Origin of the sequence: Pseudoalteromonas sp. SR43-2, from assembly GCF_014163885.1 — a bacterium.
In the GTDB taxonomy this organism is placed as follows: Bacteria; Pseudomonadota; Gammaproteobacteria; order Enterobacterales; family Alteromonadaceae; genus Pseudoalteromonas; species Pseudoalteromonas distincta.
Genome location: NZ_JACJED010000014.1, coordinates 1 through 115343, shown reverse-complemented (window position 1 = coordinate 115343; position 115343 = coordinate 1). Strand labels below are relative to the sequence as shown.

The following is a 115343-nucleotide window of genomic DNA, read 5'->3' as shown; positions in this document are numbered from 1 at the left end:
TCGACCAGCTCTGAAAGCCAAATAAGCCCACGCGTTGGCGTAGTGTATGAACTAAATAATACTATAACTTTTTACAGCAGTTACTCTGAAGGCTTTTTACCACTGAGCGGTACTGATGCAAACGGCGACCCGTTTGGCTTTGAGTACAGCGACTCGTTTGAAGTTGGTGCTAAGTTTGAATACTTAGGTGTAAACGGTACTGTGGCATTTTTTGATGCTTCTAAAAGTAATATGTTAGTAGCAGACCCTGTAAACGTTGGTTTTTCGGCTCCCATTGGTAAAGCTGATAGCAAAGGGTTTGAGCTTGATTTAAATACCTATATTACCGATGCAACAGCATTTAACTTATCGTACGCCTATATAGATGCCACCACAGCAAACGACATTATTAATGCCGATTGGGGCGTGCCAATAGAAAAAGGCAGCCCACTGGTAAATGTACCAAAAAACAATCTAAACCTTACACTTAGCCATCAAACAGCATTAATGGGTAAAGAGCTTGAATTTGGTGCAAGTTACCAATATACCAGCAGCCGCCTAGGTGATGCCGCAGATTTGAGCTTTAGACTACCAAGTTACGAATTGGTCGGCCTGTTTGGTCAATTAAATTTAACAGATAAAACAGAGCTAAATGTGAGCATTAATAACATTTTTAATGAAGACTACGCTCAAAGTAGTTACAACGCTTTGTGGGTTTATCCGGGGGCGCCTACGCAATTTAAAATGTCGATAGCTTATAATTTTTAATAGATTATTAAGCTTTTAAACAGTTTTCATCCTGAAGCGTCTTAATTTAATAATTAAGGCGCTTTTTTATTTAAATTAAGGTTTCTTAAGTCTTCTTTAAGTTTCGCTCGCTAAGTTACAAACATACACTTTATATGAGCGATGTTTATGCAATTAGCACACCTACCTTCATCACCCGTTTATATTCAAAATAACTCACGCTTTGTTAGTGCTCGCATTAATGATGAGCATAGAAGTGCGTTAGAAAACACAGTTAAAGAAGGGTTTTTAGTCGCTTATAACGCCACGCTTACCTCTTTTATGCCATTACTTTGCCAATACACGACAAACGAAGGGCAATGCACATTGGGTTTAAGGCAAGCAACTTCGCCATTATTTATTGAACAGTATTTAGCATCACCCGTTGAAGATTTTTTAAATGAGAGTATTTCTCGCAATAAAATTTTTGAACTTGGTAATCTCTGCTCTACAAATCGAAGAGCAACACTGGCACATTTTATTATTGTTAACGAGGCTCTACAAAGTGTAGGGGCAAAACATTTGGTGTTTTGTGCAACCAACAAAGTGCGTGCTTTATTGCGCTTACTTGGTGTTACGTGTACCGAAATTGCACTTGCGAGCAGTTTTGTAGTTGAGAATCCATTAAAGTGGGGCAGTTACTACGCTAACCAACCAACAGTATGTATTGCGAGCCTAGAGCAAGCTCACCAACAAGTATTAAATACCCCAATGCTTTTTAGTTTGATGCAGCAAAACCACTCAAATATCAATTCTTTGGTAAATGCGTTGGTGAATGTATGAATTACTATAATACCCATGCAGTATCGCCATTAATTATTGCCCATAATAAAGATCAAACACTTGAAATTAACGGTGGTGAGTTTAACCAGCAAATACAAAAAGTAGTAAAAATACTACAAAGCTTTAACGGCAGATGTATTGCTTATAAGCTCGATAATACGCCAGCTTGGCTTGTTATTGATGCCGCTGCTGCAGTTTCTAATAAAGTGGCTGTGCCAATTGCTCACTTTTTTAGTGAACAACAAACTCAATATGTACTAGCTCAATGTGGCGCACATTTATTTATGAGCGACACGGCAAACCCTTTACTTGGGGAGCCGACTGCATCGATTACTTTATTTGAGTTTTACACATTATATATTTACGAAATCGTTGTAGCTAACCCCGGCAGTTATTTTCCAGAAACTCAAAAAGTAACGTTTACATCAGGATCGACTGGGCAACCAAAAGGCGTGTGTTTATCTGCAAAGAGCCAAATGCAGGTAGCTCAATCTCTGTGCGATAAAATTAATATTAAAAAGCCTGTGCATTTATGTTTATTGCCGCTTGCTGTATTGCTTGAAAATATAGCCGGTGTGTATGCCCCTTTAAAAAGTGGCGGTACAGTGCATTTAATGCCGTTAAATAAATTAGGCTTTGTTGGTACTGCATTAAAACAGCCCGCACAGCTTATAGCTGCTATTGATAAAGTTAAGCCAAATACGCTTATTTTAGTGCCTGAACTATTAGCATGCTTAGTTACTTTTGCAGAAGATGGGTGGCAACCGCCTAGTTCGTTACAGTTTATTGCAGTAGGTGGTGCGCTTGTCAGCGAAATGCTATTAACCAAAGCGCGTAGCTTAAATTTACCGGTATACCAAGGCTATGGGCTGTCTGAGGCGGCATCTGTCGTTAGTTTAAATACACCCACAAACGATAACATCCACAGTGCTGGCTCTGTGTTACCTCATATTCGAACCAAAATTGAAAATGGTCAGCTTTTTATAAAAGGCGATTTGTTTTTAGGTTACTTAAACCATCAACCTCACAACAAAAACCAGTGGTATGCAACCGGCGATCTAGTCGAGCAGCGTCAAAATACTTTATTGATAAAAGGCCGATTAAAAAATCTAATTATTACCAGTATGGGTCGCAACATCAGTGCCGAGTGGCCTGAATCACTATTACTCAGCCAAAGCGGTATTTTACAAGCGGTTGTGTTTGGTGAAGGTCGACCTTTTTTAACCGCCATTATTTACGCCGATTCAAAGCTAAGTAACCCAGCGTTAGCGCAATACGTTAACGCAATTAATAAACAACTACCCGACTATGCTCGAATTCAAAAGTGGCATCGTTTAGCTGCTCCATTAAGTGTGCAACAAGGATTATTAACAACAAATAATCGCCCAAAACGAGGTGCCATAAGTAAGCAGTACCATGCTGTGTTTGAGCAATTTTACCGACTTGGAGAAGTAATTAATGAGTGATTTTTTTAACACCCTTAAAGAGCAAACTAAACAAGAACAAAACTACCTGCTTGCAGCGCCGATTATCCAGCGTGTTTTTAAAGGCGAAGCATCACTTGAAGAATACGCCTCGTTTTTAGCGCAAGCGTATCACCATGTTAAGCACACTGTGCCATTAATGATGTCGGTTGGTGCACGATTAACCGACGATCAAGAATGGCTGCGCGAAGCAGTCGCAGAATATATTGAAGAAGAGATTGGTCATCAAGAGTGGGTACTTAATGACATTGCAGCCTGTGGTTTTGACAAAGAAACAGTACGGTGTAGTCAGCCGCAATTTGCTACCGAAATGATGGTGTCGTATGCGTACGACTCCATTGCACGTAAAAATCCGTTGAGCTTTTTTGGCATGGTGCATGTGCTTGAAGGCACTTCTATAGCGCTTGCTGATGGCGCGGCTTCAAACATTGCAAATGCTGTGGGCTTACCTAAAAAAGCATTTAGTTATTTAACCTCTCACGGCGCGCTTGATATAGAGCATGTAAAGTTTTTTGAAAACCTAATGAACCAAATAACAGACGAGGCGGATCAGCAAGCCATACTTCATGGTGCAAAGTGCTTTTATCGTTTATACGGCGATATATTTCGTGGACTCGATGACGAACCATTTTTTAAAGCACGTGCACAAGGCAAATTGGCATGAGTAGTTCTTTGTGTGTGCTCACTGGTGCAACAGGCGGAATAGGGCAAGCGATTGCTAAAGCCCTATATGCAAAAGGGTGGAAGTTACTGCTTGTAGGGCGAAATACCCAAGCCCTTGAAAAACTGAGCCGTGCATGCCCAGACAGTGAAATATTTACGGGCGATTTAACCGACGATACAGCACGTATTAACCTAGCAATAAAAGCTAAGCAACTCGGCGGCGTTAAGTTACTTATTAACAATGCCGGTATAAATACAATGCAAAGCTTAGAGCACACAAGTAATGAGCAAATAGATAATATGCTCATTACTAATTTGTCGGTGCCTATTAAATTATGCCAGCTATTTTTAGGGCAGTTAGCGTATACCAAAGGCACTATTGTTAACGTGGGATCATCGTTTGGCAGTATTGGCTACCCGTTTCAAACGCTTTATTGCGCCAGTAAATTCGGTTTACGTGGCTTTACAGAGGCGCTTTCGCGCGAACTAAACGGTTCGGGTGTTAAAGTCGCTTACCTAGCACCAAGAGCCACTGACACCACCATTAATAACAGCAAAACCCGTGCGCTGAATAAAGAACTCGGTAATAAAATGGACTCGCCAGAATTAGTTGCTCAAGAGTTATTAGCACTTATAAGTTCAAACCAAACAAGGCGCTTTATTGGTTTTCCTGAAAAATTATTTGCACGCATAAATGGCGTATTCCCAAACGTTGTTGATAATGCTATTGCAAAGCAACTTCCTAAAATTAAACGTTTTTTAAGTTAACAAACACACAAGGGCAAAATTATGTATAAATTTACACTCGCATTTTATTTAATACTAACCTCTGTATTTGCAACTGCAGTACACGCAGATGAAGCGCAAGACTTAACCGATATTCAACAAAAGTGGGCAATTGCTAATTACGAACTTGAAGACGATGCGCAAATAGACGCGTTTACGCAACTAAGTGAGCAAAGCGCATTATTTGTTAAAAACTATCCAAGCTCAGCGCAAACACATATTTGGAATGGCATTGTGTTAGCTAGTTTTGCTGGCGCAAAAGGGGGCTTGGGCGCACTTGGTTTAGCAAAAGAAGCAAAAGCGTCACTCGAAAATGCACTCTCGATTGATGGCACTGCATTAAATGGCTCAGCTTACGCAAGCCTTGCAACGCTTTATAGCAAAGTACCTGGTTGGCCAATTGGTTTTGGTGATGACGACAAAGCTGAAAAATTATTTAAACAAGCGCTCGCTTTTAATCTCGAAGGCATTGATACTAATTACTTATACGGTGAATACTTGTATGACGAAGGCGATTATAAACAAGCTAAAGCACGACTACTCGTAGCACAAGCTGCTGGGATTCGTGATACTCGGGCAAAAGCAGATAAATATCGTCAACAAGCAATAAGTCAGCTATTGGCAAAAGTAGATAAAAAATTAAAAAGATAAACAGATAATGCATTTATTACTCGTTGAGGACGATCATTTAGTGGCGCAAGGACTTATTCGCTCTTTGCGTCAAGAGGGCTACAGCGTAGAGCATAGTGGCACAGTAAAACACGCCTTAGAGTGCCTTTCTAGTGGTGAAATTGAGCTTGTTATTCTCGATTTAGGATTGCCTGATGGCGATGGCTCGCAAGTTTTAAAGCATATTAAAGCGCAAAAAAAAGTAATACCGGTGGTTATTTTAACTGCTCGCGGCAGTATTGACGACAAAGTCCAAGGGCTCGATATGGGGGCAGATGATTACCTTGCAAAGCCGTTTGACCCCGCTGAGCTATTTGCCCGTTTACGTGTAGCAAGCCGGCGCATTAACCAAACGCAATCATGCTTATTGCGCTGTGGTGATGTAGTAATGGATACTTCTGCTCATACAGTTAAACTAAGTGGGCAGTCACTTACACTACCGCGAAAAGAATATATGCTTTTAAAAGCGCTGATGGAAAATCAGGGAAGGGTACAATCAAAACAACAACTCGAAAACAAACTTTACCAATGGGGTGAAGAAGTTGGCTCTAATGCCATAGAGGTGCATATTCATCATCTTCGTAAAAAATTCCCTAGCGATTTTATTAAAACCTTACGTGGCATTGGCTACGTGGTTGGTAAGCGTTAGGGTGTATTTGTTTTTCGAGGTTGAAAATGTCTATTCGTAAACGTCTGACCTTAATTTTACTTTCAATGATGGTGCTAACTTGCTTTTTAGCATTAGTAAAAGGCTATCAAAAAAGTATGCACCACGGCGAAATTTTGCTTGATGATGAGCTTAAAATAGTGGCTGGCGTTTTAATTGAGCAACCATTGGCACTAAGCACAGATGCAGTACAAGTAAGTAATAATAGCGCTCAGTTGTTGTATCAAATTTGGCAAAATAATAATTTACTTAGTGGCTCATCGAGTTTAACGAATAACCAAATTAGTTTTAGCGAGGGCTTTCAAACGGCCAATCTAGCAGGGCAGCGTATGCGGGTATTTGTGATGAGTAAAAACACCCGTAAAGTCATCGTTGCTGAACCAATGGCAAAGCGTTTTGAATTAGCTGAAGCCGTTATTTTATCCGCAATGTTACCTATGCTATGGGCAGTCCCTCTGCTTGCTATTTTTATTAGCTTTTTTGTTAAATACGCATTAGCCCCTCTTACCCGATTATCTAAGCAGTTGGCGTCTCGCCAAGCTAACGATTTTACGCCAATTAACTGGCAAGTAACCGATGAAGAAATTAAACCGGTTATTAATCGTTTAAACGACTTATTTAAACGCGTAGAAACTGCCTACTTACGGGAGCGATTTTTTGCCTCAGATGCAGCCCATGAGTTACGTACCCCGCTTAGTAGTTTAAAAATTAATGTGCATAATTTGGCTAATAAACAAAGTAATCTGCAAGACCATCAAGAATTACAAGCTATGTCGCAGGGCATTAACCGTTTAAGTAATATTGTTGAGCAAATGCTAATTTTAGGGCGCACTCAGCCTGAACAATGGCAGAGGCAATTTAGCGAACAATCATTGCTAACGATTACTCAGCAAGTCGTATCGGAGCAATACGACAAAATAGATGAAAAAAACCAAACCATTAGTCTTGAAGGCGATGATTTTGTTATTAATGGTGATGAGTTTACATTAACCACACTCATCGCTAATTTACTTAGCAACGCCATAAAGTACACACCCAAAAATGGTCAAATTATAATTAAATTAGTATCAAGTAATAACGGCTTTAGTTGGCAAATTGATGATTCTGGTGCGGGTATGACTGAAGAGCAAAAAGAGCGAATATTCAATCGCTTTTATCGCGTAGGTGGTGATCAGCATCCATCAGGCGAGCAAGGTGCTGGTTTAGGTATGGCGATTGTTCAACACATAATTGCTATTTATGGCGCAACTATTCATTTAGCGAATAGCCCTTTAGGCGGACTAACCGTTAAGGTTACTTTTTCAGGAGTGAAAAGTGACTAAACGTCTATTTAATCAGTGCCTTTGTTGTTTGCTATTTTTGTCGTTTAACGCGGCGAGTAAAGAGTACCTTATTATTTTAAAAGATCATTTGTTCTATCCCTCACAAATTACCATTCCCGCGAATAAAAAAGTAAAACTATTGATAGAAAACCAAGATAGCACACCTGAAGAGTTTGATAGCTTTGATCTAAACAGAGAAAAAGTACTCTACCCAAACCGTAAAAGCATTATTTATATAGGGCCGCTTAGTAAAGGGTATTACGAATTTTTTGGTGAGTTTTCGCCCAATACAGCAAGGGGCGTTGTAATAGTTGGTGATGAGGAGGCGCAGCATGCTAATAACTAGTTTAGTCATGAGCCTTAATCAATTACTACCTGTGGCTATTTTATTAGTGCTACTACAAGTAGTTAAAAAACAAAGCGCTTTAAAAATAGGGTCTGCTTTATTAATTGGCGCGCTCATGTCGTTTTTGTACATGCAAAGTGCATCATGGGTGAGCCAGTGGTTTGAACACCAAGGGTTAGAGTACTCACAAATAGGGCTATGTATTACTATATTTATAGCCGTATTAGTATTTGCAATAAAACAAAAATCAGCGGCTTTTTATATTGCTGTTATAAGCACAATAACATTGTATTTAAGCCACTATATTATTTACCTCACCAGTTTTTGGCAAAGTAATGATGCAGGGCAAAGCTTATTTATTGGCACTTTATTAGGTGTTGGAATTTGTTTAAGTTTTAGCGTATTGCTGTGCTTTTTAATGAATGCAATTAAGCACCGCTTTGGTATGTATCCGCTTTTTACTTTGCTTGCTTTTAACAGCGCGGCTAAGTTATTAGTTGCACTAGATTTGGCAAGCCAAATAGACTTAATTACCAACACCGCAACCGTGTGGGATTTACGCGATGTATTAAGCGAAAACTCTGAGCTCGGGCGCGTACTGCGTGCCCTTGTTGGTTACGAGGCTACCCCGGATCTAATGAGTGTACTTATATATAGTACAAGTAGCGTGATATTTTTATCACTTTGTTATGTTATTTCGGCTTCAATATCTAAGGAACGTGTATGAAAGCACTCAACCTATATTTAGCGCTTAGCTTTACCGTTTTTTGTTTGTTGGTACTTTCAATCCCAGCAAAGGCCGATGGAATTGTTGTTGATAAGGTATATCACCCCTATGTTTTACCTTTTGAGCGAGAGTTTGAATGGCGGTTAGTGTCGCACCAAACAGATAGTGGCAACATACTAGCGCAGCGTTTGGGTGGTGGCGGTGCTATTAACGATACAATGGCACTAGAAGGCTATTTAGTTGGTGAGCGAGATGACAACGGCGACTTTGGTTTAGAAGCTTATGAGCTTGAACTACGTTGGCAATTAATTGAACAAGGTAAATTATGGGCTGATTGGGGCGCGTTATTTGAGCTTGAAAAAAAGCATAACGAAGATGTGTATGAGGCAACTTCGGGTTTTGTGATCGAAAAAGAATTTGGAAAAACAAGTCTTACGCTAAATGCTTTTTTGGTTTATGAGTGGGGGCAAGACATTAAAAACGAATGGGAAAGTGAGTTTAGAGCACAATATCGCTATCGATATAGCTCTGCTTTCCAGCCTTCTATAGAGGCTTACGTAGGTGAAGACTTTATTGGTATCGGGCCTGGCTTTATAGGTTTACAGCGCTTTGATGGGCAAAAGCAATTAAAATGGGAAGCGGGTTTCATCACTGAGATAAGCCAATCAGAAAAAAACCATAGTTTTAGGCTCGCATTAGAATTTGAATTTTAATAACAACTAAAAGTAGTTTTGGTTGTTTATTATTCTGATTATAGATAGGTACTTGACATATTTTAAAAAATCTATATAGTGGGCTGCAGCTAGAAAGAAAGCATGTAAGCTATAAATCTCCATTTCGATGTTGTATAAGTAATACTTGTAGTACCGTCCTGAAGTTTTTAAAGTACCATCTCATTTTTTGCTACACCCGCTCTTATGAGCATATTTTTTATTTTATATCAGGATATTACAATGTCTAACATCGTATCAGGTACAGTTAAGTGGTTCAACGAGTCTAAAGGTTTTGGTTTCATCGAGCAAGAAAATGGCCCAGACGTTTTCGCACATTTCTCAGCAATCAAAAGCGAAGGTTTCAAAACTTTAGCTGAAGGCCAACGTGTAGAGTTCACTCTTTCACAAGGTCAAAAAGGTCCACAAGCTGATAACATCACAGCTGTATAATTTTACTTTTTAAGTAAAATGAAAAAAAGCGCTTAAGGCGCTTTTTTTGTGTCTGAAATTTGACACAACCTAAGCTGCACCTATTATTAATGTAAGTTCATCAGTAGGTATCGTTATCATTAAATCCTTCCTTATACTTGTTTTTATATTTATTAGTCATTACGCACAGGCTGAAGATTTCAAGCTCACGGTCTACACTGAGCACTTTTCGCCATACAATTTTGAAAACAAAGCGGGTCAGCTTGTTGGCATAAATCTCGATATTGTAAAAGATGTATGCATTGCGTCAGACATTACCTGTGAATTTAAAATACTTCCTTGGAAACGTGCTTACAGCTTAGTCCAAAAAGAAAAGCATTCAGGTATTATCTCTATCGCTAAAACATCTCAAAGAACGCCTATTTTTAATTGGGTAGGGCCTTTGGCATCCAGTGAAACATTTTTTTATAAACTTAAAAAAAATACTCAGTTAAAAATGAATAGCTTAAATGAAGCTAAGCAGTTTTCACTTGCTATCGTAAGAGGGGATATTTACGAATCTATAGTTAAAAAAGTAGGGTTTGAAGCAGGTAAAAACCTTTTGTCCATAGGTGATGAAAAGCAATATATGCACTTGTTTTTAAATAGTAAAATAGATTTGATTTTAGGCTCTGAATACACCATTGGTTATCAACTTTCGCCTTTTGGGTATAGTGAAGACGATGTCGTTAGGCTGCAGGAATTACCATTACCTGAGATAGCAGGTAACTACATCGCGTTTAATAAATCAGTACCCAATTACATTGTAGAGCGTTTTAATAGGGAGTTTGAAAAGCTTAAAAAGAAGGATAACTTTTCGGCTTATAAAAAACGTTATAAGCGCTAATGTTAGTGCCTGTAAGGCAGCCCTTTCTTTTGCTTTATTTTTAAAAATGCAGCTTGCAGTGCTTCTATTAAATGCATATCTGTTTTTTTATTTGCAGCTAAATAAGCATCAATTGTTAGCTCATCTATTTTATAAATAAACTTTAAGTGTGCTGGTTTGAGCTTTAGATAATCACTCATCTGCTGCATGAACAAAGGATCATCTACAATTAAATCTACTTTTTTAGCTAGTAGTAAAGAGTATGACTTTTGAATATCAGAGGTTAAAACAACTTCAAACCCCAGTTTTGCGAGGGTTTGTGTTGAAAAGTCATTGCGCTGCATAGCAATTTTGTACACTTTGGCTTGTTCAGTAGTGTTTATAATAAGATCATCTCGCTCTGATAGGCCAATAAAGCCTAGTTCAAAACGTCCGACAGGTCCTATCCAATAAAATTTGTCTTCTCGCTCTACAGTGCGTGCAAGGCTGTATATAAAGGTATTTTTAAGCTCATCTGCAATTTTATAAGCACGTGCCCAAGGGTACATTTGAATGTTAGGTGTTAGATCAGCCTCAGCAAATATATCTCTAATAAATTGAGTGCCTTCACCTGCTACCTCACCATCAATCAACACCTGGTTTGGCGGTGCTAACTCTGTAACAACAAGGATGGGTTCTTTTGCTTGAACATACACAGAACAAATTAAAAAAAGAGAATAAAGAATATATTTCACAATAGCGGATCGTTAGTCGGTTAGCTTAAGTAATATAAGTGTGGATGAAAATACGAAAAACACAAAAAATATTTATGTGAATTTGTTACTAAGATATTGGTTTATTTGAGTTATATAACCATAAATAAGGTTAAATAGCTTGAAGGTTGGGGAGTGTATAAATGTGGAAGGCCTAAAACGATAAAAGGGCCTTGCGGCCCTTGGTGAAGTATCGTTCAAGTCAGATAGAGCTTTAACCCCTTAAAGCGCTATCCTCTTGTTTTGCAACACCGGTGTTCATCTCAATAAGTTTCTAAGCTAGCGAGAGGAAAAACCCAGCAATTGCTGCGCTCATAAGGTTAGCCATAGATCCTGCTAACACTGCTCTGAGCCCTAAGCGTGCGATATCCTTCCGCCGACTAGGCGCCATACCGCCTAACCCACCTAGTAAAATGGCTATCGATGATAAGTTAGCAAAGCCACATAGAGCAAAAGTAACAATTGCTTGTGTGTGCGCGCTTAACGTATCACGATAATTTATAAAGTCTAAGTAAGCAACAAACTCGTTCACTACTATCTTTTGACCAATAAAGCTGCCGGCTATAATTGCCTCATCCCATGGCACACCTAGTAACCATGCAACAGGAGCAAATACATAACCTAATATTTCTTGAAGCGTTAATGTTGGGTAATCAAACCACCCACCAATACCACCTAATAAACCGTTTAGTAGTGCAATTAGCGCTACAAAAGCAAGTAACATTGCACCTACATTAAGTGCTAAATGCATACCGTTTGCTGCACCTGATGCTGCTGCATCAATTACATTTACAGGCTTATCTTCGTCATCTAAATCTAAATCAGCTAAGTTATCTTTAGGTGTTTCAGTTTCTGGCACAATCATCTTGGCCATTAAAAAACCGCCTGGAGCAGCCATAAAGCTCGCTGCTATTAAATACTTAAGATCTACACCAATAATAACATAACCGGCCATTACAGAGCCTGCCACAGTGGCTAAGCCACCTACCATTACTGCAAACAATTCCGATTTAGTCATTGTTGCTATAAATGGCTTAACTATCAGCGGTGCTTCAGTTTGGCCAACAAAAATATTTGCCGTCGCTGAAAGCGATTCTGTGCGAGAGGTTTTCAATAATTTTTGTAAACCACCGCCTAAAATCCTAATTATCCAATCCATAATGCCAAGGTGATACAACACAGCAACAAGTGCTGAGAAAAACACGATAACGGGCAAAACTTGAATCGCAAAAATAAAACCTAATGTGTCTTGTGAGGCAAGTGGGCCAAACAAAAAACCAATACCGTCGTTTGCATAACCAATAACCGACGATACGGCTGCTGACATGCTCGTTAACACATTTTTTCCTGCTTCAAAAAACAGGACAAAACCGCCAATAACCACTTGCATCGCAAATGCTATACCAACGGTTCTCAAATTAATTGCCTTGCGATTAGTTGATGCCGCAAAGGCAATGCTTAGTAGCACACACATGCCTACTAAGCTCATAAATGTTGTCATACAAATGTTTCCCGTTGTTATTCTTGTAGTAAATATTTTATCTTACTTTTTATTATATCAATCGCAACGCGGTTCATGCCGCCTCGAGTCACAACTAAATCTGCGTTATGCTTAGAAGGCTCAATAAATTGATAAAACATCGGTCTAACAGTTGCTTGATACTGCTCAACAACAGATTGTAATGTTCTGCCTCGTTGCTCCATATCACGTTGCATACGACGCATTAAGCAAATATCTAAAGGCGTATCTATAAACACCTTAATATCAAATTCTTTATTAAGCGCTTTGTCACTCAATAATAAAATACCTTCAACAATGAGTATTTTAGCAGCAGGCACTCGGCGAGTTTTCTCGCTACGTGTATGCTGTGCATAATCATACGTTGGTACTTCAACTGAATTTCCACTACGAAGCTGTGTTAAATGCTCAAGCATTAACGCATGTTCAAATGCATCAGGATGGTCGTAATTCGTTTGCGTACGATGCGCCATCGGTAAATGCGACTGATCCTTGTAGTAAGCATCTTCTTCAATAATGGCGATAGCGCCTGGTTCAAGCTCATTAACCAATTCATTGTATATAGTTTGGCTAAAAAGAGATTTGCCCGACGCAGACGCGCCTGCAATAGCTATAATAGTAGTTCGTGTCACTAAAGTTCTCACCCACACAGAAGGATATATTGTTGGTAGATCACAATAGCAAAAAAGACACGATTAATCTCTTTTGCTTCGCTTAAGAATGCAAATTTATAATGTTTAGGTTTTATGAAACAGGACTTTTGTCCTGTACGGAAAAATCGATCAGCGGATAAAGTAACCACCTAGAATCAAAGTGAGGTCAAAATGGCAAGAGCAATTATCTTAATGGCAGATAGCCTAGGAATCGGTGCAGCACCAGATGCAGATAAATTCGGCGATCTTGGGGCTAATACATTCGCTCACTTACTAAAAGCATATTACGACGAAACAGGCGCTGCATTATCGCTTCCTAACCTATCAAAACTTGGGTTAGTGGATGCATGTGAAGCTGCCGGTGGAGAACCGTGTTTAATTTCAGACCGCCAAGCTTCTCAAGGAGCATGGGGTTACGCTAAAGAATTATCTAGCGGAAAAGACACGCCATCAGGTCATTGGGAAATGGCAGGAGTACCTGTGTTATTTGATTGGGGATATTTCCCAAAAACACAGCCAAGTTTCCCACAAGAATTTATAGACGAGTTTATAGCTCGTACTGGTATTCCTGGCATTTTAGGCAACTGCCATGCATCGGGAACAACCATTTTAGAACAGCTAGGTGAAGAGCACGTAAAAACAGGTAAACCAATCTGTTACACCTCAGCTGATAGCGTGTTTCAAATAGCCGCGCATGAAGAGTCATTCGGCCTAGAGAAGCTTTATCAAGTTTGCGAAATCGCACGGGCGCTACTTGATGAAATGAATATAGGACGAGTGATTGCGCGGCCATTTTTGGGTTCAAATAGCCAAGACTTTGCTCGAACGGGTAACCGTCGCGACTATTCAGTGCTTCCGCCAGCACCAACATTGCTAGATGTACTAGCAAAAGACGGCGGCGAAGTAATTAGTATTGGTAAAATTTCAGATATTTACGCGCATCAGGGCATAACCCAAAAGCATAAAGCACCCGGGCTTATGAACTTGCTAGAAAAAACCAGTGAAGTAATGAAAAGCGCACCAGAACATAGCTTAATATTTACTAACCTAGTTGATTTTGATGAAAAATTTGGTCATCGCCGTAACCCAGTAGGTTATGCAAAAGCATTAAAAGAATTTGATGACTATTTACCAACTATACTAAAGCAGTTAAACGCAGATGACATATTAATGATCACTGCAGATCACGGTTGTGACCCAACCTTTCCAGGTTCTGAGCACACTCGCGAATACGTACCGGTTATTGCATATAAACCAGGTATGAGTAACACACCACTAGGTGAGCGCAACAGCTTTGCAGATATCGGTCAAACACTGGCACAGTGGTTTAACTTATCTGCGCTTGATTACGGCGACAGCTTCTTAAATGAGCTAACAACGCCAAATAAAAAGGAAAACAATTAATGAGTACTCCGCATATCAGTGCAAACGTTGGTGATTTCGCCGAAACAGTATTAATGCCAGGCGATCCGCTACGTGCGCAATATATTGCTGAAAACTTTTTAGATGATGCAGTACAAGTTACAGGTGTTCGTAACATGTACGGTTTCACTGGTACTTACAAAGGTAAGCCAGTAAGCATCATGGGTTCAGGCATGGGCATTCCATCAATGTCTATTTATGCACGTGAGCTAATTGTAAGCTTTGGCGTTAAAAATATTATACGTATTGGTACGTGTGGCGGTATTGGCACAGATATCAAAATCCGTGACGTAATTTTTGCACAAGGTGCAAGCACAGATTCAAACGTAAACCGTGCACGTGTTCGTGGCTACGACTTTGCTGCTATTGCTAACTTTGACTTACTTTTAAACGGTGTAATCGCCGCTAAAGAGCTAGGAATAGAAGCAAAAGTAGGTAACGTATTTACAACCGACACTTTCTACCAAGCAGACGACTCATTCTATAAAGATTTAGACAAGTTAGGCATGCTAGCAGTAGATATGGAAACAGCTGGTTTATACGGCGTTGCAGCTGAATACGGCGCAAACGCAATGGCATTATTTACAGTAAGTGACCACGTAATTACTGGCGAAGCAACACCTGCTGATGAGCGTCAAAGCACGTTTAACGAAATGGTTAAAATTGCATTAGAGTCTATCTAATCAATATAACAGTTCCTTGGTAACGTATTCACTAAGTTTTGGAGACACGCCCAAAGTGAAGTGAGACTAAACCTCCAAAGCCGCATTTTATGCGGCTTTTTTTATGCCTGAAGAAAATGAGCCACTATACAATATTGCATCGCATTTTGACGTGATTCGCTGTGTTGTAGGCGCAGAGCTTGCTCGCGCGAGAAGCGCAGCTTCTAATTACTTAATCACCCATCCTAAAAACTACGTTTTTAAACGCCTGCAAGCAGCGCGTCTACAGGTAAATTAAATTGCTGAGTGTAAGTTTCTCAGGTAGGCGCTAAGCTTGCTCGCGCGAGAAGCGCAGCTTCTAATTACTTAAGCTAACTACTCTAAAAGCGCAGCATCTCTAAACCTATTTGTGTATAACAGCCCTAAAAAACAATATGCACGCAGAGAAGAAAAGGAGGAGCAAATGAGAAGAGCAAAACCAATGCTGACTCGGCATTATAAAAGTACAATCGTTGCTTCAAAAGCTTATAACCTGCGTCAACAGAAGTGTTTATACTAAGTTTAGAGTATGACTTGTTGCTCATGTTAGAGGCGCAACTTCTGATTATTTTAACTTCTAAGCTCTCCTCTAAAAGCGCAGCGTCTCTAAACCTCTTTGTGAATTAATCACTTTAGATCTTAACTCTACTGTAGCGCTAAGCTTGCTCGCGCGAGAAGCGTAGCTTCTAATTACTTAATTACACAACAAACTTTACCTTTAAAAACAAAAAAAGGGCCAAGGCCCTTTTTTATGATGTTACGCCTAATCATACAGGCTAAATACTTAGTGCTTAAACGGCTTCACCCGCTACTATCGTATTAAAGCTGTCGTTGTCATGTAGGCTTGCAAATGCGCTTTCATGTAATAGTTCATTACGTAAGTTTGGAGAGTATTCAAGCGCCATTTTAATATCGGCTAAGGCATCAGCATGCTTATGTGTTAGTGCATAAGCACATGCTCGTTGCCAATAGGCATAACCATAGTCACTATCTATATCAATAGCTTGATTACACAGCTCAATGGCTTGTGCTGTTTCATTAATTTCTAGTAGTGCATCGGCTTTATAAGCAATGGCTTCCACATCTTCTGGTTTGCGATTGAGTATTTCATCAAAAATTTCAATCTTATTTGCAAAATCACTTTCTAGGTTTGCGCGCATCCACAACGAATGAACTTCGTTAGTCACCGATATGCGCTCTTGGTTGCTAAGTATTTCTTCTGAGCGTACGCGTAGTTTTTCTTCAAGAATTTTTAATCGGTCTTCATACTCGTCTGTAATTACACTCACACGCGTATTTACAATATCTTCTACTTTGTTTTTAACATCACGCAACGAGTTCCAACCCACTAAAACTAAAATCGACGCCGTAGCGGTAATTATAAAAAATACATTATTAATGGTATCTGTAGTGTACGTTAATGCGCGATCGGCAGTATCAAGCTGCGCATGAGTAACTTGCTTAGTTACATCTTCACGAAGCTTTTGCTGATCTTGCCTAACTGCTTTTAGCTCATCTAATATGTAACGCTCCATTAGCGGCTTATACATAGGCTCTTTGAGTTGTTGAAGAGCTTGCTGTTCTTGTTGTGCAGTAGGTGAAGCTGGTTGTTTTTCAGCAGAATTCACTATGCCCGAAAACAAAGTTAAACAAACAAAAAGTACAGATAGGTAATAACGCATTGGTACGCCTAATTAAATTAATTACTGTAATAACTTTAACATGCAGGGCTTAATGGCACTAGGGCGTGTTTACTTTTCAGGATTAAAATTGACCGAATTTAGATAGGAGCAATAGTTGTAAGGATTTTTTAGCCTTACGAGCTTAGCAATAATAGAGTAAAGCGTGAGCATATTACCCATGCTCAGGTAATTTAAGTAAAAATAGGCAAAAAAAACCAGCTCAAGGTGAGCTGGCAAAAACTGCTTAAAACAACAATATGTCGTAGGGATTCACAGGAGAACAACTTCATACTAACTGAATCTTTATGAACAAATACTTAATTCAATTCAACTAGTTAAAAATATAAGAATACTCAAAGTATTCGGTTTATAAAGTAAAGGTGCATTGGGCTTAAGTAATGCACCTTTATCATTATAACTATCTAACTACAATTTCATGGTGAAGGGGGGTATTCCAATGTGCACTTAAGTAAACTAAAGCCACTTTCAAACCCTTCACATACCATTACGCCGAAATTTTTCAATTCGATCACAGGTCTAGTAAAAAGATTAAGGTTGATTCACCGATTTTGTATTTTTATTTTGCGTAATACCTTATATGAGCGCCATCTAACCTTTTTACTATTATTTTAAATGCGACTTTAAGCCTATCGTTAAATACATCATTAACGTAAGGGCAATCAAAAATATAAATTGGAGCAATCGTTTTAAATAGTATGTTGAGGCTGGCGCAGCATAATTTATACGCCTATATTAAGAATACGTAAGCACTTAGGTAGGTAAGCTGAGTAAAAGTAAGCCTATTAAATAAAAATAACCGTTACTTTTTAAAAAGTTATAAACACATAAGCAATAATACTGATTGATTAAGTATTTTACCTTTCTATTATAAGGATTTCACAATGAGCAACCCAACAGCGGGTAAATGCCCTGTTATGCACGGTAGTAATTCAGTTGTTTCTAAAGTAAACACCGATTGGTGGCCAAACACACTCAACTTAGACATTCTTCATCAACACGATACTAAATCAAATCCATACGGTACTAATTTTAACTACGCAGAAGCATTTAAATCTTTAGATTTAGACGAAGTAAAAGCCGACTTAAAAACCTTTATGACCGACAGCCAAGATTGGTGGCCTGCCGATTGGGGTCATTACGGTGGTTTAATGATTCGTATGGCATGGCACTCTGCGGGTACGTACCGTTTATCTGACGGTCGTGGCGGCGCAAGTACCGGAAACCAACGTTTCTCGCCTTTAAATTCATGGCCAGATAACGCAAGCTTAGATAAAGCACGCAGACTTTTATGGCCACTTAAGAAAAAATACGGTAACAAACTTTCATGGGCCGATTTATTTATCCTTGCAGGTAACATGGCATACGAATCAATGGGGCTAAAAATTTATGGCTTTGCAGGCGGCCGTGAAGACATTTGGCATCCAGAAAAAGATATTTACTGGGGAGCTGAAAAAGAATGGTTAGCACCAAGTGATGAGCGCTATGACAATGTAGAAAAACCAGACACCATGGAAAACCCATTAGCGGCGGTACAAATGGGCCTAATTTACGTTAACCCTGAAGGTGTTAATGGTATACCAGACCCTCTTAAAACTGCGGCTCATGTACGCGAAACATTTGCACGCATGGCAATGGATGACGAAGAAACCGCAGCATTAACAGTGGGCGGCCATACAGTGGGTAAAACCCACGGTAATGGTAAAGCAGAGCATTTAGGCCCAGAGCCAGAAGCAGCTGATGTACACGAGCAAGGTTTAGGTTGGAACAGCACTAAAGAAGGCGGCTTTGGTCGTCATACTGTAACTTCGGGCCTTGAAGGCGCATGGACTACACACCCAACAACATGGGATAACGGATACTGCCACTTACTTTTAAATTACGAATGGGAACTCACTAAAAGCCCAGCTGGCGCTCATCAGTGGGAGCCTGTAAATATTAAAGAAGAAGACAAACCAGTAGATGTAGAAGATCCATCAATTCGTTTAAACCCAATGATGACCGATGCCGATATGGCCATGAAAGTGGATCCTGCGTACCGTAAAATTATTGAGCGTTTTTATAACGATTTTGAATACTTCTCTGATGTATTTGCACGCGCATGGTTTAAGCTAACTCACCGCGATTTAGGTCCTAAAGCATGTTACTTAGGTAAAGACGCGCCAAGCGAAGACCTAATTTGGCAAGATCCAATCCCAGCCGTTGATTACACATTATCAGACGATGAAATCACAAGCTTAAAAGCACAGCTACTTGATTGCGGTGTAAGCGCGAATGATTTAATAAATACAGCGTGGGATAGCGCGCGTACGTATCGTGGTTCTGATAAACGCGGTGGCGCAAATGGCGCACGTATTCGTCTAGCACCACAAAAAGATTGGCAAGGTAACGAGCCAGAGCGCTTAGCAAGTGTACTCAGTGCCCTTGAAAAAGTACAAGCGGGTTTATCTAAGCCAGTAAGCATGGCCGATTTAATCGTCTTAGGTGGCACAGCGGCTGTAGAGCAAGCGGCAAAACAAGCCGGTGTTAATGTAACAGTACCATTTGCACCAGGGCGAGGAGACGCAACAGATGAAATGACTGATGCAGAATCGTTTGATGTACTAGAACCCATTCACGATGGTTTTAGAAACTGGCTGAAAAAAGATTACGCAGTATCAGCTGAAGAGTTATTACTAGAGCGTAGTCAGTTAATGGGCTTAACAGCGCCAGAAATGACTGCTCTTGTGGGCGGCATGCGTGTACTAGGCACAAACTACGCAGGCACTAAACATGGTGTATTTACTGATAATGTAGGCACGCTATCTACCGACTTTTTTGTAAACCTAACCGACATGGCCAACAACTGGAAGCCACTTGAGCCAGGTCTTTACAATATTGTTGAACGCAAAACAGGCACCATTAAATGGACTGCCACACGCGTAGACTTAGTGTTTGGTTCAAACTCTATTTTACGTGCACTAAGTGAGTTTTATGCACAAGACGATAATAAAGAACGTTTTGTACATGACTTTGTAAATGCATGGGTAAAAGTAATGAACGCAGACAGGTTCGATCTTAAATAATCTGTACGCTAAATAAAAACGCGGGAGTATTGAATACTCCCGCGTTTTTTACGCGTTTTAATTTCACGGATAGATAAGCCCGCTTTTTTTAAAGCAATAAAACTTATAAAAGTGCAAAAAGCTTTTGTAGTTGTGGCATATATTCGCTCACAAGTTCAAGGTTGTTTTCGCTTACTAAAGATTCTGTAGACTCCTCAGCTGCGCTTGATGACTTACCAAATGAACCCATTAATGAGCTAGCGCCTTTATCTTTAGCACTTTTCATACTTTGAAAACCGCCCATTACTTTATTAGCAGTTTCTTGATTATCAGCCGAAAGGCCCGATTTAAGATTTTCGATATAAGCCATTGATACTTCAGAACCTACAGTTACTAGCTGCTCTGGCGTAAAACCGTAACGGTTTGTAACACTCGCAAAGCTTTTGTACAGGTCTTGTTCTTTAATCATGCTTAATGCGCTGTTAGCTAAAGAGCTTTGTTCGCCAACATTTTGATCTGCAGAGCCACCTAGCATACTTGCTAAATCTAAGTCTTTTAACGACTCTTGGCTGCTTGCCCAGCTAGTTACGGCTGGCAGTGCTTTCATATAGCTTTGAAGTTGACCTTCGTTAATATCTTCTGCAAGGCTTGAGAAACTCATCGCTAATAAGCTAAGTGATACAAGTATTTTTTTCATTGAGCATTTCCTAGTATTAAAGTAGTGCCAATTAGAAACTAATAAGCAACACTTGCCAACACAAAATAAAATATTGGCTGATTTATAGTACAATTTATGAGAATTTATTTAAGTTCTAAGAATTTAGTTGATTCACCACAAGCTAATGTACTGATGATATAATACATTTTTGACAAATAGAGCTGAACACAATGTTAACAATTTCAAATACTGTCACTATCGATGAATGGGAACTAGAGCTCACAGCTATTCGTTCGCAAGGTGCCGGTGGTCAAAATGTTAATAAAGTCGCAAGTGCAATTCATTTACGTTTTGACATTAACCGCTCTAAATTACCTGACTTCTACAAAGAACGCTTACTTGCCTTAAATGATACAAGAATTACCAAAGACGGCGTCTTAATTATTAAAGCGCAAAGCCATCGTACCCAAGAGCTAAATAGAGAAGATGCCCTTAAGCGTTTAAAGGATTTAATTCTTAGTGCTACGGTAGTTAATAAGGCGCGCCGAGCCACCAAGCCCAGCCGTAATTCACAGCGAAAGCGCATGGACAAAAAAACCAAACATGGGCAAAACAAAGCGCTACGCGGCAGCATAAAGTTTTAGCTTTAAATGGTATTAATAAAGTAGAGAAGGGGCTTGATGTTTACATGCAGGCACTATTTTTACACCGTGTTGCTTGTATAAAAATATAAGTGAGGGCTAGCCTCACTTATAATAACTATTAATATTTACTTAGCCATTTCTAAATCAGATTCTGCATCTGCCAACATTGCAAACTCTTCATCAGAGCTTTTAGCAACTAAGTGTTTTGAGCTGTAGCCAAAGTAATATACGGCGCCCACAATAAACAGCATCATAGTGTATAAAAATGCACGAGGGTCGAACGCATACACACCGGTTAATGCTATAAGCGAAAGCACTAAAGCAATACTTGAAGTTACTACACCACCAGGGGTTTTATACGGGCGAGGTAAATCAGGTTGTTTAACGCGTAGCAAAATATGGCTCAGCGCCATCAATGCATACGATACAGTTGCACCTACTACAGCCATTGCAAGTATTAAATCACCCTCGCCACTGAGTGATACTAAAAAACCAAATACGGCAGGTACAATCAACGCACGTGCTGGCACTTTGCGATTAGTCGTAATCGACAACGAACGCGATAAATATCCGGCTCTAGATAAAGCAAACACTAAGCGACTATAACCATAAATAATAGAGAAAAACGAAGCAACTAAACCCGCAAGCCCTAATATATTTACTACAGTTGCTAAGCCCTCACTACCCGATGCATTTAATGCATCAACCAAAGGTACAGCACTTGCGCCCATTGCAGCAGCACCGCCAGCGCCAGGCACTAAAACAACAACTAAAAAAGCAGTAAATAACAAAAAGATCATTGCACCAATAATGCCTTTTGGCACATCTTTAGCGGGATCTTTTGCCTCTTCTGCAGCAAGCGGTACACCTTCCACCGCTAAAAATAACCACATGGCAAACGGTAATGCAGCCCAAACCCCGTACCAACCTAAAGGTAAAAACTCACTGGCTCCCACTGCATCGGTTACGGGGACGTCAAATAAGCGTGATGCATCAAAATTTGTAATTAAAACAAAAGCCGTTGCAATAATAGCTAATACTGCTAAACCACTTATTACCATCATTACTTTAAGTGCTTCTCCTACGCCTGCTAAATGAATTCCCACAAATAGTAAGTAAAATAATGCATATACCCATGGTCCATTAAATCCAGTGAGGGCTTCAACTGCAGAGCCTATAAAAATAACAATAGCAGCGGGTGCTAAGGCGTATTCAATTAATACCGCAAGCCCGGTTAAATAGCCTCCCGCAGGCCCCATAGCTTGGCGCGCAAAACTATAACCACCGCCTGCTGCAGGTATTGCAGCTGACATTTCAGCAAGCGACAATACCAGCGCTAAATACATAACTGCCATTAACACTGCAGCAATGGCAAAGCCACCCCAACCCGCTTCGGCAATACCAAAGTTCCAACCTGCAAAGTCACCCGATATTACATACGACACACCCAAACCTGCGAGTAATAACCACCCCGCAGTACCTCGTTTTAACTGTCTTTTAGCAAGGTACTCTGTATTATTAGTAGACATAACCCTTCTCCGTTGATGTTTAGTTTTTATTGTTTTATTTCATGTGTTTTTAATTAAAATTACTCAGCAATTAAAAAGTTAGTGGTTGAAACCTGATGCTCAATTACATCGTCTTGTGTACGGTCTTTTAAATTAACCCCAGTTAGTTTTAGTTTTTTAGCTTCACGTAATAAGTACAGCGCACGCCTAGCCGCTTCTGTATAAGGTAGGCCTGCTGGGCGAATATTCGATATGCAATTACGACATGCATCGTTAAGTCCTGTTTTAGGCTCCCATGTTAAATACAAGCCAAGGCTATCTGGCGAACTAAGTCCTGGGCGCTCTCCTATTAACACCATAACTACCTGCGCATTTAGCAACTCACCTATATCGTCGCCAATTGCTACTCGACCTTGTTCAACCAAAGTAATGGGGGCAATTTTAAATTGCTTGTCTGTTGTAAGGTGCGCTAATAGCTCTGTTATAAATGGGCATGCATTTTTTTGTACTGCTAACGAGGAGAGTCCATCAACCACTACAATCGCTAAATCGTATTTAGCCTGTGTAGTGTGCTTTTGTTTATTCATATAGCTGAGAAGTATTTGCCTACCATTTTCATCAAGCTTGCGGCCTAAATCGGGTCGCTGAAGGTAAGTAACCCTGTCAACGGCTTGGCTGTGTAAATGCAGGGGAGGGGCAACCTCTTTTAGAGCACTAATACTGCCTAGTTGCTCAGTCATTTTGTTAATATCAAGCGGAAAACTCACCGCATCGCGTGCTTGTGCATGAGATAGCTGAAAAGCCAGCATTTCTGAGGTGGGTAAACTTATACCCGCACGCCCAAGCCCAATACGGGCGTCGGTAAAACGACGTAAATCACTCCAAGGGTTATGCACTACATTACCGTTATTTTTATGCTCGTTTACTGAGTCATCTAAAGGAGTGCTCTGTTTTAAACGTGATTTCATGAGCCACCTCCAGTAATTGCACCCAGAGGTTTAGCAAAAGCGGGAGGCAAGGTATCTGAAAGTGTAATATCGGAAGTGCTTTGCATTATTTTCATTTTGCTTAGCCATGCTTCAAACTCGGGGGCAGGTCTAGAGCCAAGTACACGGCGAACATATAATGCATCATGAAACGACGTAGTTTGGTAATTAAGCATAATATCGTCAGAGCCAGGTATTCCCATTACAAACGAGCAACCAGCAACACCTAATAGCGTAAGCAAGTTATCCATATCGTTTTGATCAGCCTCTGCATGATTGGTGTAACACACATCGCATCCCATCGGTATGCCTAGTAACTTAGCGCAAAAGTGATCCTCAAGTCCTGCTCGGGTAATTTCTTTACCATCAAACAAATATTCAGGGCCAATAAACCCCACCACGGTATTTACCAGTAACGGGTTAAACTTACGAGCAACGGCATAAGCGCGAGCTTCGCACGTTTGCTGATCAAGCCCATGATGCGCATTTGCAGAAAGCGAGCTGCCTTGCCCAGTTTCAAAATACATCACATTATTGCCAACAGTGCCGCGCTTTAAACTCAAAGCCGCATCTTGCGCTTCAGCTAAGGTATTTAAATTAAAACCAAAACTTGAATTAGTAGCCTCTGTGCCACCAATTGATTGAAATACTAAATCAACCGGTGCGCCAGCTTCTATACATTCAATGGTGTTAGTAACATGGGTGAGCACGCAGCTTTGGGTCGGTATGGCGTACTTTTGGATAACATCATCCATTAACGTCATTAATTTAATGGCTTGGGCAACGTTATCGGTTGCAGGGTTTATACCTATTACTGCATCGCCATTACCGTATAGCAGCCCATCAAGCATACATGCAGCAATACCATTAATATCGTCAGTTGGGTGATTTGGTTGTAAACGTGTAGATAAATGCCCAGGGAGGCCAATAGTATTTCTAAAAGCACTCGTAACATGGCACTTTTTAGCAATTAATATGAGATCTTGATTGCGCATTATTTTGCTAACTGCAGCAGCCATTTCCGGTGTAATACCTTGCCTTATACTTGCAAGTACAGCAGGTGTTGCAAAGTCACTTAAAAGCCAATTACGAAAATCGCCTACGGTTAAATGTGCAATAGCCATAAAGGCATTCGCATCGTGCTCGTCAATAATTAAGCGTGTAATTTCGTCATCTTCGTAGGGAATAAGTACCTCATTTAAAAATGTTTTAAGAGGAATATCCGCCAATGTCATTTGTGCCACAGCACGTTCTTGTGCTGATTGTGCAATTACGCCCGTTAAGCGAACACCCGAACGCTGAGGTGTAGCTTTAGCCATTAACTGGGCTAAGTTCTTAAATTTATAAGTGTGTGTACCTAAAGTGTAACTGTACGCTTGCCCCATGATTTACTCCACATAGCTAATATGATCAACCTTGGTATAGGTTTTGCTGCATCTTTAGCTATAAATCAATATTGAATAGTTACAAGACAGCTTATTTTGTACCAAGTAACTATCGAATTTCGGCAAAAGATTATTTATTAATCCAATTCAATTGGTTACATACGTAAAGCGGTGTTAACTTAACCATAATAAAAGTGTAACGAAAAAGAGCATCCCTATATGGCGCAGCAAAGTAGCTACAACGCACCACTAAAGAGCAAGGTGCAAACACACGATATAGACGAGCAAGCCTATAGCCTTACTCAATGGCAGCAAAAATACGATCAAATGAGCGACGGCAGCTTTTATGGTTGTATTGAAGAAACGGATTACGCCAATATTCATGTGTTTAAAGAATACACTGAGCGAGCGCTTCGTCAGCAATGTAACATAGCCCCTAATTCGGTTTGGCTTGGTATTCCTTGTCTGTCGCAGCAAAGTAAAATTAATGGTTTAGGTGTGGCAAGTAATCAATTTATGTGCCGTACAAGTGATAACGACTTTGAGCTGATAACCCCCGAGCAATTTAATATTTATGGTTTGGTAATCGATTGGAACTCAATTGAATATATGGCGCAGCTCCAAGGCGTAACATTGAAAAACCTGGCATCTGCACAATCAGCTCGTTTATCAGTGAGCAACTCATCTTTGCAAACGGCAAGACAAATAATTAATAGCATGGTTGTAGGCAAGGGCTTCGGACTTAGAACCGAATCACAGCAAGATATGCTAAACATGTTGGCACTACACTTATTACAAGCAGACAATCCGCAGCAAAATATTGCGCCAAGTTATAAACACCGAAAAGCCGTAGTAGATAAAGTAAAAGATTACGTGGCCACAAATCCACAAAACCCAATAACAATAACCGAGCTGTGCGAGCTTTCCTTTGTAAGTAGGCGCACACTTCAGTATAGCTTTGAGAGTATTTTAGGAATTAACCCTTTGCGGTTTTTACGTTTAACACGCTTAAATAATGTAAGGCGAGAGCTAAAAAAACCAAACCAAGATAAGCCTATTTCAGTAATAGCAGCCAATTGGGGATTTTGGCACGCGGGACAATTTGCTAAAGATTACACGCAACTATTTGGTGAAAACCCATCACAAACAGTTAAAAATAATAGTTTTAAAGGTTAAAAATGACACTTCTAACTTGAGTATAAGCACCTGTAGACGTGCAGCTTGCTGGCGTTTAAAAGCACCGCTTTTACATTTAGTCGGCTGCATTAGTAACAAGTAACTTAATCACCACCGAGAAGTGAAGGAGAAAACAAGGAGCAGTGACTAACATTACTCGTGTTTTCTTTGTGTAACGCACAGCGCCTCGATGGTGAAATATCATATAGCTTAAAAAAATGGACTTTGTCTGCTCATTTACTCCTCTTTTTCTTCTCTTTGTGCATTCATATTTTAAGGGCTGTTATTCACAAAGAGGTTTAGAGGCGCTGCGATTTTAGAGGACAGCTTGGAAGTTAAAATAATAAAGAACTAAAAGTAAAAGCGAGGTATAAAACCTCGCTTACTATATTCAAAAGCCCTATTTGATCGGTGCTATTTAAGCCGCGATTAAATAGGACACTTGTCCTGAATGCTTGTTGTTGCGTTTAAACGAGCCTTTGCCTTTTTTAGCTTTAACCACTTGTGGTTTAAATAATTTAGAGGTGACCATCGCCGCTAGTGCATTGTGGTTTATAACGCCTCGTCCTGTGTCTACCGCGCTGGTGTTTACGGTTTTTGCTTTAGATTTTTTAGTCATATATTTCCTATCAACTAATGGTTATTTTAAGTTAAATAATAAAGAGGCCTTTATATTGGCCTATTTAAGAGATGGCGATTGTAGGCTTAATTTTCAACCGCGCAAGTATTTTTAACATCCATTTGGTAGTTTTTTAATAATAAAAAAGCATAAAAAAAGCGCAGTTAATAACTGCGCTTATAATTACTTAGTTTACTTTATAAATTAAAAGCTAAAGCTTACTTTTGCGTAATACGTTCTGCCGTCAAAGCCGTATGGCAATGCGCGTACAGGGTATTTAAATGCGCCGTTGGTGATAAAATTAAGTACTTCGTCGTCGCCTAATTCATCTGGTGTTTCGTCAAATACGTTATCGGCACCTACCGAAAGCGCAAACATGTCATTAATTTGGTAACTAACATTTAAATCAACTAACACAGCAGACTCAACCGTACTTGTTGGTTTAAATGAACCCGTAGGCGAAAGCTCACCTGGTAATGAAATATGGTCGTTACCAAAGTATTTTACGTCTGTTTCGCCAAAGTAGTTAAAACGAATGGTTGATGTGTAGGCATCGCGTTCGTAGTCAAACGTAAGCGTTGCACGTTCGCTCGGTTGTCCGTCGGTAAAAAAGCTACGTTGTAAATCGTCAAAAGCAACCGCTTCAGGAATACCGTCTTCTGCGTTTACGCTGTCTATTTTAGTATCGTTTAGGTTACCTGCAAAGGTTACTCCTAAATTACCGCCTTCAACTTCAGTGCGGTACGATGCAATAATATCAACACCTTGCGTAGTAGAATCAACCGAGTTTGAGAAGTAGTTAGCTTGCACTGCACCAGTTGCTTGTAGCGCTGCAACCGCTTCTGAGCTAAACGATACATCGTCAGCCGAAAGCAAGCTGCCAAGTGTAATACGGTCTTCAATTTCAACACGGTAAAAATCAACCGTTAACGAAAGCTCGCTTGTTACATCGTAAACAAAACCTGCGCTATAGTTAGTTGATGTTTCAAGCTCTAAGCTATCTACGCCTAACGCACTTGGGAAGGCTGTACCGGTGTTTGCAGTGAACGACTGCGTTAACGTGCCGTCTGAGCCTAAGTTAGTTGTAAAAGCTGTATAACCACTTTGTTGAAGTGATGGCGCTCTAAAACCAGTAGACAGTGCACCACGTACTGCAAAGTCATCTGAAAATTCATAACGTGTTGCTAATTTACCAATTAAATCATCCCCAGCATCTGAGAAATCTTCATAGCGTAGTGCACCACTTACGTTCCATGCGTCGGTGATCATAGTTTCTACGTCTACATAAACTGCGTAGCTGTTACGGTCGCTGTCGTTAGCCGCTTCAGGGCGAAGGCCGTTATAAGCCTGAAAACCACACTGTGCAAATTGATCCGGATCGTTTACTGATGGGTACGAAGTATCCATATTTGCTAACCCACACGCGTATGATGCTTCATCGCCAGGCACTATTTCGTAGTTTTCTTTACGGTATTCGGCGCCTACTGTTACATATAAAGGCTCACTACGGCCAATATCTAAAATACCGTTTACATCAAGGTTAACCGTTGTTTGATCGAATCTAAAACCACCTGAGTAACCGCCAGTAGGCCCTGAGTTTGCTGCAATGTCGGCATCGCTTGCACTTGGGTTATTAAATAAATACTCAGCCGCGTAAGAAGCATTTAATGTATTGCGTGATGTAAAATCGTATTGGTTTTCACCATAAACAGCAGATACATCGTAAGTCCAATCTGTGTTTATATCGCCTTTAAAACCAAGCGCTACTGAAATATCTTGTGCTTCGTTATATATGCGCGGTAAAAAACCATCGCTGTATACTTGTGTTACGTTTTTAGAGGCTTCGTTAAAGTTACGGTAAAAACCATTACCCAGCGCCGTGCGCTCAGAGTAGCCACCAAACGAGTAAAGCTCGCCGTCGCCCATTGGTAATGCCATGTTGTAAAATAACGACGTAAATTCACTTTCTGAGTTACCTTGGCCCCAGCGTACATCTTCACTTAGTGTACCTGGTTCAACATTAAGCGAACCACCCGTATCGCGCTCTGCACGGTTAGTGCCGTCGGCATCACGGTACTCAAGCGATAGGTTAATGAAGCCGCCTTCGTTACCTAATTCAAAACCACGGTTTAAACCTGCTGAAATAGTGTCGCCGTCACCTTCACTTGTGCCGCCGTATTGTACAAAACCCGTTGTAATACCGGTTGAGTTATTAAGAGATAAGTTAATAACACCTGCAATAGCGTCAGAGCCATACTGCGCTGCAGCGCCGTCGCGTAATACTTCAACGCCTTTAAGCGCTGTTAGCGGAATGGCATTCATATCAGTACCCGCAGCGCCTGCGCCTACTGTACCGTTAAGGCCAAAAATTGATTGGTTATGACGACGTTTACCATTTACTAATACAAGGGTTTGATCTGGTTGTAAGCCACGAAGTGTTGCAGGTCTAAATAAATCTGAACCGTCTGATACTTGTGTACGCGAAAAGTTAAATGAAGGCGCTGTCGCTTGAAGGCTTTGGCCTAATTCGGTAAAACCACCTTTAGTTAAATCATCTGCGTCAATTAAATCAATAGGAGAAGAAGACTCTGTAGAGGTGCGGTTAGATACACGCGACCCTAATACAGATATTTGCTCTATGTTTTTAGCAGCTTGCACAGGTGCTTCTTCTGCGTTAACAATGCTTGGTGCGCTGAACGCGAAAGCAACGGCTACAGCAAGTGTGTTTAAACGGTATGTTGACATAGTGACGACCCTGTTTTTTTGTATTCTTAATAATATGTGTGTGGTTATGATGCTCATAACCTGTTGCAAACATCCTAGCAACATATGCAAACAAAAAGAAATGAAAAAAACTAAATATTTGGTCTAAGTATGCAAATAAATTTCAAGATAAGAAAAAACCACCTTTAATCGATTAAAATACATGCTGCAAGGGCATTAAACTTCAAAAAAAGATCTGTTAACTTTTTATTTACATTGTGGTTTTGTTCGTTAGTTTACGCTTTTAAAGGTAATAGGCAGCGAATGGTCGTACCTGTGCCTAATGTACTGTTAACTTCTATTTTTCCACCGTGATCGCTCACCATAGCGTATACAAGTGTCATACCCATACCGGTGCCTTTTCCTACTTCTTTTGTTGTGTAAAAAGGGTCAAACATATGCGCTATTGTGTCTTCACTCATTCCACAGCCATTATCTTTTACCTCAATACAGATATTTGTGTCTAGTTCAAAAATATTGACTTCAATAATGCAGCCTTTTTCTAAATCAAGCTCGCATGCTTGCCAAGCATTCATTAATAGATTTACAAAAATTTGATTAATTGACGATAAATTGCACCAAATAAGTGGTAGTGGTTCAAACCGCGTTTTTATCTCGCATAGTTTGAGTTTGTTACTTAATAATCTTAAAGCATTATTAGCACCCGTTGTTACATCGGTTAGTTGCTTATCTTGCGAGGAGGATGGGTGGGCAAAGTTTAATAAGTCATGCACAATTTGTTTTATTCGTTTGAGTCCTTCAACGCTGTCGTTAACTTGTCCCTGCAAATTGTTATAAAGCCACGCATACGGATACTGTAAATTGAGTATGTCTATTTCGTGTTTAAAACGGCTCTCTTTAATTTCATTGTTTAAGTATTGCTCGTTAAGTTTTAGCAACGTGATAAGCAAAGGGGTAGAATTTTGTAAGCTTTCTATATTACTCATTGCATAGGCAAGCGGGGTATTTATTTCGTGGGCTACGCCTGCACAAAGCGTTCCTAAGGTTGCCATTTTTTCGGTTTGCACAAACAGCATTTGCTGGTGTTCTAAATCGGCTACTTTTTTTTGTAGTTCATTATTTATGGCAACTAAAACGGTGCTTTTATCTTTGAGTAATTGTTCTGCGGCCAAGCGCAGCTTTTGTTCGTTTAAAAAAGCACGTTCAAAATTACCATCTGATCCATTCATTCCTTTCATCCATATAGATAACTTTATACTTAACGTTTAGTCGTCTGTATGCAAATTTGCAACTTTAGTGCAGCCAAGTCCTAATTTTATGCATGAGTAATTATCCACTTATTGCTAATAACTCCATTATATAAATACCACTTAATATAAAAGGTAGTCACAAACACACCATAGAATATTTTTTTAAGCTATTATTTAACCAGAAGTAATTTAAAGGCGACTCAATGACTCAAGTAACACCAAGCACACCAATAAATCAGGTTGATGTACTTTGCATTGATGATGATGAAATAGTACTACGTACGTTAACACGACTACTTGAAGTAAATGGCTTAACGGTTATTGTTTGCGATAATCCGCAAAACGCATTAACACTTTTTAAAAATCATGAGTTTGGTTTAATTATTAGCGATATGCGTATGCCGGTAATGAACGGTGCCGAGTTTTTAGAAAAAGCGCGTGCGCTGGCACCCGACACCCAACGCATTTTATTAACCGGTTACGCCGACATACAAACCACCTTAGCGGCTGTTAATCAGGGCCAAATAAATGGTTATATTCAAAAGCCTTGGCAAAACGATTTATTACTTCGTAGCATTAGAGATAGCCTAGAAAAATTTGCACTAAAAAAACAAAATCAAAAATTAGAGGCACAAGTTAAAGCGCAAAACCAAGAGTTGCTAGAGCTTAATAATTCGCTTGAACAACGGGTAGAAAAACGCACCTTACAAATCAAACAGGTTTTAAAAAAGCTTGAAGACGCCAACGAGCGCGAAAAACAAGAGCATAAATCGACCGTAGAGCTGCTATATAATTTTGTTAACGCAAACCCTTACCTAGATGGCAACAAAGCACAAAATATTGCTAATACCTGCACACAAATAGCACTTTACTTAAACTTGTCGCAAAAAAGCATTGATCTTGCCCCTATGGCTGGTTACTTGGCGCAAATAGGCTTGCTTGCTATGGATCCTGATCTTTATAAAAAACCAGTTAACCGCTTAAACGAGCAACAACGCAAAACCTTTTATACTCACCCAAGTACTGCACAATTAATGTTAATGCCAGCAATACATTTACATGACTTGTCGGATGCTATTTATTATCAGTTTGAGCGCTTTAACGGAAACGGAATGCCCAAAGGCCTTGCCGGAAACGACATACCAATAGGCGCTATGGTGCTAGGTTTAGCGCGCGACTATTGGGATGCGTTTGAGCAGAGCAATGCAAGTGATGAAAAGCAGCGCCACGATGACGCACTCGAAAGTGTAAAACTTTATAGTGGATCGTTTTATCATCCTAAAATTGTACGTGCACTTGAAGCAAGCCATGCAAAACTACACGAACAAAAAAGTTCAGCAGGATCAGTGCTAATTTGTAACGCCCATGAACTCAAAGATCAAATGGTACTCGGCCATGCTCTACACAGCCATACGGGCATAATGTTGCTGCCCAAAGGTCATGTATTTGGCAGTAAATCGATAGAAAAACTCCAACAGCTAGAATCGAAAAAACCAACTCCGTTCAGAATAATGGTGAAAACTGCTAAATGATTGATCTAAACCGCAGTTTTTTTCGTTACAATGTGCATAAAATAGATTATTGAATTTGCTTGAAGGAGCACTCTGTGTCGCGATTTTCTGCGGTTACTGACAACCCCCATGATGGGCGTTTTAACCAAAAAACGGGAATACTGCTAACTAACCTAGGCAGCCCTGATGCACCAACAGCGGCTGCGCTTCGTACATATTTACGCGAATTTTTATCAGATCCACGCATTGTAGAAATACCACGCTTGGTATGGATGATAATTTTACATGGCATTATTTTACGCGTACGCCCAAAACGTTCGGCTAAATTATACGAGAGTATATGGACCGAAAACGGCTCACCGCTTACTCACATCACTCGCCAGCAAAGTGTAAAGTTAAATACCTTATTAAAAGAGCAAGGTTATACCAATACTGAAGTAGTAATGGCAATGCGTTATGGCAACCCTTCAATAGAGGCAGGTCTTGAAGAGCTTCGTGATAAAGGTTTAACGCGTATAATTATTTTACCAATGTACCCGCAATATTCTAGCCCAACTACGGGTTCTACGTTTGATGCTGTATCGAGCGTACTGCGTAAATGGCGCTGGGTGCCAGAGCTTCATTTTATAAATGGCTATCATAAAAACACCCGTTATATTGAGTCACTTGCTAATAGTATTAGTGAGGATTTAGAAGCGAATGGTATGCCACAAAAAATTGTTTTTTCGTATCACGGTATGCCTAAATTGTTTTTAGATCGCGGCGATCCGTACCATTGCCTATGTTTACAAACCACGCGTTTAGTTGTCGAAAAACTAGGCCTTGATAAAGACAAAGTAATTAGTACTTTTCAAAGTCGATTTGGTAAAGCAGAGTGGTTAAAGCCTTATACCGACGCAACTCTTGCAGCCTTACCTGATGAAGGTATTACCGATGTAGCTATTATAAGTCCTGCTTTTAGCGCCGACTGCCTAGAAACACTTGAAGAGCTAGAAGGTGAAAACCGTGAAATATTCGAAAACGCAGGCGGCGAAAAATACCGTTACATAGCGGCACTAAACGACAGAGACGACCATATAGAAGCTGTGTTTGATGTTATAAAACCTATGTTGTAATCCAAGCTTACTAAAGCTAAATATATTTCGCATTAAGCGGTGTTAAAATTAACACCGCTTTTTTTGTTTTTAGGGCTTTTAAAATTTTGTGTAGAGGGGCAGCCATGGCAGCATGTAAAAACGTAATTTTTAGGTGAGTAAGTAATCAAAAGCTGTGCTTCTCGTGTAAGAAAGTGCTCTACAAGTCATACTCTTAAACTTTGGTATAAACACCTGTAGACGTGCAGCTTGCTGGCGTTTAAAAGCAACGCTTTTACAAAATTGTTAAGCTACATATGTATCAAACCCTATACACAAAACAAGGAGAAGCTACGCTTCTAACGTGAGCAAGCTCTACATCTACAAAACAACGTATTACGTCAAATTCGATACAATGCTTACCGTAGACGCGCAGCTTTTTAATAATAATTAAAATAAATAAAAATGTACGTTTGAGGGGAGGCAATACCTAAGCAACAGCAATTAAACGCTATCGCTTAAAGTATAAATCAATCGCTTTTGTGAGGAGCTCGTCGAGTTGTTCTTCAAATTCTTCAATATTAATATCAAAGTGCTTTAAGTAAGCCCGAGCTTGAGCAAGTGATAAATTGCGGCTGTTAACGCTGTATTGTCGCTCGTCTATGGTTTTATCGTAACGTGGTAAAAATACAAATTGGCCATAAAAGGGGGATTTAATATGCTTGTTTGCAAAACGACAAAAATCTTCAATATGCTCAGCACCCTTAGGTCCAAGGCAACCTGGCTCAATGCGATACATTAAGCGAATTTTTTTGTCGTCATTTATTTGCATTTAAAGCCTTTATCTAAAAAACAGTACGCGTACTATTTTCCCATCTTTAATTTGATAACTCGAAATAAGTTCTGAGCGTTTATCAACTACGTTTTCGTCAGTTGAACAGGTTTCTGAAAGTTCGTGATCAATCACTATATCACCGTGCACTATGCGCTTAATTGGTGATGAGTGAATACACTTTAACTTTTTAAACATTAGCCCGTAACGTTCTATTAGTTTTTCTTTACCTTTAAATAATAGCTCATTAGGGAAAATATAAAACTCAACATCTTCGGCATATACACGAAGAAACTCTTCAATGTTACGTGCGTTATATGCTTTAACTAACTGCTCTACCACAGCAAGTGATTCGCGCGATTGTTTAGCTTTAGTTTGCTGCTTAACTGTAAGTGCTTCTTTTGCTTGCGTTACTGCTTTTTCAGCTTCGGCTACAGCCACTGCTTTTTCTATTTTATTTTTAGGCTTTTCAGCAGGTTTAATTTGCTCGTTACCTAATACTTTTGAATCGTCTGGTTTAGTCGCATCAATTGTTGGCTTTTTAAGCTCTGGCGCTTTGTATTCAAGCGTATTTACTTTGTCGTCAGTGTCGGTTTGAGTTACTGATTGCTCATTTTCAACTTTTGGCTTTTCAACGCTTGCTTGAGCTTCAACTTGCGGCTCTTTTTGCTCAGGCTCGCTTTGCTCTGCAGCATAAGTAATTAGCGCAACGGTAGTGACTAATGAGGCTAAAATAATAGATAACGGTTTCATAACTTTCCTAAAATGAACACTAAATACGTGTAATACCAATTACATTAAATAGGCGATCTATTATAGCGTTAAAAAATAGCGCAATAACAACGCGAAAATTGTGACATATAGCTGTTCTATATGAATAATTTTTAACGCAGTTAGTGAGTTATTCAATGCGATAGAATGATCATATTTTTGATAAAATTAGTATAAGGGTGCAACATAGCAAATTTTAACGTTATCGGGTAGTTAATACCACCACTGAAGCCTACCAGTACTGCTCTACCGTAATGTTGCCGGGGTTTTTACGGCGGTTACGCGTAAAGTTTTTATCGAGAAGTAGCGCGGTTGTGTCTTTTACCATTTGTGGATTTCCGCAAATCATAAATTGCGCGTTACTAGGCTCAGGGTTTAATTTTACATATTCAAACAAGCGGTTGCTCTCAATTGCGTTAGTAATTCGCCCACTTAAGCCTTGTAATGGCTCCTCTCTACTTACAACAGGAATATAGTTGAGTTGTGCTGGGTACACTCTTAATAGCTCGTTAATAAGTGCCTGATAGCTTAAGTCGTTATTAAAACGTACGCCATGCACTAAATTTATAGTTTTGTATTTTTTCCATACATCGGGCTGTTGTAATATCGATAAAAAAGGCCCTATGGCAGTGCCAGTCCCTAACATCCAAAGCTGATCACTTTGTGGTATTTCATCAAGGGTAAAAAAGCCGGTTGCGTGTTGTTCTATTAATACGGTGTCGCCAGGTTTTAAGGTAGCTAAACGAGGAGAGAGCAAACCGTCAATTACGTTAATAAGATAAAATTCGAGATCGGGGTTTTCAGGGGCATTCACATATGAATAAGCCCGAGCAATACGTTTGTCGCCATCCATTATTGAAAGCTTTGTAAATTGACCAGCTTTAAACGGCTCTACGTTTGCATTAACGGTTAAGCTAAAGAGTGTTTTGCTCCACCACGTGACATTTTTTACTGTTGCTTCAACCCAATTAGACATAGTTACCTCTTGGTTTAGCTATTAAAGTTTTAAATAATTCACTCCATCAACATTAGCATTAAGTGACAAAGACTTACAGGAGAATATGACTAGATTTAAAGCAGTGAGGTATGCAGAATTTACCAATAAAATAATGTGAATAATTAGCTCTGCGATAAGAGCTATTAATTGCATAAGAGAAAGCGATGCTGCAGTAACTAAGAAAAATTAAGTCAAAAAACAGTGTTTTTTATTTTATCACTTACTTTAAAAGCGCTGCGTCTTATATCACCATTAGTGAACTATTTACTTGAAAAACTATTGCACTAGGAGAAGCCAAAGAGGAGTAAATGAGAAGAACCAAGCCAGAAACGAGTATTTTATCACTGACTCTAAAAGCGTAGCGTCTCTTAACCTCTTAGTGAATTATTTATTTAAGCCTTTATTAATTTATAGTTAAACTCAAATTCTACACATAAAAAAACGGCGCTAAATTTAGCACCGTTTTTATAAGTAATAAGAAAAAGTTTACGCTTTTTTCTCTTCACAACTTGCTAGGTATTCGTCAAACGTACCTTGGAAGTCGATTACTTTTTTATCTTTAATATCAATGATACGTGTAGCTAATGACGAAACAAACTCACGGTCATGGCTTACAAAAATAAGCGTACCTTGGAAATCTTTCAACGCGTTATTAAGCGCTTCAATGGCTTCCATATCCATGTGGTTAGTTGGTTCGTCCATAACAAGCACGTTAACGTCTTGCATCATTAACTTACCAAATAACAGGCGGTTTTTTTCACCACCAGAACAGTTACGCGCTTTTTTGTTTGAATCGTCAGCTGTAAACAACAAACGGCCTAACATGCCACGAACCATTAAATCGTTGTGCTTAGCTGTACGCCATTGCGACATCCAATCAAACAACGTTAAATCGTTATCAAAATCTTTAGTGCTGTCTTGCGGGCAATAACCAAAGCTCGCATTTTCAGACCATTTAATTTCGCCTTCATTACTTTTAAGCTCGTCTACTAAACAGCGTAAAAATGTAGTTTTACCCACACCATTTTCGCCAATTACAGCAAGCTTAGCGCCAGCTTCAAGTAAAAAGTCGCCGCCGCTAAATAACGTTTCGCCATCAAAACCATGGCCAAGCTTATTAACTTCAAGCGCCTGACGATACATTTTTTTACCTTCGTCAAACGAAAGCGATGGACTCATACGGCTTGAAGATTTAACTTCATCAAGCTTAATTTTATCCATTTTTTTAGCGCGCGAACTTGCTTGTTTAGCTTTTGAAGCGTTAGCACCAAAACGGTTAACAAAGTCTTGTAGCTCGTCAATTTCAGCGCTCTTTTTAGCGTTTTCAGCTAAAAGTTGCTCGCGTTGTAAGCCCGCAGCTTCTAAAAATTTCTCATAGTTACCAGGGTAAATACGCAGCTCACCGTAATCAATATCGGCCATGTGTGTACATACCGAGTTTAAAAAGTGACGGTCATGCGAAATAATAATCATCGTACATTTACGTTTGTTAAGCTCGTTAGCAAGCCACGTAATTGTATGAATATCCAAGTTATTGGTAGGCTCATCAAGTAGCAAAATGTCAGGGTTTGCAAATAACGCCTGTGCTAAAAGCACACGTAGTTTCCAACCTGGGGCAACGTTTGCCATTAAACCGTAATGAAATTCTTTATCGATACCTGCTTCAAGCAAAATTTCTTCAGCGCGGCTTTCAGCTGTGTAACCGTCCATTTCAGCAAATACACTTTCAAGATCGGCAACTTTCATACCGTCTTCTTCGCTCATTTCTGGTAACGAGTAAATACGTTCGCGTTCTTGCTTTACTTTCCAAAGCTCCACGTCGCCCATAATTACCGCGTCTACAACGCTGTATTGCTCAAAAGCAAACTGGTCTTGGCTTAGGTTACCTACTTTTAACCCTGGAGTAATAGACACATTACCCGCACTTGGAACAAGCGCACCGCTTAAAATTTTCATGAAAGTCGACTTGCCGCAGCCGTTAGCGCCAATTAAACCGTAACGGTTACCGTTACCAAATTTAGCTGAAATGTTTTCAAACAACGGCTCTGCGCCAAACTGCATCGTAATATTTGCGGTGGAGATCAAAAAAGGTAATCCTAGATTAGTACTGACAGGAGTACGCTGCAGCAAAACGCCACAAACAAGAACCAGACAATAGGGTAAATTAGCTGGCGAATTATACAGATCAGCCACAACGAATGAAAGATAAAAGGCAGCTAATTTATAACCAAGTAAAAATAACGGCAATTCTCGGTTTTAAGTTACTATTTTTAGTGTATGTAGTGTTGAATGTGCTTACAGCCACAATGTAAATAATTACTAATGCCAAGCAATACTAAAGAGGGTGCGCCAAATAGATAAGTTATTAGCTATGTTTTAATGCATAGGTTGGTAAATTGACTTTATAGCCGCCTCGTTTTTGGTAATTAACTGATTAACAGTCGCTACGTCATCAAGTGTTAGCGACTCCTTGCTTAGCATAAAATGCACATTGTTAACGTTAATCGGTGTAATAGTTTTTACCTGCGAAATTGAGGAGTGTTTTTTTACAAAGTACTGCGCAACCACGGAGTCTTCAATAACATAGTCGATTCGTTTTTTATCTAACATGCTAAATCGATTATTTGCTTGAGCAGTAAGCACGACCTGTTTTGAATATTTGGTTTTGAGTTGTTCAAGCTCATCACCAAAAAAGCTTCCTCGGTTAATACCTGCTGTAAAATCTTGACTAAAAAGATCAGCCAAGCTGCTTACATCAGCCGAATCTTTATGTTTATAAAGCAGCATTATTTCTTCGCGATAAGGCAAACTAAAGTGCGCATATTGAGCACGTTGTTCTGTATAACTTGCCGCGTAGGTTATATCTACTCGACCATTTTTAAGCTCAGCTTGAACACGCGAAAAACTCGGAAAATAAGTCCATTTAATACAAAATTTTGAATCTTTAAAAATAGCCCTAACAGCATCCACTTCTGTGCCTAAAAATGTATCATCTTGTTTTACAAGATAAGGCGGCCAATTAGTTTCGTTAGTGCCCATTACCAATGTTTTTGAACACGCAAGGGCATTAAAGTGAGTAAATAGCAGTGTAGTAAATGTTAAAAATAAAGTTTTCATTACACTCCTAGTATTTAAACAGCGCTTTAAGTGCTGTTTTGTTTTTGTTTATATGCTCATTAATTACTGCAAGCTCAGTAACCGACACCGTTTTTTTGCTAAACATTAAATAAATATCGTCTTTATTTACATGCTCAATGTTGGTTACTAATTTTATATTTGAGCCCTTTTGGCCAAAATAAGCACCCACTAACTCGTCTTCAATAGCAAAATCAATACGTTGTTTATTAAGTATTTCAAAGCGTTTACTGGTTGCACTGGTGTATTCAATCTGTTTTTTATGCGTTGTTTTATATTGCTCAAACTCCTCGCCGTAATAGCTTCCAAAGTTAGCGCCAACAATAAAGCCTTGTTTAAAAATGTCTTCGAGGTTTTTAACGCTATGCTGATTATTTTTGTTTTCGTATAAACGCATAACTTCAGTTCGGTAGTTATCACTAAAGTGCACATATTTAGCGCGTTTATCGGTATAACTTGCTGCCCATCCTAAATCAATACGGCCGTATTTAAGCTCAATAAAAGCCCGCTTAGAATTTGGTAGTAACTTAACTTCAAAACAAAAAGGGGAGTCAGCAAATATAATGTTAAGTGCATCAACCTCCGAGCCTTGCAGCTTACCGTTAATGCCCATTACATAAGGCGGCCAAAAAGCATCGTGCGATGCCACGCTAAAGGTTCTTTCACAAGCAAATACATTAAATGGAGCCGTAAACAGCAAACATAAAAATATGGTAATTAATTTATTCATTACGCCTCATAGTTATTATTTTGCTCATTATTACAACAGTATAAACTAGCTTTTGTATTTTAGCGGCGCGGGTTTGTATGAATATGTAAAAACCATCCGTAATTATGAGAACGCCTAGTATGCAGGTGTTTATAGAAGGGCGTTTGTATTGCATTTTAAATTTTATACTGCGTATGTATCACCTAACATAAGCACTTAATAATAACAGCGTATTAATTTAAAAATTTCTACTTATTAAGCCTATATTTAATGCGCCTGTTCCTGTAGATTAAACAAATAATGAATGCAGTATTAACAGTGTCTTAGCTGTTAAACGATTAGCCAAGGAGCGGTGAGTCTCGTGTCAAACACCACACTTACTTATTACAATCAAAACGCCAAAGCCTTTAGCGACTCAACACTTAACGTTGATATGTCGGCGCTTTATGCTGAGTTTTTACCGCACGTTGCACAACACGGGAGTATTTTAGATGCCGGTTGTGGCAGTGCGCGCGATGCCGCATTCTTTAAAGCGCAGGGTTTTACTGTAAGTGCGTTTGATGCAAGCCCAGAGTTGGCAGAGTTGGCAAGCAGTTACTTACAACAACCTGTAGCGGTTAAAACCTTTCAAGAGCTTGAGTGTATAAATCAATACGACGGTATTTGGTGCTGCGCTAGTTTATTACACGTTCCAAAAGTTGAGTTACCGCTGGTGTTTTTAAACCTACAACGTGCGCTTAAACCGAATGGCGTTTTGTATGTATCGTTTAAATATGGCGATACAGAGCGTGTGCATAATGGGCGTGAATTTACCGATTTAAATGAAAATGCTTTAACGCATTTACTTAGCCAAACGCAGTTAAAAGCTATTAAACAATGGCAAAGTGTTGACAAGCGCCCAGAGCGCGAAAGTGAAGTATGGCTAAATGCACTTATTAAAGTAGTGCACGTTTTATGATTGGATCAATGCAGCAACAGCTCGACTTTATTGCTTATATTCAGCGCTTATTAGTTGAAGGTGATTTTAGCGCTACTTATAAGTTTGCGCTTTTACATGCACTGGCTGATATTAGTATCGAAAAACATCACGCCGATCCGCAAGCACAGTTACAAATAAAATTTGATGAATTAGTCGATAAATTCATTACTTTATATTGGCACCAAGCATCGCCATTTGGCGCAATTGGTAATAATAGAGAGCAACTACTTTTACAAAATACCAACTCTAATAAACAAGCCAAGATTATAACTACGCTTCATGATGCAAAATTAAATAATATTAATTCTATTAGCCAGCTAAAAAAGAGCTACGGTTGGAAAAATATACGCAGTTCAACACTAAAAACCATTAAAGACGGCCCGCTGTGGCTATTACAAAAATTAAATGGCAAAGAAGAGTGTTTCTTATATCCCCATATTAAAGGCCAATCATACATCACCTTAAATGAAGGTATTGCAGGCTGCTTTAGGCGTTTTTACGACCTAGTTGTTTATTTAGCAAAAAATGCATGGCTGCAAAAAATTCAAAGTATTAAGCATAACCAAGCCTTAATTGGCCCGCAAAGCCAACTACATGATTTTTTATTCGGCTTTGATCGCAATGCACTGAGTAAGGCAAAGCCTGTGTTGATAGAGCTTCAGCACGGTAATTGTTTTTATTGCGAAAAACCACTGAACAGTAAAACCGAGGTTGATCACTTTATACCGTTTGCTCGCTACGCAAATGATTTAGGTCATAACTTTGTGGCAGCACATAGCACCTGTAATAACAGTAAAAGTGACTTCTTAGCTGCGCAACTTCACCGCGAACGCTGGCAAGAACAAAATTTAGTGATTAATAGCCAGCATTTAACAACTGAACTTAGTGATTACTTTAATTGTGATTCAGATAAGTCACTTGCAGTAAGTAATTGGGCGTATCAGGTTGCACAGGTTAACAGTGCAAAGTTATGGGTAGCGAAAGGCAGTTTTGAAAAAGCGGCTAGTTTTAAATATCAGCAACCAAATGCTGGGCTGGATTTAGTAGCGGAAGAAAAGCCAAGGTATGACGTGTAAGGCAGAATTTGCAGTTCGTGATGCAGGCGGGAGTTTATCTCGCGCTTTTGGGTTGTAGGCGCTGAGCTTGCTCGTGCGAAAAGCGAAGCTTTTAAACTTCGGTGTAATTAATATGTAGGTGCGATTTTATATCGCGCTCATAAATTGGTGTTTTGATGTGGGTTTAAAGGATTTAAAAACCTCTATTCGAGGTTATATCGCGTTGGCGATGGCAACCAAAGGGCGGCTGGCGCCGACCGCCCTTTGGAATCCCACGGCGCACCCGAGGATCACACTTTATCTTCAACTTACGTTAATGATGTGAACGTAACCAGCGTAGATAGGCCATCCATGGCCAAACTACGCTTTGTACAGCATCCATGCTGTAAATTACTCATCATTAACTCAGTTTCAGGTGTGATCACGGGGAATTGGTGTGTGTTGGTAGATTGGTGTTTATGAATGTAGGCGTGAGTTTATCTCGCGCTTTTGGGTTGTAGCCGCAAAGCTTGCTCGCGCGAAAAGCGAAGCTTTTAAACTTCGGTGTAATTAATGTGTAGGTGCGATTTTATATCGCGCTCATAAATTGGCGTATGAGTTTAGGGATTTTAAAACCTCTATTCGAAGTTATATCGCGTTGGCGATGGCAACCAAAGGGTAAATACCGCCGTCTACCTTATGGAATCCCACGGCGCACCCGAGGATCACACTGTGTCCTCAAGTTAAAAATTGATGTGAACGTAACTGCTTTGTATTCGCCATCTATGGCGAAGTCATGGCAACTTAAACGGCATAAAGGTGTTTCTGCTCTTGGAATTTGTCGGGAGCAAACCCCGTAATTATAGCCTTTTTTAAACACATAAGTATTTTCGGAGTGATAGCAGGGAATGGGTGTTTATTTCTTAATTACATGATTTCATTCAAATAATCTTTGATTAAAGCACGTAGGTATTATGAAGTAATATCCTAAAATCTTTATTGATATTAAATAAGAAATATTAGTCGCAGATACAATTATAATATTTTTAAAATTTAACAATTTAAAATTCTATTAATCTTAAGAGTAAAGGATGAATTAAGTGCAACCTCATGAGTTCTCATTCCCACATACAGCTAACCCAACTTGGAGTGGCTTTATATATCAAGGCCATGTTGCCCTTTACCACAGTATTTGCTGCCTAATTAATGAGTTAGAATTTGAACTTCAATTAGATAGTCTAGAAGATTTTTCTATTTATCAAAATGGCAAAGCTGGTTCTACACACCAAGTTAAAGCATTAGATAAGGATAAAAGAAACGATTATCTACCTGCATTAAGCAAGGCAGCTGCTACGCACATTGATTGTGATGAGCATACCAAACGCTATTTTCATGTGACTTCTAAGCTAGACGATTCTTCAGACTTTCAAGAAGATGATGGAAACGTAGTCGAATTTTACTCTTACGAGGGTAAAGATCAAAACCTAGCTTACTGTTATCTTCAAGATATTGAAAAAAAAGTAAAAGAGAAGATCTCTGACTACTTAAGTTTACGCAACCTAGCTGCAACAGAATTTTTGATAGATTTTAAGTTTAATCTTCTTCACAGTAAAATTGCGTCCCAAGTTGTGTATATACATGCTTGTAACCAAGACCTATCAATCTTGGCCGCTGAAGTAGCTTATAAGGAAAGAATCTATAGTAAAGAACTTCAGAGTTTACTCCATGAAGAAGTTGCGCACTCAGAAGACATTGATTATCAAAGAGCAATAGCAAAAAAGGCTTTATATTTTCATTTTTATGACTACATAAATAGCACAAGCTTTAAAGGCGTAGATAAAGATATAAAATTAAAGCTTGTTAAAGTTTTGAAGCAAATAAAGACTCTTGATAACCTTGATTTCTCACAGCTATGGAAGTCTCTTTGCTTAGGTTCATCAGAAAAAAGTATCAATAATGAGCGAGTTTATGATTACGTGGACATTATCGCAGAAATCAAAAAATACCCTGTATTAGCAAACGTAATACCCTATTACAAATGTCAGAAAATGGACAAGTACCTACCAACATCTATAAGGGCAAATAAACGAGTAAGAGAAATAAAGTTTTCAGAAGATCTTGTATCTCAACTTAAGGAGGATGAAAACCTAATTGATATCTTAGTTGAATATGAGTGGTTGATTGCAGATTGTGATAATCAATTTTCACCCGTTGAAAGGTTTTGTTCAGCAGGAGGAATTGAAAGAGAGAGCCTAGAAGAACAATTTTTAAGCACGAGAAATGATCGCAACAATGTTACTAAAGCTTTTGAAGCAAGAGTTATATCTTGTCAAGTTGCTGGAGAGAGATTAGATGATTAAAAAAATTATAGAAGAATTTGCTATCAACCATGGCTATAAAAGAGTAGATGGTACTGGTAACGATAATCAGCCGAGCTATTTAATTCAAGCTTATGGAGACAAAAAGAGATTCTTAGCTCTATACGAAAGTAAAGTTCTTACTTCACCTCAGGAGCTTAATAGTATTGTAAATAGTGAGGCTCCCGAGGCATTCAAATCGGATCCTGCTTTTGAAAAGAATACCGATTTAATTGTCCTACATAATTTGGAACATCGTGCTGATTTCAAAAAAATTGAAGCCAAGGTATTTAGTATTGAAGAAAACCCATATTATTTTAAAAAATATTTTTTATACTTCAGTGATGCAGAGCTTTCGTTATTAGAAGGCCATGATATCAATAGCTTACTTAATGTTGTAACTGATGAAAAAAGGTTTTCCGAATACAAAGAGAGCCCTTTAGAACCTACTTTGTATAGTGTCGCAGCACGAATCTTAATAAAAGTACCATTTATTAGAGTACCGATTAAAGAAGGTAATTTAAAACCAATACAAGTTTATCTAGATGAAGCATTAATAGAAGGAAATGTTCACGAATTATATGAAAAAATTATTCTACAACAGAATAATGATGCACAGCCAGATGAGATTATAAGGAGTTTAATCAGTGAAGAAATGGAAAATAGCTAAAATTAAAATTGAAAACTTTAAGCCGTTTAAAGAAGCATACTTTGATCTAAAAAGCTCTGCATTGATAACTTTAGATGGTCCAAATGGTTTCGGAAAAACTAGTATCTTTGACGCTGTTGAATTGCTATTCACTGGAAAAATTCAAAGGGTTATAGCACGCAATAATAGCATTATTGCAAAAGGTAAAAAGAAGACTCACTTCGAAGAAAATTTGTACTGGAATAAACAAAAACAGGGTAACCTTGTAATACGCACCGAATTAATAAGTGAAGATGGAAACGACACCCTGTACTTGGCAAGGGTAGCGTTAACTTCAGACTTAAGTTATGAAAAAAACAATGCTCCTGATAACTTTTCTATTTTTAAACTATATCAATTAGAAAATTTCGATTCAGATAATTTTAATAATCTAGTATCTGATTCATTGATAGAAGATTTTCTCGGAAGAAATTTCCTTAAGAATTTCAGTCTACTCAATTATTTAGAGCAAGGTGAGAATAGGTATCTACACTCTACAAACGCTAATGAAAGAAAGAAAGGTATAGAACACCTTATTAACACTGATAAATTATCAGAGCAGATCCAATTTTTCAAAAGTTTAGAGTCGCAAATCAATGAAGATTATGTCGGAAAAAAACATACCGATCGTTTAGGAGAGCTAAAAACAACATTAAATGATTTAAGCACTCAATTGGCCGATAGCTCTGATTCAAGTTCATACAAGCGATTAAGTAACTCAACAAAAATACCAAATTGGGATACTCAAGACCCAATAACTACCTCAGACCAAGCTGCATTCGATAAGCTAATTATTGACGTAGATAATGTTGCAAAAATACTTGCAAATAGAGACGAATTAATAATTAGGCAGAGCAATAACAAAATAGTTGATCTCTTAAATAAAAAGGAAGATATCAAGATAGCACTTACTGTAGGTTTTTTTGTAGATAAATATGAAGATTACGGCGTTGTAAATAAAAATTTAAATCAGGTCAATAAAAATATAGCGATATGTGAAACCGCGGCTGATAAAATATTAAAAAGAGAACTTGAGCAATTATCTGAAGATTTTAAAAGCGAAGAACTTGAGGAGTTAATAGGCGAAAGAGACAAAAAGAAACTTCTTTCTGATTCAGAGAGCCAAAAGCGATTAAAGCTTCTCCAAGCACAAAAAGACTTACTCGAACAATTTCACGAAAATTGTAGTAATGATGAACTAAATTGCCCTTTTTGTAATATTCCTTGGGAAAGTAAACGTACATTGGAAGAAGCTGCACAAAAAGTTATTGATGATGTAAAAGAAAATATCGACGTATTTGCAAAGGAGATAGAGGAAATTAATACCTCTATCAAGCTTTGTTTAGATACTATAAAAATAAAATTGAATACAGCGAAAGAATTATTGTTATTCGACTTTAATCTAGCTTTATACGAGCAGTTAAAAAGAGTTTCGGTTAAATTTGATAGTACCAGGTCAATTATTAAAGAACTTGCTGAATATCAATTGTTCCCACATAGCACTTTTGAAAGTAGTGAAGCCATCCAGAACTCTTTCCTACAAAAAGCAATAGATACGTTAGAGCAAGCTAAACAGCCTGAGTCAGATGTGATTCCGCCTAATTGGGCCTCGATTATATCCTCCACTTTCATTAATGAGTCTGATATAGATAAACTCAGCTTGGAAGATTTTGAAAATAAAAAGTCTTATTTATCAGATCAACTTAATCAGTTTAAACACGATGAATTACAGCAGACGAAACTCGAAGTCGAAAAACTGGAAAAGAAAATAGCTGCAGGTGAAAAGCTTAAAAAGAAAATTGTAACTAGTAGGAAAACAATAGAAGCAACTGTAGAGCAATATACAAAGAGAATGATTGGTGACATTGGGTTATTATTCCACATATATAGTGGGCGCCTCATCCAAAACTACCAACGAGGTCTAGGGCTGTTTTTAGCAAGTGGTGACGGTAAGGTATTAAAGTTTAGTACTGTGGAACATTCTGAGCATGATGCCATTCTCTCAATGAGTAGTGGTCAGATTGCGGCTTTAGGCATGGCTTTCTTTTTAACTTTAAATAAGGTCTATGCATCCAATTCATTTGTTTTAATTGATGATCCTGTTCAATCAATGGATGAAATTAATGTAGCATCTCTTTGCGATCTTTTTAGGGTAGAGTTTAATGACAGACAAATCCTCATATCAAATCATGAAGAATCAATTTCCAACTTTATTCGCTATAAATATAAACGCGCGGGCTTAACACAACTGCCTATTAACATGCTTGAAACAAATTAAAATGCAAAAATGAAAACCAAAGGCTTAAGTGGACATCATTCGCTTCATAACTCATAAAAGTAAAGTTAAATTTCAAACTGCCAGTTAACCAACCGCTAACTTCCCAGCCTCATGCCACATTTCACTTGGCATGGGGTTGGTTAACTCCCACGTTATATTCATCGGCTGGCTGCCGTTGTGGCTTTGGTATTTAACCTCGCCGTAGTTTACAAATCCCATGGTTCGGCCGTTCTCGTCTTTGCCTTGTTCGCGTACAAATAACAGGATGTTTTTGCCTGTTTGTTGGTGCTGAATATAGCTTAGCCCGCGGCCGTGTTCTGGGCGGGCGCTGTTTTGAGTTTGCCAATGGAACAGAGTAGGGCTGATTGCGTAGTCGTGATACAGCGTTGTGGGCGAGTAGGTTTTTTCACACTTATTAAGTGTTACAAATAACAGCTCTAGGTTTTGGTTTTTAAACTCTAAAACGCCTTCGCGGGCGGTCGATTTTTTATCAAACGAGTGCGCCCCAAAAGCTGCGAGTATTTGCTGGCGCGTGTAGCGGCTGTGTAATTTTATTGCATGATTAGGTAAACACGTTAAATCGCTTTCTTGTTGGTGAATACGGTTTATTAATAGCGTGATCACTTGAGCAAGCTCCTGCTGTAGCTCTTTATATTTAAGAGCTTGCAAGCTTTGCTCAAGCGTTTTAAACCCTAAGCTTGTGCCTGTGCTATCCCAAAAGTTGTAATGCGCCATAAGCGCGTACTGTTGGTTTTGCGGTGTTGGCATAAAGCTAAAGTTGTTATTACATAAATCACGTAAAAAGCATAAATAGCTAAGTGAAGTGCAGCCGAGTAATTGCGTGTTTATAGCGCGGTAATATGCGGCGTAAATATCGGCTTGCTCTGCGGGTATTTCATCGCCTTTTAACCAGTGCCAGCCGCCGAGCTTTTTATTTTTTGGTTTGTATATATCTTCAAGCGTGACTTGTGGGTTTATGCGTAAAAAACTACTTAGCGTTAGCGTGTCATTGGTATGTTGCGAATAGCTATTTATCAGCTGCTGTAAACGGCGTTTAGAGTTTATGGCTTGCTGAATATTTTTTAATATTGTTTGTTGTGTGCGCTTTTGTAGCTCAATACGGCAACCCAGCGGCAAATGTGGGAAGTTGTTTTCAATCTCGGTTTTTATTGGTTGGTTACTTTTACCAATTAGTGCGCGGAATTTACTGGCAAAATCATATTCTGAATTAGCATTGCCTACAAAGTCGAGTACGGTGCAGCATTGCTTTTGGCTATTGTCAGGTAAGCGCAAGCCACGGCCGAGTTGCTGTAAAAACAGTGTTAAGCTTTCAGTTGGCCTTAAAAATAACAGAGTATCAACTTCTGGAATATCGACACCTTCGTTAAAAATATCAACCACGCAAAGTATTTGTATTTCGCCTTGGCGTAGTGCTTGCTGTTTGGTCGCGCGCTCATTAGTGTTTTTGCTGGTGAGTACATCGGCGTTTATGCCTGCTAAGTTAAACTTAGACGCCATGAATTCAGCGTGTTTTTGGCTTACGCAAAACGCGAGTGCTTTAATAGCGTGTACGTTGGTTACGATATCAGCCAAGCTCGATATAATTTTGTTAGCTCGGCTGTTCTCTCCTGTATAAAGGTTACTTAGCTCGCTTATATCGTAACGGCCGCCTCGCCATGTTATTTGGCTTAGGTCGGTGTCGTCATCTAATCCAAAGTATTGAAACGGGCATAAATGGCGTTGATTGATTGCCTCTGGTAAGCGAATTTCGGCGGCTATTACACCGCAAAAGTCATCGAGTATATTTGCGCCATCTTGTCGCTCTGGTGTAGCGGTTAAGCCAAGTAATATTGTGGGTGTAAAGTAACTTAAAATAGCACGGTAACTTGCAGCGCTTACGTGATGTACTTCGTCTATTACTATGTAGTCGTAGTAATAGTGGGTTAAATTGAGCGATTCAATTTGGCTGTTCAGCGTTTGGATTGATGCAAATAATTGGTTGTAGCGTTGTGGCTTGTAGTTACCTACCCACAGCTCGCCAAAGTCGTTATTTTTAAGCACGCCACGGTAAGCGCTTTGCGCTTGTTTTAGTATTTCTTCACGGTGGGCTACAAACAAAAAGTGTGCGTTTGGGTTTTTATCGTAAACGCTTTTAAAATCGAACGCCGATATTATAGTTTTACCGGTGCCGGTTGCAGCAACTACTAAGTTTTTAAAACGATTATGTACGCTGCGCTCAGCACTTAGCTTTTCTAAAATAGTGAGCTGATGCGTTTTTGGTGTTATATCAAAATAAAACTGGCTGCTTGATTGCCCAACACCGCGTTGCTCGTTAAGTGAATTAATGAGCTTTTCTTTACACTCAACAGCGCCTGTAAATAGCTCGAAGTCTTTCGATTCCCAGTAGGTTTCAAAGGTACTTTTGGTTTTGGCTATGATGTGCGGGATTTCTTGCGCGGTAATTTTTAAGTTCCATTCTAGGCCGCTGGTAAGCGCTGAATGCGACAAATTAGACGAGCCAATATAACCGGTATGAAAACCCGTATTGCGCATAAATAAATAGGATTTTGCGTGAAGGCGCTCCTGCTGATTATTATAACTTAGCTTTACTTCGGTATTTGGTAGGTTTGCTAAAAACTCAACCGCTTTAGCATCCGTTGCGCCCATGTAAGAAGTAGTAATAACTTTGAGTTTATTGCCGCTTTTGGTAAAGGCTTCAAGCTCATTTTTAAATATGCGCAGCCCCGTCCATTTTATAAATGATACAAGCCAGTAAATAGTGTCGGACGATTTAATCTCGCGCTTTAGCTCGGTTTCGAGCGATATGCCCGCATTCGCACCGCTAAATAACTCACTTTGGGTAAGCCCTGTAAGTGGAAATATATCGCTTGAGTAATCTTTAAGATTCGCCGCAATAGGGTTTTGGGTATTAAACAGCGCGGTAAGTATTCGGCCTTGGCTGTCGATAAGGTTTTCGTTAATTAGCTCGTCATCACGAATATGATCTTTAAGCCAAAGTACAAGGTTGTTAGCAAGGCTAATCTGCTCCTGCAAACGCTCTTTAGAGTTGGGAATAGCATTTATGGCATGTTCAACAAGTTTACCCAAAAAGCGCGAAAGCCATGTTGCGGCTTCGGCCGATTCAAGCTGGCGCTCGCCCACATAAAACTGCTCACGATTTAAGTTTTGCTCAATTACTTTTGTAATTAACTGCTCGTAAATACCAATTTGCTGCATTGAAACCACTCCCTGTTTGCGAGTAGTTAGTTTACTTAAATGCGGTACAGCTACAAGTATTAATCGACTAAGTTACTAGTAATTAAGTATAAACGTGTGAGTTAAGTACTAGGAGAACGAGTAATTAAAGGACGATGCTAAGAAATTATCCCCTTCAACTTCACCTGAAAACAGATAATTAATGAGTAATTACCTCACATGGATGTGAGAAAAGCGATGCTTGCACATGGATGTGCTTTCATCGCGTTTACGTTCATATTAATTTTGTGTTTAAAGATAAGTGAAGTTGTGGGGCGCCGTGGGGTTCCAAGGGGCGGACGGCGGTATTCGCCCTTTGGTTGCCATCGCCAATGCGATATTTGTAAATTATTTTAAAAGCTACGCTTTTCGCGCGAGCAAGCTTCGCGCCTACTGCAAATTTTAAGGCTGTAGTTCAGATATTTCCCCCTTCGACTTCACCTGCAAACACATAATTAATGAGTAATTACCTCGCATAGCGGAATTTTGTTCCGGACAAATTCCAAGTACCTAAATCCCTTTAGGCAATGCGAGAAAAGCGATGCTTGCAAATGGGTAAAAAACGTAGTTTTGAACGAGAGGGTAGGGATACCCGAACTGGGCAGCGTACAGGGATGTGAAAGTTGTGCTTTCATCGCGTTTACGTTCATATTAATTTGGTGTTTAAAGATAAGTGAAGTTGCGGGGCGCCGTGGGCGACGAATGACCAAAGCGTAGCTTTGCAGCTTGAGGAAGTGGAAGCATGGATGCTGACAGGAACCCGGCTTCAGGGATGAATTATTAGCAGCAGAGCTTGTTTGAAGAAGACCGCCCCTTGGTTGCCATTACCAAGGCGATTTTGCAAATTTTCATTGAATATATTTAAATATATCAATACTCTATATTCATAAATTAAGGAAAGGAATTATAGACAGTAATGGATGCATCAAAAAATAAAAGTAACTCTGATCCCCTCAATATTGTTTGCCCTGCTTGCACAGAAGAAAATGCTTTAGAGTATGGAAACCATATAAGCTGCAATAAATGTGAAAAAACCTTTGCAGGGCATACTTATAAAAAATTTAAAAAGCCTTTGCTCTCGGTTAAAGCTGCATTATTTATAGGTGCAGTGGGCGCATATAAAGTAGATAAAGAATTTTTGGAGCCAAAGCGTTATTCAACAGGTGCTATTGTTGAAATAGTCAGCTTTTGTGCAAACTCAGATAATATTAGAAAAGCCTCTCAAATAGTTACGGCTCATGCTTGTATTTGTGCTTTAGATGAGACAATGAAAGAAGTGCCAGAGGCTGAGCTGTCATCAAATGCAAAATTGTTTCAAAGTACTTTTTTAAGTAATTTGCAGCAATGCAGATAGCGATACAATTGTATCGCTATCCGCTTACCTTATTTTGATTTAGGTGCGTTATTACCTCGCCCTTTTCCTGAAGGTTTCCCTGTTTTACTAGGACCATTCGGTGGAGTTGTACGAGGAGGTTGTTGGTTATTTGTAGCAGCCCTTTGAGCTCGTGCTGCAAAGCCGCCTTTTTCAACTAAACCGTTATTAGCTTTTGCTTCTGCTGCCTGAATTCGTGCAGCGGCACTTTGATTCATATTTTTCATGGTATTACCTTTCTTTAGTTTAAATTATGCTCTTCGCTTTGAGAGCAAATTCATCTTAAATAAGGTGTAGGGACAAATTGGGACAGTAAATGGATAAATGCAAAGAATTACAAAATAAAATTAAAATTATTATAAAAGAGCTTGGTTTAACTCAAATAGAAATAGCTAAACGAGTTTATTGTGAGCGTTTTGAAGATGATGATCCTGAAGAAATACGTAAATTTACAGAAACATTTCGGCAAAACTTAAAACGAAAAGCAAAGCCGGAATTACTTGAAAGCTATTTAGCCAATATCGCTAATTTACGAGAGTTTAAGAACTCAGAGATGGCTATTTCTAGTCCTACCTTTAGATATAAAAAGGGCGCTTCAAGGGATATCTAAAAAGCTAATAGACGACATAGAGTCAAAAGCTAATAAACTTTAATCGATTGGCCTGTTTTAAAGTGCTATATCGCTTGGCCGCCGCCAATGCGACATGTACCTGTTTTTAAGGTATAACGTAAACATTGTGATTATAGGAACTCATCATGGATGATTTATTAAACCAAGGTTTAAGCCTTTTATTTGTTATTGGTAGTGTTTATTCACTATTAGGTGTTTTGTTTATCAAAATATGGCTTCATCAGAAGAATGCAAAACTACCTGTTGATCGTAAAAAGCTTAAACGTGTTGCAGCGCAAACATTAAACGAACAAGTAAATAACAAGATTGTTGAGGTAATTGGCCTGATTTCTTTGTCTGCTTTAATAGTTACAATGCCTTTTGCTATTAAAGGCATTGCTGAAATGTTTGCTAGCGGCAAGTTTAATTACTTCTTCATTATTATGATTGCATTGGGTTTAGTCTACGTGGCACGAAAGCTTTGGGTTAAATCTAATCACTTAATAAAGTTAAAACTTGGGCGTGATGCAGAACTAGCCGTTGCCTCTGAGCTTATAGAATTACAGTCACACGGATACCAAGTATTTCATGATATACAAGCAGATGGTTTTAATATTGATCATTTGGTTGTTGGGCCAAATGGGATATTTGCTATTGAAACCAAAGGTAGGCATAAGCGAATAAAAGACGATACAAACTACAAAGTTAAATTTGAGAAAAATCGTTTAGTGTTCCCCTCTTGGTTTGAAAGTAAGCCGCTAGAGCAAGCTCAAAACCAAGCTAATTGGGTGAATAAATGGCTGCAAGAGGCGACGGGTTTTAACACCCAAGTTTTGCCTGTTTTATGCTTTCCTGGTTGGTTTGTTGAGCTAAAGCAGCGACCAATCTTTCCAATTGTATCTCATAAACAAATAGTTAAAACGATCCTTTCAATGCGACAGGCTAGCTTAAATCAAGAGCAGCAGCGTGCTATTTGTTACCAAGTAGTACAGCGAGCCTTGAACGATAGTAAGGCAATTTAAAAGCTTCGCTTTTCGCGCGAGCAAGCTGGGCGCCTACAGGTGTTTAGCTTGGCTATTAAGCTCAAAATGTCATTAACTTTCCATAAGTAATTTATGTTTTACTTATGGGGTTGGGTTTTATTTTACCGCCTATAAGTAAAATAGGGTTTACTTATGATTGATAAATATACATTCACACTTAAAAGTAAATTATATTTGACTTTTGGATAGGCTACCCTAAAATAAATTGTATAAGTAAACTATAGTTGACCTTTAATGAGTGAATTACCAGCAAAAAAAACACTTGGAAGAGTTGTTAAGCGCACTGAAATGCCTGATCTATCAAAGCCGTTTTCGTCGGTGCGACTCGCTAAAGCGATTACTTCAAAGCGAACAGGCATGAAGCTTACATTGGTTGATGTATCGCAAGCACTTAATATTTCAAAGCCTACGCTGATAAAAATAGAAAAAGGTGATGTGAATGTGCAGTTTTTTAATGTACTCAAAGTGATGGAATACTTGGGGCTTTCGTTTAGCCTTGTCAGTGATGATGAGTCGCACCACAATAACAAGGATGAGGTGAGCGATGAGCAGTGGTATTAAAAAAAATAGCTTAGATGTATTTATTGGGCATACGCAGAAGATAGGTGCGATAACTCTTGATATAGGCTCTGAAAATGAAATTGCATTTACCTATGAGCCTGAGTGGATTAATAAGGGTTTTGCTATTTCACCACACTTACCGCTCAATGGTGATTTTGACTCACGTGATGTGCGTAATTATTTGCAAAACTTATTACCCGAGGGCAAAGGTCTTGATGAAATTATAAGTAGTACTACTATCTCTAAAAATAATACGTTTGGTTTGATTAAAGTAATTGGCGAGGAAACGTCAGGCGCTTTGTCGTTTAGAGCAAGTAACAATACTTTAAAGCAGACATCTTTTCGTGAAATAACTAATGATGAGCTAAGCCAAAAACTTAAACGCTTTGTACAAGTTGGAGAGCCAATTACTCATTGGGATGGCCGAACTCGGCTCTCTGTTGCTGGCGTTCAAGACAAACTAAACCTACTCGAAATCGATAGTAAATTAGGATTTGGTGAAGGGGAGCTATGTTCTAATAAAATTTTTAAATTCGAAACAGGTACCGCGCCCTTCATTGCAGTAAATGAACTTTTTACCATGCTTTTGGCAAAAGAGTCGGGGCTCAATGTTCCCCATGTTGAGTTGCGTACTTACGCAGATGTAAGAGTATTTGTAATAGATCGCTTTGATAGGCGCGTTACACAAGATCAAAACCGTGTATTACGTCGTCATATTATTGATGGTTGCCAAGCCACTAATTTACCTCCTTCTTATAAATATGAGCGTCAGCATGGTGATGATGGGGATGGTATTTATATTAGAGATGGCGTTTCTTTTGCAAAACTATTTAATGTTAAAACAACGAATGTACAAGCGTATGAGGCTCAGCTTATTCGTTGGATGACATTTAATATTTTAGTACGTAATTACGATGCTCATGGCAAAAACATTAGTTTTTTTGTTGGTAAAAATGGTTTAGAGCTTACGCCGTTTTACGACTTGGTAAATATAGAGGCTATTATTGAGCAGGGAAGCATTGACCGTGATATGGGCTATTTACAGCCCAAAATATCAAGGTGTTATGCTATGTCAGTGGGTGAGCATAATTCGCAAAGTGCAGGCAATTTTACTAATGAGATTACAGCTTATATGTTAGCTGATTTTGCTGATGAATTTGCTATTTCACTACCACGGATGCAACTACTTATGAGTCAAACCGTTGACTCTGTATTAGCCGCAATTGATACTGCTAAAGTTTCTGCTGTTAAAAATAACTTGTCTACTGCTGAATTAGCACACATTGATTTGTGCATAAAAATAATTAATAAAGCTGCAAATAAGCTGAGTGAGCAAATAATACAACTACCAAATATGGATGCATTTATTTAAATATTAGAAAATAAATACATGCATTTTGAGTAAGTAATTCATATTTTGGTTGTCAGCATCAACGCGATATTTGCAAATTAAAATTAAAAGCGAGAGATAAATTCCGGCTTACAATTTAAAAGCTACGCTTTTCGCGCGAGCAAGCTTCGCGCCTACAGGTGTTGAGCTTGGCCTTATTTAAAAGCCAAAGCACGATATAAAATCGCACCTACGCTTTTGTTAAGAGTGGTGTTTACATTAATGTAGGTGAGGTTTTATACCTCGCTTATAAATGGATTGTTTTTACCATTGAAAAATGAATTATTGTTCTGTTTAACGCTTAAAAGTAATGAGGCAATTAACTATTATATTCGCCTCATTGCATGAGGCAAATAAATAACATAGACTGAAGCTAATTACCTTCAGGACTAATGATTATGTGGATATGGCAACTGCAAAACTGGCCAAACTTTACGTGGGATGCTGCAGCGCTTGCTCCTTTACTAAGGGATCTTTCATATAATCAAGGTTTATTAGTAGGGCGTATGGGCGTGCAAAGTGCTCAACAAAAGCAGCAAGCCCTTGATACTTTACTTGCAAATATTATTCACTCCAGTGCGATTGAGGGTGAAAAGCTTAATGCATTTTCGGTTCGCTCTTCTCTTGCTAAAAAGCTCAATATTAATGAGCAACCTTACCCAACAACAGTGCAAAGCGATAATCTTGCAGAGATTATGCTTGATGCAATAAATAACACAGACTCACCGCTTAATTTAGAGCGAGTGCTTAATTGGCATCGCTTATTGTTTGCAGGTGAGCAAAGCTTATTTACTAAAATTGAGGGCGGGCAATTGCGTGGTGACGAGCCAATGCAAGTGGTATCGGGGCGCTTAGATAAACCGGTATTACATTTTACGGCGCCTCCTAAAGAGCGAGTAAATAAAGAGCTTTCGCTATTTTTTAACTGGTTTAACAAAACGCGAAACGAACCTCAAATAGACCCTTTTATTCGGGCAGCTATCGCACATTTATGGTTTGTAACAATACATCCACTTGAGGATGGTAATGGGCGTATTACACGCCTTATAACCGACCTGGCATTAGCGCAAGAACATGCTGAGTCAATTCGATTTTACGCTATGTCGGTGGCTATTTTAGAAGACAGAAAAAGCTACTACGAGGTGCTTGAAGCCACTCAACGTGGAGATCTTTGTATTACAAAGTGGATTAAGTGGTTTTTACGTACGCTTGATAATGCGATACACCATACGCTTAATAATATTGAGCAAACAATTTTTAAAACCAATTACTGGGTAAGTAAAGATCAAACAAAGCTAGGTGAGCAGCAAGTAAAAGTGCTTAATAAGTTACTTGATGGCCAATTTGAACAGGGTATTAGTGCGAGTCAGTACCAAAAGGTAGCTAAGGTTAGCCGTGCAACCGCAACACGCCATTTATCGGACTTGCAAACGCTTGGATTTTTAACGAAAACCGCCGCAGGTGGGCGTAGTACACGTTACAAAATTGCCTAATGAGGCAATTACACATATTATTCGCCTCATTGAGTGAGGCGAAAAGGTGTTTGAATTGTTGTAGGTGAGGTTTTATACCTCGCTTAATGTTTTTATAAAGCCAAAGCGCGATGTAAAATCGCACCTACGGTTTTGTTCAGTGCAGTGGTTTAATTATTGTAGGTGAGGTTTTATCTATGAATCTTTGTTTAGCTCTGTAATCGCTTTAATACTAAATGCGTGCATAGTTGTGTAGTGTTGCTTTTTAATGATTGTTTTAACGATACTTTGGTCAATAGTTAAGTAATCGTGAACAAGAGCATTTCGTAAGCCTATAATTTTACGCCATGACAGTAGTTCTGCCTCGCTCAAAAAGCCCAAATTAGTAAGTTCGCTAAATGTTTGATAGGCGTTGCTACTGGTACTACTTTTGTGCTGCTTTAGCCAATGCTTTGATAAACCAATACACACCTCGGTCATTAACTGTAGTAATCGCTCTGCAGCTCGGTAGTCTCTACTATTAAGTGAATCGATTTGACTGAGTTCGTCGAGTTCTTGCATATATTCGTCAATATGGCGTGTTACTTCACTTAAATAAAGTGTAATTCCGGTATCAGTCATGTTTACTCGCTATGGTTTCAAATTCGAACTGGCTATATATACGCTGCTGCTCTTTCATCGCTCTAACACTATTATTGCTTATAATTATTGTTCCATATTCAATAACGTTGAAAGCTAAATAACTTGGAATAATATTTATATCAACAACCGAAATAAGTTGTTCGTTAAGATTAAGTGCATTACTTATTTCAAGCTCAAGCTCTTTTGGCCTAAGGCGCTTATCGAACGATTCCAGATCAAAGTTTTTAAATGCTATGGCTAAGTCAATGTCACTATGAGGCTGAGCTGTCCCTTTTGCATGGGAGCCATATAGCCAAACTACATCAATGTCGGTGTTTTGATGTAAATACTCAATTATTTTTTGTATAACTTCATTTGCCACGAAAAAGTAACCATTGATAAAAACAGTAATAATAACCTATCAGTTTTATAGTGAACATTAAAACTGATATTTGTTTTATTTAATTTAAAAGCTTCGCTTTTCGCGCGAGCAAGCAGTGCGCCTACAGGTGTTTAGGCGGGCTTTGTGGTGTTTGAATTATTGTAGGTGAGGTTTTATACCTCGCATGGTGTTTTTTATAATGCCAAAGCGCGATGTAAATTCCAGCCTACAATTTAAAAGCTTCGGTTTCCTCTTATTCCAACCGCGTTACTTTCACTTTTATTTTACCGGCATTAGCGCCGTAAAAGCGGCTTAGGTCGTTTGCGAATGGGCAAAACTCGCCAGATTTATCCATTTTAATGTCGGCGCCGTTGGCTATTTCAAAAAGGTGGTCGTCGTTTTTATTTATAGCACCAATAAGTGAAAACCATTGTGCACGAGGAAATCGTCTAAATGGTTCAAGCACGGCCATGGGGATTTCTTTTACGCCAAGTTGTACGTTATCGCGGTTCCAGCCTAATGGCGTGCACTTTATGCCATCGTCAAACCAGTATTGATTTGGGTATGGGGTAAAACGGTACGTAGCGCCTTGCTCTAGCATAAGGCCGGTTGCGTTGTATTGCTCTGAGGCAAATACCATTACATCTTGGCTTTGGTTAATGCTCAGCACATTCATGTTTTGATTAGCCAGTTCTATATGTTGGCTTAAACCAATAAAGCTAAGTGTGGTGTTGTCGTTATAGCTAATTTTGTAATGCAGTTTTTTTAGCGATTCTGGGCGGTAACTGGTTAGCTTATTAATGCGTTCGGCTACGCTGTAGTGCACTAAAGGCTCAAGGTTGCTGACTTCGTCATCAATTAATACATAGCACTGCCTATCTACTAATTTAAAAAATGGGTTAAACCAAAAGTAATTTTGTTGATGGCTTAATGCGAGCGGATCGGGCGTTACGGTTACGTCATCTTGTGCTACTAAGTTGCTATCGGGAAGTAGGGTTTCGTAATCTATATCGTGGCTAGTGAGTAACGATATATTAAGCGGTTGCTCTATTAACCACTCAAGTGCGTAGCGCAAGCAAATATCGGCTAGGCCATCGCGGTAGTAACCGCCGCCAATGTCTGAATGCGCTCCTGCAAACCATAGCTCGGTAATATTGCTTTGATGGTTCATGAGTGTGGGTTCAAAGGCGCGGCGTTTTTCATCAAGGGCGACGCAGTGCAGCGCGTGAGTAATGTTGTTGGCAATGGTGTGGTTTTCAAAAATAACGTGCTCTGCGCCGCGTGTAGCTTTACTTACTTTTGATAAGCCAATAGAGGCGACAGTATCAAACACACATACGTAAACATTATCAGCAATTAAAGGCTCTAGGATTTTGGCAAAACGCCTAGCAAGTGCACCGCCTCGGCTAAAACCCGTTAGCAGTATGGTGTCGCCTATTAGGTAGTGAGCTTTAAAGTCGCTTAATGCTTGATTTAAGATACTGGCTACGTCGTCACCACGAGGTGCAAGGGTTTGGTTTAAAATGCGTTTAAGGCGGCTGCCTTTAGTGCCAATACCTTGATAATAAAAGCTGAGTTGGTTAGCAAAAGGAGTAATGGGGGAGTCTTCTAATTTACCGCCAAGCAGTAAATGTAATTTTAGAATGTTGGTAATATTAGAGTCTTCTTTAAAATGCTCTGAGCTAAATTGCTCTGCATCACGGGGCTCGTTTCCTGTGCCGTCAAAATTAAAAATTAGCGTTTTACCCGTCATAACCCAATTTCCTTAGTTGTTTTAAATACTCTACACAGACAATGTTAAATATTAAAGACAGTGATAACGCTCACTGTCTTTAATTTAGTATATATAGATTAGTGCAACTTCATTTTAGGGCGCACTACACGCAGCACTTTTTCGCTTATCCATAATGCAAAGGTTTTTGCGCTACCGTGTATGGCGCGTTGGTGCATACGGTATAAAGATATATACATAAAGCGGGCAATTTTACCTTCAATAAAAAAGGTATTGCTGGTTAGGTTACCCATTAAGTTACCCACAGTGCTGTAGCTTGATAAATTAACAAGTGAGCCATGGTCGCTGTATTTAAAGCCGCGTAGTGGTTGCTGCTTTAGCGTTGCGATTAGATTTTTTTCGACGCACTGCGCCATTTGATGCGCCGATTGTGCACGAGGTGGTACTTGCTTACCGTCGGCTTGGGTAAATGCGCAGCAATCGCCTAATACAAAAATGCTTTCGTCAACGGTGCTTTGTAAAAACTCGTTTACTTGAATTTGGTTGCTACGTGTCAGCTCAAAAATACCTAAGTCTTTAATAAAATCTGGTGCTTTTACGCCTGCTGCCCACACCATAATATCGGCATCAATGTGTTCTTCGTCTTTGGTGATAAAGCCTTGTGCGGTGCCTTCTTTTACTTGTGTTTGCTCGCGCACGTTTACGCCAAGCTTTAATAGCTCGCGTTTGGCACTTACGGCAATACGCTCTGGTAATGCTGGTAAAATACGTGGTCCGGCTTCTATTAAATGAATATGCAAACGCTTAGACGACATATTTGTTAAGCCATACAGCTTTAATAGTTCAGACACATGATAAAGCTCAGCTGAGAGTTCAACACCGGTAGCACCGCCGCCTACAATGGCAATATTAAGTGATTGCTGTTGGTTGTCGTCTTGGTGAAGGCGTGTAAAGCTGTCGAGTAATGAATGCTGAAAGCGCTCTGCTTGTTGGTTTGAGTCTAAAAAGTAGCAGTGATCTTTTATACCTGGGGTATTAAAGTCGTTACTTACGCTGCCAATGGCAATTACTAGGTGGTCGTAGCGCACGGTGCGCTCGGGTAAAATTGTGTGGCCTAGCTCATCTAAAAGTGGTGCAAGGGTAACTGTTTTATTGCTTTGATCTATATTGCAAAAAGTACCAAGTTGAAAGTTATAGTGGTGTTTTGCAGCATGGGCTGAATACACAACGCCATCTAAATCGGGGTCAATAGAGCCTGTCGCTACTTCGTGCAGTAACGGCTTCCATATGTGGGTACGGTTTTTGTCTATTAGTAGAATTTCAGCTTGTTTTTTCTTTCCTAATTTATGACCTAATTGCGTTGCGAGTTCTAATCCGCCAGCACCACCGCCAATAACGACGATTTTAGGTGTAGTAATATTCATAACGTTGCCCTCAAAAATAATATACCCAAGTGATCTGTATTTTTATTAGTTTTTTAAGATAACTTGGGTATCAATAAATTATTTTGGCAACAAGCAGTTACTACTCATTTTATAGTGCTCTAGTTTGCGCTTAAATAAAGGTGATGTCAGCAATAAATAATGTTATTTGTTGTATACTGAGTTGCAAATATTTCATCTACACCGCATTTTTATAAGCATAACTATTGTTTAGCCATCAAAAGGACATTTATGACCACGCCACTAATTCAATCACTTGAGCAGCACTTTGGTTTTAGCCAATTTAGAACAGGGCAACAACAAACTATAGAGCAGCTTTTAAATGGTCAATCGTCGTTGGCTATATTTCCGACCGGTTCGGGTAAATCGTTGTGCTATCAATTAACTGCGTTGCATTTACCAAATTTAACGTTAGTGGTTTCGCCTTTACTAGCATTGATGAAAGATCAAATTAGCTTTTTAAATAGCAAAGGTATTTACGCGGCAAGCCTTGATTCGAGCCAAGATCAATTGCAAAGCAGCACCGTAATGAATGATGTGCGAAATGGTAAAATTAAAGTACTAATGGTGTCGGTTGAGCGCTTTAAAAACGAGCGTTTTAGAGAGTTTATAAGCCAGGTGGCGCTTTCGATGTTAGTGGTAGACGAAGCGCACTGTATATCTGAATGGGGCCATAACTTTAGACCCGACTACCTTAAACTACCGCGTTACCGCGAAGAGCTTAATATTCCTTTAGTATTGCTGCTTACGGCAACGGCGACTAAAAAAGTTAAACGCGATATGGCAGAGCGATTTGCTATATCGCCTGAGTGTATTGTGCAAACGGGCTTTTATCGCGCCAATTTAGATTTAAGTGTGTTGAGCGTTAAAACCGCCGATAAAAACACCGAGCTTACCAACATTGTGCGCGCGCAAAATGGCCCTGGTATTGTGTATGTAACGCTACAGCAAAGCGCCGAGCAAGTTGCTAATGTGCTAAGTGCACAAGGTGTGCACGCGGTGGCGTATCATGCGGGGCTTGAAGATACGCTACGCTGGCAAATTCAAGATGACTTTATGGCGGGTAAAATTAACGTAGTGGTGGCAACCATAGCCTTTGGTATGGGTGTTGATAAGTCGGATATTCGCTTTGTTATACATTACGATTTACCAAAATCGATAGAAAACTACAGCCAAGAAATTGGCCGAGCAGGGCGCGATGGCAATCCATCAAACTGCTACACCCTTGCCAATTTAGATGGGCTAAATACGGTTGAAAACTTTGTATATGGCGACACCCCTGAGCTTAGCGGTATTGAATACGTAATTAACGATATTCGCCAAAGCCACCAGCAATGGGAAATGCAAGAATACAGCTTATCAAGCGAAAGTAATATTCGCCAACTGGCACTTAAAACCTTACTCGTACAGCTTGAAATGCAAGGCGCTATAACGCCGCAATATGCTTACTACGCCGATTTTAAATATAAATTTTTGGTTGATAAAAATGAGCTACTAAGCCAATTTGACGATCAACGCCAAGCGTTTTTAACGCAAATATTTAGCCATACCGATTTTAAAAAAATATGGGGCACGCTAAATTTTGACTCCCTTACGCAAGCTGCGCAGGTTGATCGAAAACGCGTAGTGGCAGCCCTTGATTACCTAGCCGAAAAAAACCTAATAACGCTCGAAACCAAACGTATTACCCAAGTATACAAAGTGCATAGCGAGGTTATAAATAACCCAGAACTTGCCCAGCAACTACACGACTACTTTAGTGATAAAGAACAAGCCGAAATTAAACGTATTGCTGCACTGGTACGCTTTTTTGAGCTACAAAGTTGCTTAAGCTATAACTTAGCGCGCTATTTTGACGATCAAAATGCACCACAGCAATGTGGGCATTGTAGTGTGTGTAGAGGCCATGCGGTTAAGCTAGAATACTCTATAGAGCCTGCCTATATTGAGGAGCAGCTTATTTATCAAAAGGTAGATGAGTTTTTAGCGCATATGGCAGACAAAGGTAATCATAATGTGGGTATTGAAACCCAATGCCGCTTTTTAGCGGGGATGAGTGTGCCATTATTTGCGCGTAATAAAGTGCGCCAATTGAGTGGTTTTGCACTGTGCGAGCAAATGCGTTACAGCGATATTAAAGCAAAACTACTAGCGCGTTAAATTAGTTACTGTATCCTAGTGGCTTATTCAAAAAAGTAAGCCACTATGCCTCATATTGTTATTCCCGTTGAAAATATTTCTACTACCCCAGAGCCTGTCACGTGTGCTAACTGCCAAGCCTGTTGTTGCCAATTAGAAGTGCGCATAGTAACCGACACCGGCGTGCCTTTTAACTACATTGAATACGATAAATGGGGCAGCGAAGTAATGAAACGCGCTGACGACGGTTGGTGCCAAGCACTCGACCGCAATACACTTATGTGCTCTATTTACGAAAACCGCCCATTAGTTTGCCGCGAGTTTGAAATGGCCTCAGACGAGTGTATTACCGAGCGCGATTTAGCGGGTATATAGTCCGCTATTATTAAAGTACATAAACAACAAAGGGGCTTAAAAGCCCCTTTGTTTATTACTTACTATAAAAAATTAAACTTTAAAGTAGCTAATATACTTTTTAAGCGTGTTTGAAAGGTCAGCTAATGCAACAGCTTCTTGTGCGTTACTGTTAAGCGACATGCTGGTTTCTTTAGACATACTGGCAATTTCTTCTACGCCGGTACTAATTTGCGCCACGGTGGCTACTTGGTTTGATGTTGATTCAACAATTTCAAGCACGTTACTTAATGAGTCGTTAGCTTGTTGCTGTATTTGATGCAGTAACTCGTTTGCCTCATGGGTAAGCGTTAGGCCATTTTCTACTTGCGGTACTGTGGTTTCCATAGCTGTTACCGACGCTTGTGTGTTTTCTTGTACTTGCAAAATCATCTTTTCAATGTCGCCTGTTGCATCACCAGTACGCTGGGCAAGTTGCCTTACCTCGTCAGCAACAACAGCAAACCCTCGGCCTGTTTCGCCAGCTCTTGCAGCTTCTATTGCCGCATTTAGTGCAAGCAAGTTTGTTTGATCAGAAATACTGCGGATCACACTTAAAATATCGCCAATGTGTTTTACATGCTCTTGCAGCACGTTTACTTGGGAAACGGTGGCTTTTACGGTTACTGAAATTTGCTCAATTTCCGCCGCTACTTTTTGCACTGCAATACTACCTTGCTGCGATAATTGTGCGGTTATTTTTGAGTTATCTTCTGTTTGTTTAACAGAGCCTGCAACAGCATTAATACTGCGGCTCATTTCTTCTAGGCTGCTTACTGCCGAGTTTGTATAGGTTACTTGTGCGTCAGCGGCACTAAGTGCTTGCTGCGAGCCAGACGCTACGCTTGCAGAGTGAGTAGAAAGCTCTTCAGATGAGTTAATAATGCTATCTACAATAGTTTTTAGTTTAGATTGCATAACCCCTACAGAAGCCATCATGCTATTTGGGCAACACGACTGTACATCACCTTTTAAATCGCCTTGGGCAATAAGGGCAATTACTTCGGCGGCTTCTTGTGGTTCGCCACCTACTGACTTTCTGATCAGTTGGCTAATAACATACGCAACGCTTGCACCTATTAAAATTGCAAGCGCGGTGAGCGAAATCATCCAAATTTCAAATGAACTGGCAATATCGAGAGTATCAATAGTGGTGGTTTGATTTGCTTGCTCTTGCAGGTTTATAAATTGGTTTATAACACTTAGCCACTGGGTAAACGCAGGGCGCGCATCGGTTAATAAAATACGTTTAGCTTCGTTTAGGTTTCCTGAATTTTTAGCGTTTATTACACCTTGAATGAAAGGCTGAGTACGCTGCTCTATTTGATTTATTTTATTAATTAAAGCGCGCTCTTCACTATTCATATCACCCATTAGCTTAGCCATAGCACGGCTTGACGTTTGGTAAAATGCGTTTAGTTCTTGTATGTTATTTAACACGGTACTTAAACTGCTTTGCTCGGTAATTAGCACTACGTCGCGCACGGCTATTGCTCTGTCGTGTACGCTGCCTCTGAAGTTAATTGCGTAACGTTGCTTTACCGAATTTACGTCGGTCATGTGGGTAATATTATTATTAATAAGGCTAACGCGCGAAATTCCAATAATGGTTAAAATAATCATCATTGATAAAATTACGCCAAAGCCGGTCGTTAAACGCATGTTTATGGTCATGGTTGATCCCAAGGGTGAGTCAATACGCGCAAGAGCAGCTTGTATTATTAGTGAAAATACTTAAACAATAGCAGCATTATGCCTTATTAATTAAAGTTTTATTAGCAATAAGGTAGGTGATTGTTAATTTAGTTTACAAGCGTAACTTTGGCGGGGCATATTTTACAGGCATTAAAAAAGGGGCTAAATGCCCCTAGTGTTATATAAAATATTATATAAAGGTTTAGTCGTACTTTGCTTCTAGCTCATTAGCTGTATGAAACTTCTCATGGCTTTGTAATTGCTCGTCGTATTTAACGAGGTTTTTAAAGTGCGCTAATTGACCTGAGTTTTTAACAATTTCAACAATAAACGACATCATAAAGTCAGCGCCCGTTAGGGTATCGCCCACTAAATAACGTTTACCTTCTAGGCGGTCATTAAAGTAGCTAATTACTTTAGCTGTTTCAGCGTCGGCATAGCCTTCTAAAAACTGCGTTTTAGCGCCGTCTTTTAGTACAAACATTTTAAGTAAAAGCGGTAAAATTGCTGAGCTTTCTGCAAAGTGCAGCCATTGCTGGTAGTCAACATATTCAGCGGTATCTACTTTTGGAGCAAATTTGCCGTTACCGTATTTAGAAATAAGGTAGTCGGTAATAGCGCCTGATTCAGCAATAATTAAACCGCCATCTTCAATTACCGGTGACTTGCCAAGTTGATGAATATGCTTTAGTTCGTCAGGTGCTAGGAATGTGTCTTTATTACGCTGATAAGCCACAATTTCGTAGTCAACATCTAGCTCTTCTAAAAGCCAAATTATACGTTTAGAGCGGGATTTATTTAAATGGTGTAGTTTAATCATGTCAGTCCTTTTGTGGCTTGTAAGGGCTTTGCCTTACAAGCCGTATAAAATTAAAGTGGGTTATTAATTTTAACCACAGTTTTACCAAAGTTTTTACCGGATATCATATCGTTGAACGCGTCTACTGTATTTTCGATGCCTTCTACCATGTGCTCACGGTATTGAATTTTTCCGTCTTGTAGCCATTTTTGCATGTCTTGTGCAAACTCGTCGTAACGGTCGCCGTAATCATCAAAAATGATAAAGCCTTGCATTTTAATACGCTTAGTAAGCAATTGACCCATTAGCATACCTAAACGGTCTGGGCCTTCTGGTAAGCTAGTTGCGTTATATTGCGATACTAAACCACACAATGGTACGCGCGCTGCTGTATTTAGTAATGGTAATACGGCGTCGAATACTTTACCGCCCACATTTTCGTAATAAACATCTATGCCGTTATCACACGCTTTTTCTAGTTGGTCTGCAAAGTCATCAGCTTTGTGATCAATACAGGCATCAAACCCTAGTTTTTCAACGGCGTGTGCACATTTTTCGCTACCACCAGCAACACCGACTACTTTACAGCCTTTAATTTTAGCTATTTGACCAACCGTTGCACCTACTGGGCCTGTTGCTGCTGCAACAACTACGGTTTCGCCTTCTTTAGGCTGGCCAATATCAAGTAAACCCATGTAAGCAGTAAAGCCAGGCATACCCATAATACCTAATGCGTATGAAGGGTTTGCAGGCTCTTTACCTAACTGCATTAAGCCTTCGCCGTCGGTAATGGCGTAGTCTTGCCAACCTGTGTAGGCAAGTACCCACTCGCCTTCGCTAAACTTATCGTTTTTAGACTCTTCTATTTGGCACACGGTTGCGCCAACCATTACATCGCCAATATTAACTGGATCTGCGTACGACTTAGCATCGCTCATACGACCACGCATATACGGGTCTAGCGATAGGTATATAGTACGTAGTAAAACTTCGCCGTCTTTTAATGCAGGAAGCTCTACCGTTTTTAATTTAAAGTTTTCATCTGTTGGAGCGCCATTAGGGCGTGATTCAAGAGTAAGTTGGCGACTAGTCGTAGACATAAAAGACCTCCTATTAATATAAATAAACTACTTACCGAATGTTTACGTTTTAAAAATCGTGTTCAGCTAAACAATAATGCGCGGCTAAGCAGTATGAATATGTACAATGCGTACCTTAATAAAGGAGTTTTGGGCGGGTGGTTGATAATTCAACCTTTACGCAAATTTAATTAGAGTAATTAGTCTGCTTTGAGCTTACTAAATATATGATTGTTGTAAAATACCCCGTTTTTATAAATGGCCTGTTTAAGCACAGCCTCTTGCTCAAAGCCGCTCTTAGTAAGTGCTTTCATAGAGCCGGTATTACCAGCAAACACGGCACCAAAAATTCTGTTTAAGTGTGAGCTTGCAAACGCTTCATTGCATATAAGTTCAATAGCGCGAGTAATAATGCCTTTCCCCCAATAGGCTTTATTAAGCCAATAACCAATTTCGCCACTGCGGTTGTATTCAAATTCGCCGGGAGTTATACCAATACAGCCCGCAAATTGCCCATTTACAACAATGGCCTTAGCCGTTGCATCAATTACGCCGTTTTTTGAGCCTTGGTTTATCCACCAGTTTGCATCGGCTTTCGTATACGGAAACGGAATTTTTGACGATAAATAACGCGTTACCTGTTCATCATTTAAGGTATTAATAATAAAAGGCGCGTCTTGGGCTTTAAACTCTCTGAGGGTGATCATATTTTTTCATAAATTTTTAGTATGCACACTAACTTAACAATCATTTAAGAGTTAAACAATCAGAACCTAAATTAAACGCTTTACGGCTATTACTTTGTTTTAAAGTCCTCTAATATAAGCAAAATATTACACCTATTTTAGATGCCATTATGCACCCTCACATTAAAGCGCTTTATAACAGCGCCCTAAAACCAAGCCGTTTAATTATTGGTTTAATGAGCGGCACCTCGTTGGATGGGCTTGATGTTGCACTGTGTAAAGTAACGGGCGCGGGCTTAAATACTCACATTGAGGTTTTAAATTTTACCACCGTTGACTACAACGACGATTATAAAACTAAAATAAAGCAGGTATTTGCCAAACGAGAGTGCGATTTAGAGCTTGTAACTTTACTGCACCCGTGGGTAGGTAAACTCCATGGCAATATGGTTAATCAGTGCTTAGCTAAGTGGAATATAAACCCAGCAAGTATTGATGTAATAGCAAGCCACGGGCAAACCATTTACCACTGCCCGCAGTCGCAGCATAACCATAAAAGCTTTACTAATGGCACCTTACAAATTGGCGATAGTGACCAGATAGCCGTTACTACGGGTATTACTACCATTGGTGATTTTAGGCAAAAACACATAGCCGCAGGAGGCGAGGGCGCACCGCTTGCTGTGTATGGCGATTATTTGTATTTTTCGAGCGCTGCTGAGAGTCGGGTTTTGCTAAATATGGGCGGCATAGCTAACTTAACGTTTTTACCCAAAAATTGTGATGCAAACGGTGTGTTTAGCTCCGACATTGGCCCCGGTAATACCATTATGGATGCCTACGTACAGCAACATTTTAAAGATATGCATTATGACGATGGCGCAAAAATAGCAAAAGCAGGCAAGGTAAATACACCATTATTAAATGCATTATGTAATAACGCATTTTTTAAACTCCCAATGCCTAAAACCACAGGGCCTGAGGTATTTAACTTAGCGTATTTAAACGCCGCACAGCAGCTTACAAATACACAGCACTTAAGCCATGAAGATGTAATGGCCACTTTAAATACCTTTACTGCAACCGCTATAGCAAATGCATTAAACGAGTGTGCAGAGCGCGAACAAAATTGTGTGGTGTATGCAAGTGGTGGGGGTATTCATAACCCATTACTAATGGCGCAACTTACAGCGCTTTGCCCACGTATTAAGGCTTTTAAAAATACCGACGATTTAGGTATAAACCCTGATGCAAAAGAGGCTGTGTTATTTGCTATTTTAGCAAACGAATGTCTAGCAGGAGAGCAGCAACACCTAAGTAACACCGCACAAGGTATTGCGGGAGTTACTATGGGTAAAGTAAGTTTTGCTGATTAATAACTTATAAGACGCGTCGCGTAATTTAAGTGCAGCCAGCACTAAAACAGCGATAAAAACGTAGAACCCATACTCGCAAAGTAGCTACGAACGCCCTGTGACTTGGTATGTTCAGTTTTTATTTGCTCAGGAATATAGCCTTGCTCAAATGCTTTAATGTACACATCGAGTTGCTGGCTTTCTTTTAAGGTCGTGTTTTTTCCGTGCAGCATCATTTGCACTACAAAACACTGGCTTTGTGTAATGTTACTTAAAGTAAGGTTTACAGTACCAGATTCAAGGTCTGCATTGCTCAGCGTTTTTTCAGTAAAATACTGCGCCCCACGCGCACTGGGCTGCGTTGCACTTAGTGAAATAACATCGCTCTCATTTGCGCCATCAGGCAACACACATTGCAGCGTGATGTTATGCGCAGCATTGGCTTTTAGCGATAGCTTTTCATATTCCATAGCGTGGCTCATCGCCGCAGACATAGAATCATCAAATGATTGCAGTGCAAATGTTAGTTGCACTAAGGGTGTACTCATCTTACTTAGTCTTCTTGATTATAAAAAATACAGTTCGAGTTTGAATTATCACCTGTTGAGGTTACAGAATTATGACTGGTGTAAAAATAAGTATAAAAGGGTAGATGAGTTGAAGGGTATAATTGCAAAAATAAGATTGCTTTTATCTCATTGCTTGGTAATTAAAAACTAAGCAATATACATACGAGTACTAATTAATAACTATAAACAGAATGCTCCGCATTTTTACATATGTATTAATTGTTTTTTTAAATCATTGAAATCTTAGTTGAAGTAATGGATATACAGCTTAATTCGAAGTATGATTTAAATGATCATACAAGTAATATTAATATATAGATGGTTGTACAAAAAAATGTTATCTCATAAAAGGAGTTTGAATTGAGTTCTTCAATAATTTTAAATAATAGAAACGTTAAAAAAAAAATAAGTAAAGGCCATTTAAGAAAAATCTGGAGCAGCCAAAGCGTCTCAGATTTATTATTAGATGAAGTTGCAAGGGAACTAAATGATAGTCTTGTTATTGGGCAAATAAATAGTGAATTAAGGCTTTGTCATTTTTTGGCACAAGCTAGAAAGGAGGTCGGAGCGAAGTTTTCTTTAGAGGAAAATTTAAATTATAGGCCTGCAATATTAAAAGCTACTTTTTCTTATTATCGAAATAATCCAGCAGAAGCTGATAAACATGGCTATGATCCTGCAAATAATCAACGAGCAGATACAAGAGCAATAGCTAACAATGCTTATGCAAATAGAATAGGTAATGGTGATGCAGTATCTGGGGATGGCTGGAATTTTAGAGGGAGAGGCATAATACAACTGACTGGTAAAGCAAACTATACTTCAGTACAGGCATCACATAATTCATATTGGAATGAAACTAAAAACTTCATATCTTCACCTCAATTATTATCCACACCAAAGTACGCTGTTAGATCTGCATTAGCATTTTGGCGAATCAATGAATTGTATAAATTAGCTGATAAAGGCTCATCAAAGAATGTTACGGATTCGATTACAAAAAAGGTTAACAAATATACTAATAGTTACGACAGTCGTCATAAAATATTAGCTGAATTAGTTAGAAATAAGGTATTCAAAGATGTTTTTCAATAAATCAGTGTTTTTAGTTTTTACTTTATTATCAGGCTGTTCTATAGCTGAAAGTGCTGATACTTTTTCTTTAAGCGAAATGAGTGAAACACAATACTTGCTTGAAACAACAACGCAGCCAACTATTAAAGTTATTGCTGATATGCAAGGAGCTGACGAGCTAGAATTAGTAAGGGTTTATGATTTAACGTGTAATAGTGTTAACTACCAAGTGCCTGCCGTTAAGGGAGATATCGAAAACGCGGAATCTATTGCTGAACACATTGAGTATTTTATATTTAAAAACGTAGGCGATAATTTATCAGCGATTAAAACAATCGGATCTATTGAGGTTAAAAGGCGAAGTGACGGTATTGTAGTTAATGAGCACACCATCGACCCATCACTGGCCAATTTTAATAAAAACCTGTGTAATAGTATTAACCGCAGCGGCGATATGGATTACCCAATACAATTTGCTGATGCTGGTAATTAGTATTTATAAACTAACTTAAATGTTATTTACTAGGTAACTATAAAGCCCCTGTATTAAACGTAACGTTTAATACAGGGGCTTTATAGTTTTAGGCTAACCGACTAAACACGCAAAGCGCATTAAAATGAATACTGCAGCCTTAATGAGATAGCATTACCCGATGTGATAGTGCCGCCCGCCTCAAAGTAATTGGCTTTAATGTAGTCGGCCATAAATTTTAAGTTTTTGTTTACGATGTAGTTAACGCCGAGGGCGTAGGTTTTTGCGTCTTGTTTTTCTTGCTTGAGCTTAAGTAAGCTATAGCGGCCTGTAATTCCTGAGCCTGGCTCTGAGCTTGCGCTTAGGTGACCATTAAAATAGCAAACATACAGCTGTAGAATTAATCAAATAGGTCACACGTCACAGGGAAATAGTCGTTAATAAAATTGTAGTATTTAAATAAGTTTGATGAAAATAGTTGTTCAAAACATAAAAGGAATTAAAAATGAAAAACGTAAATCCGTGGCTTATATCTGCTCTTATTTTAGCTTTATTAAATAATGTTTTTAGGATCTGGTTTGGCAACACTATGATTGGCTTTTTCATTGCACTAATACTTTCTTTAGCATGTATACCTTTAATAAAAGCAGTGCAGGGGAAAGGCAATATAAAAAGCCCTTGTGCTAAACATAAAAAAGCAGATACCTAATTAGTATCTGCTTTTTAATTTTAACGAAGAATATTTAATTAAGCTTGAGGTTTAATTAAGTACTTCTCCCCGGTGGCTTGTTTAGAATAAGCCGCGATTGACTGTAAATGTAACACCTCAGCTAATGACACTTCGTGCGTGTAGTTGCTCGCAAATGTAGTGGTGATTTCATCAGCAACGCGTTTGCGCATTTTCATTACTGTATCTGTGCCTAATTTACCTAAGGCATTAAATAACAAGAACCCGTTTACAGCCCATGCAAAACCAAAGTTACGGTTTAATGTAATAGGGCCGCGGTCTAGTGCGCCATAAATGTACACTTGTTTAAATGTATCAGAGCCATAAATTGTGTGCTCTTTCATATCGCGCGCAGCTGCAACTTCCATACAGTTAAGAATGTCACTTGTTAGTTGGCCGCCACCGATTGGGTCAAACGCTATAGTTGCACCGGTTTCGATTATTGCAGCTGTTAGGTCAGCAAGAAAAGTGTCGCTGCTTGAGTTAACAATATATTTTGCACCCATATCGCGCAGTAATTTTTCTTGTTCTGGTTTACGAACAATATTTATTAAATCAACGCCATCGGCAATACAAATACGGTTTAGCATTTGGCCAAGGTTAGAAGCTGCAGCCGCGTGAATAATAGCTTTATGACCTTCAGCGCGCATGGTTTCTACCATTGCTAGTGCGGTAAGTGGGTTAACAAAAGATGATGCACCTTCTTTAGCGGTAGTCCCTTCTTTTAGCTCTAAGCAACTTTGTACATTGGCACATATAAATTGACGATACGTACCGCCGCCAATTACTGCAACGGTTTTACCCATTAATGCTTGTGCGGCTGGTGATGAGCCAGCTGCTACTACGGTGCCAGCACCTTCATTACCTACAGGTGTTGCTTTACCAACACGTGTTTTAAGTGATGGCATAAATTGAGCTGGAACATCAGCAGTAATTACTGGGTTTTCATCAGTACCTGATTGCTTTGCAGTAGACATATCAGCTGCGCTGAATAAAACGCCTAAGTCTGATGGATTTAATGGTGCAGCTTCAATACGAATAACCACTTCATCGGCATTTGGCTCTGGCATCTCGATGTTTTTTAAGGCAAGTGTGAGTTTATTGTCTTCGCTGATAGTTGAAGTAAGTTGGATATTTTTATCTGTCATAATACTGTTCCTATAAATTGAGAATGGGTAGCGTATAGCGTAATTACTTGCTTTGAGCTGCCTGTATTTGTGCTGTTACCTTTTGCATAAACTCAGGCATATTTGCTTGGCGATCTGCCTCTATTTGCTGTGCAATAGTCGATTGGCTCATTTTTACTTGCCATTCTTTCATACCTGGGATTTCGGCCAATACATCCCAATTAAGCTCTTTTGGCGTGAATGCGTTAACCACTGTATTTACGTAGTAAACGTAAATATCTGCCATGCTAAATTGTTCGCCTGCTATCCACGGCGAAAAATGCGTTAATTCACAAAGGGCGTTTACACCGCGCGTTAATAGCTTGCGAATGTCGTCTTTTACGTGTTCAGGTGCAGGGGAGCCTGTAAATACATACGGGATTAAGCGTCTGCTTGGCAACTCAAAGTAAAGCTCACTTATTTTCATAATTTGGCGAACAAAAGCACGCTCGGCTGAATCTTCAGGGTATAGCGTGTTGCTTGGGTAGGTTTCTTCAAGGTAGTCGCAAATAACGCTCGATTCTGCAATATTTAGCCCATCAGCGGTGGTAATAGCCGGTACTTTTCCCATAGGGTTTATAGCTAAAAACTGCTCGTCGTTGTTGTATATAAGGTGCTCATTAAATGGCAGCTCTTTGTGTAAAAGTACATGCTTAACCAAGTTGTAATAGTTACTAGCTGCGAAGCCGTGCAAAGTGATCATAATGTAGCCTTTGGTTTTAAGCTTTAACTATTGGCGTTAAATAAATTAAAGCGTGTATATAAGTTAAGATCATTATTACTTGTTTTAATTTGCTTATATATAGGGGAAAATGCGAATCACTTTTGTCTTTAAGACAATAAAGCATTTTATTTAATGGAGAGGCAACTTGGATCAACTAAAAGCCATACGATATTTTATAAAAGTAGTCGAAACAGGCAGTTTTACTAAAGCTGCAAAAGGGTTTGGTGTGCCGCCTTCGTCGTTGTCACGGCGAGTTGCTGATTTAGAAAAAAGCCTAGGTGCGACGCTTTTAAAGCGCTCGACCCGCATAGTTAAATTGACCGAAGTTGGGCAAATTTACTATAACGATGTTCAGCAAATATTAAATCAGCTAGAGCAAAGCCACGAAACTGTACGCAGTTATCAAACAACACCAATGGGGCGATTATGTATAAGCTCAATGGTAAGTTTTGGTGACAAAATATTACTGCCACTGCTAGATGAATTTAGCGCGCTATACCCCGAAATTATATTAGATGTTAGCTTAAGTGATGAGCTGTCGACACTCGGGCGTGACGACGTTGATATAGCCATTCGTGGAGGGTATGCGCCAAATGAACGCGTGCTAGCAATAAAACTAATGGATAACGGCTTTATTCCTGTTGCGTCACCCTGCTATTTACAAAAATACGGTATGCCCACTAATGTTATGGAATTAAAGGGCCACAGTGGCCTTTATTTTAAAACGCCAGCGGGGCCAACGCCTTGGTTATGTAAAGTAGATGATCAATGGCACGACGTTTCTGGGCCTGCGGTCGCTATTTCAAATAACGGATCGTGGCTGGCTAAAAAAGCGTGTAATGGCGAGGGCATTTTAATGTCAACTCGATGGGCGCTCGACTCATACCTTGAGTCTGGCCAGTTGCAAGAGCTTAAGTTTGAGCATGAATTAGCTATAAGCCAAAATGCGACTATGGCGGTTTATTTGTTGTATCAAAAGCAGCGCTATTTAGTACCAAAGGTAAAAGCGGCGGTCGACTTTTTAGTAAAAAGAATTAAAGAAACAGATGGAAGTGTTAAGCGAATAGAATAGTGAATTGTCGCATGGCGCTGCGCTTATCCGACCTACGCTTATTCGATTTAGATTTATGCTTATTTAATTTATTAATGGGTTGTTTGTATAAATAATAGGTAAAAAACATCTCCTTAAGCTAAAGCTTTTAATGCTGTGACCGATAAATTACTTAACAGGGTTTAGCGATTAAGGATAATCATGGTTAATAATGCACTTGGCAGCCAGTCTAATTTAAGCACTTTACTTGCCCAATCAGTTAATAACGCTAATCAAACCTCTGTGAGTCCTTCGCTACTAACCGGTAGCGACCTTCAAGCTATTAATGATTTACAAACTAACGCCCCCAAAATATCCGATGAATTATTAAGCCAGCTAAATAACGAAACTATTGACGAAGCACTAGCCAGTAATCAAAAAGTAGAGGACGTTTTAAAGCAGCAACTTACCTCGTTATTTACAATTTCAAGCACGCCGAGCACGCTTAACTATAAACTCTCCGATGAAGAACTCGCCCTGCGCACCGTAATAAGCTCTCAGCATGAGGGGTTATTAAAAAACGAAAATAGCACCCAATTAATTGAGCGATTAAATACGTCGGTTAAAAATATTCAGGGTGCTTATGCTAATACCAGCGATATTTTATCGAGTTTAGGTCAGCTTGGGCATGAGCAAAAAACGTTTTTAGCCTCAAGCCAGCAACGTGTTGAGCGTTCACTTAATCCATACATGGAAAGCCTTAATCGCGCAAAATACGAGGATGACGATAACTACCTGTTTGAGCTCTCGGTAAAAACTAAAGAGGGTGATGTTATAAACATTACCTTTAACTCATCACAAGGTTATGACGAAGAAACCGGTGAAGCGATAGATGGCTTTGGCATAAGTTACGAAGTTAATGGCAATTTATCTGAGGCTGAACATGGCGCTTTAACGCAGGTTATGGCGGGTGTTGGCGAAATGGCCGATGAGTTTTTTAAAGTGAGTGAGAACTCATTTAACCCTATTATAGTGCCAAACCAAACAGACATGAGCTTAGATTTTTTAGCGGGCTTTAATAGTGAACAGTTAGCCGGTTTTAATGTGTCGTTTTCAACAACGCAAAATGATGCGCTTGATACAGGAGAGAACACACTTGATTTAAGTTACTCCATTGATGAAGCATCAAACCAGCAAGCACTTGTGTTTAAAGCCTTAGGTGGGCAAAACGACATTGATTTTGCACTCGATATGTCAACCATTGGCGCTAAAGACACGCAGCAAATGCAGCAGTATTTAGCGTCGCTAGATCAAAGCCTAGAAGATAGCCGAGTAAACAGTACCCAGGACGATAAAGAGTCGGCATTTGGGCGCAAAGGCGATGAGGCAATGCAGCAAGGTTTTGCATTGTTTAAAGGCGCTTTTGCAAGTATGTCGTCAGCGGCAGAGCGTTATAGCAATATTGAGTCGCTTGCAGATAAGCACTTTAATGACGGACGCGCTATGGTTGCTGATTTGGTTGATAACATGATTACAGACGATCCCCGTTACCAAGGACTCGGTAATAAAGCACCCAATACTTTAGGGGCGGGTATTTCTAAGCTCGCTGATTTTGATGCCACTTTTTCATATGCGCTGGATAACGGCGACTATCAGCCTAAAAGTACTATTGAGCTAAGCCAAGTAACTGAACAAAGCCAATTAGGGGATCTTAGCGGTGTAACACAAAGTAAAAACGTAAGTAGTCACTTTGATTATCAATACAGTCGCCCCGACTACTACGACAAAGAAGAGAGTTATAACGTAAACACCGCAGTTAAGAATAAAGAACTTGTGGGGCTTGATCAGTCTCACGCGGTTGATGTTGATACAAAAATGTTTGAGTTTAATCCGCAAACCAATCAATACGAGCTGCAAATGGCGATGCAAGAGCAAACAGTTAGTAAAAGCGACATTCGCTTAATTGACGATATTTGGCTTGAAGAAAACGAAAACAGCTACAACATGAATAAAAAAGAGCGCGATGAGAGTGATGACAAGCAAGACGATTTTATAGAAACGAACCGCCACTCGTATACTAAGCTTGCTACCTTAATTGGTGATTTAGACAAGCTAGCTGAGAATAAAGACGTAAGGCGAGAATATTTAACTAACTTATCGCAAGTTAACTTTTTTATGGATAAAAAGTAACGGTTTTGAGTTGTTCACTCCACACTCAATATTGGGTATAGTCGTTTAATACCTAAATTAATACCTAAATTAAGAGCAACCTTATGTTTAAACAATTAATTTTACTGTGCGCTTTAAGCATGCCGCTTGTAAGCTATGCTACAGCGCCATTTTCGGGCGAGATAAGTACGCAAGCACTGCTAAGCGACTACGACAAGTTTAACGAGCAATACAAAGCGTATACACCAACAACACAAGATATAGCCCTAATGCAAAAGCTAGAAGGCAAAGAGCTTATTGTATTATTTGGAACGTGGTGCCACGACAGTGAGCGCGAAGTGCCAAAACTCATTAAGTTAATTGATGCATCGAAAGTACAACTTGCAAGCATTGACTATGTGGCCGTAGGTTACAACAAGCAAGACGATGCAGGCATTGCACAGGCTCACGACTTACAATACACACCAACGTTTATTGTTAAACAAAATGGCAAAGAGTTGGTACGCGTAATTGAAAAGCCAACGGGTACGTTAGCGCAAGACTTAACTCAGGGTTTGTAAGTTCAGCTTGCTTGTATTTGGTTTACCGATTTAACTAATAGGTTTATGAGGTAGCTGCTGGACTCATATAACTAGTCTCCTGGTACTTTAATGTGTAAGGCCAAGTTTTACCCCTTTGGCTGAGCCAAAATAGGAATTCAGCTATGGTTTGTATATCAATTAAAACAAATAAAAAACGAATTAATCTACAAGCTCGTTGTGGTATGTCTTAATATGTCTAAGGAGCTACGTAAAAATTTGATTGCTGCGATTCTTAGTCCTTTAATTGCATTACCAGTACTTGGTTTTTGTTATTTTTATGCGGGTATCGAAAACTATACTTCTGTGAGTTCATTAATTTCAGGTGTTGGTTTTGGTGTATCAATAGGGGTGGGAAGTTTATTTTATTTTTATCCTTTAATGTTCATTTACGGATTACCTATTAGCTTATTACTCCAAAAGTTAAATTTATTTAAATTACCTGTAGTTTTAATCTTAAGCATACTTCCAGTTTTTTTACTCAGTCTATTTAGTGAATTTAATCGTGAAACATTGGTTCTTCATTTATTAGTACTTTCAATGGGTTCAACTAGTTGGCTTATATATAATAAATTAAGGTAACACCACAATAAGCGATTAATGTTACACAACCGTTTTCTTACTCGGCTTACAGCTCAGATCAAACATTATTCACTAAACAGGCTTTTTTCGAATGCTTGCGCAGCATGTGAAGACGGTCTGTCTTTATAATGCAATTGATAAAGTGGCCGAGAGAGTTGCTCGTTATTTTTTTGGCTCAGGCGTGTTAATTTGCCTAGTTGCACTAAATCCTCAGTAACTACATTTGGCAATAAAGCGACCCCCATACCTTGAGCGACGGCCCTTGCTATGGCTTCGTTGCTGCCTAATTGCATACTTTGCTCTGCTTGTACGCCATGCTCTGCTAATAACTTAACCGACACCTCTAAAGTGCCAGAGCCTGGCTCGCGTAATAACCAAAATTGATTGTTTAACCATGCTTTTAAGTTTTTAGTGGGCTTAAAGTTACTAGGTATAACAACACTCATTAAATCGTTTTGCCAGTGCTTACTTATGATATGCGGCTCGGTGGGGGTGCCCTCAACCAGTGCTAAATCTATAGTGCATTCTAGCAATGCGTGCTCAATTTGCGCGGTATTGGCAACTTGTACTTCTACTTTTATATGCGGATACTGCGCGCAAAAATTAGCTAAATAGGGCGGTAGCCAATAACTGGCAATGGTTGTACTGGTGCCTATAACGAGTGTGCCGCGCTTAAGCCCTGTGCGTGATTTAATATCTTCAATGGCGGCTTTTTCAATGGCAAAAATGCTACGTGCATGATCATACAAGGCTTGGCCGCCCTCGCTTAAGGTAAGTTTTTTGCCTTTAGATGCACGCTCTATAAGTTGAATATTTAATTGGTGCTCAAGCTCTTTTAGCGCTTTAGATACAGCGGGTTGGCTTATAAAAAGCGCCTCGGCTGCGCCTGAAAAACTACCAAGCTTTGCTACCGTATAAAACACCCGAAGTGCATGCAAGTTCATTGTGTCTCTCAAATTACATAACTTTAAGTTATCGAATCATGATTTTAATGTATTGGAGTTATATTTTGCGCTTTCTTAAAATGAAGTCAACAGTTTAACGTTGTTCAATTGAGAGAATATTATGCTTAGCGCTATTAAAAATTTGGGTATTAATACTAAGCAATACGGCGATACGCGCTGGTGGTTAGGTATGCTGCTGGTGGTTGTTTTGGCGGGAGCATCTGTTGCATTAAGTAAGTTACCCATAATGCAAAGTGCGCAATTTAGCTCTTTAACTATTGGTATAGTGCTTGGCATTATTGTGGGTAACAGTGTGTTTTCGCGTATTGCTACGCAAACCGATATAGGTGTTGATTACGCTAAAAGTATATTGCTTAAAGCGGGGGTTGTGTTGTTTGGGTTTAGAATTACCTTTGCGCAAGTAGCGGGTGTAGGCTGGGAAGGCTTATTAATCGATGTTGTAATGCTGTTAGGCACATTTATTTTGGCAGTGCAGCTAGGTAAGCGCGTATTTAAGCTTGATGAACAAACAACCATATTAATTGGCGCAGGTAGCTCTATTTGTGGCGCAGCAGCTGTAATGGCAACCGAGCCTGTAATAAAGGCGCAGGCGCATAAAGTATCGGTAGCTGTAGCAACGGTGGTGGTGTTTGGCACGTTAAGCATGTTTGCCTACCCAATCATGTTTGATTACATGGGACTGAGTGAACACGCTTACGGTATTTTTGTAGGCTCAACTATTCATGAAGTAGCGCAAGTGGTTGCAGCGGGCACAGCTGTAAGCGCCAATGCTGCAGATACCGCCGTTATAGAAAAAATGCTAAGGGTGATGATGCTTGCGCCATTTTTAGTGGGCTTATCGTTTTGGCAAAGTAAAAAGCATGCAAATATAAACGCGCCTGGCGGCGAGCAAAAAGCAGGTATTACGATCCCTTGGTTTGCGGTGTTATTTATTGTGGCAAGTGGTGTACATTCGCTATCAGTTATTCCTCAAGTGGCTACAAGCGCAGTTGTTTGGTTTGATAATATATTACTCACCATTGCGATGGTGGCTTTAGGCTTACGCACACATGTAGGGGCAATTCGCCAAGCGGGTATTAAACCGCTGTTACTGGCGCTGTGTTTATTTTTGTTTTTAACATTGGGTGGTTACGCTATTAATATAGGCATTGCTGAGCTGTTTTAAACGTTACTTGGTAAAAGTTGATTGGCGGCTTAAATTGGCCAATCAACTTCGTTTAAGGTATCCAGCTGCGTGCTGGTATTTTCATTGCCTTGCCATTTATTAGTGTAAACAGCGTGCGGGTCAAACTGTAACGTTTGTTTTTCAATATTGAAGTGCCTACCACCACGCGGATCAACGCCTACACCTACTATATATTGCCAATTACCCCAATTAGCGGCTACATCGTAATCAATCAATTGTTGTTCAAAATAAGCTGCCCCATAGCGCCAATCAAGGCCAAGCTCGTTCACTAAGCAGCTTGCTGCAATTTGCCTTGCTCTATTTGATATATAACCCGTAGCGTTTAGCTCGTTCATAATGGCATTGACTAATGGGTAGGGTGTTGAGCCATTACACCATGCAGCAAAGCGGTTTGGCATAAATGTAGTAAGGGGTTTTGTTTGCTTTTGGCCTTTAAAATTAAACAGGCTTTTACCTGCCTTAAGTGCATGCCATTTAAAATATTCTCGCCATAGCAATTCAAATTTAATCCAGTAAGTAGACTCGTTTGTTATTTGGTTATGTTCGTACGCCTCAACTGCTTTATAAACTTGCCGCGCACTTACACAGCCAAAAGCAAGCCAGGTACTAAATTTTGTGGTGTTATTAAAGCCATCAAGCTCGTTTCGAGTTATTTTATAAGTACTTGGTAGTAAACCTGAAAAGTATTGCTTTAAGTGTGTTTGCGCACTTTTAAACCCGCCATGCATTACACCATTATTTGCTATACGCTCTAAAGGTTTTTTAGCGCACAAGGTTATTGGCTGAGGGAGCAAACCGTTTGGTAATGTTGAAAGTGAAATGGGGCTAGTGGCGGCCTCTACCTCTTTACGAAACGGGGTAAAGTGTTTAGGTAATTCGCTTAAATCAAACGGTAGGTCACTTTGTTTAAAGAGCGTGTCTTGCTGCGCTCCTGTAAATTTAGTATTAGGGCAATGTGCTTTGAGTAAGTTTATTTGGCGTTGCTCGTACAGGCCAAATTGCTCGCTGTATACAACTTCATCAATATTTTGCTCATTAATACGCGCTTTCAAAAGCGATACAGGTTCGCCTTCAAGTACATGCAGTGTTTGCCCACGCTCAATAAGTGCTTGTTGGAGTTCATACAAGCTTTGCATTAAAAACTGCTGTTTATGCACGCCATACGGCTTTTGTTGATAGTTATTATTTTTAAACCAGTGCGGGTTTATAACAAATACAATATCGAGCGCGCATTGCTCAGTAGCAAGTTCGCTTAAAATAGGGTTGTCGTCTATTCGTAAATCGTTTTGTAGCCAATATAAAATGCGTTTGCTCATAGGTTTGCTCAGGTTTTTGTAATCATTAGCTTTACGAAGCAAAAGCGGGTAGGGATTAGTTTTGAGGTGTTTAAGAGGGTTTTAAAAAGAGGCGGCAAATAATACCGCCTCCTTAAATGTTAAATAGCCGATTTTTGTTTTGCTATCCAATCGTTTATTACGTCTTCTAATACTTCCATAGGCAGCGAGCCTTGGCCGATTACGGTGTCGTGAAAGCTGCGAATATCAAATTTAGCGCCTAGTTCTTTTTCGGCTTTTGCTCGCAGTTCGCGTATTTTTATTTCGCCCATTTTGTACGAAAGCGCTTGGCCTGGCCATGATATATAACGATCTATTTGATCCTCCACCGCACTTCGTGGCAAAGCAGTGTGATCTGCCAAGTAGTCAATAGCTTTTTGGCGGCTCCAACCAAAGGCATGAATACCGGTATCAACAACAAGTCTTACTGCACGCCACATTTCGTAGCCTAAACGACCAAAGTCGCTGTACGGGCTTTGATAAAAGCCGGCTTCTTTACCTAAGCGCTCTGTGTATAGTGCCCAACCTTCGCCAAATGCAGAGTGGCTAAGTGTGCGTCTAAATTCGGGTACATTTAACTCCATAGCAATAGCGTTTTGTAAATGATGCCCTGGTATTGCCTCATGTAAGCTAAGTGCTTCTAAATTATATAAAGGCTGTAGTTTAGGTGTTGAGGCTAAAAAATAAGTGCCAGGGGAGCGGTTATCAGCAGGTGGCATATAAAACGCGCCGCGACTCGCTGAGCCTTTAATAGTAAAGGTATTACGCGGCAAATGATTAAAGTAGGTTGGTAATTTGCCATACATTTTTTGCGTTATAAAAGCGGTTTTTTCTAGCAGGTCTTGCGCGTCTGTTGCGTAAAATTGCTCATCGGTCGCTAAAAATTCTAAAAAATCGCTGTATGTGCCATCAAAACCTACTTCATCAATAATGTTTTGCATTTGCGCTTTAATACGCGCAACTTCTTTAAGGCCTAGTTCGTGTATTTGCTTTGGTGTGGCATTGGTTGTGGTGTAGTAATTAACTGTGTATTTGTAATACTCAAGCCCGCCTTTAACGCTTGCAATACCCGGCTGTGCTCTACAGTTAGGCATGTAATCGTTTTCAAAAAAGTCGTAAAAGTGCTGATAAGCAGGGACTACTTTTGAGCTGATTAAGGCCTTTGCTTTATTTTGGTATGTGGCTTTTTGCTCTGCTGTAAACGTGTTTGGTATACGTGTAAAGGGCTCGTAAAGGGCACTGTTTTCAGGTTGCTTAACAATATGCGCGCTAATGCTTTGGCTGTAATTTTCAAAGGTTTTGCAGTAATGAGTAAAGCCTGTTTTTATACCTTCTTTCATTAAATCAATATTTTGCTGATTAAATCGAGGGTAGTCGGCAAGGCTGATTAAAAATGCGTTGTAATCGTCGGGTGTTAAAAATGCCATGTTAGCCGGTGCTTCGGCAAAATAAGTATGCCAGCCACTTAAAAAATTAACCGGAAAATACTTATCTTGATAAAGGTAGCTTTGCTGCTCGGTTTCTCGCTCATATTTAAATAAGCGGTAGTTCATTAGCTGCTCGTTGTTGAGCGTTTTTGGGTCAATGCTGGCTAAGCTTTTTAGCACGCTGTTGTTATAAGCTTGGCGCTTTGCAATGGCTTGCTCGCTCCAATTTGGCAATGTACCGTTTGGCTTCCAGCCGTCTGGGTCGGTACGAAAAAATATTTTTTCAGCTTTGGCGTTTTGCCAGTGGTTATCAATAATGGTTTTTAAATCAGTGTTAGTGTCGGCTAAGCTTGGTAGCGATGCAACCGCTAAGCATATAGCTAGAATACTTTTTTTAAACATAGTCATCCGTTATTGGCGAGTTAGTTATTATTTATCGCGCTTTTTTATTTTAATTTGTGCTCAATATAGTACCAAGTTAACTTAATCAATGCGCTTACTTTTATAACTTGTAACTCTTGGTTTTACTTTTTGATTGAACAAATTTCACTGCGTAACTGATTGGCGTACTAGTTTATTGTTTTATCAGCGTTTAGAATGATTAAAACTTATTATAAAAAATGATCGTCATGTTTAATAAAGTAATTACCTTAATTGATGAAGCAAACAACCAAGACCCTAATACTGAGCAGCACAATGGACAAAGCTTTCCTAAAGAAAGTTTATACGCCTTGCGCATGAGCGAAATGTTAACTCGTTTTAAACCAGATGCCGATGAACTCATGCAAATTGCAGTGCGTGCACAGCATATTCAGCGTTGGAAGTCGCCACGTAGTGATTTTGAAATGAACAAACAGGGCTATCATCAGTGGCGCAGTGCACTTTATATATTTCATGCTAGCAGCGTGGTTGCGCTCATGAAGCAAGCTGGTTACGGTGAAGCTGAGCAAAACCGAGTGTACGATGCGGTCGCTAAAAAAAATATTAAACGTAACCCAGACAGCCAATTAGTAGAAGATGTAGCAAGCCTTGTATTTATTGAGCATTATATGCTTGGATTTGCCAATGCAAAACCAGATTACAATGAAGAAAAATGGATTGGTATTATTCGCCGTACATGGCAAAAAATGTCAGATGACGCGCATGAGTTTGTACTTGCAGGTAATATTACATTGCCCGGCCCGCTTGTTGGGCTTATTCATAAAGCACTTGAGTAAAGTAGTGTAAGTTAAGTATTAAAATAAAAAGGATTTTTAGAATGTTATGCCCACGTACAAATACCTCTCTTGAACCTTTACTTGTTGGCGGGATTACTGTTTTTACGTCAGCGCAAGGCGGCGTATTTTTTGATAACAGCCAAATTTTTAAGTTTAGCTCGCCAGAGCTAAAGCATGGTCAGGTTTTACTTAAGTATTTGAGTAATTATACCGAAGGTGAGGGCGAAGTCTCATCGCGAGTAAATTGCCCTAAATGCCCAAGTATTGTGATGATGCGCCGGTATTTTTCGCCGCTCAAAGTGGTTGAAATAGACGAATGCCCAGGTTGTGCAGGCATATGGCTTGATAGCGGCGAGCTGGCAAAAATACACGAAAACCATTTAACCCCCCGAGAGCGAAAGCTGTTAGCCCACGAAATGGCAACCAATCATGGGTTTATAACTATTAAGCCGCCAAAATCAAAGTATTACCCCAAAGCGCCTAAAAATGTTCAAGACACCACAGTTGAACGGCTGGTGCAATTAGCATTACTTAATTTTCAGTAATAAAAAACGGCGTACTAAAAAGTACGCCGTTTTTTTGTAATAAATTAACGCTTATGCAGTTTATTTATTACGGTTTTCTTTTGCAAACGCACGTATTTTACGTTTTTGCGAAAGCGTTACTTTGTTAGTACGCCCTGCAAATGGGTTATCACCTTCTCTAAATTCAATTTTGATTGGGGTGCCCATAATTTTCAGTGCTTTACGGTAGTAGTTCATCAGGTAGCGTTTGTAGCTATCTGGTAAATCGTGAACTTGGTTACCATGAATTACAATACGTGGCGGGTTATAACCACCGGCATGCGCATATTTAAGCTTAACACGACGACCACGAACAAGTGGCGGCTGGTGATCGGCTTGAGCCATGTCCATAATACGGCGAAGCATTGCGGTGCTAATACGCTTAGTTGCTGACTCGTACGCCTCATCAACCGATTCAAACAAATGACCAACACCTGTACCGTGAAGTGCAGATATAAAGTGTAAGCGTGCAAAGTCAATAAAGCCTAAACGGCGATCAAGCTCTGTTTTAATACGATCTTTAACGTAGTCGTCAAGGCCATCCCATTTATTAACGGCAATAACCAGCGAACGACCTGAGTTAAGCGCAAAACCTAATAAGCTTAAGTCTTGATCAGAAATACCATCGCGCGCATCCACAACAAGTAAAACCACGTTACAATCTTCGATTGCTTGTAGTGTTTTAATTACTGAGAACTTTTCAACTACGTCACTTACTTTTTTACGCTTACGAACACCGGCTGTGTCAATTAACACATACTCTTTGTCGTTACGCGTCATTGGAATATAAATAGAATCGCGCGTTGTACCTGGCATATCATATACAATTACACGATCTTCACCCAATATACGGTTTGTAAGTGTTGACTTACCAACGTTAGGGCGACCAATAATAGCAAGCTTTACAGGTTTATCTGCAAACGCTTGATGATCAGTATCATCACCTTCGCCTTCTTCGTAAAGATCGATTAATTCTTCGTCATCACCTGTTACTTCTTCATCTTGAGCAGCTAGTTCAGCAATAAGCGGCTGAAGTGTTTGTTCAAGTAATAGGGTAATACCACGGCCGTGTGCAGCTGCAATGTGATGTATTTCACCTAATGATAATTGGTAAAATTCAGCACAGTTTGAATCTGCATCAATGCCATCGGTTTTATTGGCAACAACAAAGCACTTTTTCTCTTGTTTACGCAAGTGATTAGCAATGGCTTGGTCAGCTACGGTCATACCTACACGAGCATCTACTAAAAACAGAACAATGTCGGCTTCTTCAATGGCTAGCAGAGATTGATCTGCCATTTCGATTTCGATGCCTTCTTCTGAGCCATCAATACCGCCCGTGTCTACCACGATAAATTCATAGCCATCGTAACTAGCTTGGCCATATTTTCTATCTCGTGTTAAACCTGGAAAATCGGCTACGAGTGCATCACGAGTACGTGTTAAACGGTTAAATAATGTGGACTTGCCCACATTGGGTCGCCCAACTAGAGCGATCACGGGAAGCATAAACTACCTCTTTAAAAAACAACAAAAGGCTTCGCAGTGCGAAGCCTTACAAAAAACAATTAACTATTAGCAGGTTATACTAATAGCAGTCAGTTAGTTTGGTATTTTTACCATACTAACTTCACCATCACGGGTGTATAAAATTAGCTTATCGTCGGCAACAACTGGCTCAACAAAAAAGCCTGAGCTGTCAAAGTCTTCTCGAGATACTAGCTCGCCAGTTTCTTTATTTAGCCAATGTAGGTTACCTTCTTGGTCGCCTAAAGCTAAGTGGCTACCTGCAACTGCAGGGCCTGTTAGGTACCAACCACGTAGAGCGGGTTGGCTCCAACGTTCAATACCTGAATTTTTATCTAATGCGTAAATAACACCATCGCTATCTACTAAATAAATTGTTTGTGCATCCATCGCAATTTCGCGGTAGCTGCTGTACTCACGTTTCCACACTACGTTGCCAGAGCGAATATCTACAGCAGCTAAGTTGCCGTTGTAAGCTATAGCGTAAGCGTATGGACCGCTAATAAGTGGTTGAGTGTCTACGTCAACTAGGCGTTCAAATTCTGATGCGCCTTTAGCAACCGCAATTTCTGCGCTCCATGCTGAGTAACCACTGTCTGAAATTAAAACGCTTAGCTTGCCTGTTTCAAGGCCTACTAATACACCACCGTTAGCAACAGTTGGCGAGCTTTGTCCGCGTAATGTTAGTGGTGGAACTTCTTGTTCAAAACTCCAACGTTCTTCGCCCGTATCTGGGTGAAGGGCTAACAATTTACCAGAGCCTAAATTTACAAATATTAAGCCATCGCCTGCTGTCGGTTTAGACAGTGATTCGCCTGGTACATTCTTACGCCAAACTTCTTCACCGGTTTCGCGATCTAGGGCAATAATAAAGCCGTGTTCAGAACCTATATAAATTTTACCATAGGCTTGCAAAATACCACCTGATAATTTTGCATTACCGTTGTCAGCCCATGGCCAAAACGATAAATCTTGGCGTACATCGGTTTCCCACTTGGTATCGCCGTTAGTAAGCGAAAGCGCTTCTACTTGGCCTTCGCGGCTAGCAACATATACAGTATCTTTGTAAACAGCTGGTGTTAAACGAGAAAAGTAATGCTCTACGCCATCACCTACAGATTCTTGCCAAACAACGTCAGTTTCAAATTGGTTTACAATTTCAGGAAGTACTAGTTCATCTTCATCATCACTTGATGAACAACCCATCAGTGTTGCCATACATAGGGCAAGGGCTGCTGTTGTAAATTTTTTCATGCCTAAAACCTTATGCCGCTGGGCTAGTTACTGCTAGGTCATCTAACTTAATTTGTAATAGTGGGTTACTTGTTAATCCACCCGCATCTATTGCTGCTTGGTATGCAGTACGTGCTTGATCTTTGTTACCTTGCTGTGTGTAAATGTCGCCTTTAAGCTCGGCAACGTTTGCGTTGAATGCTTCAGGTAATGGTGCATTTAATGTAGTTAATGCATCGTCATAGTTAGTTTGTGCAATTTGAATTCGCGCTAAACGTGTAATCGCAATTGCTTTTAATTCTGTATTTTCAGTATTAGACACTATCCAGCTTAACTTTTCGCTTGCTACGTCTAATTTTTTTGCCTCTACAGCGTCTTTTGCAGCAACAAATGCAGCAAGTGTTGCGTAGTTTGTATCTTTATTTTCGCTAATAAACGCATCAGCTGAAGATAATACATCATCACTTTCAACAAGCGCTGTATATGAATCTGATGCTTTTTCAGCGGTAGTAATTTGATTTTGGTTATATGCTTTCCAGCCATATAAGCCACCAAGGCCAACAAGTATGCCTAGTGCAAGTGAAATGCCGTTTTCACGGAAAAAGCGTTTAATGGCTTCTGCTTGTTGTTCTTCTGTTGAATAAATATCCATTCTTACCTCTAATGTTCGCTTAGCCGTTAATAAGCTCAGCTAATAGCGCTTTAGCTTGTTCTAATTCTAATGTGACTTGTTCTTTACGCTCGCGCAAATACTTGATGGTCACAACGCCTTTTTCTAATTCATCTTCACCAATAATCACTGCAACAAGTGCATCGCTTTTATCAGCACGTTTTAATTGTTTTTTAAAGTTGCCGCCGCCCGCATGCACCATAACGCGTAAACCTGGTACGTCTTTACGTAGTTGCGCTGCAATTGCAGGAGCTTGAATGCTTGCTTTGTCGCCCATTGCTGCTAAATATACATCAGCATTACGACGAATGTCACCTACACACTCAAGCGCTTGTAGTAATAACACTAAGCGCTCTAGACCCATTGCAAAACCAACTGCTGGCGTTGCTTTGCCGCCAAGTTGTTCAACTAAGCCGTCGTAACGACCACCAGCACATACAGTGCCTTGTGCGCCTAAGCTGTCGGTTACCCATTCAAATACGGTGCGGTTGTAGTAGTCTAAACCACGTACTAACTTTTCATTAACCGTATATGAGACGCCAGCAGCGTCTAAACGTTCACATAAATTTTCAAAATGTTCTTTTGATTCAGGGTCTAAGTTTTCAGATAGTTTAGGCGCATCAGTTAAAATTGCTTGTACGTCTGGGTTTTTGCTATCAAGTACGCGTAATGGGTTTGAATACATACGACGTTTTGAGTCTTCATCAAGCACGTCAATATGTTGCTCAAGGTAGGCTACTAACGCATCACGGTAATCTGCACGCGCTTCGTTAGACCCTAAAGAATTTAGCTCTAAACGAACGTGGTCAGTAATGCCAAAGGCTTCCCATAGTTGCGCTGTTAATAAAATAACTTCTGCGTCTATGTCGGCTGTGGCAATACCAAATGTTTCTAAACCAAATTGGTGAAACTGACGGTAACGACCTTTTTGCGGTCGTTCGTGACGAAACATTGGACCCATGTACCAAAGGCGTTGTTCTTGGTTATATAGTAAGCCATTTTGGTTGCCAGCACGTACGCATACTGCGGTGCCTTCTGGGCGAAGTGTTAATAAGTCGCCATTGCGATCGGCAAAGGTGTACATTTCTTTTTCTACTATATCGGTAACTTCACCAATAGAGCGTTTAAATAAGTCGGTTGATTCTACAATAGGAAAACGAATTTCTTGATAACCGAACGATGCTACTGTCTCGCGTAAAATGCTTTCTACTTTCTGCCAAACTTGTGTATCGCCCGGCAGACAATCGTTCATACCGCGAACTGCCTGAATTTGTTTTGCCACTGATAAATCCTAAATGCTGTTTATGTGTAATAAAAAATGCTTACACAACAAGAATGCTAAAAATTGACCTGTTATTATAGCGTTTTGGTCATAAAGGTAAACGCCAAACAGCGTGGTTTGGCGCTTTATACGGTATTTATTCGACTATTTTAATATCGATAGGTGTTTGCTGCTCTTTTTGAGCAATAAAGTCGCGCACGTAGCCTTCGAGCTGGTCAACAATGTTGTTGTTGTCAATACGCGCTTTTTGGCGCTCACCATTAATGTATAAACCTGAGCGACGGTTTGCACCGGCAAGGCCAATATCACTCACGAGTGCTTCACCCGGGCCGTTTACAACACAGCCAATTACCGAAACCGATACAGGCTCAATAATATCTTCAAGGCGCTCTTCTAGCTGGTTCATGGTGCTTACTACATCAAACTCTTGACGAGAGCAGCTAGGGCAGGCAATAAAGTTAATACCGCGCGAACGTATGCGCAGCGATTTTAAAATATCAAAACCTACTTTAATTTCTTGAACAGGGTCAGCTGCAAGCGACACTCGCAGTGTATCGCCAATACCTTCGGCAAGTAGCATACCTAAACCTACGGCTGATTTAACCGAGCCTGAGCGCATGCCGCCCGCTTCGGTAATACCTAAATGCAGTGGTTGGTCTATTTCTTTAGCGAGCAAGCGATAGGCGCCTACCGCTAAAAATACGTCTGATGCTTTTACCGATATTTTAAATTGGTCAAAATCAAGGCGGCGTAATATATCTACATGGCGCATTGCTGATTCTAATAAGGCTTCAGGTGTAGGCTCGCCGTATTTTTCTTGTAAGTCGCGCTCAAGTGAGCCGCCATTTACACCAATACGAATAGGAATGTTATGCTCGCGAGCAGAATCGACCACAGCTCTGATACGCTCTTCACTACCTATATTACCTGGGTTTATGCGCAAACAATCTACGCCGTATTTTGCCACTTTTAAGGCTATACGGTAATCAAAGTGAATATCGGCTACTAGCGGAATAGTCACCTGCTCTTTTATACTTTTAAACGCTTCAGCTGCGTCCATAGTTGGTACTGATACACGCACTATGTCAGCACCTGCATCTTGTATTGCCTGAATTTGTGCAACGGTTGCATCAACATCCATGGTGTCGGTGTTGGTCATTGATTGCACAGCAATAGGGGCGCCGTCACCAATAGGGACGTTACCTACATTGATACGGGTGGATTTTCTGCGTTTAATTGGGGATTCTGAAAACATAGCGACTACTCTGCTAGTGGTAATGTAAATTTGGCTAAACGGTTTTTAGGAAATGCAGAAACATCTACAGGTTCGCCGTTTAAAGTAATGTCTACAGCGTCATGCTTACCAAGCACAACTGAAAAAGGAGGCGTTCCGCTTACGGTCATAATGTAGCCTGCTTTTTTAACGCCGAATGCTATTTTTTCGCCTTCGCCATCGTAAATTTCAACCCAACTTTCGCCGTTAAAGTTCATAACAATTGTACTGCTAGCATCTTCTTGGCTTTCGTTGTTAGATGTAATAGGAGCCGTTTCTGTAACGGCTTCTGAGCTTGTTGATGTTTCAAGCGTATCTTTTGATTCTAATAGTGATTCGTCGTTAATTTCGGCTTGTTGCTGTAAAATACTGGGTTGAGCTGCTTGTCGTTCACTCATTATTGAGTTGGCAACGTTTATTTTACTGGTTTGCTCTTCAATGGGGGTAGCGTTTTGCCAAAACCATAAAGCAGATGAGCCAATAACAATTGCTAAAATTAAATAACTAAAAAACATTAAACGGCTGTCGCTTGCTTCTTTTTCTGTTCGGCGCGAAAAGCTTTGCATATTAGCGGGCTTGGTCGGCTCTGGTGGGGCCGGCATCATTGCTAATATAGGTGCGCTATCGACTTTTAATTCACGGCAATAATTTTTTATATAGCCTTTAACAAAAGTGATAGGGCCTAGTAACGCAAATTCATCATTTTCAAGGCGTTTAATTTGAAGTTCAGACAGCTTTAACGGTGCAGCGATAGTTGCGATGCTAACGTTTGCTTGCTCTCTATGATTTTTTAGTATTTGGCCTACAGTTGGCTGTTCGCTCTGTGTTTGCGTATTTTCTTCATTCATAATGTGTATGAGTCTGGATCCACTAGTAAAAGTCTGTGCCCTGGTTTTAATGCTATATCAGGACTTAATTTATTCCATCGCATTAATTCATCAATTAATACATGCCGCTGGGTAGCTATATCGTAAAGGGAATCACCAGCTTTAATTTCGTAATAAATATTAGGATCGTTTAGGTATATTTTACTTCCATTCATTACCCGATCCGACTCTTTTAAACCATTCCATTGCAGGAGTTTTTGTAGTTTAACATTGTATCGCACCGAAATGCTAAATAGGTTTTCGCCAACAGCAATTACATGAAATGGCACGCGTAAAGGCGATACTTTAGGATTAAGCATTGGAAGCTCAGTTTTTTGCACTGCTTCGTAGCTTTTAAATTCAATATCAGCATTATTTTGATAGTTGCTGTTTTCAAAAACGGTTGTGTTTTTAGTCGCTTCGTAGAATACCACGTCGCTACTGTTTTTTTGATTTGTAACTGCAGGTGCAGAATTACTGTAGTTACTAGTTTGCTGCGAATTAAACTGGCCTGTTTTAGGTGCGCCAAACGAGATTATTGTTACCTCGTCATCGGCTTTAGCCGGTTGTTTTGTCGCTATAACTTCTTTTTTAGGTTCTAAAACGGGCTGTGCTTTTTCAGGCGCTGCTACTATAGAATCTGCAGAGTCGTGCTCAGTAGTAAGTGCAAGCATAACAGCCGATGTATCGGTAGGATTACTTGGCGCGACTACAGTAGTTTCTTCTTTTTGGGTTGTTACTTGTTTTGTTATTACGGTTGCTTCGTCGGCTTGCGTACTGAGCTTATTTTGTAATGTTTGAGTTTGCTTTTCTCTTGCTATAACAGGATTTACATCTTGGTTATTTGCTGTTGCGAGCTTTTTATCTGTTTTTTGCTCGTTGTTTGTTACCAAGCTTGTTGAACCGTCCTCTGAGGAACGCTTCTTTCTTATAACTTTTATTTTTGGTTTTGAACTAACGTGCGCGCCGCTTGCGTCATTTTTTAGTTCTTTTAACTGCGCTTTACGGTATTTTTCTCGCAGTATTTCAAACTCATTAAAACGTGTTCTTTTCTCTTTTAACGCATAGGCTTCGTTGCTGGTAGAGTAAGTTTGCAAAATAGTGTTTGAAATTTTTTCAGCTTCTTCAATTCTGCCCATTCGGTTTTTTACAAGATAGCTAAGCATTAATGCACGAGAAGATACTCGACCCGTACTTTCATAGCGTTTTAAAAGTTCACTGGCTTTGTATAAGTCACTTTTTGCGTAATACAGTGCGGCTAAGCTAATTAATGTAGATGTACGCTGAGAGCTGTGATTAAGTGCCTGTTGAAAGTAGCTTTCTGCATTTTCAAAGTCATCAAATTCAATAGCACACAAGGCTAAATTTTCGTAGCTTTCGGCAACACGAATATAACTTGGTACTTCAATGGCTTTTAAAAATTGATCAGTTGCACGATCGTATTCATCAATACCACATAAAAACACACCGTAGTTATTGAGGGTGTTAGGATCGTCTGGCTTGATTTCAAGTGCTTTTTGGTAGGCTTTATCTGCTAGCGGGTTTTCGCCCACTTGTTGGTAGTAATAAGCAAGAGAGTAGTGTACTTCAGGTAGGTCAGGAGCAAATGCTGCTGCACGTTCTAAATTGTATTTGGCTTGAGAATTATTACCCGTTTTTAAATACTGTAGGGCTAAAGCAATTCGTGTTCGTGCTGCGCCAGTATTATTAACTTTATTTTCGACGACGGGTTTATTACTGCCGTTATAACTACTTTCGCTCACACAGCCACTTAGGGCAAGTGTTGATAGTGTTATAGCAAGTATAGATCGCATTACCTTATCTCTTTATTTTTAGTCCATGTCGCCTATCTTACCTAAAAGCTTTACTCTTGCATCATTTATTTAAAAATAAACAACTTAACAGCCTTATATGGCTTATTCATATAAGGCTGTTACAGATTATGCTTGGTGGATATTAACGGCAATCGCGTTATCGTCACGGATTTTCTTTTTAGCTAAGCGTTTAGTACGGTCAACTACGTCACCGACTAACTGACCGCAAGCTGCGTCAATATCATCGCCGCGAGTACGGCGCACAATACAGGTTACACCTGCAGCTTGTAGTACTTTTGAAAAGCGGTCGATACGGCTATTACTTGAGCGTGTGTACTCGTTACCCGGGAACGGGTTAAACGGAATAAGGTTTACCTTAGACGGTGTGCCTTTTAACGTTTGTACTAATGCATGCGCTTGGTCAGTGCTGTCGTTAATGCCATTAAGCATAACGTATTCAACAGTTACGTCTTTATTAGCTTTTGAACCGTCGATATAACGACGACATGCCGCTAAAAACTCTTCAATAGGGTACTTTTTATTAACAGGCACTAAAATATCACGCAGTGCGTTATCGGGTGCGTGAAGAGATATAGCCAGTGCTACGTCAATTTTTTCTTTTAGTAAATCAAGAGCTGGTACAACGCCTGAAGTACTTAATGTTACGCGGCGCTTAGATAAACCAAAGCCCCAATCGTCCATCATTAGTTCCATTGCTGGCACTACGTTTTTAAGATTAAGTAAAGGCTCGCCCATACCCATCATTACAACATTAGTCACTGGGCGCTTTTCGCTATGACCATCAAGGCCTATATCTTTAGCTACACGCCAAACTTGGCCAATAATTTCAGATACTTTTAAGTTACGGTTAAAGCCTTGTTGAGCAGTAGAACAAAAAGTACATTCAAGTGCACAACCCACTTGTGATGATACACATAACGTAGCGCGCTCTTTTTCAGGGATCCAAACGGCTTCTACTTCTTGGCCGCCTTCAAGAATAAGCGCGTACTTAATAGTGCCGTCGCTTGCTTGTTGGCGAACTGTTATTTCTGGCGCTACAATTTCGCACTCAGCTTTAAGCTTTTCTTTAAGCTTTTTATTTACGTTAGTCATTTCGTCGAAGTTATCTACGCCAAAATGATAAATCCATTTCATCACCTGGTCACTACGAAACGGCTTTTCACCGAACGATGCAAATAGCTCGCGCATTGCATCTCGGTTTAAATCTAATAAGTTAATCTTTTTTTGCTCGGTCATGAAACAACCTCAATCGGTGACGGTGGAGATAAAAATTTACGAGGACGAATTGTACACAATTCACTCACTTTAATCATTAAGTAAAATATCAAAAAATGCACTTATGGATACTTTGCGTAATGACTAAAAAAGGGCCCGAAAGCCCTTTTCATTTTGTTAACGAATTCGAATTAACGAGTACGTGAACAAAGCTCTTCGTCAGCGAAGAAGTACGCGATTTCGCGAGCAGCAGATTCAACAGCATCAGAACCGTGAACAGCGTTTTCGTCGATGCTATCAGCGTAGTCTGCACGTAAAGTGCCAGCTAGTGCTTCAGCAGGGTTAGTAGCACCCATGATTTCACGGTTTTTAAGAACAGCGTTTTCGCCTTCAAGAACTGTAACCATTACTGGACCAGATGTCATGAAAGATACTAAAGCGCCAAAGAAAGGACGTTCGCTATGTTCTGCGTAGAAACCTTCAGCTTTCTCTTGTGAAAGGTGAACCATTTTAGCTGCAACGATTTTAAGGCCAGCAGTTTCGAAACGGTTGTAGATAGCGCCAATGTGGTTTTTAGCAACTGCATCAGGTTTTACGATTGAGAAAGTACGCTCTAAAGCCATCTTTATGCTCCAATAATTTTAAGTAAAAGTGTGAATATTAACGGGCGCGAATTATACGCGTTTTAAGTGAAAAATCCTAATTTTATTAAAAACCAGTTTGATTGCTGTTTTATGATCTCGATCAAATTTAAATTATTAGCCATATTTATACTGCTGCGCTTGTGTTTATGTATTTTTCAATAACACCAATTTCACTGGATTAATGCTTAATTTTTCAATCAAATTGGTAAAACTCATGCAACTGGTTTAAACCCAGTTCGATGTATGGAGCGCACATGTTACCCGTTATTTCTTCAATGCCTTTTATTCCTGAATTATTATGCCCCGCAGGCAGTTTAAAAAACATGCGCTACGCGTTTGCTTATGGCGCAGATGCGGTTTATGCGGGGCAGCCTCGTTATAGTTTGCGTGTGCGTAATAATGAGTTTGACCTAGAGACCCTGCAAATAGGCATTAGTGAGGCGCATGCGCAAAATAAAAAGTTTTATGTGGTGTCTAATATTGCGCCGCATAACGCTAAAGTTAAATCGTATTTACGTGATATAGAGCCAGTTATTGCGATGCAGCCCGATGCGCTGATTATGTCGGACCCTGGTTTAATTATGCTTGTTCGTGAAAAATGGCCAGCCATGCCTATTCACTTATCGGTACAGGCGAATGCGGTAAATTACGCGAGTGTACAATTTTGGGCAAAGCAGGGGATCGAACGGGTTATTTTATCAAGAGAGTTGTCGCTCGAAGAAATAGCCGAAATACGCACACTCTGCCCAGACACCGAACTTGAAGTATTTGTACATGGCGCACTGTGTATGGCGTATTCGGGGCGTTGCTTGCTCTCTGGTTACATAAATAAGCGCGATCCAAATCAAGGCACGTGTACTAATGCATGTCGCTGGGATTACGATGTAAAACCTGGTGTTGAGAACGAAACTGGCGAAATGGTGCATAAAATTGACCCCAAACAGGTGATACCTACTCTGGGGGAAGGCGCGCCAAGCAACGATGTATTTATGCTAGAAGAACAAGGTCGCCCTGGTGAGTATATGCCTGCGTTCGAGGATGAACACGGCACGTATATTATGAATTCCAAAGATTTACGCGCTGTGCAATACGTAGAGCAGTTAACAAAAATGGGTGTACATAGTTTAAAAATAGAAGGGCGTACTAAGTCATTTTATTATGTGGCGCGCACTGCACAAGTTTATCGTAAAGCAATAGATGATGCCGCTGTGGGTAAACCATTTGATACTAGCTTATTTAAAACATTGGAAAACTTGGCGCATCGTGGTTATACCGAAGGCTTTTTAAAACGCCATGCCCACCAAGATTATCAAAACTATGAATACGGTCACTCTGTATCAACTAAGCAGCAATTTGTGGGTGAAGTACTTGGGCGCTGCGAAAATGGATTAGTTGAAATAGACGTTAAAAATAAATTTTGTACTGGTCAATCTTTAGAGCTTATGACACCACAAGGCAACATTACTTTTACGCTTGAATATATGGAAAACAAAAGAGGCAAAAGTATTAGCGATGCTAAAGGTTCTGGTCACATTGTAAAAATCCCGCTAGATAACGGCATTAACTTAGATCACGCTATTTTAATGCGTAATCTAGACGCGCACCAAGATACCCGTAATCCGTTCAAAAAGGTCAGTTAGGATCCACTCTAATAACTGCTCAAAGCTATTTTATTAAATAGAGTGACGCTGAGCAGTTATATCTTCATCTGCTTTTTTTTAGATACCATTTATGGAATTTATCTTATCATTAATGCTTATTTATAAAATTTTAAAAGCGAATATAATGGATATTCGTACTTAACACGTGTTGTTAAATCGCTCCTCACTGTTACCCCATTACTTTTTAAAGGAATCATTTTTGTATGTGGATAATTTTTGCATTACTCGCAACCGTTTTTTTTGGTGCTCGAGGAGTGTTTTATCAATGGACGTCGCAGAAAAAGATTAACCGTAACTTATTATTATTCGGTGTATTTTTTGTAGGGTTTGTTATTAGTGCGCTAGGTACTGTGGTATTTGAGCACACATGGCATGGCTGGGCAGACATTACGGTTGGGCTAGCGTTAGGTTTTGGCTCTTTTGCTGCTAATGGTTTGTTGCATAAGGGGTTTTCGGTTGGTAAAGCGTCTTTAATTAGTATTTTATCGGGATTAACGCCTTTGTTTGTCCTTTTATTTGCTTTTTTATTGTGGCAGGAGACCTTAACAACAATTCAATTAATTGGCTTTTTCATTATTTTTGGTGGCCTTTATATCATTCGTTATTCAAGCGATATTTCGTTGAACAACCTACAAGGTGCGCAATGGGGATTACTCGCTGCACTTGCCTTTGCATTTAATGATTTAATGGGTAAGCAATCAACACTTCTTGAGGCCGATACGTTTGCAACGCTAACGTCTATGTTTGGTTTTGGTAGTTTTCTTTTTGCTGTTAGTTGGTTAGTAAAGCGTAAAAAAATGCTAGCAGAGCAAGGCACTTCTCAAGGGTATTGGTCTGCGAGTAAAACTTTTTCGTGCGGATTACTGATTGGATTAACAAACGTGGCAGGTATGGTGGCAATAATATCGGCTTTTGCAATTGGTAATACAGGGCTCGTTTCGGCAATTTCAGGGATGAACATTTTAATTATTTTATTGTACTCACGCATCATCCTAAAAGAGTCTTTTACACGCCAAGAAGTGATAGGACTAGCAACAGCATTTTTAGGTGTAATTGTACTTAGGCTTAGTTTTTAAACGTTTAAAGCTTTCTTTTTAAAAGCATACATTGCTACTTTTCGTTGAAGTGTTGCAATGTATGCTCTATTAATAGTCGTACCCGATAAGGTACTTGTTTTCTGTCGCGATAAAGCATAGAAAATGGCTGCCCTTCACTTTGCCAGTCAGGAAGAATACGTTTAAGCTCCCCGGCTTCAATAAGAGGCAATGCTATATAATCAGGAATGTAGCTAATACCCACACCAGACTCAACGGCTTGTTTCATCATTTGAATTTCATCAACTTCTAACCGGACATGCGTGTTTGGATTAAAACTGTATTCTTCGCTCGTTTGCGGATTTTTTAACTGCCACGGAACTAACCCAAGGCAAGTAACTTTTGGGTGATCTTTTAATTGCCCAGGATGAGTGATGGATTGATAATCATAATTTGGGTGAGCACACAGCAGGTTATGAGTAAGCTTAAGTTCTCTAATAACCCAATTATCGATGGCTGGGTTTCTTACTCTAAACGCGATATCAATCCCTTCTTTTTCAATATCAATAAGATTATTTGAAAAGCGTAAATCTAATTGAATATCGGGATATTGCAGTAAAAATTCACAAAAAATAGCACTTAAAAAGTGTTTACCCATGTAAATGGGTGCAGAGATCCTAATTTTCCCTTTAGGTTGGTCTTTCTCATCACAAAGTGCTTGCTCAATACACTCTACTTCTTCAAATAACTTGCGGTAGCGGTCGTAATATAATTCGCCAGTATGCGTAAGTGTTACCCGATGAGCATCTCGATTTAGTAACGTTAATTGAAGGGCTTGCTCTAATAAACGTATTCTACGGCTTAAAGTTGATAGTGACATACCAAGGTTTATGGATGCTTTTTTAAAGCTACCTAGTTTTACTATGGTGCAAAAGTAACGTAAATCATCAAGAGAATAACTAGCTGCCATTAGAACTACTTTATTATTTAGGAGGTAGACAATATTAACAGCGGCACTTTAAAATTTCACTAGAGATTAAGGGGTAAGAACTGAAGTTAGGCAATAAAATTTTATATAACTTTGATTTCATAACTCTGCAATAAAGGCACTGGTAAACAACGTAACTCTATCTGTTCAGCTAAATAAATTAAAAGTAGTTTTAAGTCATATTTGCTAAAGCGATTGAAAATAGACTTAAAATAGTGATTTACATCGAGTGCTTTATATAAATTCGCTTAATTAAGTGAATTTATACGTCGTCTTTTTTGATGAATCCCTAAAGAATAATGAGAGGCTCTACACAAAAGTAGAGCCTCATTTTTATAATTTAGAAACGATAACTTGCACCTAAATAAACAGTACGGCCATTAACCGTCGTATTGTACAAACGATCATTGGAGTCTGAATACTGCTCTTCTCGTTCATTAGTCAAATTACTTGCTTCTATAGTGAGCTTTAGCTTTTCATTAACCTGATAAAATGCTGATGCATCTATGTATGTACTGGCATGAAAACCATTTTCGTCTTCATCGCCGTTACCGGCTTGTACCGATGCAATATAGTCACTTCTATAAGCTGCTGCAACGCGTGCGCCCCATGAATCAGAATCGTAATATACTGTAAAGTTACCCGAATGCTCTGACAGGCCAGGGAATGATTTATATTGATCAATACCTGAATTACCTACATTACGGTACAGTGCTTCACCATCAGCAAATGTATAATTAGCAATAACACCTAAGTTATTAAACGGGGCAGGTAAAAAGTCTAGGTCACGTTGAAAAGCGAGTTCCCAGCCACTAATATCACTTTCATCTAAGTTTTGAGGCTGAATAACAGTAAAAACAGTATTTGCTGTTTGCGGATTACCGCTTTCGTCTACGTCGCCTAAAAAGCTAAGAGGATATCCGGTTTGGCTGTATGGGATATCATATGTTTCGGTGATAATGAAGTTATCGATAGATTTATGAAAGTAACTTACGGCCGCATACCCAATGTTTTCAAAATAGTACTCGACTGAAAAGTCGAAGTTAACTGATTCGTAGGGTTTAAGGTTTGGGTTTCCTGAGCTGATACTAAGGCCATTGGTTGATGTGGCATCATTTTGAACAACGCCTGTTGGCACTAATGCACCGAGCGAAGGGCGGGTGAGATTTTCGCCATAGCTTGCACGAAGTACTAAACTGTTATTACTATCCCAAACTAAATTTATAGCAGGCAAAAGTCCTGAGTAGGTGTTTTCAACATCAACTACTTCTCCATTTATTAAACCTACGGCGTTGGTTTTAGTATCGTAATGGCGTACACCAGCATTACCCATTAAATAACCTGAGCCCAATTCCCATTCAGCTTCGTATTGCAAATAAGCCCCAAAGGTTTTTTCTTGTACGTTATCGGTAAAATCAGGATTATCTAAATTAGGATCGATATTCATACTTGCTAGGGTGCCTAGTACATCGACACTTACCCATTGCTGTTTATTGTGCGCGGTATTTGTAAATATCAGGCTTGGATCTACCGTGTCATCCAGTAAGCCATTTTCCCAATCGCTGCGGTTAACGTTATCAGATTTAGTTTCACCGTTTTCACTTTCAAACTTTTTATTAGATACACCGAACTTTATATTTGAAGTATTGTTAAGCGTGTAATTAAAATTTAATTTTATAGAGTCAAATGTATTGGTGATTTCTTCTTCAGATATATCAATTTCGTGATAGCGGAATAAACTACTGTCAGTAGGATCAAACCCGTATGTATTTTCCCCATAATAAGCATCCTTGCGATAATCAATAGTTTCATCGCCAAATGTCTCTAGGTAAACTTTAACACTGCCTGTATTGAACTTGGTTTGTGAACGCCCGACTAAGGCGGTCATATTTAAATCTTCTGTAATTTGCCAATCGCTATTTGATACAAACTGACTAATGTGGGTATCAGCATATTGGCTACGGCTTTCTGAATGAATAGCGGCGTCTTCGTATACCGAATAAATAGCATCGTTATTTTCGTTTATTTCAAGAGCTGTTAGCTTTGAGCATATTTGCTCGTTGTTATAAGCTGGTCCAGTACAACCAATAGCTGTTGAACTAGAACCTCTATTTTGTAAGTGGTATTCACTGCGGTCATTATTCAGTTCACCATATAGAGCGTCAAAACCGAATTCAAGGTTATTACTTGGGCGATACTGCAGGGCAAGTGTTGTCCCTAGGCGCTCCTGTTGGTTTTCAAATAACGAATAACGGCTACCACGTGAAAAGCTCACTTCTTCGTTGTTAATTTTGTCTTGTAACTCATCTGATAGCTCGGATATATCTGAGCCTGAAGCATTTTTTTTGCGCCAGCGATATGTATTGTAACCTTGCTCATTTACATCACGTTTGCTGTATGCAATTGAAAATAATGCGCCAAATTTATCATCCCAAGTATCTGAGATCAGAGCTGCAAAACGTGGACTAACATCATCAGTTTGTGAATTGTCACCAAGTTGACCTGATATTGCAGTATTAAACCCATCAAAATCAAATGGTTTTGCTGTATGAAGTCCAACAGTTCCACCTATACCACCTTCATCCATTTCGGCAGAGAAGGATTTTTTCACATCAACGCGCTGAAATAACTCAGAAGCAAATATGTTAAAATCAAAAGCGCGTGATCTGCTTACTGAGCCTCGGCTATCCATTGCCGAAGAAGACGTACCCAAAGCCTCCATACCGTTAAGTTGTACTTGTGTAAAGTTCGGTCCTAAACCTCGTAATGAAATTTGTCGGCCTTCGCCACCTTCTCGGGTAATCGCAATGCCAGGAACTCGTTGTAGTGAGTCAGCTAAGTTTAGATCCGGAAAATCAGCAATATCTTCAGCGACAATAGAGTCTTGTGCGCCCACAGCATTTCGTTTTAAATCTTTTGCTTTTAACAAACTGTTGCGATAACCCTGTACAACTATTTCTTCTACTTCTGTTTGAGCAGATTGTTCTGCATACACATAATTAGACGCGCCTAATGAGCTCATTATAGCCGTTGCTAAAAGCGTACGAGATGGTTTGTTCAACATAATGCTTCCTTGGTTTTTAATTTAAAGTTGATTATTAATAAAAGGGTTTGTGCGCACTAAATGACCTTCGTCAAATTGCACCACATAGTTAAAGCGCGCCTGCTGTGGCGAGCTGGGTATAAAATCGGTCGAAATTACTTGTGCGCCGCTATTTTTCGCGGCATTAAATTGGATTGCTCGCTGAGAATTGGTTGCACTTAAGGTTGCATCTGCGCGGGTGCGCACCATGTAACCTTTAAGTACAAGTTGCTGAATTTTATAAAAGTCGCGTGTAGGGTTGTTTACAATCATAAAAGCAGCTTCGGGCTGGTTTTCATCATAATTGGCAAACATGCTTGCCCCTTTTAACGAAGGCCTATTTTGTTTATAAAGTGCCGATTGCTGTGTATTGCCATCAAATAAGAATATGAACTTACCAGCCAAGGCACGTGTACTTGGCCACCCAAACCTAACGACTGTTTGGTTTAAAGATAACGGTATTTTACGTAAGTTATCGGGCGTGAATAATGAGTTAGGTAACGATTTTTGAATTACTTCATCGAGTAAATAATAATCGTTCGGTGTAAATTTAAGTGGATTATTGCCCAGCACTACATCTGATCGCGTTTCTTTTACATTGAGCATTACAACAATAGGAAAGTGCTGCGGGTTTGCCTCTGACCATGTTTTGAGTGTATTCAAACATCCACTGAGCAATACACAATGGCTTTGCACATCAATATCGGGAATGTGCATTACTTTAAATCCAGGAGTAGCTAATTGCTTTTTTTCTAACTCATTAAATAAAGGAGTCGTTGCAAAAGTATTAGCCCAAGGTTTTATGTATAAATCACCATTAGGGTCTTTTAAAACGTCAATTTCTAAATGGCGAACACCGCTATTTAACTGTTTAATAATGGGAGAATGACCGTAATCAATACGGGCCATTAGTTTAGGATTTAGAGTATTTAATTTATTATTAACGCCTACGTTTAATGTTTTTTTATAGCTGTTATGTGAGCCAATCATTTGAAAGGTATTTAATGGCATAGCGTTAATGCTAGTTACATAATCTGCAAAAATAATAAAAATAAAAAGTGGCATACCACGTCTCAATTGTTGAGTTTGCTATCTAAGAGCGGGCATTCATAAATTAGGGGACACAAAAATATGCATTTAATAAAAGTTTCATAATTGAAAAGCATGTTTATAAAATTTTATGTCCCCTTTTATCCATTACCGCGCTCTAAATAATAAGTTGAGTGAAAACTGGATAAAGCCATCATGATTAGAGTCAAAGCACTATGGTTAGCACTATGGATTGGGTTATGTATTACATTTAAAGTGAGTGCTACCTCGTACTACGAGGTTAAAAGTGCAGTGAAGGTGGAGACGGTTAAAGTTGCATTTTTAGCTGATATTCATCTACATGATATTTTTGCTAATTTACATAATACAGACAATATAGAGTTACCAACGGATGTAGGGTCAAAGCAACCATTACTGGTGCGAAGTATGTATGCGCAGCTTCACTCAACGCGACTTTTCAATGAAAATTATTTTGTTTTTTTACATGTATTAGATGAGCTAGTAGAAAAAGAGATTAAGTTAGTCATCCTACCAGGCGATTTTACTGATGATGGCCAACCTATTAATGTTCGGGCACTAGCACGTATTTTAGACCATTATGAAAAAACATATGGGATGCGTTTTTTTGCGATTCCAGGCAATCATGACCCCGTAAAGCCATTTACAACTGAGGCAGGTAAAGCTGACTTCTTAACGGCTCAAGGTAAAGAGTTTGGCGTTTATAGTTATCAACATGAAAAGTGTATGACTAAGTCGTCTGTATGTGATGATGGTTTAAAAAACTGGGGTTACACTGAAATATTAAGCACACTCAGTAACTTTGGATTTAGCAAACATAAAAGTGACGTGCTATATGAAACACCTTATGAAAACCGAGAGTTTATATGGTGTGACCCTAATGATGTTAATCATTGTATAACGATGCCAGATGCGAGCTACTTAGTTGAGCCCATAAAAGGTGTTTGGTTAATGGCAATAGATGCCAATGTGTATGCACCACAATGGCAAAATTCGCCACTCACTTTTAAGGGTTCGTCTAGTGCCGGCTATAATGCTTTAATTGATGCAAAGCCTTTACTGTTAAAGTGGATAAAAACGGTTGTTAAAAGGTCAAAAGAGCAAAACAAAACACTGATCGCATTTAGCCACTTTCCAATGGGAGAGTTTTACGATAATGCGAATGATGAATTACATAAAGTGTTTAGTCGTGGCCATTTTTCCCTACCTAGAGTGCCTACACCCCGTACAACACAAATACTTGCAGATACAGGATTAACACTACATTTTGCAGGACATATGCATCTAAATGATACTGCGCTGGTAACAAGTAATCGAGACTCTCAGTTAGTTAATGTACAAGTGCCAAGTTTAGCTGCTTATAAAGCTGCATATAAGATTGCAGAGCTAAACTTAGTAAAGCACACCGCATTGGTAAGTACTCATACATTAGACGATGTTCCTGGTTTCAATGATTTATTTGGTTTATATGAAAAGGAATGGGTATATCGTGAAAAACATAATCTTAGTAATTTTGACCGTACTATTTTGAGCTCAGAAAGTTATGGTGATTTTACTAAACAGCATTTATTTGGACTTATTAGTCAGCGTTTTTTAAAACGCGATTGGCCAAAAAGTTTAGTGGCATGGCTAAACGATAATCACTATTTAGCAGATTGGTTTACAGATATGCAGTGTTTAAATAAAGTCTCGCCTAATTTGCTAATTCAACTTAAAGCTGTATCTACAAAAGAATGGCTTCGAGATTTTTATTTATTAAGAAATGGTGATGTAACTGCAGATATAACACCTCAAAAGCGTATTACTTATCAACAGCTAAATGAGTTTTTAGCTCAATCGACTTGTAAAACAGATACGCAAACACAGCAGGATTTGGCTTTGTTAATAAAAATAATGGCAAAATTTAGTAAGCATACCCAAGGTGAGAATTTTAGCGTTGATTTGAAAACGGGGGAGATTATCTAATACTGATAACTCAACCCCAAGTAATAAGTGCGACCACTTGTGGTTGAGTTATAGGCTCTTAGTGTTGAGTTACTGTATTGTCGCTCTTGTTCATTGCTGAGATTAAATGCGCTAAATTTAAGTTTCCAATGATTAGAAAAATAATAATTTAGGTTTGCATCCCAATAAACAGTCGGCATAAACCCTGTTTCGTTTTCATCGAGCAAAAGACTGCCTGCCCGAACTAAATATTTATCTCTAAAAATAGCGCCTAGTTTAAAATTGAACTTAGGGTGATCATAAAAGATCATACTTGAGGCGGTTATTTTAGATAAAAAAGGTAGGTTTTTTTTAAATAAAGCTGAGCCATTATTTGAGTCGTAATACGTGACTTTGCCTTTATTGTAAGTTGTTTGTAGGTTGATACCCCAGTCAGAATTATGTATTAAATAATTTAAACTTATTTCCGCTCCCCACTGATAAGCTGATTCTGCATTACTTAGCCAAAGGTTATTAATATCGGGGGTTGTAGACTCTGAAGTTTTTGATAAGGGGACTTGCGTTGTAACTATGTAATCATCCAAATCTTTATAAAAGAGTGATATATTAAACGTACTACGACTACTAAAATCTGCTTCTAAGGAAATATCGGTATTATAAGATAAGTAAGGTTTTAGACTTGAGTTAAATGTATATTTTGTATTATTTGGGGTATCGTTTGAACCATTAAAACTTAGTGAGTTCAGTAATGGTTTTGAATAGTTTTTAGAAAGTCCTACACGTAATCGCCATTTATCGTTTATAAAATATGATCCATTAAAAGTTGGAAGCCAAAGACTATATAAAATAGGAGAGTAAGGGGCTTGAGTGTGAGATGTTATGGATTCTGCTTGATAACGCAAACCTATATGAGCTTCCCATTGTGCCTGCTCTGTGCTTATTAAAGTATAAGCTCCTCTGCTATATTCTTGTATATGCTCAGCTTCAGTGGTAATTGATGAGCTATTGTTTTGTATATTAAATGGGTCGATGCCATAAAGTTTAAGTGCTTCATTGGTGTTTATTTTTAACCATTGTAGGCTTTTATGTGCATGTTGCGATGAAACATACGACGCAGGAAGGTCAGTTAATTGTTGTGGTGCGTTGGTTAATTCATTAAAAAAAATATCGTTTTGCTGTGCGTTATACATTTTATTTTCAAACAGAGTCCAATCAGCTCCAAATTGAAGGGTGATTAAACTATTAATGTCATATTGAAAATCTAATTTTGCGAAGGTGTACTCACTATTTGAATTGTATTGTTCTATATCACCATGATGCATTTGCCACATTGTAGGATTTTTTAAATTTTCACTGTAGTTAATATCTGCATAAAATGGAGTTTTACGATAATCAATCGTAACGTCACTTATGCCTTGGGTATAAATCTTATTGCTGTAAGGAATGTCATACTTTGATTGTTCTTTTCCTAATATGGCGCTTACTTTCCAATTTGTATTCACTTGTTGCGTAAGTGATAGCACACCTTGCTGATATGCCGTATTTATTTCTTGGGTTCTACTTTCGGTTGCGACTCGTGCATTTTCGTAACGTGCATACACTAGCTCATTATTTTCATTCGTTTGAATGTCTGTGATTGTTGTTAGCCCTTTAATTATAGGCGTAGACTGCTCCCCTCTAGGGTATAAATGATATTCATGCCTATCCCCTTTTAAAAACCCTGAGAGCATATCAAAATCAAAATGGGTGGTTTCATTTTTATACTCTACAGATAGATTTGCCCCAAATCGCTGCTGTGTAGCTTGCCATACCGAGTACCGATTACCACGAGGAACTATATAATCGCCTTGAGTCAAATGCAGTGCTTGTGATTGGGTTAAAGCCGATAGGTCAGCCCCATCTATTGCAATATTACGCCAGCGAAATGTATTAGCACCTTGCTCTAACGACTCTCTGGTTGTGTATGCAACGCTTGCAAGTACCCCCCAATTATTCCACGTGTTAGAAATTAAGCTTGAATAGCGTTTTGCGCCTGTACCCACATAGTCGTTGTAGCCAACTTCTGGGGTAATAATAAATTTAAACCCCTCATTATCTAAAGGGTTTATAGTTTGTAATGCCATTGTTCCAGATATTCCACCTGCAATTTTATCGGCGGAATATGCTTTAATTACATGGATTTGTTTAAAAAGTTCGGCAGGTAAAATATTGAAATCGAAAGAACGATCGCGCTGTTTTTGTACTCGACTATCCATAGGTGAATCATTATTTGCTAACACAGGCATACCGTTGAGTGTCACCAAACTAAAATCAGGATAGTTACCTCGTATTGAAACTTGGCGACCTTCGCCTGCTTCGCGAGTAATTGCTACGCCAGGAATATACTGTAAGGCCTCGGCTAAGTTAGTATTGGGAATATCGGTAATATCTTGTGCTGAAATTGCTTCACTAATCGTTTTATTATTGTGTTTTAAATTTCGTGAGCTAGCTAATGAATAGCGAATACCCTTTACTGTTATTTCTTCAAGTATTTCGTTATTGGTTGTTATTTTTTTTTGAAAAATAACAAAACCCTTGTCTTGAATTTTATATGTTAACTCGCTGCCTCTTAATAAAAAATCTAGTGCTTGAGCAAGTGTATGATCGCCCACTAAGGTGGACGTAGTTTTGTCGTTGATAAGTGAAGGGTTACTACTAAAAGAGACTGCATATGCATTTGCTACCTCTCTTAAACTATCACTGAGAGAACTCGCTGGTATATAAATAAAGGTATTTATATTTTTTGCCGCACTAGGCAACGTTGTTAAACAACTAGCACCGATAAAAAAGTACACTAAAATACTTTTATTTAATGTACGTACCTGTTTTAGCATAATCATTTAATCAAAGTAATACAGTCATATTTTTACTCATTTAAGGTAACGTTAAATGAAGTACGTTGTTCTTCTTATCTACTTTCCAGTTATAAGTTGATGCAATGAGCATAAGGCTTTGTTGTGGCGTTTCGAGATTAAATCGTCCGCTAATTAGTGTATTATTTAGTGTGTTATCCACTTTAATTACCATAGGGCTGTAACGCTGCAATTGTTTAATAACACTGGTTAGAGGTTCTTTTTCTGCATCAATCCAACCCATTCGCCAAGCAGGGAGTTGTGCTAACTGCTGGCTATAATCTACAGTTATATGGCCATTTTTTATAACAGCTTGTTGAGAGGGAGTTAATATCACTTTATCTAAAGCCGAGACTTCTACTTTGCCTTCGTACACAGTTACCACTACTTCATCTTTATTGCGCTCTACATCAAAAGAAGTACCCAGTACTTTAATGCTTGCTTGTCCTGAATTTATTATAAATGGCCGTGTTTTATCTTTGGCTACATCAAAAAAAACCTGTCCTTTTTTTAATTCGATTTGCCTTGAGTGTGGTAGCAAGTGCGCAGTTAACTCACTATCTGCATTTAAGTGCAAATATGAACCGTCATCTAATAACTGCGATACACGTTTACCTAAATGTGCTTCTAAAAGCTGAGGCAGGCTAGATTTAACTACGGTTTTTGCAATCGGTGTTGGTGTAAATGTCTGTTGAGATATAGCAAGCCAGTACACTGCAAAAGCAATAGCGCTAAAACTAGCTGCTAAGGCGAGCATAGGGAAAGTTCTAGAGCGTTTAGCATTAGGCGTAATTATTGGAGTCGGTAAACTATATTGTTTAGTGTAAATGTGTAAAGCCTGTTTAACAGCAGGATCGCCAAATACATTAGCTATTTTTTCAAATGCATTCTTATTTTCTGTGCATTTTAACCAAAGCGATAGTTCTTCACGGTCATGATCATTTAAATCATTAATCCGATCTACCCAATCTACTGCCTGTTCTAAGCGTTGTTCGTTCATTAAAAAACCTAACCTGCGTTGATTAAATATAAAGAGCGTAAAAGTGTAATAAAGGGGACATTTTTATTGATTTTTTTCAATGCTAAGCGTTATTTGTATCATTGCGCGCGTAATATGTTTTTTTACAGATTCTTGGCTCATATTTAACTGCAGACTAATTTCTTCGCGACTTAACCCGTCAATGCGTCGAAGCTTAAATACTTTTCTTCTTAAAGGTGGTAACTCTTGCAACGCACTTTTAACAAGCTCGAGCTTTTGCTCTGTAATAGACTGCGCTTCTGGATCGCTATTATCATTTGTAAAAAGCTCAATATCTTCTGCATTATTTGGTTGGCTTTTATTTTTTTGCCAATCACTATACATAACAGACTTTGCGACTTGATTTATGTACGCCTGAAAGTTTTCAATTTCTGACGTGTCATTTCTATTTAATGTTCTTAGCAGAGCTTCTTGCACAAGATCGTCTACGTCATCAGTATTATTGGTTCGACGACTAATGAATTTACGAATATGGGTGATAACGTTTTTTACATCGCTTTGCTCAGAAGAAATATTTAAATTCGATGGCAGGGGGCTTTTAAAAGTCTTCATTACTCAGTCTAGAATTTTATTTTAAATAGATACTAAGTGAATAATATGACCAATTGATTACAGCCAGGTTGATAGCGATTAAGTAAATTGAAGTGATGGTACGAAGAGTAAAGCATCATTTAGATCATCTTAACGCTTTAAATAGGGTTTAATTTTAGGCATAGAGTATTTGCGAAAATAACACTTTGAAAAAGGCTAAATTCTTGGAGGTACTATATTCACTTGTTTTCCTTATTTGAATGTTCTTTTGACGGGATTAGCATATAAGTAGAGGGCCTAAGCGCTTTTTGGCAGGTCAGCTAATTTTATATTAATTTAAATAAATAACTTAGGAAAGTTAAAATAATATCAAACTTAGTAAAAGTGCGGCTATTTCTATTGATTAAGATCAACAAAGCAACAGAGAAAAATAGGCATAATTCGCGGCTGTAATTTACACCCAAAAATAAAAATTTGTGTTACTAATTTGTGTTACGATTTATTGAAAAATAGCGGTTTTTTATTAAACTAGAACTGCACAAAAATTAGCCTTTATACACCTTTATTTTTACTTATCTTTTTGTTTTATAATGATATTAATTGAAAAGGCTAAAAAATGGCTCTACTCATAAATAGTAAATGCATTAACTGCGATATGTGTGACCCAGAATGCCCTAATGAGGCTATTTATATGGGCGCGAAGATATACCAAATAGATGCTAGTAAATGTACTGAGTGTGTAGGGCATTATGATAAACCTACTTGCGTAAGTGTTTGCCCTATTGACTGCATAAAGCCCGATCCGAATAAGCGTGAAACCTTGGACGAACTAGCAGAAAAATTTGTGCGGTTAACCTGAAAATAGCTGGTCAGGTATTTTGCTAAGCCGCTTTTAATTTAAGCTAAAAGCACTACTTACATTACTTATTTAGGTTGTAGCTAAGGTCCTCTGTCATGCATTTTTAGTTTCAATCAAATCTTATTACCTTCATTAATTATCAATTATATTGTGTTACCTTAAGGCTTTATAAACTCAAGTATTAATCTAAGTTTTAGATTGCATTCTATAGGAGTCTATTTTGGATATTGGTATTAACGCTATTCAGGCTGTATCTTCAAAACAAGCCATATTTATTAATGATGAGTGCCGAGTATTTGTAATTGGCGATCTTGATGGTGATTTACCGGCCTTAAAAAACGCACTTAATAACGTAAATTTTAACCCTGAAAGAGATACTTTGTTTTGCCTAGGCGATTTTGTTGATCGCGGGGATAAAACATATGACTTATTTACATACTTACAAGCCATTAGGGCATGTATGATATTAGGTAATCATGAGCATTTAATGTTGGAATCATTATTAAGTAATGATAAAGCGGCTTTTAAATTATGGACTGACAATGGTGGCAATTGGCATAAGTCGGTATCAAGTGAAAAGCTCAGTGTCATGTGCGATGAGTTACTAACTAAACCGCTTTCAATAGTACTAGAGTATCGTGGTTATACAATAGGGTTGTCTCATACATTTGCACAATCGTGGGATTGGGAAAATTACCCTGATGATAAATCGCTAATCGTGCAATCTTTATTGTGGGATCGCGAAGTAGTTAAACAAAATAAGGTAGTTAAAAGTCATGGAGTCGACTTTTCAATACATGGACATAACTCAACTAAAGCGCCTTTTTGGGTTGGCAATAGTTATCATATAGATACAAATTATTATGGTGGAAAGCCTACACTCTTAGAGCTTTCAGAGGTTATTGCTACGCTTGATTAACCAAGCGCTATTTAGCAATTGTTACTTCTTTCAAATATCATTCGGCAGTTTTGCTTTCTAAAGTATAAACTGCTGACTACCACATCTAGTTATCCTCTTTGTTTTTTCTATACACCCTATGATTTATGCAGCGTAATTATTTTATTAAGCTATTAAATTCAACAAAGCCTCTATTAGCTTGTTAATTAAGAGTGGTTTTGATGTGTGGGTTGGATTTTAAGTTTCATCCAATAGGTATTAATACAGTTATATGAGACGTTTATTTAGTTTTAATATTGATGATTAACAAACGGTTAAGTTTGGCTGTGTAGAATTGGGAACAATTTTTGCCATTTCGTAAATAATTTACGTAAAAGGACTAACTTCTCGCTTTAGGTTTTATATAAGCAGATTTAAATGGAACAGCCTCTCACATGATAGTAGCAAGCATATACCCTTTCCCTTTTTCAACGTTTTGTAAGTCGTCACTTTATGTATCAATTTTTTCTGCTGTGGGTTCTACGTGTGCTGTTGCAGCGCAAGAAAACTCGCAGCACGCAAAAGATATGGAAGTAATAGAAGTACGTGGTATCCGTTCAAGTATGGCCGAAAACTTAGATGTAAAACGAATGTCTGGCTCAGTAGTTGATGCCATTACCGCGGAAGACATTGGAAAGTTCCCTGATAAAAACGTTGCAGACTCACTTCAGCGTGTACCCGGTGTGGTAATTGAGCGTGATGGCGGGGAAGGTTCATCTGTCAGTATTCGTGGTTTATCGTCAGAACTTACCTTTACACAGCTTAATGGTAATTTTATAGCATCTTCTCCGGGGGAGCCTTCGCGTTCGTTTGATTATGCTTTGTTACCGTCTTCAATGATTGAAAGCGTCGAGGTTTATAAATCGCCAGAGGCACGCTTTGATGAAGGTGGGGTTGGTGGCACTGTATTAATGCACAGCCGAAAACCTTTAAATATGGATGCAAACTCGGGTGTCTTTAATATCGAGAGTACTTACGCTGATGTTACAAAAGAGTACGAACCGCAGTTTACGGGTTTATATTCATGGAAAAACGACAACGAAAACTTTGGTGTATTAGTTGGCTATACCTATCAGGAACGGACAAACAGAACGCTTTCGGGCGGTACTAATGCTAATGTATGGCGCTATACTGGCACTGGGCAAGCAACAGATATACATGGTAATACAGTTGATAACAATAACGGTTGGGATACTATTAATGATGCAAACGGCAACAGTTACGATGGCGTTTGGTTTCCGCAAGTTGTTCGAGGTTCTGTTCTTAACGAAAAACGTGAGCGCGAAGGGATTCAATTTAGTTCACAGTGGCGACCAACAAATCGTTTAGAGCTTGGCTTTAATTATTTTGGTTTTACACTTGGGCAAGACAGAACAGAATCTGTGATTGATATACCAGAGTGGTCTTTAAATCCTGATTTTTTGACGGATGTAAATCTTGATGAGTCGGGCACTATTGTTACTGCTATGCAATACGATGCAATGGCAAGTGGTGTCGAAAATGATATGCAATTTCCGTGGATGCGTGGCAGCTACGTACGCGAGGAATCTACCTCCGATACCTTTGATTTTAATTTAACCTATGAAGGTGATAATTTTAAAGCGCGCTTTGTAATTGGTAATACACAATCAGAGGGCGGCCCAGAAGAAAGCTGGGAAGCGGCGTATAAAAGTTCTAACGCGGGCGAAAACGCAGCCACTATTCAAAACGCAGCTCAAACGGCTGGCTGGTCACTCAATCAAAATAATGTGTCACTTAATATCGACCCTAATACATTAGTTAATTTACAAAATGGAGTTGGAGGCGGTCGTGATGCGGGCTCTTCAAACTCAAGCTTTGTACGCAGTGAGCTAGAAGAAGATTACTACCAAGCTGATGTGGAATTTTATGTTGATTGGGGCTTTTTAAAAACAATTAAAACCGGTGCTAAATACCGCAATTCAACTCTTCACCGTGAAACCGGCAACACCTTCTTTTTAGATCCAAATTTTGATATTGCTGCAGGGGAAGCAAGTGAGCAAGGTATTACCCGTTTTGATAGCTACCAGTGGAATGGTGGAATGCCATTAGCTCAAAATGTATTTACTAGTGAGAATAATATTGCAGGTGGTTTTGATATAAACCAAATGCCAAGTATCGACTGGAATAAATACCGCGATATGGTCACTGCTAGTTATGTACCTTATACGCGCATTGAAGATAATTTTGTTTACGATATAGAAGAGAAAATATCGGCTTTTTATATACAAGGTGATTTTGAATTTAGTGAAGTCAGAGGTAATTTGGGTGTGCGTGTTGTGCAAACAAAAACACTTACTTCATCTACTGACTTATATACCTACCAATTAGATCACACAAATGATGAAACAGGTGAGCCAGTAACAGGTGACGCTCGTTTTGTAGAAGACTATCAATTAGTCATTCAGCAAAACAAAGACACTCAAGTTTTGCCAAGCTTTAATATAGCGTGGGATGCAACCGACGATTTAGTTATTCGTGGGGCAATAGCTAAAGTAATATCTCGTCCTGACTATAGTGATTTAGGTGCGCAGCAGCGTATTACATTTGTATCAGATGAATGGGCAGATGATAGAGCTGCATTTAATGAACAGCTAGGTTTTAGCGGCAGTGGCGGTAATAAAAACTTGAAGCCATTTGAATCAATTCAAGCCGATTTATCTATTGAGTATTATTACGGCGAAGGTTCTGCTGTTGGATTGGCGCTTTTTCATAAAAAAGTAGATAACTTTGTCGTGCCACTGGTGATCGACGTAGAGCAAAACTTTGCTGGTAAAAATAATATAGTGGATGCAGGGACTATTAATATAGCCCCTTACAGCACTGTAGGTAATGGCACCGATGCAGTATCAAAAGGCGCGGAAGTATTTATTCAGCATGCCTTTGATAGTGGTTTTGGCTTTTACGCAAATTACACTTATAACAAAACCAATAAAGCAGATGTAACAATTAATGGTGAAGAATTTGGTCAGTCGGCTTTAATAGGTAGTGCAAAGTATCAGTACAACACCTCTGTTTATTATGAAGGAGGTTATTTTAATGTACGTGCTTCTTATAATAAGCGCGGCGAAACAGTACTCGGTTTAAATAGCGGATTAAATGTATACCAAGACCCTTACGAACAAATCGATGTAAATGCATCTGTAAATTTATACGACGGGCTTAGCCTTACCGCAGCGGTTATTAATTTAACTAAATCTGAATCAGTAACGCGTTTAGGAAGTGACACCGATGCGCGATTACTCAATACTAGCTACTCAGGTCGTCGTTTTTACGCGGGCTTTAACTATAGCTTTTAGATAAATGACTTAATAGCAGGTCTGTAGACAGTATTTTTTGATAGCGTAGGCCATAACAAACACTTTAATAGGCGTTAAATGTTAATAAAGTGCTAGTTATGTTGTGTTTTTAATGCGTTTAGCTTAAATTCTCAGCGAACAATGCTTTATTTAAAGTTTTGTCAATAAAACGCTTGCGTAAAAATCTGTTCTCCCTATAATGCGACCCCACTGAGACGGGAAACAGCAACGCATAGCGAGGCACGAACAACTCAGGGTGTTAAGTAAAACTTAGATTGAATCTTTTTAGAAAGTTTAAATTTAAGTGTTGACAA

The 115343-nt window shown here is 39.2% G+C and carries 100 protein-coding genes (1 of these 100 running past the window's edge); 51 read left to right on the top strand and 49 right to left on the bottom strand.

The genetic code is table 11. The features are described 5' to 3' along the window. The 13 genes from H5120_RS13015 to H5120_RS20120 all read left to right on the top strand — a co-directional run. A protein-coding gene (locus H5120_RS13015) for a TonB-dependent siderophore receptor (RefSeq protein WP_182674835.1) crosses the window boundary here: on the top strand, nt 1–747 show its final stretch. The gene continues 1335 nt to the left of window position 1, outside the view; the window shows 747 of its 2082 coding nt (coding positions 1336–2082); the start codon falls outside the window, past its left edge; the stop codon is at nt 745–747. A gap of 147 nt (nt 748–894) precedes the next feature. Then, nucleotides 895–1548 carry a thermostable hemolysin gene (locus H5120_RS13010; protein ID WP_182674833.1) on the top strand — a complete coding sequence of 218 codons (654 nt, stop codon included), beginning with the start codon at nt 895–897 and terminating at the stop codon, nt 1546–1548. Further along, nucleotides 1545–3014 (top strand): AMP-binding protein, encoded by a 1470-nt coding sequence (locus H5120_RS13005; RefSeq protein ID WP_182674830.1) that lies wholly within the window; start codon nt 1545–1547, stop codon nt 3012–3014. Before H5120_RS13010 ends, H5120_RS13005 begins: the two co-directional genes overlap by 4 nt. Continuing rightward, the gene (locus H5120_RS13000; protein WP_182674828.1) at nt 3007–3696 is read left to right on the top strand and encodes a TenA family transcriptional regulator; all 690 of its coding nucleotides are present in this window, start codon (nt 3007–3009) and stop codon (nt 3694–3696) included. The genes H5120_RS13005 and H5120_RS13000 overlap by 8 nt, the downstream gene beginning before the upstream one ends. Further along, nucleotides 3693–4463, top strand: a complete 771-nt coding sequence (locus H5120_RS12995; protein ID WP_182674827.1) for an SDR family oxidoreductase — start codon at nt 3693–3695, stop codon at nt 4461–4463. Before H5120_RS13000 ends, H5120_RS12995 begins: the two co-directional genes overlap by 4 nt. A 21-nt stretch (nt 4464–4484) precedes the next feature. Beyond that, a complete protein-coding gene (locus H5120_RS12990; protein ID WP_039488809.1) occupies nt 4485–5132 on the top strand; it encodes a hypothetical protein in 648 nt (215 codons plus the stop codon). Nucleotides 5133–5139: 7 nt separating this feature from the next. Continuing rightward, complete coding sequence (locus H5120_RS12985; protein WP_182674825.1) at nt 5140–5799, top strand: response regulator transcription factor; 660 nt, start codon at nt 5140–5142, stop codon at nt 5797–5799. A gap of 26 nt (nt 5800–5825) precedes the next feature. After that, the gene (locus H5120_RS12980; protein ID WP_182674823.1) at nt 5826–7139 is read left to right on the top strand and encodes an ATP-binding protein; all 1314 of its coding nucleotides are present in this window, start codon (nt 5826–5828) and stop codon (nt 7137–7139) included. Continuing rightward, a complete protein-coding gene (locus H5120_RS12975; protein ID WP_039488807.1) occupies nt 7132–7485 on the top strand; it encodes a cupredoxin domain-containing protein in 354 nt (117 codons plus the stop codon). Before H5120_RS12980 ends, H5120_RS12975 begins: the two co-directional genes overlap by 8 nt. Continuing rightward, nucleotides 7472–8212: an iron transporter gene (locus H5120_RS12970; protein WP_182674821.1), complete on the top strand. Its 741-nt coding sequence runs from the start codon at nt 7472–7474 to the stop codon at nt 8210–8212. The genes H5120_RS12975 and H5120_RS12970 overlap by 14 nt, the downstream gene beginning before the upstream one ends. Beyond that, nucleotides 8209–8925, top strand: coding sequence for a hypothetical protein (locus H5120_RS12965; protein WP_182674819.1), 717 nt, complete (start codon nt 8209–8211; stop codon nt 8923–8925). Before H5120_RS12970 ends, H5120_RS12965 begins: the two co-directional genes overlap by 4 nt. A 240-nt stretch (nt 8926–9165) precedes the next feature. After that, nucleotides 9166–9375: a cold-shock protein gene (locus tag H5120_RS12960; protein WP_002959120.1), complete on the top strand. Its 210-nt coding sequence runs from the start codon at nt 9166–9168 to the stop codon at nt 9373–9375. 82 nt (nt 9376–9457) lie between these two features. Next, nucleotides 9458–10240, top strand: a complete 783-nt coding sequence (locus H5120_RS20120; RefSeq protein ID WP_310735977.1) for a transporter substrate-binding domain-containing protein — start codon at nt 9458–9460, stop codon at nt 10238–10240. Nucleotides 10241–10242: 2 nt separating this feature from the next. Here the strand turns inward: H5120_RS20120 and H5120_RS12950 are convergent, their stop codons facing one another. The 3 genes from H5120_RS12950 to udk form a co-directional block, all read right to left on the bottom strand. Continuing rightward, the gene (locus H5120_RS12950) at nt 10243–10953 is read right to left on the bottom strand and encodes an ABC transporter substrate-binding protein (RefSeq protein ID WP_182672722.1); all 711 of its coding nucleotides are present in this window, start codon (nt 10951–10953) and stop codon (nt 10243–10245) included. A 292-nt stretch (nt 10954–11245) separates the two neighbouring features. Further along, the gene (locus tag H5120_RS12945) at nt 11246–12472 is read right to left on the bottom strand and encodes a NupC/NupG family nucleoside CNT transporter (protein ID WP_039488805.1); all 1227 of its coding nucleotides are present in this window, start codon (nt 12470–12472) and stop codon (nt 11246–11248) included. A gap of 17 nt (nt 12473–12489) precedes the next feature. After that, on the bottom strand, nt 12490–13122 hold the full coding sequence (gene udk / locus H5120_RS12940; protein WP_024596281.1) for a uridine kinase: 633 nt from the start codon (nt 13120–13122) through the stop codon (nt 12490–12492). A 192-nt stretch (nt 13123–13314) separates the two neighbouring features. Here udk and H5120_RS12935 point away from each other — a divergent pair, with 192 nt between their 5' ends. From H5120_RS12935 to H5120_RS12925, 3 genes are all read left to right on the top strand, one after another. After that, nucleotides 13315–14547, top strand: coding sequence for a phosphopentomutase (locus tag H5120_RS12935; RefSeq protein WP_149592761.1), 1233 nt, complete (start codon nt 13315–13317; stop codon nt 14545–14547). Next, complete coding sequence (deoD, locus tag H5120_RS12930; protein ID WP_182674817.1) at nt 14547–15248, top strand: purine-nucleoside phosphorylase; 702 nt, start codon at nt 14547–14549, stop codon at nt 15246–15248. The genes H5120_RS12935 and deoD overlap by 1 nt, the downstream gene beginning before the upstream one ends. A gap of 103 nt (nt 15249–15351) precedes the next feature. Then, entirely contained in the window at nt 15352–15525 is a 174-nt protein-coding gene (locus H5120_RS12925; protein ID WP_182674814.1) for a hypothetical protein, read from the top strand. 532 nt (nt 15526–16057) lie between these two features. Here H5120_RS12925 and H5120_RS12920 read toward each other — a convergent pair. Beyond that, on the bottom strand, nt 16058–16948 hold the full coding sequence (locus H5120_RS12920; protein ID WP_182674812.1) for a TPR end-of-group domain-containing protein: 891 nt from the start codon (nt 16946–16948) through the stop codon (nt 16058–16060). Nucleotides 16949–17850: 902 nt separating this feature from the next. Between H5120_RS12920 and katG the strand changes: the two genes are divergently transcribed. Next, nucleotides 17851–20031: a catalase/peroxidase HPI gene (gene katG / locus H5120_RS12915; RefSeq protein WP_182674810.1), complete on the top strand. Its 2181-nt coding sequence runs from the start codon at nt 17851–17853 to the stop codon at nt 20029–20031. A gap of 103 nt (nt 20032–20134) precedes the next feature. Here katG and H5120_RS12910 read toward each other — a convergent pair whose 3' ends face one another. Beyond that, a complete protein-coding gene (locus tag H5120_RS12910; RefSeq protein ID WP_182674808.1) occupies nt 20135–20707 on the bottom strand; it encodes a short-chain dehydrogenase in 573 nt (190 codons plus the stop codon). 191 nt (nt 20708–20898) lie between these two features. Between H5120_RS12910 and arfB the strand changes: the two genes are divergently transcribed. Beyond that, nucleotides 20899–21312 carry an alternative ribosome rescue aminoacyl-tRNA hydrolase ArfB gene (gene arfB / locus H5120_RS12905; RefSeq protein WP_002959105.1) on the top strand — a complete coding sequence of 138 codons (414 nt, stop codon included), beginning with the start codon at nt 20899–20901 and terminating at the stop codon, nt 21310–21312. Nucleotides 21313–21437: 125 nt separating this feature from the next. On the opposite strand, the gene eat is transcribed toward arfB, so the two are convergent. The 3 genes from eat to H5120_RS12890 are packed head-to-tail and all read right to left on the bottom strand — an operon-like array spanning nt 21438 to nt 25191. Then, nucleotides 21438–22841, bottom strand: coding sequence for an ethanolamine permease (eat, locus tag H5120_RS12900; protein WP_182674806.1), 1404 nt, complete (start codon nt 22839–22841; stop codon nt 21438–21440). A 59-nt stretch (nt 22842–22900) separates the two neighbouring features. Then, nucleotides 22901–23788 carry an ethanolamine ammonia-lyase subunit EutC gene (gene eutC / locus H5120_RS12895; protein WP_182674804.1) on the bottom strand — a complete coding sequence of 296 codons (888 nt, stop codon included), beginning with the start codon at nt 23786–23788 and terminating at the stop codon, nt 22901–22903. Next, nucleotides 23785–25191: an ethanolamine ammonia-lyase subunit EutB gene (locus H5120_RS12890; RefSeq protein ID WP_182674802.1), complete on the bottom strand. Its 1407-nt coding sequence runs from the start codon at nt 25189–25191 to the stop codon at nt 23785–23787. The genes eutC and H5120_RS12890 overlap by 4 nt, the downstream gene beginning before the upstream one ends. A gap of 219 nt (nt 25192–25410) precedes the next feature. On the opposite strand from H5120_RS12890, the gene H5120_RS12885 reads away from it, so the two are divergent. Then, on the top strand, nt 25411–26367 hold the full coding sequence (locus H5120_RS12885; RefSeq protein ID WP_182674800.1) for a helix-turn-helix domain-containing protein: 957 nt from the start codon (nt 25411–25413) through the stop codon (nt 26365–26367). 418 nt (nt 26368–26785) lie between these two features. Here the strand turns inward: H5120_RS12885 and arfA are convergent, their stop codons facing one another. The 3 genes from arfA to H5120_RS12870 all read right to left on the bottom strand — a co-directional run bounded on the left by arfA (nt 26786) and on the right by H5120_RS12870 (nt 30939). Further along, nucleotides 26786–26986, bottom strand: coding sequence for a ribosome alternative rescue factor ArfA (gene arfA / locus H5120_RS12880; protein WP_182674799.1), 201 nt, complete (start codon nt 26984–26986; stop codon nt 26786–26788). A gap of 204 nt (nt 26987–27190) precedes the next feature. Then, nucleotides 27191–29731: a TonB-dependent siderophore receptor gene (locus H5120_RS12875; RefSeq protein ID WP_182674797.1), complete on the bottom strand. Its 2541-nt coding sequence runs from the start codon at nt 29729–29731 to the stop codon at nt 27191–27193. Between the two features lie 254 nt (nt 29732–29985). Continuing rightward, nucleotides 29986–30939 carry a sensor histidine kinase gene (locus tag H5120_RS12870; RefSeq protein WP_182674796.1) on the bottom strand — a complete coding sequence of 318 codons (954 nt, stop codon included), beginning with the start codon at nt 30937–30939 and terminating at the stop codon, nt 29986–29988. Between the two features lie 224 nt (nt 30940–31163). Here H5120_RS12870 and H5120_RS12865 point away from each other — a divergent pair, with 224 nt between their 5' ends. Both H5120_RS12865 and hemH read left to right on the top strand, forming a co-directional pair. Continuing rightward, nucleotides 31164–32492, top strand: coding sequence for an HD domain-containing phosphohydrolase (locus H5120_RS12865; RefSeq protein WP_024597460.1), 1329 nt, complete (start codon nt 31164–31166; stop codon nt 32490–32492). Between the two features lie 74 nt (nt 32493–32566). After that, entirely contained in the window at nt 32567–33586 is a 1020-nt protein-coding gene (gene hemH / locus H5120_RS12860) for a ferrochelatase (RefSeq protein ID WP_024597461.1), read from the top strand. Between the two features lie 469 nt (nt 33587–34055). Here the strand turns inward: hemH and H5120_RS12855 are convergent, their stop codons facing one another. The 6 genes from H5120_RS12855 to H5120_RS12830 form a co-directional block, all read right to left on the bottom strand. Continuing rightward, complete coding sequence (locus H5120_RS12855) at nt 34056–34376, bottom strand: hypothetical protein (protein ID WP_002962108.1); 321 nt, start codon at nt 34374–34376, stop codon at nt 34056–34058. A gap of 9 nt (nt 34377–34385) precedes the next feature. Continuing rightward, nucleotides 34386–35129, bottom strand: a complete 744-nt coding sequence (locus H5120_RS12850; RefSeq protein WP_182674794.1) for a nuclear transport factor 2 family protein — start codon at nt 35127–35129, stop codon at nt 34386–34388. A gap of 250 nt (nt 35130–35379) precedes the next feature. Continuing rightward, nucleotides 35380–36123, bottom strand: a complete 744-nt coding sequence (locus tag H5120_RS12845; RefSeq protein ID WP_182674792.1) for a ferredoxin--NADP reductase — start codon at nt 36121–36123, stop codon at nt 35380–35382. 507 nt (nt 36124–36630) lie between these two features. Continuing rightward, nucleotides 36631–38229, bottom strand: coding sequence for an ABC-F family ATPase (locus H5120_RS12840; RefSeq protein WP_076914907.1), 1599 nt, complete (start codon nt 38227–38229; stop codon nt 36631–36633). A 291-nt stretch (nt 38230–38520) separates the two neighbouring features. Next, the gene (locus tag H5120_RS12835; RefSeq protein ID WP_182674790.1) at nt 38521–39261 is read right to left on the bottom strand and encodes an ABC transporter substrate-binding protein; all 741 of its coding nucleotides are present in this window, start codon (nt 39259–39261) and stop codon (nt 38521–38523) included. 7 nt (nt 39262–39268) lie between these two features. Next, nucleotides 39269–40009 (bottom strand): ABC transporter substrate-binding protein, encoded by a 741-nt coding sequence (locus H5120_RS12830; protein ID WP_182674788.1) that lies wholly within the window; start codon nt 40007–40009, stop codon nt 39269–39271. A gap of 340 nt (nt 40010–40349) precedes the next feature. On the opposite strand from H5120_RS12830, the gene H5120_RS12825 reads away from it, so the two are divergent. The 5 genes from H5120_RS12825 to H5120_RS12805 all read left to right on the top strand — a co-directional run bounded on the left by H5120_RS12825 (nt 40350) and on the right by H5120_RS12805 (nt 47324). After that, a complete protein-coding gene (locus tag H5120_RS12825) occupies nt 40350–40946 on the top strand; it encodes a bifunctional 2-polyprenyl-6-hydroxyphenol methylase/3-demethylubiquinol 3-O-methyltransferase UbiG (protein ID WP_182674786.1) in 597 nt (198 codons plus the stop codon). Next, a complete protein-coding gene (locus tag H5120_RS12820) occupies nt 40943–42043 on the top strand; it encodes an HNH endonuclease (protein ID WP_182674784.1) in 1101 nt (366 codons plus the stop codon). The genes H5120_RS12825 and H5120_RS12820 overlap by 4 nt, the downstream gene beginning before the upstream one ends. Nucleotides 42044–43101: 1058 nt before the next feature. Next, on the top strand, nt 43102–44361 hold the full coding sequence (locus H5120_RS12815) for an ABC-three component system protein (RefSeq protein WP_182674782.1): 1260 nt from the start codon (nt 43102–43104) through the stop codon (nt 44359–44361). Then, nucleotides 44354–45028 carry an ABC-three component system middle component 1 gene (locus H5120_RS12810; RefSeq protein ID WP_182674780.1) on the top strand — a complete coding sequence of 225 codons (675 nt, stop codon included), beginning with the start codon at nt 44354–44356 and terminating at the stop codon, nt 45026–45028. Before H5120_RS12815 ends, H5120_RS12810 begins: the two co-directional genes overlap by 8 nt. Next, nucleotides 45006–47324 (top strand): AAA family ATPase, encoded by a 2319-nt coding sequence (locus tag H5120_RS12805; RefSeq protein WP_182674779.1) that lies wholly within the window; start codon nt 45006–45008, stop codon nt 47322–47324. Before H5120_RS12810 ends, H5120_RS12805 begins: the two co-directional genes overlap by 23 nt. 84 nt (nt 47325–47408) lie before the next feature. On the opposite strand, the gene H5120_RS12800 is transcribed toward H5120_RS12805, so the two are convergent. Beyond that, a complete protein-coding gene (locus tag H5120_RS12800) occupies nt 47409–50561 on the bottom strand; it encodes a DUF3427 domain-containing protein (RefSeq protein ID WP_182674777.1) in 3153 nt (1050 codons plus the stop codon). A gap of 934 nt (nt 50562–51495) precedes the next feature. On the opposite strand from H5120_RS12800, the gene H5120_RS12795 reads away from it, so the two are divergent. Next, nucleotides 51496–51933 carry a hypothetical protein gene (locus tag H5120_RS12795; protein WP_182674775.1) on the top strand — a complete coding sequence of 146 codons (438 nt, stop codon included), beginning with the start codon at nt 51496–51498 and terminating at the stop codon, nt 51931–51933. A gap of 29 nt (nt 51934–51962) precedes the next feature. Here H5120_RS12795 and H5120_RS12790 read toward each other — a convergent pair whose 3' ends face one another. After that, nucleotides 51963–52178: a hypothetical protein gene (locus H5120_RS12790; RefSeq protein ID WP_182674773.1), complete on the bottom strand. Its 216-nt coding sequence runs from the start codon at nt 52176–52178 to the stop codon at nt 51963–51965. Between the two features lie 89 nt (nt 52179–52267). Between H5120_RS12790 and H5120_RS12785 the strand changes: the two genes are divergently transcribed. The 5 genes from H5120_RS12785 (at nt 52268) to H5120_RS12765 (ending at nt 57048) form a co-directional block, all read left to right on the top strand. After that, on the top strand, nt 52268–52561 hold the full coding sequence (locus H5120_RS12785; RefSeq protein ID WP_182674771.1) for a hypothetical protein: 294 nt from the start codon (nt 52268–52270) through the stop codon (nt 52559–52561). 146 nt (nt 52562–52707) lie between these two features. Then, complete coding sequence (locus H5120_RS12780) at nt 52708–53583, top strand: nuclease-related domain-containing protein (protein WP_182674769.1); 876 nt, start codon at nt 52708–52710, stop codon at nt 53581–53583. Between the two features lie 255 nt (nt 53584–53838). Next, nucleotides 53839–54165 carry a helix-turn-helix domain-containing protein gene (locus H5120_RS12775; protein ID WP_029753647.1) on the top strand — a complete coding sequence of 109 codons (327 nt, stop codon included), beginning with the start codon at nt 53839–53841 and terminating at the stop codon, nt 54163–54165. Further along, nucleotides 54149–55537: a HipA domain-containing protein gene (locus H5120_RS12770; protein ID WP_182674767.1), complete on the top strand. Its 1389-nt coding sequence runs from the start codon at nt 54149–54151 to the stop codon at nt 55535–55537. The genes H5120_RS12775 and H5120_RS12770 overlap by 17 nt, the downstream gene beginning before the upstream one ends. A 416-nt stretch (nt 55538–55953) precedes the next feature. Continuing rightward, a complete protein-coding gene (locus H5120_RS12765; RefSeq protein WP_182674764.1) occupies nt 55954–57048 on the top strand; it encodes a Fic family protein in 1095 nt (364 codons plus the stop codon). 174 nt (nt 57049–57222) lie between these two features. Here H5120_RS12765 and H5120_RS12760 read toward each other — a convergent pair whose 3' ends face one another. From H5120_RS12760 to H5120_RS12745, 4 genes are all read right to left on the bottom strand, one after another. Beyond that, the gene (locus H5120_RS12760; protein ID WP_149603437.1) at nt 57223–57648 is read right to left on the bottom strand and encodes a type VII toxin-antitoxin system HepT family RNase toxin; all 426 of its coding nucleotides are present in this window, start codon (nt 57646–57648) and stop codon (nt 57223–57225) included. Beyond that, complete coding sequence (locus H5120_RS12755; protein WP_182674763.1) at nt 57641–58030, bottom strand: type VII toxin-antitoxin system MntA family adenylyltransferase antitoxin; 390 nt, start codon at nt 58028–58030, stop codon at nt 57641–57643. Before H5120_RS12755 ends, H5120_RS12760 begins: the two co-directional genes overlap by 8 nt. A gap of 253 nt (nt 58031–58283) precedes the next feature. Further along, nucleotides 58284–59783, bottom strand: a complete 1500-nt coding sequence (locus tag H5120_RS12750; protein ID WP_182674761.1) for a DUF2235 domain-containing protein — start codon at nt 59781–59783, stop codon at nt 58284–58286. Nucleotides 59784–59881: 98 nt separating this feature from the next. Continuing rightward, nucleotides 59882–61186 (bottom strand): NAD(P)/FAD-dependent oxidoreductase, encoded by a 1305-nt coding sequence (locus H5120_RS12745; RefSeq protein WP_002962796.1) that lies wholly within the window; start codon nt 61184–61186, stop codon nt 59882–59884. A 249-nt stretch (nt 61187–61435) separates the two neighbouring features. On the opposite strand from H5120_RS12745, the gene H5120_RS12740 reads away from it, so the two are divergent. After that, entirely contained in the window at nt 61436–63364 is a 1929-nt protein-coding gene (locus H5120_RS12740; RefSeq protein ID WP_182674759.1) for an ATP-dependent DNA helicase RecQ, read from the top strand. Between the two features lie 45 nt (nt 63365–63409). Beyond that, nucleotides 63410–63718 carry a YkgJ family cysteine cluster protein gene (locus H5120_RS12735; RefSeq protein WP_002962790.1) on the top strand — a complete coding sequence of 103 codons (309 nt, stop codon included), beginning with the start codon at nt 63410–63412 and terminating at the stop codon, nt 63716–63718. Between the two features lie 72 nt (nt 63719–63790). Here the strand turns inward: H5120_RS12735 and H5120_RS12730 are convergent, their stop codons facing one another. The 4 genes from H5120_RS12730 to H5120_RS12715 form a co-directional block, all read right to left on the bottom strand. Continuing rightward, nucleotides 63791–65410 (bottom strand): methyl-accepting chemotaxis protein, encoded by a 1620-nt coding sequence (locus tag H5120_RS12730; RefSeq protein ID WP_182674757.1) that lies wholly within the window; start codon nt 65408–65410, stop codon nt 63791–63793. A 223-nt stretch (nt 65411–65633) separates the two neighbouring features. Next, nucleotides 65634–66251, bottom strand: a complete 618-nt coding sequence (locus H5120_RS12725; RefSeq protein ID WP_002962787.1) for a glutathione S-transferase family protein — start codon at nt 66249–66251, stop codon at nt 65634–65636. Between the two features lie 50 nt (nt 66252–66301). Beyond that, the gene (locus tag H5120_RS12720; RefSeq protein ID WP_182674755.1) at nt 66302–67330 is read right to left on the bottom strand and encodes an NADP-dependent oxidoreductase; all 1029 of its coding nucleotides are present in this window, start codon (nt 67328–67330) and stop codon (nt 66302–66304) included. Between the two features lie 179 nt (nt 67331–67509). After that, nucleotides 67510–68016 (bottom strand): GNAT family N-acetyltransferase, encoded by a 507-nt coding sequence (locus H5120_RS12715; protein WP_182674752.1) that lies wholly within the window; start codon nt 68014–68016, stop codon nt 67510–67512. A 149-nt stretch (nt 68017–68165) separates the two neighbouring features. On the opposite strand from H5120_RS12715, the gene H5120_RS12710 reads away from it, so the two are divergent. Next, complete coding sequence (locus H5120_RS12710) at nt 68166–69371, top strand: anhydro-N-acetylmuramic acid kinase (protein WP_182674751.1); 1206 nt, start codon at nt 68166–68168, stop codon at nt 69369–69371. Nucleotides 69372–69412: 41 nt separating this feature from the next. On the opposite strand, the gene H5120_RS12705 is transcribed toward H5120_RS12710, so the two are convergent. After that, nucleotides 69413–69898, bottom strand: a complete 486-nt coding sequence (locus tag H5120_RS12705; protein WP_010554987.1) for a hypothetical protein — start codon at nt 69896–69898, stop codon at nt 69413–69415. Between the two features lie 381 nt (nt 69899–70279). Between H5120_RS12705 and H5120_RS12700 the strand changes: the two genes are divergently transcribed. Next, entirely contained in the window at nt 70280–71014 is a 735-nt protein-coding gene (locus tag H5120_RS12700; RefSeq protein ID WP_182674749.1) for a hypothetical protein, read from the top strand. Beyond that, entirely contained in the window at nt 71001–71486 is a 486-nt protein-coding gene (locus H5120_RS12695) for a hypothetical protein (protein ID WP_182674747.1), read from the top strand. Before H5120_RS12700 ends, H5120_RS12695 begins: the two co-directional genes overlap by 14 nt. A 119-nt stretch (nt 71487–71605) precedes the next feature. On the opposite strand, the gene H5120_RS12690 is transcribed toward H5120_RS12695, so the two are convergent. Further along, nucleotides 71606–71800 (bottom strand): porin, encoded by a 195-nt coding sequence (locus H5120_RS12690; protein ID WP_310735976.1) that lies wholly within the window; start codon nt 71798–71800, stop codon nt 71606–71608. Nucleotides 71801–71970: 170 nt separating this feature from the next. On the opposite strand from H5120_RS12690, the gene H5120_RS12685 reads away from it, so the two are divergent. Beyond that, the gene (locus H5120_RS12685) at nt 71971–72174 is read left to right on the top strand and encodes a hypothetical protein (protein ID WP_182674745.1); all 204 of its coding nucleotides are present in this window, start codon (nt 71971–71973) and stop codon (nt 72172–72174) included. A gap of 38 nt (nt 72175–72212) precedes the next feature. Here H5120_RS12685 and H5120_RS12680 read toward each other — a convergent pair whose 3' ends face one another. Together H5120_RS12680 and H5120_RS12675 are read right to left on the bottom strand one after the other, a co-directional pair. Beyond that, nucleotides 72213–73340, bottom strand: a complete 1128-nt coding sequence (locus H5120_RS12680) for a zinc-binding dehydrogenase (protein ID WP_182674743.1) — start codon at nt 73338–73340, stop codon at nt 72213–72215. A gap of 43 nt (nt 73341–73383) precedes the next feature. Further along, complete coding sequence (locus H5120_RS12675) at nt 73384–74061, bottom strand: glutathione S-transferase family protein (protein WP_149592725.1); 678 nt, start codon at nt 74059–74061, stop codon at nt 73384–73386. Between the two features lie 166 nt (nt 74062–74227). On the opposite strand from H5120_RS12675, the gene H5120_RS12670 reads away from it, so the two are divergent. The 4 genes from H5120_RS12670 to H5120_RS12655 all read left to right on the top strand — a co-directional run bounded on the left by H5120_RS12670 (nt 74228) and on the right by H5120_RS12655 (nt 78441). Beyond that, a complete protein-coding gene (locus H5120_RS12670) occupies nt 74228–75154 on the top strand; it encodes a LysR family transcriptional regulator (RefSeq protein ID WP_182674741.1) in 927 nt (308 codons plus the stop codon). Between the two features lie 180 nt (nt 75155–75334). Continuing rightward, on the top strand, nt 75335–77302 hold the full coding sequence (locus tag H5120_RS12665) for a hypothetical protein (RefSeq protein WP_182674739.1): 1968 nt from the start codon (nt 75335–75337) through the stop codon (nt 77300–77302). An 83-nt stretch (nt 77303–77385) separates the two neighbouring features. Next, nucleotides 77386–77841 (top strand): thioredoxin family protein, encoded by a 456-nt coding sequence (locus H5120_RS12660; RefSeq protein WP_182674737.1) that lies wholly within the window; start codon nt 77386–77388, stop codon nt 77839–77841. 213 nt (nt 77842–78054) lie between these two features. Further along, complete coding sequence (locus H5120_RS12655; protein ID WP_033021542.1) at nt 78055–78441, top strand: hypothetical protein; 387 nt, start codon at nt 78055–78057, stop codon at nt 78439–78441. A gap of 65 nt (nt 78442–78506) precedes the next feature. Here the strand turns inward: H5120_RS12655 and H5120_RS12650 are convergent, their stop codons facing one another. After that, nucleotides 78507–79385, bottom strand: coding sequence for a LysR family transcriptional regulator (locus tag H5120_RS12650; protein ID WP_182674735.1), 879 nt, complete (start codon nt 79383–79385; stop codon nt 78507–78509). A 121-nt stretch (nt 79386–79506) separates the two neighbouring features. Between H5120_RS12650 and H5120_RS12645 the strand changes: the two genes are divergently transcribed. Next, complete coding sequence (locus H5120_RS12645) at nt 79507–80571, top strand: YeiH family protein (protein WP_182674733.1); 1065 nt, start codon at nt 79507–79509, stop codon at nt 80569–80571. Nucleotides 80572–80600: 29 nt separating this feature from the next. On the opposite strand, the gene H5120_RS12640 is transcribed toward H5120_RS12645, so the two are convergent. Together H5120_RS12640 and H5120_RS12635 are read right to left on the bottom strand one after the other, a co-directional pair. Beyond that, nucleotides 80601–81908: a DASH family cryptochrome gene (locus tag H5120_RS12640; protein ID WP_182674731.1), complete on the bottom strand. Its 1308-nt coding sequence runs from the start codon at nt 81906–81908 to the stop codon at nt 80601–80603. Between the two features lie 119 nt (nt 81909–82027). Then, nucleotides 82028–83755: a DUF885 family protein gene (locus H5120_RS12635; protein WP_182674729.1), complete on the bottom strand. Its 1728-nt coding sequence runs from the start codon at nt 83753–83755 to the stop codon at nt 82028–82030. A gap of 227 nt (nt 83756–83982) precedes the next feature. Here H5120_RS12635 and H5120_RS12630 point away from each other — a divergent pair, with 227 nt between their 5' ends. Together H5120_RS12630 and H5120_RS12625 are read left to right on the top strand one after the other, a co-directional pair. Next, nucleotides 83983–84570, top strand: a complete 588-nt coding sequence (locus H5120_RS12630) for a DUF4202 domain-containing protein (protein WP_182674727.1) — start codon at nt 83983–83985, stop codon at nt 84568–84570. A gap of 41 nt (nt 84571–84611) precedes the next feature. Further along, complete coding sequence (locus tag H5120_RS12625; protein WP_182673018.1) at nt 84612–85115, top strand: zf-TFIIB domain-containing protein; 504 nt, start codon at nt 84612–84614, stop codon at nt 85113–85115. Between the two features lie 60 nt (nt 85116–85175). Here H5120_RS12625 and der read toward each other — a convergent pair whose 3' ends face one another. The 9 genes from der to ndk form a co-directional block, all read right to left on the bottom strand. Next, nucleotides 85176–86642, bottom strand: a complete 1467-nt coding sequence (der, locus tag H5120_RS12620) for a ribosome biogenesis GTPase Der (RefSeq protein ID WP_024597862.1) — start codon at nt 86640–86642, stop codon at nt 85176–85178. A gap of 93 nt (nt 86643–86735) precedes the next feature. Beyond that, nucleotides 86736–87914: an outer membrane protein assembly factor BamB gene (bamB, locus tag H5120_RS12615; RefSeq protein ID WP_002961301.1), complete on the bottom strand. Its 1179-nt coding sequence runs from the start codon at nt 87912–87914 to the stop codon at nt 86736–86738. Between the two features lie 10 nt (nt 87915–87924). Further along, nucleotides 87925–88545, bottom strand: a complete 621-nt coding sequence (locus H5120_RS12610) for a tetratricopeptide repeat protein (RefSeq protein WP_002961300.1) — start codon at nt 88543–88545, stop codon at nt 87925–87927. Nucleotides 88546–88564: 19 nt separating this feature from the next. Next, nucleotides 88565–89845 (bottom strand): histidine--tRNA ligase, encoded by a 1281-nt coding sequence (gene hisS / locus H5120_RS12605; RefSeq protein WP_182674725.1) that lies wholly within the window; start codon nt 89843–89845, stop codon nt 88565–88567. Nucleotides 89846–89981: 136 nt separating this feature from the next. Beyond that, nucleotides 89982–91100: a flavodoxin-dependent (E)-4-hydroxy-3-methylbut-2-enyl-diphosphate synthase gene (gene ispG / locus H5120_RS12600; RefSeq protein WP_002961295.1), complete on the bottom strand. Its 1119-nt coding sequence runs from the start codon at nt 91098–91100 to the stop codon at nt 89982–89984. Between the two features lie 5 nt (nt 91101–91105). Then, nucleotides 91106–91966, bottom strand: a complete 861-nt coding sequence (locus tag H5120_RS12595; RefSeq protein WP_182674723.1) for a RodZ domain-containing protein — start codon at nt 91964–91966, stop codon at nt 91106–91108. After that, the gene (pilW, locus tag H5120_RS12590) at nt 91963–93798 is read right to left on the bottom strand and encodes a type IV pilus biogenesis/stability protein PilW (protein WP_182674722.1); all 1836 of its coding nucleotides are present in this window, start codon (nt 93796–93798) and stop codon (nt 91963–91965) included. The genes H5120_RS12595 and pilW overlap by 4 nt, the downstream gene beginning before the upstream one ends. A gap of 126 nt (nt 93799–93924) precedes the next feature. Further along, nucleotides 93925–95055, bottom strand: coding sequence for a bifunctional tRNA (adenosine(37)-C2)-methyltransferase TrmG/ribosomal RNA large subunit methyltransferase RlmN (locus tag H5120_RS12585; protein WP_002961289.1), 1131 nt, complete (start codon nt 95053–95055; stop codon nt 93925–93927). Between the two features lie 170 nt (nt 95056–95225). Then, the gene (gene ndk, locus H5120_RS12580) at nt 95226–95657 is read right to left on the bottom strand and encodes a nucleoside-diphosphate kinase (RefSeq protein WP_002961288.1); all 432 of its coding nucleotides are present in this window, start codon (nt 95655–95657) and stop codon (nt 95226–95228) included. 275 nt (nt 95658–95932) lie between these two features. On the opposite strand from ndk, the gene yegQ reads away from it, so the two are divergent. Both yegQ and H5120_RS12570 read left to right on the top strand, forming a co-directional pair. Then, complete coding sequence (gene yegQ / locus H5120_RS12575; protein WP_182674721.1) at nt 95933–97318, top strand: tRNA 5-hydroxyuridine modification protein YegQ; 1386 nt, start codon at nt 95933–95935, stop codon at nt 97316–97318. A gap of 224 nt (nt 97319–97542) precedes the next feature. Further along, nucleotides 97543–98415, top strand: a complete 873-nt coding sequence (locus H5120_RS12570; protein ID WP_182674719.1) for a DMT family transporter — start codon at nt 97543–97545, stop codon at nt 98413–98415. Nucleotides 98416–98449: 34 nt separating this feature from the next. Here H5120_RS12570 and H5120_RS12565 read toward each other — a convergent pair whose 3' ends face one another. From H5120_RS12565 to H5120_RS12555, 3 genes are all read right to left on the bottom strand, one after another. Continuing rightward, entirely contained in the window at nt 98450–99343 is an 894-nt protein-coding gene (locus H5120_RS12565; RefSeq protein WP_182674717.1) for a LysR family transcriptional regulator, read from the bottom strand. A 358-nt stretch (nt 99344–99701) separates the two neighbouring features. Beyond that, nucleotides 99702–102425 carry a TonB-dependent receptor gene (locus H5120_RS12560; protein WP_182674715.1) on the bottom strand — a complete coding sequence of 908 codons (2724 nt, stop codon included), beginning with the start codon at nt 102423–102425 and terminating at the stop codon, nt 99702–99704. 21 nt (nt 102426–102446) lie between these two features. After that, nucleotides 102447–103508: a Ca2+-dependent phosphoinositide-specific phospholipase C gene (locus tag H5120_RS12555; RefSeq protein WP_182674713.1), complete on the bottom strand. Its 1062-nt coding sequence runs from the start codon at nt 103506–103508 to the stop codon at nt 102447–102449. A 180-nt stretch (nt 103509–103688) separates the two neighbouring features. Here H5120_RS12555 and H5120_RS12550 point away from each other — a divergent pair, with 180 nt between their 5' ends. After that, on the top strand, nt 103689–105476 hold the full coding sequence (locus tag H5120_RS12550) for a metallophosphoesterase (protein WP_220487087.1): 1788 nt from the start codon (nt 103689–103691) through the stop codon (nt 105474–105476). Here H5120_RS12550 and H5120_RS12545 read toward each other — a convergent pair. From H5120_RS12545 to H5120_RS12535, 3 genes are all read right to left on the bottom strand, one after another. Then, nucleotides 105473–108328 (bottom strand): TonB-dependent receptor, encoded by a 2856-nt coding sequence (locus tag H5120_RS12545; protein WP_182674711.1) that lies wholly within the window; start codon nt 108326–108328, stop codon nt 105473–105475. The two genes, H5120_RS12550 and H5120_RS12545, sit on opposite strands and share 4 nt — an antisense overlap. A 40-nt stretch (nt 108329–108368) precedes the next feature. Then, nucleotides 108369–109346 (bottom strand): FecR family protein, encoded by a 978-nt coding sequence (locus tag H5120_RS12540; protein ID WP_182674709.1) that lies wholly within the window; start codon nt 109344–109346, stop codon nt 108369–108371. Between the two features lie 63 nt (nt 109347–109409). Further along, nucleotides 109410–109937 carry an RNA polymerase sigma factor gene (locus tag H5120_RS12535; RefSeq protein WP_182712995.1) on the bottom strand — a complete coding sequence of 176 codons (528 nt, stop codon included), beginning with the start codon at nt 109935–109937 and terminating at the stop codon, nt 109410–109412. 595 nt (nt 109938–110532) lie between these two features. Here H5120_RS12535 and H5120_RS12530 point away from each other — a divergent pair. The 3 genes from H5120_RS12530 to H5120_RS12520 all read left to right on the top strand — a co-directional run bounded on the left by H5120_RS12530 (nt 110533) and on the right by H5120_RS12520 (nt 115029). Continuing rightward, nucleotides 110533–110775: a YfhL family 4Fe-4S dicluster ferredoxin gene (locus H5120_RS12530; RefSeq protein WP_182673023.1), complete on the top strand. Its 243-nt coding sequence runs from the start codon at nt 110533–110535 to the stop codon at nt 110773–110775. Nucleotides 110776–110995: 220 nt separating this feature from the next. Further along, nucleotides 110996–111694 carry a metallophosphoesterase gene (locus H5120_RS12525; protein WP_182674707.1) on the top strand — a complete coding sequence of 233 codons (699 nt, stop codon included), beginning with the start codon at nt 110996–110998 and terminating at the stop codon, nt 111692–111694. Between the two features lie 413 nt (nt 111695–112107). Then, nucleotides 112108–115029 carry a TonB-dependent receptor gene (locus H5120_RS12520; protein ID WP_182674705.1) on the top strand — a complete coding sequence of 974 codons (2922 nt, stop codon included), beginning with the start codon at nt 112108–112110 and terminating at the stop codon, nt 115027–115029. Nucleotides 115030–115343: the final 314 nt, after the last annotated feature.

Excerpts from the sequence above, each read along its gene's own strand:
- H5120_RS13010 (WP_182674833.1), top strand. The coding sequence starts at position 895 with ATGCAATTAGCACACCTACCTTCATCACCCGTTTATATTCAAAATAAC.
- H5120_RS13005 (WP_182674830.1), top strand. The coding sequence starts at position 1,545 with ATGAATTACTATAATACCCATGCAGTATCGCCATTAATTATTGCCCAT.
- H5120_RS13000 (WP_182674828.1), top strand. The coding sequence starts at position 3,007 with ATGAGTGATTTTTTTAACACCCTTAAAGAGCAAACTAAACAAGAACAA.
- H5120_RS12995 (WP_182674827.1), top strand. The coding sequence starts at position 3,693 with ATGAGTAGTTCTTTGTGTGTGCTCACTGGTGCAACAGGCGGAATAGGG.
- H5120_RS12990 (WP_039488809.1), top strand. The coding sequence starts at position 4,485 with ATGTATAAATTTACACTCGCATTTTATTTAATACTAACCTCTGTATTT.
- H5120_RS12985 (WP_182674825.1), top strand. The coding sequence starts at position 5,140 with ATGCATTTATTACTCGTTGAGGACGATCATTTAGTGGCGCAAGGACTT.
- H5120_RS12980 (WP_182674823.1), top strand. The coding sequence starts at position 5,826 with ATGTCTATTCGTAAACGTCTGACCTTAATTTTACTTTCAATGATGGTG.
- H5120_RS12970 (WP_182674821.1), top strand. The coding sequence starts at position 7,472 with ATGCTAATAACTAGTTTAGTCATGAGCCTTAATCAATTACTACCTGTG.
- H5120_RS12965 (WP_182674819.1), top strand. The coding sequence starts at position 8,209 with ATGAAAGCACTCAACCTATATTTAGCGCTTAGCTTTACCGTTTTTTGT.
- H5120_RS12960 (WP_002959120.1), top strand. The coding sequence starts at position 9,166 with ATGTCTAACATCGTATCAGGTACAGTTAAGTGGTTCAACGAGTCTAAA.
- H5120_RS12945 (WP_039488805.1), bottom strand. The coding sequence starts at position 12,472 with ATGACAACATTTATGAGCTTAGTAGGCATGTGTGTGCTACTAAGCATT.
- H5120_RS12935 (WP_149592761.1), top strand. The coding sequence starts at position 13,315 with ATGGCAAGAGCAATTATCTTAATGGCAGATAGCCTAGGAATCGGTGCA.
- deoD (WP_182674817.1), top strand. The coding sequence starts at position 14,547 with ATGAGTACTCCGCATATCAGTGCAAACGTTGGTGATTTCGCCGAAACA.
- H5120_RS12925 (WP_182674814.1), top strand. The coding sequence starts at position 15,352 with ATGCCTGAAGAAAATGAGCCACTATACAATATTGCATCGCATTTTGAC.
- H5120_RS12920 (WP_182674812.1), bottom strand. The coding sequence starts at position 16,948 with ATGCGTTATTACCTATCTGTACTTTTTGTTTGTTTAACTTTGTTTTCG.
- katG (WP_182674810.1), top strand. The coding sequence starts at position 17,851 with ATGAGCAACCCAACAGCGGGTAAATGCCCTGTTATGCACGGTAGTAAT.
- H5120_RS12910 (WP_182674808.1), bottom strand. The coding sequence starts at position 20,707 with ATGAAAAAAATACTTGTATCACTTAGCTTATTAGCGATGAGTTTCTCA.
- arfB (WP_002959105.1), top strand. The coding sequence starts at position 20,899 with ATGTTAACAATTTCAAATACTGTCACTATCGATGAATGGGAACTAGAG.
- eat (WP_182674806.1), bottom strand. The coding sequence starts at position 22,841 with ATGTCTACTAATAATACAGAGTACCTTGCTAAAAGACAGTTAAAACGA.
- eutC (WP_182674804.1), bottom strand. The coding sequence starts at position 23,788 with ATGAAATCACGTTTAAAACAGAGCACTCCTTTAGATGACTCAGTAAAC.
- H5120_RS12890 (WP_182674802.1), bottom strand. The coding sequence starts at position 25,191 with ATGGGGCAAGCGTACAGTTACACTTTAGGTACACACACTTATAAATTT.
- H5120_RS12885 (WP_182674800.1), top strand. The coding sequence starts at position 25,411 with ATGGCGCAGCAAAGTAGCTACAACGCACCACTAAAGAGCAAGGTGCAA.
- arfA (WP_182674799.1), bottom strand. The coding sequence starts at position 26,986 with ATGACTAAAAAATCTAAAGCAAAAACCGTAAACACCAGCGCGGTAGAC.
- H5120_RS12875 (WP_182674797.1), bottom strand. The coding sequence starts at position 29,731 with ATGTCAACATACCGTTTAAACACACTTGCTGTAGCCGTTGCTTTCGCG.
- H5120_RS12870 (WP_182674796.1), bottom strand. The coding sequence starts at position 30,939 with ATGAATGGATCAGATGGTAATTTTGAACGTGCTTTTTTAAACGAACAA.
- H5120_RS12865 (WP_024597460.1), top strand. The coding sequence starts at position 31,164 with ATGACTCAAGTAACACCAAGCACACCAATAAATCAGGTTGATGTACTT.
- H5120_RS12855 (WP_002962108.1), bottom strand. The coding sequence starts at position 34,376 with ATGCAAATAAATGACGACAAAAAAATTCGCTTAATGTATCGCATTGAG.
- H5120_RS12850 (WP_182674794.1), bottom strand. The coding sequence starts at position 35,129 with ATGAAACCGTTATCTATTATTTTAGCCTCATTAGTCACTACCGTTGCG.
- H5120_RS12845 (WP_182674792.1), bottom strand. The coding sequence starts at position 36,123 with ATGTCTAATTGGGTTGAAGCAACAGTAAAAAATGTCACGTGGTGGAGC.
- H5120_RS12835 (WP_182674790.1), bottom strand. The coding sequence starts at position 39,261 with ATGAAAACTTTATTTTTAACATTTACTACACTGCTATTTACTCACTTT.
- H5120_RS12830 (WP_182674788.1), bottom strand. The coding sequence starts at position 40,009 with ATGAATAAATTAATTACCATATTTTTATGTTTGCTGTTTACGGCTCCA.
- H5120_RS12820 (WP_182674784.1), top strand. The coding sequence starts at position 40,943 with ATGATTGGATCAATGCAGCAACAGCTCGACTTTATTGCTTATATTCAG.
- H5120_RS12810 (WP_182674780.1), top strand. The coding sequence starts at position 44,354 with ATGATTAAAAAAATTATAGAAGAATTTGCTATCAACCATGGCTATAAA.
- H5120_RS12800 (WP_182674777.1), bottom strand. The coding sequence starts at position 50,561 with ATGCAGCAAATTGGTATTTACGAGCAGTTAATTACAAAAGTAATTGAG.
- H5120_RS12795 (WP_182674775.1), top strand. The coding sequence starts at position 51,496 with ATGGATGCATCAAAAAATAAAAGTAACTCTGATCCCCTCAATATTGTT.
- H5120_RS12790 (WP_182674773.1), bottom strand. The coding sequence starts at position 52,178 with ATGAAAAATATGAATCAAAGTGCCGCTGCACGAATTCAGGCAGCAGAA.
- H5120_RS12785 (WP_182674771.1), top strand. The coding sequence starts at position 52,268 with ATGGATAAATGCAAAGAATTACAAAATAAAATTAAAATTATTATAAAA.
- H5120_RS12780 (WP_182674769.1), top strand. The coding sequence starts at position 52,708 with ATGGATGATTTATTAAACCAAGGTTTAAGCCTTTTATTTGTTATTGGT.
- H5120_RS12775 (WP_029753647.1), top strand. The coding sequence starts at position 53,839 with ATGAGTGAATTACCAGCAAAAAAAACACTTGGAAGAGTTGTTAAGCGC.
- H5120_RS12770 (WP_182674767.1), top strand. The coding sequence starts at position 54,149 with ATGAGCAGTGGTATTAAAAAAAATAGCTTAGATGTATTTATTGGGCAT.
- H5120_RS12765 (WP_182674764.1), top strand. The coding sequence starts at position 55,954 with ATGTGGATATGGCAACTGCAAAACTGGCCAAACTTTACGTGGGATGCT.
- H5120_RS12760 (WP_149603437.1), bottom strand. The coding sequence starts at position 57,648 with ATGACTGATACCGGAATTACACTTTATTTAAGTGAAGTAACACGCCAT.
- H5120_RS12750 (WP_182674761.1), bottom strand. The coding sequence starts at position 59,783 with ATGACGGGTAAAACGCTAATTTTTAATTTTGACGGCACAGGAAACGAG.
- H5120_RS12745 (WP_002962796.1), bottom strand. The coding sequence starts at position 61,186 with ATGAATATTACTACACCTAAAATCGTCGTTATTGGCGGTGGTGCTGGC.
- H5120_RS12740 (WP_182674759.1), top strand. The coding sequence starts at position 61,436 with ATGACCACGCCACTAATTCAATCACTTGAGCAGCACTTTGGTTTTAGC.
- H5120_RS12735 (WP_002962790.1), top strand. The coding sequence starts at position 63,410 with ATGCCTCATATTGTTATTCCCGTTGAAAATATTTCTACTACCCCAGAG.
- H5120_RS12730 (WP_182674757.1), bottom strand. The coding sequence starts at position 65,410 with ATGACCATAAACATGCGTTTAACGACCGGCTTTGGCGTAATTTTATCA.
- H5120_RS12725 (WP_002962787.1), bottom strand. The coding sequence starts at position 66,251 with ATGATTAAACTACACCATTTAAATAAATCCCGCTCTAAACGTATAATT.
- H5120_RS12720 (WP_182674755.1), bottom strand. The coding sequence starts at position 67,330 with ATGTCTACGACTAGTCGCCAACTTACTCTTGAATCACGCCCTAATGGC.
- H5120_RS12715 (WP_182674752.1), bottom strand. The coding sequence starts at position 68,016 with ATGATCACCCTCAGAGAGTTTAAAGCCCAAGACGCGCCTTTTATTATT.
- H5120_RS12710 (WP_182674751.1), top strand. The coding sequence starts at position 68,166 with ATGCACCCTCACATTAAAGCGCTTTATAACAGCGCCCTAAAACCAAGC.
- H5120_RS12705 (WP_010554987.1), bottom strand. The coding sequence starts at position 69,898 with ATGAGTACACCCTTAGTGCAACTAACATTTGCACTGCAATCATTTGAT.
- H5120_RS12695 (WP_182674747.1), top strand. The coding sequence starts at position 71,001 with ATGTTTTTCAATAAATCAGTGTTTTTAGTTTTTACTTTATTATCAGGC.
- H5120_RS12685 (WP_182674745.1), top strand. The coding sequence starts at position 71,971 with ATGAAAAACGTAAATCCGTGGCTTATATCTGCTCTTATTTTAGCTTTA.
- H5120_RS12680 (WP_182674743.1), bottom strand. The coding sequence starts at position 73,340 with ATGACAGATAAAAATATCCAACTTACTTCAACTATCAGCGAAGACAAT.
- H5120_RS12675 (WP_149592725.1), bottom strand. The coding sequence starts at position 74,061 with ATGATCACTTTGCACGGCTTCGCAGCTAGTAACTATTACAACTTGGTT.
- H5120_RS12665 (WP_182674739.1), top strand. The coding sequence starts at position 75,335 with ATGGTTAATAATGCACTTGGCAGCCAGTCTAATTTAAGCACTTTACTT.
- H5120_RS12660 (WP_182674737.1), top strand. The coding sequence starts at position 77,386 with ATGTTTAAACAATTAATTTTACTGTGCGCTTTAAGCATGCCGCTTGTA.
- H5120_RS12655 (WP_033021542.1), top strand. The coding sequence starts at position 78,055 with ATGTCTAAGGAGCTACGTAAAAATTTGATTGCTGCGATTCTTAGTCCT.
- H5120_RS12650 (WP_182674735.1), bottom strand. The coding sequence starts at position 79,385 with ATGAACTTGCATGCACTTCGGGTGTTTTATACGGTAGCAAAGCTTGGT.
- H5120_RS12645 (WP_182674733.1), top strand. The coding sequence starts at position 79,507 with ATGCTTAGCGCTATTAAAAATTTGGGTATTAATACTAAGCAATACGGC.
- H5120_RS12640 (WP_182674731.1), bottom strand. The coding sequence starts at position 81,908 with ATGAGCAAACGCATTTTATATTGGCTACAAAACGATTTACGAATAGAC.
- H5120_RS12635 (WP_182674729.1), bottom strand. The coding sequence starts at position 83,755 with ATGTTTAAAAAAAGTATTCTAGCTATATGCTTAGCGGTTGCATCGCTA.
- H5120_RS12630 (WP_182674727.1), top strand. The coding sequence starts at position 83,983 with ATGTTTAATAAAGTAATTACCTTAATTGATGAAGCAAACAACCAAGAC.
- H5120_RS12625 (WP_182673018.1), top strand. The coding sequence starts at position 84,612 with ATGTTATGCCCACGTACAAATACCTCTCTTGAACCTTTACTTGTTGGC.
- der (WP_024597862.1), bottom strand. The coding sequence starts at position 86,642 with ATGCTTCCCGTGATCGCTCTAGTTGGGCGACCCAATGTGGGCAAGTCC.
- bamB (WP_002961301.1), bottom strand. The coding sequence starts at position 87,914 with ATGAAAAAATTTACAACAGCAGCCCTTGCCCTATGTATGGCAACACTG.
- H5120_RS12610 (WP_002961300.1), bottom strand. The coding sequence starts at position 88,545 with ATGGATATTTATTCAACAGAAGAACAACAAGCAGAAGCCATTAAACGC.
- ispG (WP_002961295.1), bottom strand. The coding sequence starts at position 91,100 with ATGTTTTCAGAATCCCCAATTAAACGCAGAAAATCCACCCGTATCAAT.
- H5120_RS12595 (WP_182674723.1), bottom strand. The coding sequence starts at position 91,966 with ATGAATGAAGAAAATACGCAAACACAGAGCGAACAGCCAACTGTAGGC.
- pilW (WP_182674722.1), bottom strand. The coding sequence starts at position 93,798 with ATGCGATCTATACTTGCTATAACACTATCAACACTTGCCCTAAGTGGC.
- H5120_RS12585 (WP_002961289.1), bottom strand. The coding sequence starts at position 95,055 with ATGACCGAGCAAAAAAAGATTAACTTATTAGATTTAAACCGAGATGCA.
- ndk (WP_002961288.1), bottom strand. The coding sequence starts at position 95,657 with ATGGCTTTAGAGCGTACTTTCTCAATCGTAAAACCTGATGCAGTTGCT.
- yegQ (WP_182674721.1), top strand. The coding sequence starts at position 95,933 with ATGTTACCCGTTATTTCTTCAATGCCTTTTATTCCTGAATTATTATGC.
- H5120_RS12570 (WP_182674719.1), top strand. The coding sequence starts at position 97,543 with ATGTGGATAATTTTTGCATTACTCGCAACCGTTTTTTTTGGTGCTCGA.
- H5120_RS12565 (WP_182674717.1), bottom strand. The coding sequence starts at position 99,343 with ATGGCAGCTAGTTATTCTCTTGATGATTTACGTTACTTTTGCACCATA.
- H5120_RS12560 (WP_182674715.1), bottom strand. The coding sequence starts at position 102,425 with ATGTTGAACAAACCATCTCGTACGCTTTTAGCAACGGCTATAATGAGC.
- H5120_RS12555 (WP_182674713.1), bottom strand. The coding sequence starts at position 103,508 with ATGCCACTTTTTATTTTTATTATTTTTGCAGATTATGTAACTAGCATT.
- H5120_RS12550 (WP_220487087.1), top strand. The coding sequence starts at position 103,689 with ATGATTAGAGTCAAAGCACTATGGTTAGCACTATGGATTGGGTTATGT.
- H5120_RS12545 (WP_182674711.1), bottom strand. The coding sequence starts at position 108,328 with ATGCTAAAACAGGTACGTACATTAAATAAAAGTATTTTAGTGTACTTT.
- H5120_RS12540 (WP_182674709.1), bottom strand. The coding sequence starts at position 109,346 with ATGAACGAACAACGCTTAGAACAGGCAGTAGATTGGGTAGATCGGATT.
- H5120_RS12535 (WP_182712995.1), bottom strand. The coding sequence starts at position 109,937 with ATGAAGACTTTTAAAAGCCCCCTGCCATCGAATTTAAATATTTCTTCT.
- H5120_RS12530 (WP_182673023.1), top strand. The coding sequence starts at position 110,533 with ATGGCTCTACTCATAAATAGTAAATGCATTAACTGCGATATGTGTGAC.
- H5120_RS12520 (WP_182674705.1), top strand. The coding sequence starts at position 112,108 with ATGATAGTAGCAAGCATATACCCTTTCCCTTTTTCAACGTTTTGTAAG.